General features: G+C 72.4%; 96 protein-coding genes and 1 pseudogene (2 of these 97 cut by a window edge). 54 read left to right on the top strand and 43 right to left on the bottom strand.

Annotated features, from left to right (window positions below):
- Nucleotides 1–586, top strand: the 3' portion of a protein-coding gene (locus tag A6A08_RS16780; protein WP_073703521.1) for a cell wall metabolism sensor histidine kinase WalK. Its footprint begins 638 nt before the window's first position; only the last 586 of its 1224 coding nucleotides appear in the window; its start codon lies off the left edge, out of view; it ends in the stop codon at nucleotides 584–586.
- Nucleotides 587–1060: 474 nt separating this feature from the next.
- Nucleotides 1061–1357, top strand: a complete 297-nt coding sequence (locus A6A08_RS16775; RefSeq protein ID WP_073703520.1) for a DUF4193 domain-containing protein — start codon at nucleotides 1061–1063, stop codon at nucleotides 1355–1357.
- A 211-nt stretch (nucleotides 1358–1568) separates the two neighbouring features.
- Here the strand turns inward: A6A08_RS16775 and A6A08_RS16770 are convergent, their stop codons facing one another.
- Nucleotides 1569–1847, bottom strand: a complete 279-nt coding sequence (locus tag A6A08_RS16770; RefSeq protein WP_073703576.1) for a DUF4235 domain-containing protein — start codon at nucleotides 1845–1847, stop codon at nucleotides 1569–1571.
- Nucleotides 1848–2053: 206 nt separating this feature from the next.
- On the opposite strand from A6A08_RS16770, the gene valS reads away from it, so the two are divergent.
- From valS to A6A08_RS16750, 4 genes are all read left to right on the top strand, one after another.
- Nucleotides 2054–4630, top strand: a complete 2577-nt coding sequence (gene valS, locus A6A08_RS16765) for a valine--tRNA ligase (protein WP_073703519.1) — start codon at nucleotides 2054–2056, stop codon at nucleotides 4628–4630.
- Nucleotides 4631–4763: 133 nt separating this feature from the next.
- Nucleotides 4764–5240, top strand: a complete 477-nt coding sequence (gene dut / locus A6A08_RS16760) for a dUTP diphosphatase (RefSeq protein ID WP_073703518.1) — start codon at nucleotides 4764–4766, stop codon at nucleotides 5238–5240.
- A gap of 57 nt (nucleotides 5241–5297) precedes the next feature.
- A complete protein-coding gene (locus A6A08_RS16755; protein WP_073703517.1) occupies nucleotides 5298–6152 on the top strand; it encodes a DUF3710 domain-containing protein in 855 nt (284 codons plus the stop codon).
- Nucleotides 6153–6209: 57 nt separating this feature from the next.
- On the top strand, nucleotides 6210–6950 hold the full coding sequence (locus A6A08_RS16750) for a PIG-L deacetylase family protein (protein WP_073703516.1): 741 nt from the start codon (nucleotides 6210–6212) through the stop codon (nucleotides 6948–6950).
- A gap of 44 nt (nucleotides 6951–6994) precedes the next feature.
- On the opposite strand, the gene A6A08_RS16745 is transcribed toward A6A08_RS16750, so the two are convergent.
- Nucleotides 6995–8098 (bottom strand): serpin family protein, encoded by a 1104-nt coding sequence (locus A6A08_RS16745; RefSeq protein ID WP_073703515.1) that lies wholly within the window; start codon nucleotides 8096–8098, stop codon nucleotides 6995–6997.
- 311 nt (nucleotides 8099–8409) lie between these two features.
- On the opposite strand from A6A08_RS16745, the gene A6A08_RS16740 reads away from it, so the two are divergent.
- On the top strand, nucleotides 8410–9252 hold the full coding sequence (locus A6A08_RS16740; RefSeq protein ID WP_073703514.1) for a DUF3159 domain-containing protein: 843 nt from the start codon (nucleotides 8410–8412) through the stop codon (nucleotides 9250–9252).
- On the opposite strand, the gene A6A08_RS16735 is transcribed toward A6A08_RS16740, so the two are convergent.
- Together A6A08_RS16735 and A6A08_RS16730 are read right to left on the bottom strand one after the other, a co-directional pair.
- Complete coding sequence (locus A6A08_RS16735) at nucleotides 9249–9935, bottom strand: TrkA family potassium uptake protein (RefSeq protein WP_073703513.1); 687 nt, start codon at nucleotides 9933–9935, stop codon at nucleotides 9249–9251. The genes A6A08_RS16740 and A6A08_RS16735 overlap by 4 nt on opposite strands.
- The gene (locus tag A6A08_RS16730) at nucleotides 9928–10605 is read right to left on the bottom strand and encodes a TrkA family potassium uptake protein (RefSeq protein ID WP_073703512.1); all 678 of its coding nucleotides are present in this window, start codon (nucleotides 10603–10605) and stop codon (nucleotides 9928–9930) included. The genes A6A08_RS16735 and A6A08_RS16730 overlap by 8 nt, the downstream gene beginning before the upstream one ends.
- Before the next feature lie 219 nt (nucleotides 10606–10824).
- Here A6A08_RS16730 and A6A08_RS16725 point away from each other — a divergent pair, with 219 nt between their 5' ends.
- Nucleotides 10825–12102, top strand: coding sequence for a class I SAM-dependent RNA methyltransferase (locus A6A08_RS16725; protein WP_073703511.1), 1278 nt, complete (start codon nucleotides 10825–10827; stop codon nucleotides 12100–12102).
- Between the two features lie 383 nt (nucleotides 12103–12485).
- Here A6A08_RS16725 and A6A08_RS16720 read toward each other — a convergent pair whose 3' ends face one another.
- The 7 genes from A6A08_RS16720 to A6A08_RS16690 all read right to left on the bottom strand — a co-directional run bounded on the left by A6A08_RS16720 (nucleotide 12486) and on the right by A6A08_RS16690 (nucleotide 19096).
- Nucleotides 12486–13289 (bottom strand): MerR family transcriptional regulator, encoded by an 804-nt coding sequence (locus A6A08_RS16720; protein ID WP_143181780.1) that lies wholly within the window; start codon nucleotides 13287–13289, stop codon nucleotides 12486–12488.
- Nucleotides 13282–13818 carry a VOC family protein gene (locus A6A08_RS16715; protein WP_073703509.1) on the bottom strand — a complete coding sequence of 179 codons (537 nt, stop codon included), beginning with the start codon at nucleotides 13816–13818 and terminating at the stop codon, nucleotides 13282–13284. Before A6A08_RS16715 ends, A6A08_RS16720 begins: the two co-directional genes overlap by 8 nt.
- Before the next feature lie 193 nt (nucleotides 13819–14011).
- Nucleotides 14012–14953: an EamA family transporter gene (locus A6A08_RS16710; protein WP_199866955.1), complete on the bottom strand. Its 942-nt coding sequence runs from the start codon at nucleotides 14951–14953 to the stop codon at nucleotides 14012–14014.
- 237 nt (nucleotides 14954–15190) lie between these two features.
- The gene (locus A6A08_RS16705) at nucleotides 15191–16828 is read right to left on the bottom strand and encodes a hypothetical protein (protein ID WP_242422673.1); all 1638 of its coding nucleotides are present in this window, start codon (nucleotides 16826–16828) and stop codon (nucleotides 15191–15193) included.
- Nucleotides 16825–17718, bottom strand: a complete 894-nt coding sequence (locus tag A6A08_RS16700) for an ABC transporter ATP-binding protein (protein ID WP_073703508.1) — start codon at nucleotides 17716–17718, stop codon at nucleotides 16825–16827. The genes A6A08_RS16705 and A6A08_RS16700 overlap by 4 nt, the downstream gene beginning before the upstream one ends.
- The gene (locus A6A08_RS16695) at nucleotides 17715–18515 is read right to left on the bottom strand and encodes a hypothetical protein (RefSeq protein WP_073703507.1); all 801 of its coding nucleotides are present in this window, start codon (nucleotides 18513–18515) and stop codon (nucleotides 17715–17717) included. Before A6A08_RS16695 ends, A6A08_RS16700 begins: the two co-directional genes overlap by 4 nt.
- A complete protein-coding gene (locus tag A6A08_RS16690; RefSeq protein WP_073703506.1) occupies nucleotides 18512–19096 on the bottom strand; it encodes an RNA polymerase sigma factor in 585 nt (194 codons plus the stop codon). The genes A6A08_RS16695 and A6A08_RS16690 overlap by 4 nt, the downstream gene beginning before the upstream one ends.
- Nucleotides 19097–19212: 116 nt before the next feature.
- Between A6A08_RS16690 and A6A08_RS16685 the strand changes: the two genes are divergently transcribed.
- The 3 genes from A6A08_RS16685 (at nucleotide 19213) to A6A08_RS16675 (ending at nucleotide 23890) form a co-directional block, all read left to right on the top strand.
- On the top strand, nucleotides 19213–20148 hold the full coding sequence (locus A6A08_RS16685) for an LLM class F420-dependent oxidoreductase (protein WP_073703505.1): 936 nt from the start codon (nucleotides 19213–19215) through the stop codon (nucleotides 20146–20148).
- Nucleotides 20149–20533: 385 nt separating this feature from the next.
- On the top strand, nucleotides 20534–23263 hold the full coding sequence (gene acnA / locus A6A08_RS16680; RefSeq protein ID WP_073703504.1) for an aconitate hydratase AcnA: 2730 nt from the start codon (nucleotides 20534–20536) through the stop codon (nucleotides 23261–23263).
- A gap of 195 nt (nucleotides 23264–23458) precedes the next feature.
- A complete protein-coding gene (locus tag A6A08_RS16675) occupies nucleotides 23459–23890 on the top strand; it encodes an SRPBCC family protein (protein ID WP_073703503.1) in 432 nt (143 codons plus the stop codon).
- A 140-nt stretch (nucleotides 23891–24030) separates the two neighbouring features.
- Here the strand turns inward: A6A08_RS16675 and A6A08_RS16670 are convergent, their stop codons facing one another.
- The gene (locus A6A08_RS16670; protein WP_073703502.1) at nucleotides 24031–24282 is read right to left on the bottom strand and encodes a hypothetical protein; all 252 of its coding nucleotides are present in this window, start codon (nucleotides 24280–24282) and stop codon (nucleotides 24031–24033) included.
- Between the two features lie 358 nt (nucleotides 24283–24640).
- On the opposite strand from A6A08_RS16670, the gene A6A08_RS16665 reads away from it, so the two are divergent.
- From A6A08_RS16665 to A6A08_RS16650, 4 genes are all read left to right on the top strand, one after another.
- Nucleotides 24641–26653: a hypothetical protein gene (locus A6A08_RS16665; RefSeq protein ID WP_073703501.1), complete on the top strand. Its 2013-nt coding sequence runs from the start codon at nucleotides 24641–24643 to the stop codon at nucleotides 26651–26653.
- Nucleotides 26643–28019 (top strand): hypothetical protein, encoded by a 1377-nt coding sequence (locus A6A08_RS16660; protein WP_073703500.1) that lies wholly within the window; start codon nucleotides 26643–26645, stop codon nucleotides 28017–28019. Before A6A08_RS16665 ends, A6A08_RS16660 begins: the two co-directional genes overlap by 11 nt.
- A 185-nt stretch (nucleotides 28020–28204) precedes the next feature.
- Entirely contained in the window at nucleotides 28205–30577 is a 2373-nt protein-coding gene (locus A6A08_RS16655; protein ID WP_242422672.1) for a serine/threonine-protein kinase, read from the top strand.
- Between the two features lie 82 nt (nucleotides 30578–30659).
- Nucleotides 30660–31355, top strand: coding sequence for a potassium channel family protein (locus A6A08_RS16650; RefSeq protein WP_242422670.1), 696 nt, complete (start codon nucleotides 30660–30662; stop codon nucleotides 31353–31355).
- Nucleotides 31356–31368: 13 nt separating this feature from the next.
- On the opposite strand, the gene A6A08_RS16645 is transcribed toward A6A08_RS16650, so the two are convergent.
- Nucleotides 31369–31995, bottom strand: coding sequence for a uridine kinase (locus A6A08_RS16645; protein ID WP_073703497.1), 627 nt, complete (start codon nucleotides 31993–31995; stop codon nucleotides 31369–31371).
- A gap of 111 nt (nucleotides 31996–32106) precedes the next feature.
- On the opposite strand from A6A08_RS16645, the gene A6A08_RS16640 reads away from it, so the two are divergent.
- The 7 genes from A6A08_RS16640 (at nucleotide 32107) to A6A08_RS16610 (ending at nucleotide 41691) form a co-directional block, all read left to right on the top strand.
- Nucleotides 32107–33282, top strand: coding sequence for an ROK family transcriptional regulator (locus tag A6A08_RS16640; RefSeq protein WP_073703496.1), 1176 nt, complete (start codon nucleotides 32107–32109; stop codon nucleotides 33280–33282).
- Between the two features lie 433 nt (nucleotides 33283–33715).
- A complete protein-coding gene (locus tag A6A08_RS16635; RefSeq protein ID WP_073703495.1) occupies nucleotides 33716–34861 on the top strand; it encodes a substrate-binding domain-containing protein in 1146 nt (381 codons plus the stop codon).
- Nucleotides 34862–34945: 84 nt separating this feature from the next.
- Nucleotides 34946–35743, top strand: a complete 798-nt coding sequence (locus A6A08_RS16630; RefSeq protein WP_073703494.1) for an ATP-binding cassette domain-containing protein — start codon at nucleotides 34946–34948, stop codon at nucleotides 35741–35743.
- Complete coding sequence (locus A6A08_RS16625) at nucleotides 35743–37023, top strand: sugar ABC transporter permease (RefSeq protein WP_073703493.1); 1281 nt, start codon at nucleotides 35743–35745, stop codon at nucleotides 37021–37023. Before A6A08_RS16630 ends, A6A08_RS16625 begins: the two co-directional genes overlap by 1 nt.
- 278 nt (nucleotides 37024–37301) lie before the next feature.
- On the top strand, nucleotides 37302–38036 hold the full coding sequence (locus A6A08_RS16620) for a sulfite exporter TauE/SafE family protein (RefSeq protein ID WP_242422687.1): 735 nt from the start codon (nucleotides 37302–37304) through the stop codon (nucleotides 38034–38036).
- A gap of 264 nt (nucleotides 38037–38300) precedes the next feature.
- Complete coding sequence (gene dxs, locus A6A08_RS16615) at nucleotides 38301–40223, top strand: 1-deoxy-D-xylulose-5-phosphate synthase (protein WP_073703491.1); 1923 nt, start codon at nucleotides 38301–38303, stop codon at nucleotides 40221–40223.
- A 70-nt stretch (nucleotides 40224–40293) separates the two neighbouring features.
- Complete coding sequence (locus A6A08_RS16610; RefSeq protein ID WP_073703490.1) at nucleotides 40294–41691, top strand: FAD-dependent oxidoreductase; 1398 nt, start codon at nucleotides 40294–40296, stop codon at nucleotides 41689–41691.
- Here A6A08_RS16610 and A6A08_RS28860 read toward each other — a convergent pair.
- Together A6A08_RS28860 and A6A08_RS16600 are read right to left on the bottom strand one after the other, a co-directional pair.
- A complete protein-coding gene (locus tag A6A08_RS28860) occupies nucleotides 41684–42673 on the bottom strand; it encodes a neutral zinc metallopeptidase (protein ID WP_338013131.1) in 990 nt (329 codons plus the stop codon). The genes A6A08_RS16610 and A6A08_RS28860 overlap by 8 nt on opposite strands.
- Nucleotides 42674–43215: 542 nt before the next feature.
- Nucleotides 43216–43998 carry a TetR/AcrR family transcriptional regulator gene (locus tag A6A08_RS16600; RefSeq protein ID WP_073703488.1) on the bottom strand — a complete coding sequence of 261 codons (783 nt, stop codon included), beginning with the start codon at nucleotides 43996–43998 and terminating at the stop codon, nucleotides 43216–43218.
- Between the two features lie 149 nt (nucleotides 43999–44147).
- Between A6A08_RS16600 and A6A08_RS16595 the strand changes: the two genes are divergently transcribed.
- Nucleotides 44148–46379: an MMPL family transporter gene (locus A6A08_RS16595; RefSeq protein WP_073703487.1), complete on the top strand. Its 2232-nt coding sequence runs from the start codon at nucleotides 44148–44150 to the stop codon at nucleotides 46377–46379.
- A 99-nt stretch (nucleotides 46380–46478) separates the two neighbouring features.
- Here the strand turns inward: A6A08_RS16595 and A6A08_RS16590 are convergent.
- The 6 genes and pseudogenes from A6A08_RS16590 to A6A08_RS16565 all read right to left on the bottom strand — a co-directional run bounded on the left by A6A08_RS16590 (nucleotide 46479) and on the right by A6A08_RS16565 (nucleotide 54450).
- A pseudogene (locus A6A08_RS16590) lies at nucleotides 46479–47338 on the bottom strand (hypothetical protein).
- Between the two features lie 141 nt (nucleotides 47339–47479).
- Complete coding sequence (locus tag A6A08_RS16585; RefSeq protein ID WP_073703486.1) at nucleotides 47480–49573, bottom strand: 3-hydroxyacyl-CoA dehydrogenase NAD-binding domain-containing protein; 2094 nt, start codon at nucleotides 49571–49573, stop codon at nucleotides 47480–47482.
- Nucleotides 49570–50769 carry an acetyl-CoA C-acyltransferase gene (locus A6A08_RS16580; protein ID WP_073703485.1) on the bottom strand — a complete coding sequence of 400 codons (1200 nt, stop codon included), beginning with the start codon at nucleotides 50767–50769 and terminating at the stop codon, nucleotides 49570–49572. Before A6A08_RS16580 ends, A6A08_RS16585 begins: the two co-directional genes overlap by 4 nt.
- Nucleotides 50770–51297: 528 nt before the next feature.
- Nucleotides 51298–52338, bottom strand: coding sequence for a tetratricopeptide repeat protein (locus tag A6A08_RS16575; protein WP_073703573.1), 1041 nt, complete (start codon nucleotides 52336–52338; stop codon nucleotides 51298–51300).
- Nucleotides 52339–52538: 200 nt separating this feature from the next.
- Entirely contained in the window at nucleotides 52539–53789 is a 1251-nt protein-coding gene (locus tag A6A08_RS16570; protein ID WP_073703484.1) for a ribonuclease D, read from the bottom strand.
- 85 nt (nucleotides 53790–53874) lie between these two features.
- Nucleotides 53875–54450: a DUF3000 domain-containing protein gene (locus tag A6A08_RS16565; protein ID WP_073703483.1), complete on the bottom strand. Its 576-nt coding sequence runs from the start codon at nucleotides 54448–54450 to the stop codon at nucleotides 53875–53877.
- 333 nt (nucleotides 54451–54783) lie between these two features.
- Between A6A08_RS16565 and hemE the strand changes: the two genes are divergently transcribed.
- Nucleotides 54784–55809: a uroporphyrinogen decarboxylase gene (gene hemE, locus A6A08_RS16560; RefSeq protein WP_073703572.1), complete on the top strand. Its 1026-nt coding sequence runs from the start codon at nucleotides 54784–54786 to the stop codon at nucleotides 55807–55809.
- A 193-nt stretch (nucleotides 55810–56002) separates the two neighbouring features.
- Here hemE and A6A08_RS16555 read toward each other — a convergent pair whose 3' ends face one another.
- Nucleotides 56003–57037, bottom strand: coding sequence for a DUF4349 domain-containing protein (locus tag A6A08_RS16555; protein ID WP_083609150.1), 1035 nt, complete (start codon nucleotides 57035–57037; stop codon nucleotides 56003–56005).
- A gap of 162 nt (nucleotides 57038–57199) precedes the next feature.
- On the opposite strand from A6A08_RS16555, the gene hemG reads away from it, so the two are divergent.
- Both hemG and hemQ read left to right on the top strand, forming a co-directional pair.
- A complete protein-coding gene (gene hemG, locus A6A08_RS16550) occupies nucleotides 57200–58669 on the top strand; it encodes a protoporphyrinogen oxidase (RefSeq protein WP_073703481.1) in 1470 nt (489 codons plus the stop codon).
- Complete coding sequence (hemQ, locus tag A6A08_RS16545; RefSeq protein WP_073703480.1) at nucleotides 58666–59376, top strand: hydrogen peroxide-dependent heme synthase; 711 nt, start codon at nucleotides 58666–58668, stop codon at nucleotides 59374–59376. The genes hemG and hemQ overlap by 4 nt, the downstream gene beginning before the upstream one ends.
- A gap of 303 nt (nucleotides 59377–59679) precedes the next feature.
- Here hemQ and A6A08_RS16540 read toward each other — a convergent pair whose 3' ends face one another.
- The 3 genes from A6A08_RS16540 to msrB form a co-directional block, all read right to left on the bottom strand.
- On the bottom strand, nucleotides 59680–60483 hold the full coding sequence (locus A6A08_RS16540) for a phosphatidylcholine/phosphatidylserine synthase (protein WP_199866952.1): 804 nt from the start codon (nucleotides 60481–60483) through the stop codon (nucleotides 59680–59682).
- The gene (locus tag A6A08_RS16535; RefSeq protein ID WP_073703478.1) at nucleotides 60470–61138 is read right to left on the bottom strand and encodes a phosphatidylserine decarboxylase; all 669 of its coding nucleotides are present in this window, start codon (nucleotides 61136–61138) and stop codon (nucleotides 60470–60472) included. Before A6A08_RS16535 ends, A6A08_RS16540 begins: the two co-directional genes overlap by 14 nt.
- Before the next feature lie 258 nt (nucleotides 61139–61396).
- Nucleotides 61397–61840: a peptide-methionine (R)-S-oxide reductase MsrB gene (gene msrB / locus A6A08_RS16530; protein WP_073703477.1), complete on the bottom strand. Its 444-nt coding sequence runs from the start codon at nucleotides 61838–61840 to the stop codon at nucleotides 61397–61399.
- A 203-nt stretch (nucleotides 61841–62043) separates the two neighbouring features.
- On the opposite strand from msrB, the gene A6A08_RS16525 reads away from it, so the two are divergent.
- The gene (locus A6A08_RS16525) at nucleotides 62044–62475 is read left to right on the top strand and encodes a hypothetical protein (protein ID WP_242422668.1); all 432 of its coding nucleotides are present in this window, start codon (nucleotides 62044–62046) and stop codon (nucleotides 62473–62475) included.
- A gap of 115 nt (nucleotides 62476–62590) precedes the next feature.
- Here A6A08_RS16525 and A6A08_RS16520 read toward each other — a convergent pair whose 3' ends face one another.
- The 9 genes from A6A08_RS16520 to A6A08_RS16480 form a co-directional block, all read right to left on the bottom strand.
- Complete coding sequence (locus A6A08_RS16520; protein ID WP_073703475.1) at nucleotides 62591–63379, bottom strand: GntR family transcriptional regulator; 789 nt, start codon at nucleotides 63377–63379, stop codon at nucleotides 62591–62593.
- A 151-nt stretch (nucleotides 63380–63530) separates the two neighbouring features.
- On the bottom strand, nucleotides 63531–64367 hold the full coding sequence (locus tag A6A08_RS16515; protein WP_073703571.1) for a pyrimidine reductase family protein: 837 nt from the start codon (nucleotides 64365–64367) through the stop codon (nucleotides 63531–63533).
- Between the two features lie 131 nt (nucleotides 64368–64498).
- Nucleotides 64499–66661: a glycogen debranching protein GlgX gene (gene glgX, locus A6A08_RS16510; protein WP_073703474.1), complete on the bottom strand. Its 2163-nt coding sequence runs from the start codon at nucleotides 66659–66661 to the stop codon at nucleotides 64499–64501.
- A 422-nt stretch (nucleotides 66662–67083) separates the two neighbouring features.
- Entirely contained in the window at nucleotides 67084–68715 is a 1632-nt protein-coding gene (locus A6A08_RS16505; RefSeq protein WP_073703473.1) for an acyl-CoA dehydrogenase family protein, read from the bottom strand.
- Between the two features lie 309 nt (nucleotides 68716–69024).
- On the bottom strand, nucleotides 69025–69687 hold the full coding sequence (locus A6A08_RS16500) for a pyridoxal 5'-phosphate synthase (protein ID WP_242422666.1): 663 nt from the start codon (nucleotides 69685–69687) through the stop codon (nucleotides 69025–69027).
- 212 nt (nucleotides 69688–69899) lie between these two features.
- Nucleotides 69900–70703: a sirohydrochlorin chelatase gene (locus A6A08_RS16495; RefSeq protein WP_073703569.1), complete on the bottom strand. Its 804-nt coding sequence runs from the start codon at nucleotides 70701–70703 to the stop codon at nucleotides 69900–69902.
- 82 nt (nucleotides 70704–70785) lie between these two features.
- On the bottom strand, nucleotides 70786–71490 hold the full coding sequence (locus tag A6A08_RS16490; RefSeq protein WP_073703472.1) for a phosphoadenylyl-sulfate reductase: 705 nt from the start codon (nucleotides 71488–71490) through the stop codon (nucleotides 70786–70788).
- On the bottom strand, nucleotides 71487–71693 hold the full coding sequence (locus A6A08_RS16485) for a hypothetical protein (RefSeq protein ID WP_073703471.1): 207 nt from the start codon (nucleotides 71691–71693) through the stop codon (nucleotides 71487–71489). The genes A6A08_RS16490 and A6A08_RS16485 overlap by 4 nt, the downstream gene beginning before the upstream one ends.
- A 132-nt stretch (nucleotides 71694–71825) precedes the next feature.
- Nucleotides 71826–73523 (bottom strand): nitrite/sulfite reductase, encoded by a 1698-nt coding sequence (locus A6A08_RS16480; RefSeq protein ID WP_073703470.1) that lies wholly within the window; start codon nucleotides 73521–73523, stop codon nucleotides 71826–71828.
- 395 nt (nucleotides 73524–73918) lie between these two features.
- Here A6A08_RS16480 and A6A08_RS16475 point away from each other — a divergent pair, with 395 nt between their 5' ends.
- The 5 genes from A6A08_RS16475 (at nucleotide 73919) to A6A08_RS27670 (ending at nucleotide 78951) form a co-directional block, all read left to right on the top strand.
- Nucleotides 73919–74929 (top strand): YihY/virulence factor BrkB family protein, encoded by a 1011-nt coding sequence (locus A6A08_RS16475; protein WP_073703469.1) that lies wholly within the window; start codon nucleotides 73919–73921, stop codon nucleotides 74927–74929.
- Between the two features lie 146 nt (nucleotides 74930–75075).
- Complete coding sequence (locus A6A08_RS16470; protein WP_073703468.1) at nucleotides 75076–75528, top strand: hypothetical protein; 453 nt, start codon at nucleotides 75076–75078, stop codon at nucleotides 75526–75528.
- Nucleotides 75525–76310 carry a hypothetical protein gene (locus tag A6A08_RS16465; protein ID WP_242422665.1) on the top strand — a complete coding sequence of 262 codons (786 nt, stop codon included), beginning with the start codon at nucleotides 75525–75527 and terminating at the stop codon, nucleotides 76308–76310. Before A6A08_RS16470 ends, A6A08_RS16465 begins: the two co-directional genes overlap by 4 nt.
- Before the next feature lie 377 nt (nucleotides 76311–76687).
- Nucleotides 76688–78130 carry a hypothetical protein gene (locus A6A08_RS16460; RefSeq protein WP_073703467.1) on the top strand — a complete coding sequence of 481 codons (1443 nt, stop codon included), beginning with the start codon at nucleotides 76688–76690 and terminating at the stop codon, nucleotides 78128–78130.
- Between the two features lie 29 nt (nucleotides 78131–78159).
- On the top strand, nucleotides 78160–78951 hold the full coding sequence (locus A6A08_RS27670) for a hypothetical protein (protein ID WP_073703466.1): 792 nt from the start codon (nucleotides 78160–78162) through the stop codon (nucleotides 78949–78951).
- A gap of 129 nt (nucleotides 78952–79080) precedes the next feature.
- On the opposite strand, the gene A6A08_RS16450 is transcribed toward A6A08_RS27670, so the two are convergent.
- A complete protein-coding gene (locus A6A08_RS16450; RefSeq protein WP_073703465.1) occupies nucleotides 79081–80277 on the bottom strand; it encodes an MFS transporter in 1197 nt (398 codons plus the stop codon).
- Between the two features lie 315 nt (nucleotides 80278–80592).
- Between A6A08_RS16450 and A6A08_RS16445 the strand changes: the two genes are divergently transcribed.
- Together A6A08_RS16445 and A6A08_RS16440 are read left to right on the top strand one after the other, a co-directional pair.
- Complete coding sequence (locus A6A08_RS16445) at nucleotides 80593–81153, top strand: GNAT family N-acetyltransferase (protein WP_073703464.1); 561 nt, start codon at nucleotides 80593–80595, stop codon at nucleotides 81151–81153.
- A gap of 141 nt (nucleotides 81154–81294) precedes the next feature.
- Nucleotides 81295–82632: a phosphoribosyltransferase family protein gene (locus A6A08_RS16440; protein ID WP_073703463.1), complete on the top strand. Its 1338-nt coding sequence runs from the start codon at nucleotides 81295–81297 to the stop codon at nucleotides 82630–82632.
- 162 nt (nucleotides 82633–82794) lie between these two features.
- Here A6A08_RS16440 and A6A08_RS16435 read toward each other — a convergent pair whose 3' ends face one another.
- On the bottom strand, nucleotides 82795–83094 hold the full coding sequence (locus A6A08_RS16435) for a WhiB family transcriptional regulator (RefSeq protein ID WP_274534044.1): 300 nt from the start codon (nucleotides 83092–83094) through the stop codon (nucleotides 82795–82797).
- Between the two features lie 801 nt (nucleotides 83095–83895).
- On the opposite strand from A6A08_RS16435, the gene A6A08_RS16430 reads away from it, so the two are divergent.
- From A6A08_RS16430 to A6A08_RS16405, 6 genes are all read left to right on the top strand, one after another.
- A complete protein-coding gene (locus A6A08_RS16430; RefSeq protein WP_073703462.1) occupies nucleotides 83896–84303 on the top strand; it encodes a YccF domain-containing protein in 408 nt (135 codons plus the stop codon).
- 142 nt (nucleotides 84304–84445) lie between these two features.
- Nucleotides 84446–85747 carry an AI-2E family transporter gene (locus A6A08_RS16425; protein WP_199866962.1) on the top strand — a complete coding sequence of 434 codons (1302 nt, stop codon included), beginning with the start codon at nucleotides 84446–84448 and terminating at the stop codon, nucleotides 85745–85747.
- Between the two features lie 289 nt (nucleotides 85748–86036).
- Complete coding sequence (locus A6A08_RS16420; RefSeq protein ID WP_073703460.1) at nucleotides 86037–87635, top strand: ABC-F family ATP-binding cassette domain-containing protein; 1599 nt, start codon at nucleotides 86037–86039, stop codon at nucleotides 87633–87635.
- Nucleotides 87636–87863: 228 nt separating this feature from the next.
- The gene (locus A6A08_RS16415; RefSeq protein ID WP_073703459.1) at nucleotides 87864–88070 is read left to right on the top strand and encodes a helix-turn-helix domain-containing protein; all 207 of its coding nucleotides are present in this window, start codon (nucleotides 87864–87866) and stop codon (nucleotides 88068–88070) included.
- A gap of 102 nt (nucleotides 88071–88172) precedes the next feature.
- A complete protein-coding gene (locus A6A08_RS16410) occupies nucleotides 88173–89006 on the top strand; it encodes an enoyl-CoA hydratase/isomerase family protein (RefSeq protein ID WP_073703458.1) in 834 nt (277 codons plus the stop codon).
- Nucleotides 89007–89432: 426 nt separating this feature from the next.
- A complete protein-coding gene (locus A6A08_RS16405) occupies nucleotides 89433–90917 on the top strand; it encodes a DEAD/DEAH box helicase (RefSeq protein ID WP_199866951.1) in 1485 nt (494 codons plus the stop codon).
- A 68-nt stretch (nucleotides 90918–90985) separates the two neighbouring features.
- On the opposite strand, the gene A6A08_RS16400 is transcribed toward A6A08_RS16405, so the two are convergent.
- Nucleotides 90986–92326, bottom strand: coding sequence for an MFS transporter (locus tag A6A08_RS16400; RefSeq protein ID WP_158069289.1), 1341 nt, complete (start codon nucleotides 92324–92326; stop codon nucleotides 90986–90988).
- Between the two features lie 210 nt (nucleotides 92327–92536).
- Between A6A08_RS16400 and A6A08_RS16395 the strand changes: the two genes are divergently transcribed.
- From A6A08_RS16395 to A6A08_RS16375, 5 genes are all read left to right on the top strand, one after another.
- Nucleotides 92537–94120: a sodium:alanine symporter family protein gene (locus A6A08_RS16395; RefSeq protein WP_073703456.1), complete on the top strand. Its 1584-nt coding sequence runs from the start codon at nucleotides 92537–92539 to the stop codon at nucleotides 94118–94120.
- A gap of 191 nt (nucleotides 94121–94311) precedes the next feature.
- Nucleotides 94312–95049 (top strand): DUF6518 family protein, encoded by a 738-nt coding sequence (locus A6A08_RS16390; protein ID WP_073703455.1) that lies wholly within the window; start codon nucleotides 94312–94314, stop codon nucleotides 95047–95049.
- A 103-nt stretch (nucleotides 95050–95152) separates the two neighbouring features.
- Nucleotides 95153–96274 carry a permease gene (locus A6A08_RS16385; protein ID WP_073703454.1) on the top strand — a complete coding sequence of 374 codons (1122 nt, stop codon included), beginning with the start codon at nucleotides 95153–95155 and terminating at the stop codon, nucleotides 96272–96274.
- Nucleotides 96271–97056: a TIGR03943 family putative permease subunit gene (locus A6A08_RS16380; protein ID WP_073703453.1), complete on the top strand. Its 786-nt coding sequence runs from the start codon at nucleotides 96271–96273 to the stop codon at nucleotides 97054–97056. The genes A6A08_RS16385 and A6A08_RS16380 overlap by 4 nt, the downstream gene beginning before the upstream one ends.
- A 182-nt stretch (nucleotides 97057–97238) precedes the next feature.
- Nucleotides 97239–98672, top strand: coding sequence for a cell wall metabolism sensor histidine kinase WalK (locus A6A08_RS16375; protein ID WP_073703452.1), 1434 nt, complete (start codon nucleotides 97239–97241; stop codon nucleotides 98670–98672).
- 243 nt (nucleotides 98673–98915) lie between these two features.
- Here the strand turns inward: A6A08_RS16375 and A6A08_RS16370 are convergent, their stop codons facing one another.
- Together A6A08_RS16370 and A6A08_RS16365 are read right to left on the bottom strand one after the other, a co-directional pair.
- Nucleotides 98916–100232, bottom strand: a complete 1317-nt coding sequence (locus A6A08_RS16370) for an ABC transporter substrate-binding protein (RefSeq protein WP_073703451.1) — start codon at nucleotides 100230–100232, stop codon at nucleotides 98916–98918.
- Between the two features lie 430 nt (nucleotides 100233–100662).
- The gene (locus A6A08_RS16365) at nucleotides 100663–101664 is read right to left on the bottom strand and encodes a LysR family transcriptional regulator (protein ID WP_073703450.1); all 1002 of its coding nucleotides are present in this window, start codon (nucleotides 101662–101664) and stop codon (nucleotides 100663–100665) included.
- A 219-nt stretch (nucleotides 101665–101883) separates the two neighbouring features.
- Here A6A08_RS16365 and A6A08_RS16360 point away from each other — a divergent pair, with 219 nt between their 5' ends.
- A complete protein-coding gene (locus tag A6A08_RS16360; protein ID WP_073703449.1) occupies nucleotides 101884–103041 on the top strand; it encodes an acyl-CoA dehydrogenase family protein in 1158 nt (385 codons plus the stop codon).
- A gap of 63 nt (nucleotides 103042–103104) precedes the next feature.
- On the opposite strand, the gene A6A08_RS16355 is transcribed toward A6A08_RS16360, so the two are convergent.
- Complete coding sequence (locus A6A08_RS16355; RefSeq protein ID WP_073703448.1) at nucleotides 103105–103896, bottom strand: 4'-phosphopantetheinyl transferase superfamily protein; 792 nt, start codon at nucleotides 103894–103896, stop codon at nucleotides 103105–103107.
- A gap of 102 nt (nucleotides 103897–103998) precedes the next feature.
- Here A6A08_RS16355 and A6A08_RS28025 point away from each other — a divergent pair, with 102 nt between their 5' ends.
- The 4 genes from A6A08_RS28025 (at nucleotide 103999) to A6A08_RS16340 (ending at nucleotide 106648) form a co-directional block, all read left to right on the top strand.
- Nucleotides 103999–104169 carry a hypothetical protein gene (locus A6A08_RS28025; RefSeq protein ID WP_158069288.1) on the top strand — a complete coding sequence of 57 codons (171 nt, stop codon included), beginning with the start codon at nucleotides 103999–104001 and terminating at the stop codon, nucleotides 104167–104169.
- Nucleotides 104170–104223: 54 nt separating this feature from the next.
- The gene (locus tag A6A08_RS16350; protein WP_073703447.1) at nucleotides 104224–105030 is read left to right on the top strand and encodes a DeoR/GlpR family DNA-binding transcription regulator; all 807 of its coding nucleotides are present in this window, start codon (nucleotides 104224–104226) and stop codon (nucleotides 105028–105030) included.
- A 112-nt stretch (nucleotides 105031–105142) separates the two neighbouring features.
- A complete protein-coding gene (locus A6A08_RS16345; protein ID WP_073703446.1) occupies nucleotides 105143–105958 on the top strand; it encodes a polyprenol monophosphomannose synthase in 816 nt (271 codons plus the stop codon).
- A gap of 138 nt (nucleotides 105959–106096) precedes the next feature.
- Nucleotides 106097–106648, top strand: coding sequence for a hypothetical protein (locus tag A6A08_RS16340; RefSeq protein ID WP_242422662.1), 552 nt, complete (start codon nucleotides 106097–106099; stop codon nucleotides 106646–106648).
- Between the two features lie 94 nt (nucleotides 106649–106742).
- On the opposite strand, the gene A6A08_RS16335 is transcribed toward A6A08_RS16340, so the two are convergent.
- The 3 genes from A6A08_RS16335 to A6A08_RS16325 all read right to left on the bottom strand — a co-directional run bounded on the left by A6A08_RS16335 (nucleotide 106743) and on the right by A6A08_RS16325 (nucleotide 111889).
- Nucleotides 106743–108293 carry an MFS transporter gene (locus tag A6A08_RS16335; protein WP_073703445.1) on the bottom strand — a complete coding sequence of 517 codons (1551 nt, stop codon included), beginning with the start codon at nucleotides 108291–108293 and terminating at the stop codon, nucleotides 106743–106745.
- 99 nt (nucleotides 108294–108392) lie between these two features.
- Nucleotides 108393–111116: an ABC transporter permease gene (locus tag A6A08_RS16330; RefSeq protein WP_073703444.1), complete on the bottom strand. Its 2724-nt coding sequence runs from the start codon at nucleotides 111114–111116 to the stop codon at nucleotides 108393–108395.
- Between the two features lie 5 nt (nucleotides 111117–111121).
- A complete protein-coding gene (locus tag A6A08_RS16325) occupies nucleotides 111122–111889 on the bottom strand; it encodes an ABC transporter ATP-binding protein (RefSeq protein WP_073703443.1) in 768 nt (255 codons plus the stop codon).
- Between the two features lie 340 nt (nucleotides 111890–112229).
- Between A6A08_RS16325 and A6A08_RS16320 the strand changes: the two genes are divergently transcribed.
- From A6A08_RS16320 to fabI, 4 genes are all read left to right on the top strand, one after another.
- Nucleotides 112230–113513, top strand: a complete 1284-nt coding sequence (locus tag A6A08_RS16320; RefSeq protein WP_073703442.1) for a sensor histidine kinase — start codon at nucleotides 112230–112232, stop codon at nucleotides 113511–113513.
- On the top strand, nucleotides 113488–114147 hold the full coding sequence (locus tag A6A08_RS16315; protein WP_073703441.1) for a response regulator transcription factor: 660 nt from the start codon (nucleotides 113488–113490) through the stop codon (nucleotides 114145–114147). Before A6A08_RS16320 ends, A6A08_RS16315 begins: the two co-directional genes overlap by 26 nt.
- Before the next feature lie 277 nt (nucleotides 114148–114424).
- A complete protein-coding gene (locus A6A08_RS16310; RefSeq protein WP_073703440.1) occupies nucleotides 114425–115129 on the top strand; it encodes a beta-ketoacyl-ACP reductase in 705 nt (234 codons plus the stop codon).
- A gap of 83 nt (nucleotides 115130–115212) precedes the next feature.
- Nucleotides 115213–115343, top strand: partial view of an enoyl-ACP reductase FabI gene (gene fabI / locus A6A08_RS16305; protein WP_073703439.1) — the beginning only. 634 nt of this gene lie beyond the right edge of the window; the window shows 131 of its 765 coding nt (coding positions 1–131); the start codon lies at nucleotides 115213–115215; its stop codon lies off the right edge, out of view.

The following is a 115343-nucleotide window of genomic DNA, read 5'->3' as shown; positions in this document are numbered from 1 at the left end:
GCTCAGCGCCCCCGACGTCTCCTCCGACCTCAAGAGCGTCGGACAGACCCTGCTGGAGACCAACGCGCGCCACGAGCGCCTCATCGACGGCCTGCTCTTCCTCGCCAGGAGCGACCGCGAACTGGAGGTCCGGGCCAGGGTCGACCTGGGCGAGGTCGCCGGGACGGTGCTCAGCCAGCTGGAGGGCGAGCTGTCCGGTTCCGGCCTGAACCTGCGCCAGGACCTGCGCCCCGCCCCCGTGGTCGGCGACCCCGTCCTGCTGGAGCGGCTCGTGGGCAACCTCGTGGAGAACGCCCTCAAGTACAACGTCCCGGACGGCGAGATCACCGTGCGCAGCGGCATGTACGAGGGCATGCCCGCGGTCCAGGTGGAGAACTCCGGCAAGGTCATCCCGGCCTACGAGATCGAGGGGCTCTTCGAACCGTTCCGCAGGGGCTCCAGCGACAGGGTGGGCTCGGGCCGCAGCGCCGGCCTGGGGCTGTCCATCGTGCGGTCGGTGGTGCGCGCGCACGAGGGCGTGGTGACCGCGTGGCCGCGTTCGGGGGGCGGTCTCGTCGTCACCGTCTGCCTTCCGGTCCCCGAGTAGTCCAGCAGAATAGCCCCTCACCGGCCCGGGCTGCGCCCCGCCGCGCTTCGTGGTATCTATACGTGTCCGAAGACACGCCCACCCGTGGCACGGGGGCCGAACTCGGGTGTGTATGCTTCCCCGGGCGTGGACACGGAGAGAATGCCTCCTGACGTGGGCATGTCTTGGTTTTTGCCTACTTATGGGAAGCACTCTGCGTTTTGTCCGGGATGGGCGAAAAAGAGTCTTCCAGGTCTACGAGGCGTCCGGCGTTGGGTAGTACACAGGGGACCGATCCTTGGGACGGTGGCCGCGTGTGGCCGCCTCCGGTCACGGGCCCGTGAAAGTACTGCTGACCTGTGGACAGTGGCCCGGGAGGGGGCATGGTCCGCCGACATCGGGAAAACTCATCGGCCGAATCGGGCACAACGAAGGTCTCTCAAGCGTTACACCCGCGCGACGAGGCACTGAACGAGGGGGATGGAGTTAGCAGAGATGGCCACCGACTACGACAGCCCGCGCAAGACTGAAGAGGACATCAACGAGGACAGCCTCCAGGAGCTGCAGGCGCGGCGTGTGGACAAGGGCACCGGCACGATCGACGTCGACCCCGACGAGGTCGCCGAGGGCCTGGAGCTGCCCGGTGCCGACCTGTCGGGCGAGGAACTCGCGGTGCGCGTACTCCCGCGCCAGGCCGACGAGTTCACCTGCTCGCGCTGCTTCCTGGTGCACCACCGCAGCCAGCTCGCCGAGCAGCGCGCCGGCCAGCTGGTCTGCAAGGAGTGCGCCTGAGCGGACGGGACGGCCCCTGAACCGTCCCGTCCCGACGGCTCTCGCCCGCGCGGGCGGACACCACCGCGTACTCGCGCGTCCGCGGACGCGCCGAGCACCCCCGCCCGCGGGCTCCCCACCCGGGAGCGCCGCGGAAACGACGGCGGACGGCCGACCACACCCCGGTGCGGTCGGCCGCCCGCCGTCGTCATGGGCGCGGTGCGGCCCGGTGTCAGACGTCCAGCTCCTCGGGGCCGGCGCCGAGCAGCTTCGCGCGGGTGGCGCGTACGGCAAGCACCCGGGCCACCTCCGTGCTGACACCGGCCATCACGGCCCAGCTCAGCGCGCGGCCGAGGCTGATGTCGGGGGAGTCCACGTCCGTGGGCGGCTCCTCGCCCGTCACACGCGCCCAGGTAAAGTTCAGCGCCTTGCGCATGGCGTACTGCGCCGCGATCCCGGCCACGAGACCAGCGAGGGCCGGGCCGATGTCACCGCCGTCCTTCTTAGCCATCGAATCCTTCACCGTTTCCGTTGGATGTACGAGGATGCGCGCCCGGCGCACACCCTCCTGCACGTACGGGGAGATACTGTCATGCCCGCTCCCCGGATGCGGGGGCCAACCCCGCACGCCAGCGCGCCGGGGCCGGGCGTCCGGTCCCTCGGGTGAGGGCCCGGAACGCGGAGCGATCACGGCCCGGAGCGCACTACCATTGCCCCATGACCAACCGCTCTCATTCCTTCCGCATGCCCGACAAGCCTTCGCTGGACGGTATCGAGGCGAAGTGGGTCGACGTATGGGATGAGTCCGGCGTCTACCACTTCGACCGCACCCGCAGCCGCGAGGACGTCTACTCCATCGACACCCCGCCGCCCACGGTCTCGGGTTCGCTGCACATCGGCCACGTGTTCTCCTACACGCACACCGACACCGTCGCGCGCTTCCAGCGCATGAACGGCAAGGCCGTCTTCTACCCCATGGGCTGGGACGACAACGGCCTGCCCACCGAGCGCCGCGTCCAGAACTACTACGGCGTGCGCTGCGACCCCTCGGTCCCCTACGACCCGGACTTCCAGCCGCCCGCCAAGCCCGACCCCAAGCGGCAGATCCCCGTCTCCCGGCGCAACTTCATCGAGCTGTGCGACACGCTCACCGCCGAGGACGAGAAGGTCTTCGAGTCCATCTGGCGCCGTCTGGGCCTGAGCGTGGACTGGCGCCACACCTACGCCACCATCGACGGCAACTCCCGTGCCGCCGCACAGCGCGCCTTCCTGCGCAACCTGGCGCGCGGCGAGGCCTACATGTCCGAGGCCCCCACCCTGTGGGACGTCACCTTCCGCACCGCCGTCGCCCAGGCCGAGCTGGAGGACCGCGAGCGCCCCAGCGCCTACCACAAGGTCGCCTTCCACAAGCCCGACGGCGCCCCGGTCCACATCGAGACCACCCGCCCCGAGCTGCTGGCCGCCTGCGTCGCCCTGGTCGCCCACCCCGACGACGAGCGCTACCAGGACCTGTTCGGCACGACCGTGCGCACACCGGTCTTCGGTGTCGAGGTCCCGGTCAGGGCGCACCGCCTCGCCGACCCCGAGAAGGGGTCGGGCATCGCCATGATCTGCACCTTCGGCGACACCACGGACGTCACCTGGTGGCGCGAGCTCCAGCTGGAGACCCGGCCCATCATCGGCTGGGACGGACGCATCATCGCCGACCCGCCCAAGGGGCTGGAGAGCGGGCCCGGCCGCGAGGCCTACGACACGCTCGTCGGCGCCACCGTCCACACCGCGCGCGAGCGCACCGTCGCCCTGCTGCGCGAGAGCGGCGACCTGGTGGGCGAGCCCACGCCGATCACCCACCCGGTGAAGTTCTACGAGAAGGGCGACAAGCCCCTGGAGATCGTCACCACCCGCCAGTGGTACATCCGCAACGGCGGACGGGACGAGGGCCTGCGCCAGCGGCTCCTCCAGCGCGGCCGCGAGCTCACCTGGCACCCCGAGCACATGCGCGCCCGCTACGAGAACTGGGTCGAGGGACTGAACGGCGACTGGCTGATCAGCCGCCAGCGCTTCTTCGGCGTCCCCTTCCCCGTCTGGTATCCGCTGGACGCCGACGGCAACCCGCGCTACGACGAGCCGATCCTGCCGACCGAGGACCAGCTGCCCGTCGACCCCAGCTCGCAGGCGCCCGAGGGCTACACCGAGGACCAGCGCGGTCAGGCGAACGGGTTCATGGGCGACCCCGACGTCATGGACACCTGGGCGACTTCCTCGCTGTCCCCGCAGATCGCCTCCGGCTGGGAGCGCGACCCGGACCTGTACGCCCGGGTCTTCCCCATGGACTACCGGCCGCAGGGCCAGGACATCATCCGCACCTGGCTGTTCTCCACCGTGGTCCGTGCCCACTTCGAGAACGGCACCCTGCCCTGGAGCACCACCGGCATCTCCGGCTGGATCCTGGACCCGGACCGCAAGAAGATGTCCAAGTCCAAGGGCAACGTCGTCACCCCGCTGGCGCTGCTGGAGAAGTACAGCTCCGACGCGGTCCGGTACTGGGCGGCCAGCGGGCGGCTGGGCACCGACACCGCCATGGACGAGGGTCAGATGAAGGTCGGCCGCAGGCTGTCCATCAAGATCCTCAACGCCAGCAAGTTCGTCATGTCCGTGGCCGGCGAGGGTACGACGGCCGACCCCGCGCGGGTCACCCAGCCGCTGGACCGGGCGATGCTGGCCGCGCTGGCCGACGTCGTGGAGGACGCCACCGCCGCCTTCCACGCCTACGACCACACCCGGGCCCTGGAGCGCACCGAGCGCTTCTTCTGGGACTTCTGCGACGACTACCTGGAGCTGGTCAAGGCCCGCGCCTACGACGCCGACTCCACCGAGGGCGCCTCCGCCCGCGCCGCGCTGCTCATCGCCCTGGGCGCCCTGCACAAGCTCTTCGCGCCCTTCGTGCCCTTCGTGGCCGAGGAGGTCTGGAGCTGGTGGCAGGAGGGCTCGGTCCACGCCCAGCGCTGGCCCGGGACCGCCGAGTACCGCACCGCGGCCGCCGACGGCGACCCGGCGGTCCTGACCGCGACCGCCGAGGTGCTGCGCGCCGTGCGCAAGGCCAAGTCCGAGGCCAAGCTGTCCATGCGGGCCGAGGTCGAGCACGTCAGGGTGTCGGGCAAGCAGGTCGACGCCGCCCGTGCCGCCGCCGGTGACATCGCCGCCGCGGGCCGTACCTCCGGGATCGACTTCCAGGCCACCGACGACGCCGAGCTCACCGTCGAGGTGACCCTGCCCGAGCCCGTCGAGGAGTAGCCGGGGCCGGAGCCCGGAAGCAGGCGAAGCGAACACGCGGGGCGGTGCCGGAGGGATCCGGCGCCGCCCCGCCTCGCGATCCGGCGGCGCTGGACACCGGTCCAGCGCCCGGGGAGCGATAGGCTCGGCCAATGTGAGTACCACATCCCTGGAAGGCGGACGGATCCCTGTCACGGTCCACCGCCTGGACCCCGGCCTCCCCCTGCCCGCCTACGCCCACTCCGGCGACGCGGGAGCGGACCTGTACACCGCCGTCGACGCCGTACTGGACCCCGGTGAGCGGGCCACGCTCCCCACCGGCCTGGCGATCGCCCTCCCCGAGGGGTACGCGGCCTTCGTGCACCCGCGCTCGGGCCTGGCCGCACGCTGCGGGCTCACGATCGTCAACGCGCCGGGCACGGTCGACGCCGGGTACCGGGGCGAGATCCGGGTGACCCTGCTCAACACCGACAGGGACACCCCCGTGAAACTGTCCCGGGGCGACCGGATCGCACAGCTGGTCATCCAGCGCGTCGAACACGCGGTGTTCGTCGAGGCGGCCTCCCTGCCGGAGTCGTCCCGGGGAACGGGCGGTTTCGGTTCGACCGGGGGCCACGCCGCACAGAGGTGACGGCGCCCGAATCCCCGGTGCCATCCCGGGACCAACGTAAAGCGAAGAGGTGAAGGCGTGTTCGGACGCCGCCGCAAGAAGCGGGACGCGAAGACCGAGAGCACGGGGACGGAGGCCGCGCCCAGACGCGAGGGCGCCGCCGGAGCGGTCTCCTTCGGCAACGAGATCGAGCCGGAGGGCCCCGCGGAGCAGCCGACCAAGGAGGCCGACCGCCACCGCGCCACCGGGCCGTGGGACTCCGCGGAGGAGGTCCCCGAGGCCAGGCGGATGGATCTGGGCAGCATGCTCGTGCCCATGGCGCAGGGCACCGAGATCCAGGTCAACGTCGCCCAGGACGCGCAGCGCAAGCAGAAGGTCATCGGCGTGACCCTGACGCGCGACAAGAGCGCGCTGCAGGTGCAGCCCTTCGCCGCGCCCAAGTCCTCCGGCCTGTGGGACGAGATGCGCGAGGAGCTGCGCGAGCAGGTCGTCAAGCAGGGCGGCAAGGTCGAGGACCACGACGGCACCTTCGGCCCCGAGCTCCGGGCCCTGGTACCGGTCAAGGGCCGCAAGACCGAGGACGGCAAGCAGCTCGCCCAGCGGGTGCGGTTCATCGGCGTCGACGGCCCGCGCTGGGTGCTGCGCGGTGTGATCCGCGGCGAGGGCGCCTCCAAGCCCGAGGCGATGTCCGAGATCGAGCAGCTCTTCGCCGACATCGTGGTGGTGCGCGGCCACCAGCCGGTGCCCCCGAACGAGCTGCTGCCCATCACCGTGCCCAAGCAGGTCCAGGAGCAGATGGCCCAGGCGGCCAAGGCGCGCGCCGCCCAGCAGGCGGCCCAGCGCGGCAACGCGGGCCGCTCACCCAACGGGGCCGCACCCGGCGGCCAGGCCGACCGGGCCGGTGAGACCCCGAACGGTTCCGGGCCGTCCTGACCGCCGCCCCGCCGAGAACGCGCCGGGGGCACGCGTCCTTTCCGTAGTCTGTGCCCCATGACACAGACGACGGAGAACAGCGTGCCCCGGCCGCTCCCCGAGGACTGGGAGCGCGCCCTGGCGGTGGTGGCCCACCCCGACGACCTGGAGTTCGGCAGTTCCTCAGCGATCGCCCGGTGGACCGGCCAGGGCAAGGACGTGGTGGAGCTGCTGGTCACCAAGGGCGAGGCGGGCATCGACGGTATGGCCCCCGAGGAGTGCGCGCCGCTGCGCATGGCCGAGCAGCGCGCGTCGGCCGCGGCCGTGGGCGCCGGCACCGTCGAGTTCCTGGACTTTCCCGACGGCACCCTGGAGTACGGGCTGCCGCTGCGCGCCGCGCTCGCCGCCGCGATCCGGCGCCACCGGCCCGAGGTGGTCGTCTCCATCAACTTCCGCGACCACTTCCCGGGCGGGGGCGGGTTCAACCACGCCGACCACCGGGTGCTCGGCCCGGCCCTGCTGGACGCGGTCCGCGACGCCGCCAACCGGTGGGTGTTCCGCGAGCAGCTGGAGGAGGGCCTGCGGCCGTGGTCGGGCGTGCGCTTCGTGGCCTTCGGCGCCTCGCCCCTGGCCACCCACTACGTCGAGCTGGGCGAGGACGACCTGGCCGCGGGCGTGGCCTCGCTGGACGCCCACGAGGTCTACCTGGCCAACCTGTCCGGGTTCGACCAGAAGGCCTTCCTGCCCCAGGCCGCGGCCCGGGCCGGGGAGTGGGCCGGTGTCCCCCTCGCCACCGCCTTCGAGGTGTTCGAGGTCTGAAGGTCCCGAAGGAGGGCGGGGAGGAGGGGCCGGGGCGGCCGGCCTCAGGAGGCCGGGCCCGGATCCACCGGGTCGGTGACGCGGCCCAGGAACAGGACCGCCTCGCGGCGGCGCAGCACGAACACGAACGGCCGGTCCACCGTGAACCGGACCGGCCTGGAGGGTGTGACCGCCGCCCTGAGCATCATCACGGCGGTGGCGGCGGCGCCCTCGGCACCCTTCTCGTCCACCCTCAGCACCGACTGGTGCAGGATCTCGTCGGCCCTGAGCGGCTCCGGGCTGATCCCGTCGAAGCGGGCCCCGTCCGTGGCCAGCTCGCGCACGCCCACGGCCGCCAGCGGTCCGAGCAGGGAGGTGTCGGTCTCCACCCGAAAACGCGGCAGGGCCAGGTCGACCTGCTGGGAGGAGCGCCCGCGGTACAGGTCCGCGAGCACCTCGGCGGACACCGGCGCGGGATCGGTGGTCCGCTCGTCGGGTAGCAGCACGTCCAGGACCAGCTCGTGGTCGCCCTCCAGGCTCACCATGCTCCATCCCCCCGCACGCGCGTGGGGCAGGCGGGCCGACCGGTGCATGGTGGGCACCCTCCGCTTCCCGGACGGGGCGTGGAAGGGCCTGGCGCGGGTCCGCGCGGGGTCGAAGGGGTCGGGCCAGATCACCTTCACCCACAGCGCGTTGACCAGCAGCAGCCGCAGGTCGGGGCGGACGCCGCCCGGCGGGAGCAGCTCCCTGACCAGGCCGCGGGTCACGTCCGCGACCTCGCCGTTGATCCGTGAGCGCACCCCCTCGGCGTCGTGCTCGAAGTCGGCGCGTCCCACCTCGGCGCCGGCGCGTGCGCGGACCCGCGCCTCGAAGTCCGGCAGGAGCTCCAGGTCGGCGGGCACGTACAGACCGTTCAGGGTGGCCAGGTCGGGAGCGGAACCGGTGTCCACGGCCGCGTCCAGGGCCTCCAGCTGCCCCTTGGTGTCCGGGCCCAGCAGTGCCTCCAGCTCGGCCCGGGTACGGCCCGCGGCCCCGGCGGCCAGCAGCCCCAGCACCGTGCCCACCGAGTGGGGCGACCACACGTGCGACCCGCCGGACCGGACCAGGACCCGGTCCAGGGCGGCGGCGAACTCCAGGTGGTCCCGTCTCGGGGACGTGCTCGGCTGCATGGGATCCCTCGTTCGCTCTCGGCTCCGGCGGCTCTGGCCGCCAGCGTACGGAGTCGGCCGGGCGACCGCCAGGGCCGCCGGTCCGACCGGTCCGGCGGGAGCTCGGGGGACCGCGGACGGCCGAGTGCTCCGACGGAGGGATCCCGCCCGAACGCGACCGCCGTGGGCGCAGCGCAGGCGCTCGGACACGTTCCGTGACACGAAAGCGGTGACAGGTCGCATAGTCTGGGGCATCATGGCGGGCGGACCCGCGCGGGAGGCCCGCGCGGCGACGACCGGGACCGACCACGACCGAATCGAACCGGAGCAGGATGACTGAGCAGCAGCGTGCCGCCGAGGAGGCCGCCTCGAAGGCCGGGGCGGACCACCGGGCCGAGGTACCCGCGGAGGCGGACGACCGGAGCGACGCTCCCACTCCGGACCAGGAACCGGCGCACAGGGGCGCCGAGGACACCCCGGTGGTCACCGAGGACACGGTCGAGGCGCTCGTGCGCTCCCAGCTGTCCAAGGCGCTGGGCGGCAAGCGCGGCATGGTCGAGGCGGCCATGCCCACCCTGACCTTCACCGTCTCCTACGTCCTCACCTCGGAGCTGAGGACGTCGATCGGCCTCGGCGTGGCCGCGGCCCTGGTCCTGGGCGCGGTCCGGCTCCTGCAGCGCTCCTCGGTGCAGTACGTGGTCACCAGCCTGTTCGGCATCGGCATCGCCGCCGTCTTCGCCATGCGCAGCGGCAACGCCGCCGACGCCTTCCTCCCGGGCATCATCTACAACGCCGTCTACGCCGTGGTGCTGAGCCTGTCGGTCCTGGTGCGCTGGCCCGCGATCGGACTGATGATCGGCCCGTTCATCGGCAACAAGGAGGACTTCACCTCCTGGCGCTCCAACCCGGCCGTGCTCTCCCTGGCCTCGCGTCTGACCTGGCTCCTGGTGCTGCCCTGCGTGATCCGCGTGCTCGTGCAGTACCCGCTGTGGATGGCCGACACCCACGGCTGGGCCGACACCTTCGGTCTGCTGGGCCTCTCCAAGATCGCCATGGGCTGGCCGCTCCAGGTCGCCGCGTTCGCCGCCATGGTGTGGGTGCTGGCCCGGGGCCGCACTCCGCTGGACGAGCGCGAGGAGGGGGCCGCCGCCCGGGGGGAGGACGGTCCCGGCTAGACGTCCTCGTCCGGGGGCGCCAGCAGGGCCTCCAGCGCGCCCAGCGCCTCCGGCTCGGCCAGGAACACCACCGTGTCGCCCACGGACAGGCTTCTTCCGGGCTCGGGAGGACGCACCCCTCCGGGGCCGACCACCGCCACCAGGGCCACGCCCTCGGGCAGTGCCTCGGTCAGCGCGCTCTCCGGTCCGTCCGCGAACGAGCTCTCGGCGTGCAGCACCGACTCGGCGATCTCCGCACCCGGCAGCGGCGGCAGGGCCCCCTCCTGGTCCAGGCCCTCCTCCGGGGCGCCCTCGACCAGGTCGGCGATCAGCCGCGGCGGGGAGACCGCCAGGTCCACGCCCCAGGACTCGTTGAACAGCCACTCGTTGTCGGGGTCGTTGATGCGGGCGATCACCCTGCCCACCCCGAACTCGTTCTTGGCCAGCAGGGACACCACCAGGTTGACCTTGTCGTCGCTGCTGGCCGCGATCACCACGTCGAAGTCGTCCAGCCGGGCGTCCTCCAGGGTGGTCAGCTCACAGGCGTCGGCCAGCAGCCACTCCACCTGGGGCAGGTCGTCCACACCGATGGCCCGGGTGTCCCGGTCGATCAGCAGTACGTCGTGGCCGCTGCCCGCCAGCTCCGTGGCGATGGAGCGGCCCACGCTCCCGGCTCCCGCGATGGCGATCCGCATCTCACCCACGCCCCGTCTCGTCGTCGTGCAGCCGCCCGGACAGCCCGTCCAGGTCCCGGCCGTGGGCGACCACGTGCAGGACGTCGCCCTCCTCCATCGGATCGTCGGAACGGGCGAGGACGATCCGTCCCCCGCGGGTCAGGTAGACCACCCGCACCGGCACCCGCTCCTCCAGGTCGGCGACGCGGCGCCCCTCCCACCCCGGCGGCAGGGTCAGCTCGTTCATCGCCAGGCTCCCGGACGCGTCCTGCCACTCCGGGCCCACGGTGAGCCGCCCGTCGCCCGGCACCATCCGGCGCAGGATCGCGTCGGCCGTCCACCGCACCGTCGCCACCGTGGGGATGCCCAGGCGCTGGTAGACCTCCGCGCGGCGGGGATCGTAGATCCGCGCGACCACGTGCTCGACCCCGAACGCCTCGCGCGCCACCCGCGCGGAGATGATGTTGGAGTTGTCACCGTTGCTGACCGCCGCGAACGCCCCGGCCCGGTCGATCCCCGCGGAGAGCAGGACCTCCCGGTCGTGTCCCACGCCCCGGACGGCGTGCTTGGACACGGAGCCGCGCAGGCGCCGGAACGCCTCGGGGTCCTGGTCGATCACCGCCACCGTGTGCCCCAGGTCCACCAGGGTGTGGGCCAGGGTGGAACCCACCCGGCCGCACCCCATGATCACGATGTGCACCTCGCTCGCACTCCCGTCGAGATAGCCGTCCGTCGCCTGTGCCGCGCCTGGTCCCACCTTGGCACAGACGCGCCCTCCACGCGCGCCGGCACCGGAAGCCGGCGGCCCGGCCACGGAACAACGCGGACGGTGTGTCCTGAGCGGTAGATTGGGAATGGTTGGTGGCTGTGCGCGCAGGGTCACCCAGAAGCGACCCGACCACCTTGAGGACACCACACCATGACCGGCCAGGAATTCGAACTCACCGTTGACGACGTCGCACACGGAGGCTGGTGCGTGGGACGCCACGGCGACCAGGTGGTCTTCGTGCGCCACGCCCTGCCCGGCGAGCGGGTCCGCGTCCGCGTCACCGAGCGGACCTCCCGCTTCCTCCGCGGCGACGCCGTGGAGGTCCTCACCGCCTCCCCCGACCGGGTCGAGGCCCCCTGCGCCTTCGCCGGGCCGGGCAAGTGCGGCGGCTGCGACTGGCAGCACGCCTCACCGGAGGCCCAGCGCGCCCTCAAGGCCAAGGTCGTCGCCGACCAGCTGCGCCGTATCGCCGGGATCGACCGCGAGGTCGTGGTGGAGGAACTGCCCGGGACCCCCGACGGCCTGGGCTGGCGCACCCGCGTGCGCTTCTCCGTGGACTCCGAGGGCCACGCCGGGCTGCGCCGCCACCGCTCCCACGACATCGAGCCCGTCGACCGCTGCCTGATCGCCCACCCCGGCGTGACCGAGCTCGGCGTGACCGACGTGACCTGGGAGGGCGTCAGGGACGTGGAGGCGGTCGCCTCGGCCGGACGCGCCGACCGCGCCGTCGTCGTCACCCCCACCGGCGCCAAGTTGGGAGCCCTTCCCGAACTGGGCACCTCCAGCGCGGTGCTGCGCCGGTTCAAGGGGGGCCGCGTCCAGCAGGTGCGCGGGCGCCGGGGCGTGCGCGAGAACGCGAACGGCCGCGAGTACCGCGTCAGCGCGGGCGGCTTCTGGCAGGTGCACCCGGCCGCCGCGGAGGTCCTCACGGCCGCCGTGATGGGGGCCCTGGAGGTCAAGCCCGGTGAGACCGCCCTGGACCTGTACTGCGGTGCGGGCCTGTTCACCGGCGCTCTGGCCGAGGCGGTGGGCCCCGAGGGGCGCGCCATGGGCGTGGAGAGCGGCACCCAGGCCGTGAGCGACGCCCGGTACAACCTCAGGGACATGGAGCAGGTGCGCGTCGAGCAGGGCGACGTGGCCGCCCAGCTGCGCGAGTGGGCGGACGTGCGCGCCGACGTGGTCGTCCTGGACCCGCCCCGGGCCGGTGCGGGCGCCGAGGTGGTGCGCTCCCTGACCGGGACGCGCCCGCGCAGGGTCGCCTACGTCTCCTGTGACCCCGCCACGCTCGCCCGCGACCTGGCCTCCTTCGAGCGGGCCGAGTACCGGCTGGTGGAGCTTCGCGCCTTCGACGCCTTCCCGATGACCCACCACGTGGAGTGCCTGGCGGTGCTGGAGCCGGTCCACCCGGCCCGCCGCCACCGCGACTAGCAATGTCTCCTCGGGGCTCCGCCCCCGCCGCCCGCCGCCACCGCTTGGTGGGCTGACCGGACACGTTGCCGGTGCGGCCGGAGTGCTCCACCCCCGGATGATCTTGCACTTGTGGCGAGGTTGGGCGCCGAAGCGCGCTACAAGCACAAGAGCGTGGCCCATGGGGCGAGCCGGTGTACCTCCGCGGTCACCGCGACCAGACCCGGGCAGGAGGTCGGCCGCGGTCGGCTGGGATGCGCGCCTGTGTCCGGACCGCATGGGACCGCTCGATGGCCGGCGGCCTTCCGCGGGGGCCGGGCGGGCGTGTGCGCGGGTCAGGCCGACCTCCGGGTTCGTGAGGGCGGCGGACACCCCCACGGGTGCGGGCTTGCCGGCTCCGCGCCCTACCGCCAGGTCGCGGTGTCGGGGTCGATGCCGTGGGCACGCGCGCTGGCGTCGACGAGGCGGCGGAACCACGTGGCGAGGCCGGAGCGGATGCCGTCGTAGTGGGCGGCGAACGCCGGATCGGCCTCGTACATGCGGCCGAGACAGACCTGCATCCGCCTGGTGAGGGGAAAGTACGAGGCGAAGACCTCGCGGTGCCGCTCGACGAGTCGGTTCGCTTCCGGGCTACCAGGTGTGACGCCGGCGTCCATCGCCTCCCCGAGGGCGCGGTCGAGGCCGGCGACGGCGTCGGCGACGGCCTGCCATTCCTCCGGACCGCGGGAGGCCGAGCGCTCGGCGTACTGCAGCCATTGCGTCGTGTCTCCGTAGCGCTGACGGGCTTGGGCGGGCCAGTCCGGGTTCCACTGGGGGCCGAAGACCGCGACCTGCTGCTCGATGGTCAGCAGCAGGCCGTGCTCGTGGGCGTCGATCATCCGGTCCAGTCCGGCGCTGAGCTGCCGGAGGCGGTCGATCCGTTCAGCGACCCGGGCGCGCTGCGCGCGCAATGCGCCGGGCACGTCCGCGGTCGAGTCGTCCAGGACGGCCCGGATCCCGTCCAGGCCGAGACCGAGCTCGCGGTAGACCACGACGCGGTGCAGGCGTTCCAGGTCACCAGCGGTGTAGAGCCGGTATCCGGCAGCCGTGCGCAGCGACGGTCGCGCCAGACCGATCCCGTCCCAGTGGTGCAGTGCGCGGACCGTCACGCCCAGACGCGCCGAGACCTGGCCGACGGTCAGGCCATCGGCGTCAGTGGCATCAGGCATGCTCCTCATTATCGCCGCGACCGACGTCCGGTGGGGTGATCCCGATGGCTTCGAGGTCGCGCGCCTCCTGGCTGGCCGGGTCGAAGGGCTTCGCCGCGGTGAGGACGATCCGTGCGTTCTCGGGGGTGACCACCTCCACGTCAAGGGTGTTCCAGGGAGTGTCCCGTGGACCGTCGACCGAGTGCGGGCGCAACGCACGACAGGCCTCGACGAGGGAGTCGACCTGGCTGAGCACGCACGCGAAACTGAGGCTCATCGCTGGTGTCCGCTCCGGAACGCTCGCCGCCGACACGAGGAGTACGTCCTGGAACGCCCACCGGCGCAGATGCACGAGCCTGCCGGGGATGCAGAACAGCTCGAAGAACCCGAGCCCACGAGTCCAGAAGTCCACCGACGCCGCCAGATCACTCGTGGGGATCGTCGCGAACGCGGGCATTCCATAGATGCCGCGGAACGGCTCCGGCGGAACCGCGTCCGGGCCGGGAGCGGGCACGGGACTCGTCTCGAACGCGTTGTAGTAGTCGCTCATGCACCCCACCCTCCAGCCTCACGCGGCGTGAGGGTCAAGCCGGATCCGTGGATCCCGCCCCATCCCGGCGGTGCGGCCACCGTTGTGGCCGGGTACCACCGGCCGGCTGTCCCGGGGCTTCCGGGAACGGGGCGGGAACGCGCTCGACCGGCCCAGGGCCGTGTACGGGCCGCGGCCCCGCCCCGCGCCTTCGCTACCTCCGGGTCGGGCGCCGGGCCGGGGCCCGCAGGACCATCAGCCCCAGGGCGAGTACGGCCAGCCCGGCCCACGACACGGCGGGCAGTCGCTCACCGACCACCACCACGCCCAGCAGAGCGGCCACGGCCGGTTCGGCCAGGGTCAGGGTGGTGGCCACCGACGCGGGGGTGTGCCGCAGTCCGTTCCCGAACAGCCGGTAGGCCAGGAACACGGTGAACACCGCCAGGTGCAGGGCCACCAGAGCGCCCTCGGCCGTGGCCAGCCAGGCCGCCCCGGCGGCCGGTACCACCGGGAGCACGGCGAGCCCGCCGCCCGCGAACATCGTGCCCATCACGGCTCCCGACGGGTGTCCCCGCTGGATGAGCCGCTCGGCGATGAGCGCGTAGGCGGAGTAGGACAGCCCGGCGAGCAGGGCCAGGAGCACCCCGGTGGGCCGCACGGCGGACGCGCCCCCGGTGAGCTCCGAGCCCAGCACGAGTACGGCGCAGCCCAGTACCGCGGCCAGGGTGGCCGCGACCCAGCGCCCCGTGGGCCGGGCCCGCCCGGTCAGCCAGGACAGCAGCCCGGCGAAGACCGGCGCGCTGCCCAGCGTGATCACGGTGGCGACGGCGACACCCGCCTGTGCCACGGCCGGGTAGAAGGACAGCGGGTACCCGGCGACGGCCAGGGCGCCCAGGGCGAGCGTCCACCGGGTGGTTCCCCCGCCCCGGGTGAGAAGGGCCAGGGAGCCCCGTCCGGTGAGGAACAGCAGCAGGCCGCCCAGGGCCAGGCCCGCGGAGCCGATGGCGGCCGCGGGCGCGCTCGCGGGAGCCAGGGAGGCGGCGGTGCCGGTGGTGCCCCACAGCACGGCCGCGGCCAGGATCGGCAGCGGGCCCCGGGCCAGGGCAGCGGTGGTGGAGGCGGGGGAGTCGGAGGTGGGAAGGGAGCGTTCTGACACGGTCGTGGTCCTTGTCGTCGCGTGTGCCGGGAGAGGGCGAAACGGGCGCACGACGACACGCGGCCCGGCGGACACCGCCGACGGGCCGTTGCCCGGGCTCCTCAGGAGATGGGGAGGGTGCGCCCGGTCAGGCGCACAGCGGGGGGAGCACGACGTGCCAGTACGGGTTCTTCATACCTTCCATCCTACGATCGGATGTGTGGGGCGGGCCCGCGGGGCTCCGTTCCGAACGCGGCCTCAGACGCACATGGGGAGTGTGCGCCATCCCGTGCCGTCGACGATCTCCCGGTGGGGCTGACCGGGGTAGAGCCGGGCCCAGTCGGCGGAGTCCGCGGGCGACCCGGAGGCCTCCCGGACACGCAGCCCCAGCAGTTCCGCGAGCTCCCGGGTGCGCCCCGTGGGCGCGGACAGCCTCTCCCAGTGCTCCTCCAGGACCCGGCCCACCCGCTCCTCGGGGAGCCCGGTCAGCGCCCGGGCCACCTCCAGGTCCAGGGCGGAGGGGAGGTAGGGCTCCAGGCCCATGGCGAGGACGTCCAGCTTCTCGGTACGGGACGCCTCCTCCCCGACGGTCGTCAGCCAGGCGGCGATCACGACGCGCGACTGGCCGGTGGCGCGGCACAGGCGGGGCTCGTAGGGGGAGGGCACGTCCAGGACCGACCGGACCACGCCGCCCACCAGCTCGGCCCGCCAGTACGTCCATCCCGGGCTCATGTAGCCGTAGACCATCACGGACCGGCCCTCGGGAACGTCCAGGTCCCGCCGGTAGGAGGAGCCGTCCTGCCACACCACCGGCAGGCGGCCGTGCGCCGCCGCGGGCAGCAGGTCCACGGCCGGAGCCAGGGTCTCGTGCCAGTGGTCCACCCACGGGTCGAAGCCCGGCAGCGGACAGTAGGTGATGCCCTCCACGACCCGGCAGGAGGGCCCGTGCGCGCCGTACACCTGGCTGTCGGCTATGGGTGTGTGTGGGGTGTGGGCCTGGCGTCCGTGGGCGACGGTGAGCGCGGCACCGGCCAGCAGCACGGCGGCCGTGCCCAGACAGGCCGCACGGAGGGTGCGGCCTCCCCGGGCGGCCAGGGCCAGGAACACCAGGACGGCCAAGGCCAGCACCGAGTAGACCAGGTAGTGGGCGGCCACGTCCGTGACGGAGGGCGCGCGCACCTTGAACGGGTGCATGGTGGCGCGGACCGCCCATTCCACCCGGAACGCGGCGTTCTGCAGGTCGCTCCCCAGCAGCGAGACGCCGTACAGCGTGTAGACGGGGGTGGCCAGACCCACCACGACCAGCGGCAGGTACGAGCGGGTCCACGCCACCAGGGCGATCGACAGCAGGGGCCCCGCCGCCGCCAGCAGGAGGGGTGCCGGGTACGCGGGCGGGCTCAGCACGCCCGGCAGGGGAGGGGAGGCCCACCAGTAGTGCAGACCGGCCAGCACCACCACCATCACCATGCTGACCAGTGAGGACGCCGCCATCAGGGACAGGAGGCGGCTCGTGCGGCCCAGGGGGGACACCAGCGCCGTGGAGTAGCGGGCCTCGCGCATGGCGGGGAAGGTGACCACGACGAACATCATCACGCCCACGACCGTCGCGATGGAGCCGGTCCTGTGGTACCAGCTCTCCAGCGTGGGCACACCCGTGGCCCTGCTCATGTCCAGGAGCAGGTAGGCGCCCGCCGCCATGCCCAGGGCCAGGAGCGGGTTCCGGCACAGGCGCACCGTGTCGAAGCACACCAGCCGGGCGAACGCGGTCGCGCGTCCGGCGGTGCGCGGCCGCTCCGGTCCTCCCGCGGCGGTCCGCGGGGGCGCCGTGTCCGCGGACGGCCCCGCCGCGGTCGGTGCCGCGTCCGCGGTATCCGCCCGCCCGTCGACACGGCTCACCGGAGCCCCTGTTCCACGCCCGTGAGCAGCAGGTAGGCGTCCTCCAGGGTGGGGTCGACCGGTTCCAGGCCGGGGGCGGATCCGGCGTGCGCACCGCCGGCCGGGGTGAGCACGCGGTAGCGCCCGTCGGCCAGCCGCCATGCGGTGTACCCCTCGCCGGGGTGCCCGCGGTGCTCCCACACGTGCCCGCGCGCACGGTCCACCAGCTCTCCCGGGGTGCCGTCGAAGACCACCCGGCCCGCGTCCAGGCACACCACGCGCTGGCACAGTGCCGCCACGTCCTCGATCTGGTGGGTGGACAGCACCACGGTGCTGCGCACGGCCAGTTCCGAGACCAGTCCGCGGAACCGGATGCGCTGTTCGGGGTCCAGGCCGATGGTCGGCTCGTCCAGCAGCAGTACCTCGGGATCGCCGAGCATGGCCGCGGCCAGCCCCAGGCGCTGGCGCATGCCGCCGGACAGGCGGCGGACGCGGCTGTGGCGGCGGTCGAGGAGACCGACCCTCTCCAGGCCGCGACGCACCTCGTCGTGGCGGGCCCGGCGCCCGCCCAGCTCCTTGAGCACCGCCATGTAGTCCAGCAGGCCGAACGCGGTGAAGTACGGGTAGAACTCGGGGTTCTGCGGCAGGTAGCCCAGGCGGCGCCGGATCTCGGTCCGCTCGCCCGGGCGCTCGGGGTCGCGTCCCAGCACGCGGACCTCGCCGTCGGTGGCCTCCAGATCGGTGTTCAGACAGCGCAGGAGGGTGGTCTTACCCGCGCCGTTGCGCCCCAGCAGCCCGGTCACCCCGGGCCCCAGGTCCAGGTCGACGCCGTCCAGGGCGGTCCGGGTGCCGTAGCGGCGCACCAGTCCGCGCAGGCGGACGGGAGCGGCCACCGTGGTCGTGGAGCTCATGACGCCCTCACACGCCACAGGAGGGCGACGAGCAGGGTGGCGAGCGCGCCCGCCCACCACACCTGGGCCTGGGGAACGAGCAGCTGTAGAGGCGTGGCGTCCCCCGAGGCGACCAGGGCGCCCAGGGCGAGCAGCCACAGCAGCCCCACGACGGCGCTGGCAGCGCCCAGGTGCATCCAGCGGCTGAGCACCAGCGAACCGGCCACGAGGGTGAGCGAGGGCAGCAGCCAGAACGCCGACGCCCAGGGCACGTGCGAGGGGGGCAGCAGCAGGGCCGCCGCCATGCACAGGGTCAGCGCGGGCACCAGGACCGCGCAGGTGCGCAGGAACAGCAGCCGCTGCCCGGCCAGCGGGGTGACCGAGGTCAGGGCGTGGGCGGGGTCCACGCCGCGCCCGTAGGCCAGGGCCACGCCCACCAGCGGCACGACCGGGGCGGTGAAGGTGAACATCATCGAGCCGAGCGGTAGGCGGTGGGCGGCCAGCAGGGCGGCCGCCAGCACCACGACCGTGGCCAGCAGCCAGGCCCTGTATAGGCCCGGGGTGGCGGCGAGCAGTTTCGCGGTGCCCTCGCCCACCCCCAGTGAGGACAGCAGCGCCTCGACCGGTCCGCGCCGGGGGCGGTCCACCACGTCGCGCAGGTCCGCCCAGCTGCGGGCCAGCCAGTCCTCGTCGGCGGGGAGCAGGTCGCGGCAGGGCGCGCAGCGGGTGATGTGGGCCTCCACGGACATGGCGGTGACGTCGTCGGACCGGTGGTGGGCGTACTCGTGTGCTTGGGCAGGGGTCAGGTGCCAGCTCATGTCAGTGCCTCCCGTAGCCGCGCCTTGGCGCGCATGACCCGTGTCTTGACGGTTCCTTCGGGGATCTGGAGAATCTGCGCGGCCTCCCGGACGGTGAGCCCGTCGAGCACGGTGGCCTGGATGGCCGAGCGCAGCTCGGGCGAGAGGGAGTGCAGGGCGGCGCCCAGCGGGCCGTACTCGATGTTGAGCAGCACGGTGTCCTCGGCGGAGGCGTCGCCTATGGTCTCGTAGTCGGTGTCGCCGTCGGCGATCCAGCGGTTGGCGCGTTTGCGCAGCTGGGAGATGAGCTGACGGATCGCGATGGTCCACAGCCAGGCCCCGGCGTCGGTGTCGCCGCCGCGGGGGGTGAAGGAGCCCGCGTTCCTCCACACGGCCAGGAAGGTCTCCTGGAGGGCGGCGTCGAGCTGGTCGGGGTCGGCGCAGCGGTAGCGCAGCCGTGCCCGCAGCCAGGGCGCGTGCCTGCGGTGCAGGATCTCCAGGGCACGGGTCTCACCCGCGGCGACGGCGGCCAGCAGCACCGGGTCGGTGCTGTCGGAGTCGTAGGGGGAAGCGCGGCGGCGCGCGCGGCGGAGCAGCTTCACGTGGAGGGCTATCGCGGCGGGGACATGGTTCGGTTCCACGGGGGCGGCCGTGTCTTTATCCACGGTAACCGCGCGGCGGTTTCGGTCTGGTGGCCGCTGTGGGAGAAAATGGGGGTATGCGTCTGAGGATCTTCCTTGAGCCCCAACAGGGGGCCACCTACGAGGACCAGCTCGCCGTCGCCAGGGCCGCGGAGGACCTGGGGTTCGACGCCCTGTTCCGATCTGACCACTACCTGCACATGGGAGATCACGTCAGCGGCCTCCCCGGGCCCACCGACGCCTGGATCACCCTGGCCGGGCTGGCCCGAGACACCTCCCGTATCCGTCTGGGCACGCTGATGAGCGCGGCGACCTTCCGCTACCCCGGCCCCCTCGCCATCTCCGTCGCCCAGGTCGACCGCATGAGCGGCGGCCGGGTGGAGTTCGGCTTCGGCGCCGGCTGGTTCGAGGAGGAGCACGCGGTCTACGGGATCCCCTTCCCGGCCACCGCCCGCGAGCGCTTCGACCGCTACGAGGAGCAGCTGGACATCATCACGGGGCTGTGGTCCACCCCGGTGGGCGAGACCTTCCGCTACGAGGGCAAGCACTACAGGCTGGCGGAGGGGCCCGCGCTCCCCAAGCCGGAGCAGGGCCCGCGGCCGCCGGTGCTGATCGGCGGGACCGGGCCCAAGCGCACGCCGCGCCTGGCCGCCAAGTACGCAGACGAGTACAACGTGCCCTTCGCCTCGGTCGAGGACACCTCGGCCGCCTTCGGGCGGACCCGCGCCGCGGTCGGGGCCTCGGGGCGCGGCGCGCCGATGGTCTACTCCGCCGCGCAGGTGCTGTGCGCGGGCAAGGACGAGGCGGAGGTGGCCCGGCGGGCCGAGCGGATCGGCCGCGAGGTGCCGGAGCTGCGGGAGAACGGGCTGGCGGGTACCCCGAACGAGCTGGTGGACAAGATCGGCCGGTTCGCCGCCGCGGGTGCGGAACGCATGTACCTGCAGATGCTGGACATGTCCGACCTGGACCACCTGGAACTGGTCGCGTCGCAGGTCGCGCCGCAGTTGGACTGAGAGCGGGGCGACTTCTCGGGGGGCGGCCGCGCCCGGGTGGCACCCACCCGATAACTTGATATCGAGATACAAGTCAGATAGCTTGACATCAAGATAACAGCGGGGCTCCCCCCGACCCGCTCCCGGTTCGGGCGTGTGAGGTTGACCGCTTGACGGCGCCCGGACCCGAACATCATGGGCGCCCGCGACCAGCGGACCGCCCGGCCGGTGGCGAGTGGTGTCGCCGCAGGTCACGGCGGACCTGATGGAGGTCGGAAGGCAGGCGGAGACCACCCCCGCGGCTCTCCGCCCCCGGCACCCGGTCAGGGCGGCCTCAGTAGGTCCCGCACCCGCCCCATGGGGCAGGATGCTGGGAGCAAAGTGGCGAGATCAGGAGGCAGACACCGTGTCCGCGAACAGCTTCGGCGCCCGTGACACGTTGCGCGTTGGCGACGAGTCGTACGAGATCTTCCGTCTGGAGGCCGTTGAGGGCTCCAAGCGGCTTCCCTACAGCCTGAAGGTGCTGCTGGAGAACCTTCTGCGCACCGAGGACGGTGCGAATGTCACCGCAGACCACATCCGGGCCCTGGGCGGCTGGGACCCCAAGGCCCAGCCCAACCAGGAGATCCAGTTCACCCCCGCGCGGGTGATCATGCAGGACTTCACCGGCGTGCCCTGCGTCGTCGACCTCGCCACCATGCGCGAGGCCGTGCGCGACATGGGCGGCGACCCGGACAAGATCAACCCGCTCGCCCCCGCCGAGTTGGTGATCGACCACTCCGTCGTGGTCGACCTCTTCGGCAGCCCCGACGCCTTCGAGCGCAACGTCGAGATCGAGTACGAGCGCAACTACGAGCGCTACAAGTTCCTGCGCTGGGGCCAGACCGCCTTCGACGAGTTCAAGGTCGTCCCGCCCGGCACCGGCATCGTGCACCAGGCCAACATCGAGCACCTGGCGCGCGTCACCATGGACCGGGGCGGCCAGGCCTACCCCGACACCTGTGTGGGCACCGACTCGCACACCACCATGCAGAACGGCCTGGGCATCCTGGGCTGGGGCGTGGGCGGCATCGAGGCCGAGGCCGCCATGCTCGGCCAGCCGATCTCCATGCTCATCCCGCGTGTGGTCGGCTTCAAGCTGAAGGGCCAGCTCAAGCCCGGCACCACCGCCACCGACCTGGTGCTCACCATCACCGAGATGCTGCGCGAGCACGGTGTGGTCGGCAAGTTCGTCGAGTTCTACGGCGAGGGCGTCGCGTCCGTGCCGCTGGCCAACCGCGCCACCATCGGCAACATGAGCCCGGAGTTCGGCTCCACCGCCGCGATCTTCCCGGTCGACGACGAGACCATCCGCTACATGAGGCTGACCGGCCGCTCCGAGCAGCAGGTCGCCCTGACCGAGGCCTACGCCAAGGCCAACGGCTTCTGGCACGACCCGGCCGTCGAGCCCGAGTTCTCCGAGTACATCGAGCTCGACCTGGCCGACGTGGTCCCGTCCATCGCCGGCCCCAAGCGCCCGCAGGACCGCATCGCGCTGTCGGACGCCAAGACCACCTGGCGCCACGACGTGCACAACTACGTCGACGACGAGGTCGACGAGGCCAGCGAGGACTCCTTCCCGGCCTCCGACGCTCCGGCGCACATGGCCGAGCCCGGCAGCAGGCGTCCGCACAAGGCCGTCAAGGTCACCATGGCCGACGGCACCGAGACCGAGATCGACCACGGCGCCGTGGTGATCGCCGCGATCACCTCCTGCACCAACACCTCCAACCCCTCGGTCATGCTGGGCGCCGCCCTGCTGGCCAAGAAGGCGGTGGAGAAGGGCCTGTCCCGCAAGCCGTGGGTCAAGACCTCCATGGCCCCCGGGTCCAAGGTCGTCACCGACTACTACGAGCGCTCCGGCCTGACCCCGTACCTGGACAAGCTGGGCTTCAACCTGGTCGGCTACGGCTGCACCACCTGCATCGGCAACTCCGGCCCGCTGCCGGAGGAGATCTCCAAGGCCGTCCAGGACAACGACCTCGCGGTCTCCGCGGTCCTGTCCGGCAACCGCAACTTCGAGGGCCGGATCAACCCGGACGTGAAGATGAACTACCTGGCCTCGCCGCCGCTGGTGGTCGCCTACGCGCTGGCCGGGTCGCTCGACGTGGACATCACCACCGAGCCCCTGGGCGTCGGCGAGGACGGCGAGCCCGTCTTCCTGGCCGACATCTGGCCGAGCGCGGAGGAGATCCAGGAGGTCATGGACTCCGCGATCGCCTCGGACATGTACGAGTCCGCGTACGCCGACGTGTTCGCCGGCGACGACCGCTGGCGCTCGCTGCCCACGCCCACCGGCAACACCTTCGAGTGGGAGGGCGAGTCCACCTACGTCCGCAAGCCCCCCTACTTCGAGGGCATGGGCGCCGACCCGGCGCCGGTCACCGACATCACCGGCGCCCGCGTCCTGGCCAAGCTGGGTGACTCGGTCACCACCGACCACATCTCCCCGGCCGGCGCCATCAAGCCGGGCACCCCGGCGGCCGACTACCTCAAGGCCCACGGTGTGGAGCGCCGCGACTTCAACTCCTACGGTTCCCGCCGGGGCAATCACGAGGTGATGATCCGCGGCACGTTCGCCAACATCCGTCTGCGCAACCAGATCGCGCCGGGCACCGAGGGCGGCTACACCCGCGACTTCACCCAGCCCGACGCGCCCGTGTCGTTCATCTACGACGCCGCGCAGAACTACGCCGAGCAGGACATCCCGCTGGTCGTCCTGGGCGGCAAGGAGTACGGTTCGGGCTCCTCGCGCGACTGGGCCGCCAAGGGCACCCGCCTGCTGGGTGTGCGCGCGGTCATCACCGAGTCCTACGAGCGCATCCACCGCTCCAACCTGATCGGCATGGGCGTCCTGCCCCTGCAGTTCCCCGAGGGCCAGTCCGCCGACTCCCTGGGCCTGACCGGTGAGGAGACCTTCTCCATCACCGGCGTGACCGAGCTGAACGAGGGCCGCGTCCCCGCCACGGTGAAGGTCAGCACCGACACCGGAGTGGAGTTCGACGCCGTGGTGCGTATCGACACCCCGGGCGAGGCCGACTACTACCGCAACGGCGGCATCCTGCAGTACGTGCTGCGCCAGCTGATCGCCAAGTAGGACGATCCCGCGCCAGGCGCGACGCGCTCGGGGCCGCCACCGTCGGACGACGGTGGCGGCCCCTTCGCCGTCCGGGCACCCAGGGTTGCCCAAAACGAGGTCACGGAAAGATCTCGGAACGGTGATTGCCTCGGAGGCCACCGGGTAGCGGCTCCGAGGAGGACGAACGCAAGCGACGGCGAAGGAATCGGACCAATGTCAGAGATCATCGAGTCGGTGGAAGTCGACGTTCCGGTCACCGCCGCCTACGCGCAGTGGACCAGGTTCGAGGAGTTCCCGGCGTTCATGGAAGGCGTCGACAAGGTCGTCCGCTCCGGCGACGGGCACATGGTGTGGACCATCGAGATCGGCGGCCAGAAGAGGGAGTTCGAGGCCGTGGTCACCGAGCAGGTCCCCGGTGAGCGGGTCGCCTGGAAGACCACGGACGGCACGACCCACGCGGGTGTGGTGACCTTCCACCGCCTCTCGGACACGAGCAGCAAGATCACCCTCCAGCTCAAGACCGTCCCGGAGGGCGTGGTCGAACAGCTCGGCGACAAGCTCGGGCTGGTCAGTGCACGGGCCAAGGGCGACATGAAGCGCTTCAAGGCCTTCGTCGAGTCGTCGGGGACCACGACCACCGCCTGACCACCCCACCAGAGACGGGACCGCCGGTCCCCGTACCGCCGGGCGGTACGGGGACCGGCGTCGTGCGCGGGCCGCCGGGCCCGCGGGCTCCCGGCACCGGCGTGCGGTACCGGGAGCCCGTCCCCTCCGGTCGTGGGGCGCTAGTCGGCACCGCTCTCGGTGCTGGAGGAGTAGGCGCCGTCCTTGCCGGCGTAGTCCCAGGACTCCTCGAACCAGGCCTCGCCATCCCCGGCGAAGGACTCGACCTCGTGGTTGAACGCCCCGCCGTGGCCGGCCACGCTGGTCTCCGACTCGTAGTAGGCGTCCGCCGAGGCGACGGCCGGAGCTCCGAACGCGAGTACGGGCGCGGCGATGACGGTGAGCGTGACTCGGTACAGGGTCTTCTTCTGCATGGCAGTTGGTTTCCCTTCGTGGCTTGGTGCGGGGAACCGCCGATATCGGGTGGTCCCGGACCGGTGCGGTCCGCGAGGCGCGAAGAGCGCCATGGAACCACCCGGCGTCGTCCCCGCTTCCCAGCCTGCGGCCGGAGGAGGGCAAGAGGGAACACCAGGAAGCTGTGCGAACCCCAAAATCGGGGGCACCGCGTGAAAGGCGGACGCGGAGCGCGGGATCGGCGCCGGGGGCGTCGCGCGGATCCCGCGTGATGATCCGGTATGTCGCGTTTATCCCACGGCCCCGATGTCCGCGCGAGAGGCCGGGTAACCGCTTTCATGTCGACGGACGTCCGTAAATCCCCGATATGCTCACCGCATGCTCGGTGTCACCGGTCTCCGTCTCCGGACCCCCGTACCGGTTCTTTCCTTCCTCTCCCCGCTGGCCCTCCTCCCCCTCCTGGCCGCGGCGCCGGCCTCGGCCGAGCCCGAGTCCGACCTCCGGGCCTACGAGGAGGGCGTGACCCCCGCGACCCACTACGCCGCCCTGCTGTCCGAACAGCCCGAGGGCGCCGCCGTGGTCGTGGACGAGGCCCTGTCCGGCAGGTACGACACGGACCGGCTCGAAGCGGACCTGCACAGTGCCTTCGGTGAGCTGGGCGTGCCCTACCACGTCGTCGCCAGCCCCTTCCCGGGCACCGGAGCGGAGTGGGGAGGGGAGATGCTGCCCTCGCTGCACGACAGGCTCGGCGAGGAGGGGATCTACGTCCACATCCGGCCGGAGAGCGCCTGGATCGAGGCCGAGGCCCACGGAGTGGACCTGCCCGTCGACGCCGCCACCAGTGCGGTCGCCAAGGAGCCCGGGGTCGACCACAAGACCCCCGTCGACGAGCTCGCCGAGCACTACGCCGCCGCGCTGGTGGACCCCGGCGTGGAGGAGCGGGCCGCCCGGGAGTGGGAGCACGAATCCGAGCCCACGGCGTGGGAGGAGCTCCTCGGCGAACTCGACCCCACCAGCTCCGTCGGCCCCGGGAACACCGGCTTCATGGCCGGAACGGGGGCGGGAGCCGTCCTCGCCCTGGGCTGCTACGCGGCCTGGCGTCTGGCCCGGCGCCCCCGTTCCGGCGGGCCCCGGGCCCGGGTGTACGCCGGAGCTCTGGCGCTCGTGCTGCCCCTGACCGCGGCCGTGGCGCTGCTTCCCCTCTCCCGCACGCTCAGTGCTCCCCCCGGGGGAGCGGAGGTTCCCGATCCGGTGGAGGAGGCGCGTTCCGAGCCGCCCTACGTCCCCTCCGCGGTGCGGGTGCGACGCCTGGCCCGGGAGCTGGCACAGGCCCCCGCGCCCCTGTACGTGGACCCCCTCGCGCCGGTGCCGCTGGAGGGACTGGCCGGGACCGCGGCCCGGATCGCCGACGCACCGGTCCCGGTCCGCGCGGTGGTCATGCCGATGGACGGCACCGACGAGTTCGGCGGGGATCCGGAGGTCCTGGCCCATGCCCTGGCCTCGGTGAGCGGAGAGGACGCGGTCTACGTCGTCGTGTCCGGGCGCTCCCACGAGGGCTCCGTCGAGGTGGGCGCGTTCCCGGTCGGCGTGGGGATCGGCGCCCACACCCTGTGGTCGGCCGTCAACGGGGTCGAGGAGCCCACCCCGGCACGGGCGATCGAGGCCGTACTCGACCTGGTCGCGGACACGGAGACATCGCCGGAGGCGGACGACGCGCCCTACTTCGCCGAGGAGCCGGTGTACGTCCCCGCCACACGGACGCAGAGGTACTTCTCCGAGGGCTTCCTCCCCGGACTGCTGTTCCTCGGGCCCCTGGCCGCCCTGCTCCTCGCCGGCGCCGTGCTCGGCCCCCTCGCCCTGGCGCGCGCGATCCAAAGGCAGCGGTGGCGCAGCCCCTCGTCGCGTTCCCTGCGCGCCCTGGCCGGGAGGGAGCGCGCGCGGCTGGGCTCCCTGCTCTCCTCCGGCCGGGCCGCACACGTCCCGCGCTCGCTGATGCCCCAGATCGAGGCGGCGCTGATGGTCATGGACGGTGACCCCGACGACCTGGACCTGGTGGGCGTGGTGGCCGTCTCCCGAAGGGTGCACGCGGTGCTGGAGGCCCCCGGTGCCCCCGCCGACGGGGCCCTGTGCGCTGTCAACCCCCTGCACGGCCCCGCGAGGGGCCTCCACGGCTCCGGGGTGACCGGGGGCACGGTCGCACCGCTGTGCCGGGGGTGCGCCGGCCTGCCCCGGAAGGAGCAGGAGGCGAACGTGCTGCGCGTCCGCGACCGCGGGGGTGCGTGGAGGAGCTACCTGTCGCTGGACGACCGCACGTGGGTCCGGCACCGCTTCGGGGCGCGAAGTCCCGGCCGCATGGTCAAGAGGCTCGTGGAGGAGACCGATGCCCTCTGAGTTGCCGACGCTCCGGTACGCGGCACGAGCGCTGACCGCCGGTGCCTGTGCCCTGCTGGTCCTGCTCCCCGCGGCCGGGGCGTCGGCCCAGGGGGCCGGGGACCGGCGGGACCCGGTCCAGACCGTCGCCGATGCCCTGGCCGCGTCGCGCGTGTACGTCGACCCCGCCTACGAGAGCGCCTTCCCGGCGGAGGAGCAGGAGCGCGTGGACGGGGCCATCGACTCCGCCGGCCTGGACCTGTACGTGGTCGTGGTGCCCCTGGCGGAGGGCGACGCGTGGGACGGCGACGCCGCCGCCCTGCTGTCGGTCCTGCACGACCGCAGGGGCGGGGGAGGGGGCCACTACCTGGCCTACGACGTCCACGGCGGGTTCCACGGCGCGGACTTCTCCTCCGGCGGGAGCGCCCCGGCGCACTACGGCTCCCTGGTCGCCTCCTACGGGACCGGCTTCGACGGCTCCATGCTCGAACAGGTCGACCTGGCCGTGGAGACCGCGCTGTCCGACGACCCCCGTGCGGCCTACGACGAGGCCCTCCGCGCCTACGAGGAGGCCAACCCCCACCTCGGGGGCACGGACGAGGCGGCCCCGGAGGCCACCGAAACGCAGGACGCGGTCGCGGCCCGGGGCACGGACGCGGAGGCGGGCACGGGACCGCCGGCCTGGCTCGGGGCCGTGGCCGCGGTCCTGCTCGCGCTCGTGTCGGCACTGCTCCTCCGGCGCCGGTTCACGGCGGGGCCGGCCGGGAGGGCGGCCCCGGTCGCCCAGCACGCCGCGTTCGACAACGCCGACCGGGCCCGGCTGGACTCCCTGGTGGAACAGGGGGAGCGCGACCTCATCGAGGTCGGCGAGCGCCTGAGCCGCCTGGACTCCGGGGGAAGCAGGGGACAGAAGGCGCACCAGAGCCTGCGGCGCGCCCTGGACGCACGCTCCGCGGCGGCCGCCGTCCACGACCGGATGGCGGCCGAGGGGGCCGCCCTGCCCGACGCCGTCGGCGTGCTCGTGCTGCTGGACATGGCCGAGGACGCGATCGAGGAGGCCTCCAGGGGCGCGCGTACCGCCGTCCGGCGCCGCCACTGCTACGCCAACCCGCTGCACGGCACGGAGACCAAGGTGACGTCCTGGCGCGAGTTCGGCGGTACGCGCACCATCCGCGTTCCGCTGTGCGCCGAGTGCGCCAGGGCCGTACGCGACCGGGTGCGCCCCGTCGTCCTGCCCGCCGAGTACGAGGGGGAGACGGTCCCGTACTACGAGGTGCCCGCCGAGGACAGCGTGTGGGCCGCCACCGGGTACGGCACCCTCACCGACGACCTCGTCCAGCGGATCCAGCGCGGCGACCACCGTCGCGGCCGACCGGCGGGGACGTAACGGAGCGGTATCGGATGCGCACCTCGCTGAACACCAGCCCCGGGGGCCACCATCTGCCCCTACGGAGTGGAACTTCGGTACCTGCCCATGTCACCGGGTTCGGGCCGACCGAAACGTGGCTATAGTTCCCACGGGCCCGTCATGGGCTACCGGGGATGTGATGACGACGGATACGGGGTGGACCGGTGGACGACCAGGACGGCCGGGGCGGTAGCGGCGGGACGGGTCGGGACCCGGGCCGCATGGCGGGGAACTACCGACTGGTGCGTTCGCTGGGAAGGGGCGGTTTCGGCGAGGTCTTCCTCGGCGAGGCCCCCGACGGCGGCCGTGCCGCGGTCAAGCTCCTGCACGCCAGCTGGGCGGGCGACCCCGAGATGCGCCGCCGCTTCGCCACCGAGGTGGAGCAGGCCCGCCGGGTGAGCGGCTTCTGCATCGCCGCGATCCTGGACGCCGATCCCGGGGCCGAGGAGCCGTGGATCGCCACGGAGTACATCGAGGGCCCCACCCTGCAGGCGGCGGTGGCCGAGGACGGCCCCCGGAGCGGGGTCGAACTGCACCGGCTGGCGATCTCCACCGCCACCGCCCTGGCGGCGATCCACGCCGCGGGGGTGGTGCACCGCGACCTCAAGCCGGACAACATCATGCTGGCCCCCGACGGCCCCCGTGTGATCGACTTCGGTATCGCCCGCGCCGTGGAGACGACCTCGGTGACCGCCAGCGGTGTGGTGGGGACCATCGGGTACATGGCGCCCGAGCAGTTGGAGGGCATGCGGCTGACCCCGGCGGTGGACATCTTCTCCTGGGGCTCGGTCATGGTCTACGCCGCCACGGGGCGGGAGGCCTTCCCCGGACCCACCCAGGCCTCCCGCATCGCCCGCATCCTGGGCGCGGAGCCCGACCTCGGCGCGCTCACCGAGCCGCTGGCCGGGATCGTCCGCTCCTGCCTGGACAAGGACCCCGAGCGCCGCCCCGACGCCACCACCCTGCTCAACCGGCTGGTCAGCGCGCCCGCCGGCGGCGGGCGGCCCCCGGCCGCGGGAGCGCCCTCCCCGGGGGCGGGGGCCAACGGGACCGCACGGGACGCGTACACCGGGGCGGACGCGGACCCCGCCCGGGCCGCCTCCGACGCGCCCGCGCGGGTGAGCCCCACCCGTGTGGCGACCCGTACCCCGGTGGACCCGACCAGGGTGGCCCCGCAGGTCCCGGTGGACCCGACCCGCGCCTACACGCGGATGGCGCCCGGAGGCGCCGATTCCGCCGAACCCTCCGCCGGTCTGGCTCCGCCCCACGCGGCTCCGTCCCACACCGCGCCGCCCGCACCGGGTCCGGACCCCGCCGCTCCCGGCACGCGGCCGCCCCACGGCGCCCCCGCGTCACCGCCGCCGTACTCCCCGCCCCCCGCGTCGGGGCCGGTGGGCTCGGGGCCCGCCGCGCCGCCGCGGCACCACGCCGGTGTGCCCCCGTACCACTTCCACGGCATCCGGTTCACCGACCCGCGCGATCTGGCCGCGGCGATGCAGCAGAACTGGAGCGCCGCCGTCCAGGTCTTCAGCGACCCGGCCGAGCGGTCCGCCCTCGGCGCCTGGCTCGTCAACGACCTCGGCGACACCACCCTGGACCGCTCCCTGTTCCGCGGGCACGCCAACAGCGACGCCAACCTGGCGGTGGCCTCCTTCGTCTCCCAGCTGCGCCCCGACCTGCCGCCCATCTTCCGCGGCAGGGGCGCCACCGTGGCCGAACTGCGCGAGATGTTCACCGACCCGCGCCCCCTGCTCACCGGCGCGCCCCTGGCCAACGAGATGCTCCTGATGGCCCGCCCGAGCCTGCTCCGGATCATGGGCGCCCACCACGGCGACGACTCCGGCGAGTTGATGCGGCTCGCCGAGTACCTCGACGAGGCCGAGCAGGCCGCCAACGCCTTCCACAGGCAGCTGACCAGTGACCTGGAGGGGTGGCGCGCCGCGCACGTCAACGTCAGCACCGCCCTCATCCTGACCTTCCTGCTGCACCCGGAGCGGATGGTGCCGCCCGGCGACGGCGGCGACACGGGCGTGGGGGAGTGGGTGGCCATCCTGTGGAACCGTGTCCGGACCGCGCCGCTGCCCGTCAACGCCGGGTACGCGGCGGTGGTCTACGGCGCGGTGCCGACCATGCGGGCGCTGGCCGAGCAGCGGCGGCACTGGGAGAAGCGCCACGGCGAGGTCAGGACCAGGCACGACTCCCTGCGCAGCCGGGTGCGGATCCAGGAGCGGCTGGTGCTCGCCCTGCGGCTCTGCCGGTTCGCCATCCTCGGCATCCCCGCCGGGATCGTGACCGAGCTGGCGATGGGCGCCGCCATGGAGGGGATCACCAACCTGCTGCTCACCGTGGGCGTGATCGGCTTCGTCGGAGCCGTCCTGGCGGAGATCACCGTGCGGATCGCCTTCGGCAGCCCGGTGCGGCGCAGCCAGCGCTACGGGGAGCTGAACGGGGTGGCTTCGCAGCTGCCGCCGCTGACGGCGGGGGTCGACCGCATCCACACCGACCTGCGCAGGGCCCGGGAGATCTGCGGGTCCTGACGCGTCGCGGAGCGGTCCGCCGGTGCCGCGGACACCGGCGCGGCTCCCCTTCGGGCGAGGGGGAGCGTGCCAGAGTGAGCCCGTGCGCAGACGCGGAGGCAGGCCGGGCCGCCCCGTGCACCTCGGAGTGTTCCTCGGGTTCGTGGTCCTCGTCCAGTTCGGGTGCCCCGTCACCCTCCACGGTCCGCTCTGGGCGGCGCTGTACCTGGTCACGTACGTGGGGGTGGTGCTCTCCGGCGTCCTGTTGGTACGCGGGGAGCGCGACCGGGTCGCTCCGGCGGCCGTCACGGGCGCGGTCCTGCTCGGCTGCGGGGCGTGGACCGGTGCGACCGGTGGCCACGGCCCGGCGCTGACGTCCATGTTCGTCGCGGCGGCGGCCTTCCAGATCGTGCTGATGTACTCGCTGCTGAGGTTCGTCTACCGCCGCAGCCGTACCCACGAACCGGATCTCGTCCTGGCGGCGGTGTGCGTCTACCTGTTGCTCGGCGGGTTCTTCACCACCGTGTTCGCGGTCCTGGAGAGCGCCTCCCCCGGAAGCTTCGCCGACTCCTCCCACCCCGGTGGCCGGGTCGCCTGGCAGCAGCTCTTCTACTACTCCTTCGTCACCCTGGTCACCCTGGGCTACGGGGACGTCCTGCCGGTCTCGACGTGGGCGCGCACGCTCTCCGCGGCCGAGGCGGTCACCGGAACGCTGTTCCTGACCACGGTCGTCGCGCGTCTGGTCGGCGCCTTCGCCGGTCTCCGCCGGGGAGGGACGTCTGCACCGGGAGCCGGATGAGCGCTCTCGGCCCTCAACCGACCGGTCCGCCGCCGTCGCCGCGCGAGGAGTTGTCGACCACCACGTCGGAGTGCTCCCGGGGGCGGTCCCGCCGGTGGAAGGCCTCCTCCTGCTCCGCCCACACGCGCCGGTAGGGCGCGTAGAGGCCCGCGTCCCACCGGCCGTCCAACCGCAGCGAGCGCTCGCCGTCGGGCGCGGCCACCCACACCAGCAGGTCGAGGAGGCCGCGCACGGCGGCGGCGCCCGAGCCGGACCCCTCCACCACGAGGACCCCGCCCGCCGCCACGTCGCCGGGCAGGGCGGTCCACTCCCGCGCGAACGCGCCCCGCTCCCAGTCGTAGCGCCGCCATGCCGCCCGCTCCCCGCGCGCGAGCGGTTCCAGGACCCATTCCCGCAGCAGTTCCGGCGCCTCAGCCAGGCCCTCCCAGCCGGGGTAGAGGTCCTCCATGGTCAGCACGCGGGTCGGCTCCCCCCGCGCGGCCAGCGCCGCGCCGAGCTCCTCGGCCACCGTGCTCTTGCCCGCGCCCGAGCGCCCCTCGACCGCCACGACACGGGCGCGGCCCGCGCCGGGGGAGGGGACCGTCCGGGCGAGGCGGTGCGGCCATCCGGGCTCGGCGGTGCTGATGCGTGGTCTGGTCACGTTCGGACCCTAACGCCGACGACGCGAAGTTTCGGCTTGCGTTCAATGCTTGTAGCATTCCTCGCAACGGTGCCGAAGCGCCGGGAGACCACCAAGGCAAAGGGGCAACTGGTGACCGAGGCCACCGCGACGCCGGGATCCCAGTCCGCCCTGCGCCAGGCGAACGAGCGGCGGGTCGTGGACGTGCTGCGCCGCGACGGGACGTGCACCCAGGCCGAACTGTCCCGGTCCACCGGCCTGTCCGCGGCCAGCGTCTCCAACATCGTCCGCGGCTTGCGCGCCGCCGGGACGGTCTCGGTGCGCGACACCTCCTCCAACGGCCGCCGGGCCAGGGCGGTCACGCTGCTGCGCCCGCCCGGCACCGTCGTGGCCGTCGACTTCACCGCCGCGTGCGTCCGCGTCGCGATCGGCGACAGCGACGGCAACATGCTGGCCCGCGAGGAGATCGACTACGACGTGGCCTCCGACGCCGAGCGCGGGATACGGCGCGCCGCCTGGCTGACCGAGACCACACTGCTCCGCTCGCGGATCGACCTGGGCACCGTGTCGTCGGTGGTGGTCTCCGTCCCCGGCCCGGTCGACCCGGCCACCGGCGAGGTCGGCGACATCTCCTGCGTGCCCCGCTGGGCGGGGTTCCGCCCGGCCGAGGCCCTGACCGAGCGGCTGGGGGTGGAGGCCCTGGCCGAGAACGACGCCAACCTCTCGGTCCTGGCCGAGCAGCACCAGGGCGCGGGCGTGGGGGCCGAACACGTGGTCCACCTGGTCATCAACGAGGGCGTGGGCGCGGGCATCATGATGTCCGGCCGGCTCTTCCGCGGCGCGGGAGGCACGGCCGGGGAGATCGGGCACATCGCCCTGGACCCGCGCGGACAGGTGTGCCGGTGCGGCAACCGGGGCTGCCTGGAGACCTTCGTGGGCGCGAACTACCTGCTGGACATGCTGCCGCAGGACAACGGTGCGGCCCGCGGCCCGGGGCCCGTCCGGGTCCCGGACATGGTGGCGGCGGCGCTGGAGGGCGACCCGGGCAGCCGGCGCATCATCGCCGAGGCGGGTACCGCGCTGGGCCAGGGCACCGCGATCATGGCGAACCTGTTCAACCCCGATCGGGTGATCGTGGGCGGGGAGCTGGCCGAGGCGGGGGAGCTGCTGCTGGACCCGATGCGCCGGGCGATGGAGCTGGGCTCGCTGGGAAGCGCCCTGGACCGGCTCGAACTGGTACCGAGCGCGCTGGGCCGGGACGCGGCCCTGTACGGCGCACTGCGCATGGCCGCGCTGCACGTGAACTGACCCGAGGGACGGGGCGGGCCCAGCCTCCCGTACCGCCGGGTCCCCGCGTTCTCGGTGGCGCGGACGTTCCCCGGCCCCTTTCGTGCCCGGCCCGTGGGCCCCTCCGGCCCGGATCGGGGCCCGGAGCGGATCCGTACGGTGTCCGGGCACCATGGGACGGTATCCGCGCATAAGCTGGCGGGCGGCGAACACCGAGGTCAGCGACGGGTCGCAACCGCGGTTCGGTAAAAAACCAGGTTCCCTTCACACAAGCTCACACGCGGGGATCCCCGCTGTGGCCTGGGTTTTCGTTCTGTTCACAGCGTGAACACAAGACTCGTGATGTTTCGGTTATGTGTTCAGGAGTTGACGGCAAGGTGGCGGCGGGGTTTGACTTCACTCCACCACTCGCGAGTTCCACCGTTCGCATCCCCCGTCATGAGAGGCACCCGCGTTGAACACACGACGCTTCACACCGCGCCGCACGGCCGCCGGCGGTTTCGCCGCCGCCGGAGCGGCTCTGGCACTCCTCGTCACCGGTTGCGGCTCGCTCACCACCTCCGGAGGCGAGGGTGAGCAGGAGACCCACACCGTCGAGGAGGGCTTCCAGGTCGGCCTCCTCCTGCCCGACCTCCACACGGCCCGCTACGAGGCCTTCGACCGCCCCTTCTTCGAGGCGGAGATGGCCGAGCTCTGCCCGAACTGCGAGGTGTCCTACGCCAACGCCGACGGGGACGTGGACGAGCAGCAGACCCAGGCCCAGGCCATGCTGACCGACGGCGTGGACGTGCTCGTCCTGGACGCCGTCGACGCCGCGGCCGCGGCCGGGACCGTCAACGAGGCCAAGTCGCAGGGCGTGCCGGTGCTCGCCTACGACCGCCTCGCCGAGGGCGGCGCCGACATGTACGTCTCCTTCGACAACCACCGCGTCGGCCAGGTCCAGGCCCAGTCCCTGCTGGAGGCCCTGGAGGCGGAGGGCACCACCGGTGAGGGCTCGATCGTCGTGATGCACGGTTCGCCCACCGACCCCAACGCCGCCAGCTTCAAGGCGGGCGCCATGGAGGTCTTCGAGGACCAGATCAAGGTCGGCCAGGAGTTCGACACCCCGGACTGGTCGCCGGACGAGGCCAACTCCCAGATGGAGGGCTCCATCACCTCCCTGGGCCTGGACGAGATCACCGGCGTCTACGCCGCCAACGACGGCATCGCCTCCGGTGTCATCTCCGCGCTGCGCAGCGCGGGCGTGAGCGTCGAGGACCTGCCCCCCGTGACCGGACAGGACGCCGAACTCGCCGGCATCCAGCGCATCATCGCCGGTGAGCAGTACATGACCGTCTACAAGGCCATCGAGCCCGAGGCCCAGATCGCGGCCGCCATGGCCGTGGGCCTGGCCACCGGCGAGGACCCCGAGCTGGGCGAGTACACGCTCACCGACGTCGAGGACGGCGGCGGCGAGACCGTCCCGTCGGTCCTGCTGGAGCCGATCGCGGTCACCGCGGAGAACGTCGGCGACACGGTCGTCTCGGACGGGATCTACAGCATCGAGGAGATCTGCACCGACGACTACGCCGACACCGACTTCTGCCAGGAAGCCCTCTAGGAACCGGTGCGACGGCCCGGCCCGGGCGGGCGGACACCACCTGTCCGCCCGCCCGGGCCGGGACGAGAGAAGAGAAGCGAACGCATGAGCACACCAGTCCTGGAACTGTCCGGGATCTCCAAGACCTTCGGCGCCGTCCGCGCCCTGAGCGACGTTGACTTCCACGTCGGTGAGGGTGAGGTCGTCGCCCTGCTCGGTGACAACGGCGCGGGCAAGTCCACCCTGGTCAAGGTGATCTCCGGGGCCCACCCCGCGGACAGCGGCGGGGTCATCACCTGGGACGGCAAGCCCGTCACCATCAGCGGGCCCTCCGACGCCCAGCGCCTGGGCATCGCCACCATCTACCAGGACCTCGCCCTGTGCGACAACCTGGACATCGTCGGCAACCTCTTCCTGGGCAACGAGAAGCTGCATTTCCCCGGCACCCTCGACGAGGTCGAGATGGAGAGCCGGGCCCGGGAACTGCTGGACTCCCTGTCCGTGCGCATCCCCAGCCTGCGCGTCCCGGTGGCCTCCCTCTCCGGCGGCCAGCGCCAGATCATCGCCATCGCCCGCTCCCTCCTGGGGCAGCCGCGCGTGGTGATGCTCGACGAGCCCACCGCGGCCCTGGGCGTCGCCCAGACCGCCCAGGTCCTCGACCTCATCGAGCGCCTGCGCGACAAGGGCCTGGGAGTGCTGCTGATCAGCCACAACATGGCCGACGTGCGCGCGGTCGCCGACCGCGCCGTGGTGCTGCGGCTGGGCCGCAACGCCGGGAACTTCCCCATCGCGGACACCAGCTACGAGGAGATCGTGGCCGCCATCACCGGTGCCGCCGACAACCCGGTCAGCCGCCGTTCCGAGCGCACCGGTGCCTCGGCCCTGGCCACGGAGGACAAGTGATGACCCAGCAGACCCCTGTCTCCAAGGCACCCGCGCAGGGCGGGGCCGAGTCGGCCGAGTCGAAGCGCGATCCGCGTCTGTTGGTCACGGCCGCCTCGCCCAAGGGGTGGATCGAGGCCCTCAAGCGCAATCTGCGCAGCGGTGAGCTGGGTCCGATTCCGGTGGTCATCGGCCTGGTCCTCATCGCCGTGGTCTTCCAGTCGGCCAACGACCGGTTCCTGTCGCCGCAGAACCTGTCCAACCTGACCGTGCAGATCGCCGCCATCGGCCTGATGACCACCGGCGTGATCATGGTCCTGCTCCTCGGTGAGATCGACCTGTCCATCGGCTCGGTCGCCGGTCTCGCCGCGGCGGTCCTGGGCGTCCTGGCCGTCAAGCAGGGCGTCAACGAGTGGGCCGCCATCGCCGCCGCCCTGGCGATCGGCCTCCTGGTGGGGCTGGTGCACGGCTTCGTCTTCGCGAAGCTGGGGGTGCCGGCCTTCGTGGTCACCCTCGCGGGCCTGCTGGGATGGCAGGGCCTGCACCTGTACCTGATGGGCGCCGACGGCACCATCAACACCAGCCCGAGCGGGCCGATCTCCCTGCTGACCCAGACCTTCTTCGTGCCGGCCGTGGGCTGGGGGATCGCGCTCCTGGCCGCGGTCCTGTACTTCGTCTCGGTGGCGACGGTGGAGCGGCGCCGCCACCAGGCGGGCCTGCCCTACAAGCCCCCGGTGGAGCTCCTCTTCAGGGCCGCCCTGCTGCTGCTGCCGCTCCTGGGCAGCGTGTGGGTGCTCAACCAGTACAAGGGCGTGCCGCTGGCCTTCCTGATCTTCGTGGGCTTCGTCGTCGTCCTCGACCTCGTCCTGCGCAAGACCCGCTACGGCCGCATGGTCTACGCCGTCGGCGGCAACGCCGAGGCCGCCCGGCGCGCCGGCATCAACGTGGACCTGATCCGCATCTCGGTGTTCGGCATCGCCTCCGCCCTCGCCGCCCTGGGCGGGATCATGCTGACCTCGCGCAACTTCGCCGCGAGCGTGTCCACCGGTGGCGGTGAGGAGCTGATGATGGCCATCGCGGCCGCGGTCATCGGCGGCACCAGCCTCTTCGGCGGACGCGGCAACGCCTACTCCGCCCTCCTGGGCGGCCTGGTCCTCGGCGCGATCACCTCCGGCCTGCTGCTGCTCCAGATGAACACCGCCGTCCGGTTCATGATCACCGCCGCGGTGCTGCTGATCGCGGTCATCCTGGACGCCTTCTCCCGCCGGGGTCGCAAGACCCACGCCAGGGGAGGCGCCTGACAGGCGGACACGGACCATCCCGGGGCGGCCGACGGTGCCTCACTCCCCACCGTCTCCGCCCGCTCCCACCCGGCCCGGCGCCCCGAGCGCCGGGCCGGGCCCTCGTCGTTCCCGGCCCCGTCCCGCCTCCGGATGGTCGTCCCACCTTCCTACCTCCCGATCCTGGTAGGGAAAGTCGGGGTGTAGCGTCGCGGGTCGTGCCTACGGAAACCACAGCCCTCCCCGCCCTCGTGTCCACCTCGAACCTCGCAGAACTCTTCTCCCCCACCGGCCACGGGATACTCAGCGGGGACGACCTGTGGACGTTCGTCGTCCTCGCCGCGCTCGCGGTCGTCACCGGCGCCGCCGTGCAGAGCACCGTCGGCCTCGGCCTCGGACTGGTCGCCGCGCCCGTCATCTCCCTCCTGGACCCCACCCTCATGCCCGGGGCGCTGCTCGTCGCCGTGATCATCCTCCCGGCGCTCACCCTCCTGCAGGAGTGGCGGCACGTGGACTGGCACGGCATCGCCTGGGGACTGCCCGCGCGCCTGCCCGGAACCGTCCTGGGCGTGTGGGTGGTCGCGGTCCTGGAGCCCCGGGCCCTGGCCGGAGCGGTCGGAGCCATGGTGCTCGTGGCCGTGGTCCTGTCGGTCTGGTCCCTGCGGGTGCGCATCACCCCGGCCTCGCTCGTGGCCGCCGGGACCCTGTCCGGCTTCGCCGGCACCGCCACCTCGGTCGGAGGCCCCCCGATGGCCCTGCTCTACCAGCACGAGGAGCCCGCCAGGGTCCGCGCCACCCTGGCCGCGTTCTTCCTCTGCGGCGGCGCGGTGTCCCTGGCCGCGCTGACCCTGGGCGGCCAGATGGACCTGCGGACCGCCGTCGTCGGGGCCTTGGCCATCCCCCTCGTCGGCGTGGGCTTCCTCGCCGGAAACGTGCTGCGCCGGCGGGTCAACGCCGCGTGGCTGCGCGTCGCCATGCTGTGCGTGGTGTCCGCCTCCGCGCTCGGCCTGCTGGGCCAGGCGGTGTTCGGCTGAGCCGCCCCGACCGGGACGAACCGCTTCGCGGACCGAGTAATGTACGCGAAAACCCGGGCGGAGTCCGGCGTGGTCCCGGCCGCCCGGCGGGTGGGCTCGCGGGGCGGCGGAACCGGTTCCCCACCCGCACGGGGCTGGGTAGGACCCGTGGACGTGCACCCATAAACTCGGGTATGTATACCTGCCGGTAGTCGGATCCGGCCCACGTCAGGGGCCGGGGCGGCAAACTCAACGGACACGCTGGACGAGGGGACTGACGAGACAGTGGCACTGTTCGAGTCGATACACAATCCGGAAGAGCTCAAGAGGCTCCCGGCCGACCAGCTCCCTGCGCTGGCACAGGAGATCCGGGGCTTCCTGGTCGACTCCTGCTCCCAGACCGGCGGGCACCTCGGTCCCAGCCTCGGTGTCGTGGAGCTGACCATCGCGCTGCACCGGGTCTTCGACTCGCCGAAGGACCCCATCCTCTTCGACACCGGCCACCAGGCCTACGTGCACAAGGTCCTCACCGGCCGCCACGACTTCACCAACCTCAAGTCCGAGGGCGGTCTGTCCGGCTACCCCTCGCGCGCAGAGTCCGAGCACGACTTCATCGAGAACTCCCACGCCTCCACGTCCCTGTCCTACGCCGACGGCATGGCCAGGGCCAACGAGGTGCGGGGCCTTCGGGACCGCACCGTGGTCGCGGTCATCGGCGACGGCGCGCTCACCGGCGGCATGGCCTGGGAGGCGCTCAACAACATCGCCGCGCGCAAGGACCGCCGCCTGGTCATCGTGGTCAACGACAACGGCCGCTCCTACTCGCCCACCATGGGCGGGATCGCCGACCACCTCGCCTCCCTGCGCATGGCCCCCGGGTACGAGCAGGCCCTGGACCTGGCCAAGACCACGCTCAACCGCACCCCCGTGGTCGGCCAGCCCCTCTACGAGGCGCTGCACGGCATCAAGAAGGGCCTCAAGGACGCCATCCAGCCCCAGATGATGTTCGAGGACCTGGGCCTGAAGTACCTCGGGCCCATCGACGGCCACGACGAGCAGGTCCTGGAGAAGGCACTGCGCCGCGCCCGCGACTTCGGCGGCCCGGTGATCGTGCACTGCCTCACCCAGAAGGGCAAGGGCTACGCTCCGGCCGAGAACCACGACGAGGACCAGTTCCACGCCCCCGGCCCCTTCGACGTGGCCACGGGCCAGGCCAAGCCCGGCCCCAAGGTCGTCAAGTGGACCTCCGTCTTCGCCGACACCATGGTGGAGATCGGCGCCGAGCGCCGGGACGTGGTGGGCATCACCGCCGCCATGCTCCACCCCACCGGCCTCAGCAAGTTCGCCGAGGCCTACCCCGACCGCATCTTCGACGTGGGCATCGCCGAACAGCACGCCGCCACCGCCGCCACCGGTATGGCCATGAACGGCCTGCACCCGGTGGTGGCCGTCTACGCCACGTTCCTCAACCGCTGTTTCGACCAGGTGCTCATGGACGCCGCCCTGCACCGCCAGGGCGTCACGTTCTGTCTGGACCGCGCCGGGGTCACCGGCAACGACGGTGCCAGCCACAACGGCATGTGGGACATGTCCATCCTCCAGGTGGTCCCCGGACTGCGCCTGGCCGCGCCCCGCGACGCCGAGCGCCTGCGCGCCCTGCTGCGCGAGGCCGTGGCCGTCGAGGACGCGCCCACCGTCGTGCGCTACCCCAAGGGCGCCGTCACCGAGCAGGTGGACGCGGTCGGCAAGGTCGGCTCCATGGACCTGCTGCGCCGCGCCGAGGACAGCGGACACTCCAAGGATCTGCTCATCGTGGGCGTGGGCACCATGGCCCAGGTCGCCTGCGAGGTCGCCGACCGGATGGCCGCCCAGGGCCTCGGCGTCACCGTCGTCGACCCCCTGTGGGTCAAGCCGCTGGACGAGGCCCTGGTCGGCGAGGCCGCCGAGCACAGCGTCGTGGCGGTCGTCGAGGACAACGGCCGTACCGGCGCCGTCGGCGACGCCGTGGCCCGCCTGCTGCGCGACAACGACGTGGACGTGCCGGTGCGCACGTTCGGTATCGAGCAGGAGTTCCTGGACCACGCCAAGCGTGACAGCATCCTGCGCGAGCAGGGCCTGACCCCCCAGGAACTGTCCCGCAGGCTCACCGAGACGGTCTCCCGCCGCACCGACGCGGCCGCCGACGAGCTGGCCGACGAGACCGCCTGACCCGTTCCCGGCCGCAGGCCGCCGCCCTTCCGGCAGCCCGGGGAGCGCCCCGGGCTGCCAGAATGGGCACATGACCTCTCCCGAACCTGAGCAGCAGCCCACCGAGGGCGCCGAACCGCTCCGCGTGGCCGTGATCGGTTCCGGCCCGGCCGGTGTCTACACCGCCGACGCCCTCACCAGGCAGCGCCGCGTGCCCGTCAGGGTCGACGTCATGGACCGCCTGCCCACCCCCTACGGGCTGGTGCGCTACGGCGTCGCACCCGACCACACCAAGATCAAGGGCGTGGCCCGGGCACTGCGCAGGATCCTGGAACACCCCGACGTGCGCTTCGTCGGCGGGATCGAGTTCGGCACCGACCTCACACGCGCCGACCTGGCCCGCACCCACCACGGCGTCGTCTACGCCACCGGCGCCGCCGTGGACCGCCGCATGGGCGTGCCGGGGGAGGACCTGCCCGGCAGCGTCGCGGCCACCGACTTCGTCAACTGGTACTGCGGCCACCCCGACACCGGCCTGGAACGGTTCGTCCTCGACGCGGAGGAGGTCGTCGTGGTCGGGGCGGGCAACGTCGCCCTGGACGTGGCCCGCATCCTCGCCAAGACCGCCGACGAGCTCCGCCACACCGATATCCCGCAGCCGGTCCTGGACGTGCTCGCCGCCAGCCGCGTGCGCGACGTGCACCTGCTGTCCCGACGGGGCCCGCTCCAGGCCAAGTTCACCGCGCCGGAGCTGCGCGACCTGCTCGCGCTGCCCGGAGCGGACGTGCTCGTGCGCGCCGACCAGGTGGACATCGACCCCACCGCCGTGGGCACGGGAGCCCCCGAGCTGCGCGAGGTCGCCCGTGCCGCGCGCACCAACCTCAGGCTCCTGCAGGAGCACGCGCGCCGCCGTCCCGAGGGGCGGCCCCGCACCGTCCACCTGCACTTCTGGGCCCGGCCCCAGGAGGTCCTCGGCACGGACCACGTGACCGGTGTGCGCGTGGAGGACACCCGTCTGGACGACGACGGGCGCCTGACGGGCACCGGCCGGACCACCGACCTGACCGCCGGGATGGTGCTGCGCTCGGTGGGGTACGCGGGCGTCCCGCTGTCCGGGGTGCCCTTCGACCCCGAGGGCCGCACCGTCCCCCAGGAGGCGGGCCGGGTCCTGGACGCCGACGGACGCGTGGTCCGGGGGGACTACGTCGCCGGGTGGATCAAGCGGGGAGCCACCGGGGTGATCGGCACCAACAAGTCCGATGCCGCCGGGACCGTCCGCTCCCTGCTGGAGGACGCCGAGGCGCTGCGCGGGGCGGCCCCGGACCTCGTGCCGCTGGAGACGGTGCTGGACGAGCACGGGGTCGCGCACAGCGACTACGAGGACTGGCTGCGCATCGACACCGCCGAGGCGGAGCAGGCCGCGGAGCTGGACCGGGGGGAGCGGGTCAAGCTCCACGGCTGGGAGGCCTACCGCAGGGTGCTCAGGTGACCTGGCCCGGCTCGGCGCCGTAGGTGTTGCAGCCGTCCATCGTCGGCTCCGACCAGCCCTGCTCCAGCCAGAACGCCCTGTTGCCGGCGCTGCCGTGCGTGTCGAGGTCGCCGCCGCTGTTGAAGTGGGCGTTGACGGCCTCCAGCGTCTCCTCGTCGGCACCGGTGATCCCGCGCAGGCCCACCCCGGCCATGCACTCGGCCTGGAGCTCGGTGCGGCGGAGCGTGTCCAGCTCGTCCTCCTCGCTTCCCGCGTTCCAGCGCAGGTCGTGCGAGATGGTGAGGATGCCGGTGACGTGCTGCACGTGGTGGCCGTACTCGTGCCCCATCAGGGCGAGCCAGACGTCCTCTCGGTGCCTCGCGGGGATCTGGGCGCCCATGTGGCGGACGTTGGGCAGCACGACGGTGATGCGGGCCAGGTCGCTCTCGTAGTAGGCGAGCGTGTAGCCCTCCGCGCCGTCGGCGTCGGGGGAGTCCTGGGTGACGGCGAACTCCAGGGGCTCCACGGACAGGCCCATCCCCTCCAGGGTGGGCGCCCACAGCTCGTCCAGGCAGACTCCGGAGGCGGTCGCGAACTCCTCCCAGGACTCGTCCGAATTCATGTCCAGCTCGGGGGTGCTGCAGTCGACCGGCTCGGGGGCGGACGCGCCGTAGAGGGGGTGGTCGACCAGGTCGACCTCCACCGCGTTGGGCCGCGCGTCCAGGCGCTCGTCGTAGCGGGCGGACAGGTCGGTACCGGTCGGCCGGGGCTCCTCGCGGGGGGTGGTGGCGACCATGAGGATGCTCGCGGCCAGCGCGACGAGGGCGATCACGGCGGCCGCGGACGAGCCGACCAGGACGCCCAGGCCGCGGCGGCGCGGCCGCGCCGCCGCGGGCGGCGGTCCCCACGGCTGGTTCGGCTGCTGCCACCCGGCGCCCGGGTACGCGCCGGGCCGGGCGGCGTGGGGCACGGGCGCCCCCGCCGCCTGCTGTGCGCCGTACACGCCAGGGGTGTTCTGCGGGACCGGGTGAGGGCAGGAGGAGGCAGGGGCGCCGGGGGAGTGGTGAGGGCCGGGCATCGCGGGGCCGGGGGGTCCGTAACCGGGCGTCCGGTGCTGCCCGTACGGACCGGCCTGGCCGTGGGGACCGGGCTGCCCGTACCGGCCGGTCTGCCCGTACGGACCGGGCCGGGGTGCCCGCTCCGGCCCGGGGGCCGGCGCCCCCTCCCAGCGCGGGGGCTGGGCCGGCTGCCGCGGGGGGAGGTCGCGCCGGGGTTCGGGGGGACGCTGGTCGTGCACCGGGCCGGCGGGGCCGCCTTCGCCGGTGCCCGGCGGCCCGCCGGGGCGGGCCTGTCCGGAGGGGGTGCCTTCGGGTCGGGCGTCTCCGGGGCCGGGCTGTTCGGGTCGGGGGTTCTCGCCACCGGACCGCTCGCCGCCGGGTCGGTTCTCCACGGGGTCCGTCCTCGCTATCGTGCCGCAGCACGCCGGGCTGGGCCGCATCCACCTGGGGCGAATCCGGCAAGAGTCACAGAACTCCAGTATGGGGCTTAATCCGGCGTGCTCATGGTAACCGGAGTACTACTTTCCGGTGTCCGGTAGCGCACTCCGAGGCCCGTCAGTATGTTCTGAAGCTCGGACTCGAAGAGCGGTTCCATGTCGCGCATCACGAAGTTCAGGTGCTCGAACACCTCCATGCACACCACCCCGTACAGCCGCACCCAGCACGTGCTGAGCACCATGATCGCCTCCACCGGGATGTGCGGAGCCGAGAAGCCGCAGGTATCGGCGAAGGCGCGCAGCTCACGGGCCAGTTCGGGCGTGATGCGGTCCCCGTCGGGCAGCGGGAAGCGCTCCTCGGCCAGCAGCCGGTCGAAGAGCGTGTAGAAGGTCGCGCCGAAGCGCCGTCCGGCCTCCAGCGCCGGTGTGACGTCGGTCTCGGGTGCCAGGCGCACGCGCGGGCCGAACATGGTGGCGAACTCGGCCCGGTGCGTGACGGCCCAGGACCGGAAGGCGCGCAGTGAGGTGAGGATGCGCAGGTCGGTGTCCTCGGAGGGCACGCTCGCGTCGGCGGCGGCCACCGCGGCGGCCAGCTCCCCGAACATGTCCGCGGTGATGAGCACCAGCAGTGAGTCGATGCCCGAGACGTAGCGGTACAGCCCCGGTGCGGTCATGCCCATCTCCCGGGCGATGGCGCGCAGGGACACCCCCGCGGCCCCGTGCTCGACCAGATGGCGGCGGGCGATCTCCTTGATCTCCACGAGTGTGGCCTCGCGCACACGCTCGCGGCGGCTCGGCTTCCCGGCGCCCCGGTCCAGCTGCGGTTTCGTCATCTGCTGCGGTACATCCCGTCTCTGGCGCCGGATCAGGGCGCCGTGGTCCTCGTCGGCGACATTGACATCGTAACGCCCGCACGCTTTAGTGAACACCGTTAGCAAACACCGTTAACGGACATGAAGTCTGTTTCCTGGAGGGGCGGCGTATGCCGACACACACGGGGCTTTTCGGGCGGCTCGGGCTGGGAACCCACCGCTTCCGTTGGGCGGTCCTGGCCGCCACCGCGCTCTTCGCCGTCTTCGCAGCCGTCTGGGGCTCGGGGGTCTTCTCCGACGTCAGCGAGAGCGGGTTCGAGGACCCCGACTCCGAGTCCTCGCGGGCCACCCGCGTCCTGGAGGAGGAACTGGGACACGACGACGTCGACATCGTCGCCGTCTACCGCAGCGACGAGCTGAGGGTGGACAACCCCACCTTCGCCGCGGCCGTCCAGCGCATCGCCGACGACATGCCCGAGGACGCCGTCGCGGACTTCGACCTCTACCTCGACGAGGAGCTCGGCGAGACCGAGCGCGGCATGCTCGTGGCCGAGGACATGCACGCCGTCTACATCCCCGTGACCCTCAGCGGGCAGACGCACGCCGAGCGCCTCCACCAGTACGAGGAGGTCGCCGCGCACCTGGACTCCAGCAACCTGGAGGTCCACCTGGGCGGCCCGATCGCGGTCGAGCACGAGCTGTCGGAGACCGCCGAGAGCGACGTCGTCCGCGCCGAGCTCATCACCCTGCCGATCCTGCTGGTCCTGCTGGTCCTGATCTTCGGCGGAGTGGTCGCGGGCCTGGTCCCTCTCGCCGTGGGCGGCCTGGCCATCCTCGGATCGCTGACCCTCCTGCGCCTGCTGACCCACGTCACCGACGTGTCGGTGTTCGCGATCAACGTCTCCACCATCCTGGGCCTGGGGCTGGCGATCGACTACGGACTGTTCATGGTCAGCCGCTTCCGCGAGGAGCTGGGCCGGGGCCGCGGCCTCGCCGCCGCGGTGAGCCGCACCGTCGACACCGCCGGGCGCACCGTGGCCTTCTCCGGCGTCACCGTCGGCATCGCCTTCGCGGGGCTGCTCTTCTTCCCCCAGCCCATCCTCAAGTCGATCGGCTGGGGCGGTATCGCCGTCGTGCTGTTCGACCTGCTGGCCGCGCTGGTCTTCCTGCCGGCGCTCATGTCCGTGGTCGGCCACCGGATCGACCGCCTCAGGCTGCCCCTGCCGCTGCCCCGCCGCACCGTCACCGGCACCGTGCACGAGAACGCCGGGTTCTGGTGGCGCCTGGCCCGCACCGTCATGCGCGGCCCCGCCGTGTCCCTGGTCGCGGTCGGCGGCGTCCTGCTGGTCTTCAGCTCCGGCCTGGCCTCCACCGAGCTCGGCTCCACCGACCAGCGCTACCTCCCCTCCGACGCCGGGACCCGGATCGCGTCCGAGTCCCTGTCCGAGGACTTCCCCGCCGGAGGCCTGGGCCGACTCAACGTCGCCGTGCTCGGCGACACCGCCGACGAGGACCTGGAGGAGTACGCCGAACGCCTGGGCGACCTGCCCGAGGCCTCCCTCGCCCGCGTCGAGCGCACCGGCGACGGCGTCGCCCACGTCGTGGTCGCCTACCAGGGCGCCTCCGACTCCCCGGAGGTCGCCCGGCTGGTGGACGACGTGCGCGGCGAACCGCTCCCCGAGGGAGCGCGGGAGAGCCTGGTCGGCGGTGTGGCCGCCATGCAGCAGGACAACGTGGCGGCGATCGTCGACGCGGCGCCCATGACCGTGGGCTTCATCGCCGGGGCGACCCTGCTCCTGCTCTTCCTCGCCTTCGGGTCGGTGGTCCTGCCGGTCAAGGCCGTCCTCATGGGCGCGCTCTCCCTGGGCTCCTCCCTGGGAGTGGTGGTCTGGGGGTTCCAGGAGGGCGGCCTGGCCGGACCGCTCGGCTTCGACGCCGTGGGCACCATCGATCCCACCTACCTGGTGCTGATCACCATCGTGGCCTTCGGACTGGCGATGGACTACGAGCTGTTCCTGCTCAGCCGCGTGCGCGAGGAGTACCTGCGCACCGGGGACAACACCCGCTCGGTGGCCGCGGGGCTCCAGCACACGGGCCAGATCATCACCAGCGCGGCGATCCTGCTGATGGTCGTGCTCCTGGCGATGGGCACCTCGGGCCTGCTCTTCCTGAAGATCATCGGGATCGGCCTGGCCATCGCGGTGCTCGTGGACGCCACCCTGGTCCGCGCGGTGATGGTGCCCGCCACGATGCGCCTGCTCGGCGGTGCCAACTGGTGGCTGCCGCGCCCGCTGCGCTGGCTGCACGACCGGATCGGCATCTTCGAGGGCGGGGACCCCGACGAGGCCCCCGAGGCCGTGCGCGAGGCGGGGGAGAGGCCGCGGGTGCACGTGGGCGTGTGACCCGCTCCTCGGGCCGGGGCGTGCTGTGACGACTCCCGCCCGGCACACGGCGAACGGGCCCGGCGTCCTCGTGGACGCCGGGCCCGCCGCGGGCTCGGGTCACTCGGCGAAAAGTTCGTCGATGTGGTTGATGGTGGCGGCCCGTCGGACCCAGAGGCCGAGCTGGTCGAGGTCGCGACATTCGCTGATGCGCCTGCGCGCCTCCTCGGGTACGTCGACACCGCATGCGTTCAGGAAGAGTAGGACGTCCTCGGCCCGCCCCTCGGCCTTGAGGCTCTCGGTCCAGGCACTGCTGTACTCGTACGTGTCCGTCATCATCAGCTCCTCCGGAGCCGCCTGTCCCTCGGTCTTCGCCAGCAGGTTCAACGTGAATCCAATGTACTTCGTGGCCCTTTCCCGGTCGATCAGGTCCAGGCCGGTGTGCAGGGCTTTCAGTACATCCATGTCCTGACCGCCGTGCGCGGCGGCGGACAGCACGCCCAGGGACGGGCACCGTTTCACCTCCTCCGGGTCGGTGACGACCGGGATCCCGGACGGACCCACCACCAGGGGGCGCAGGACGAAGCCGGGGTGGCCGAGGCGGATCGGCTCGGCGTACCAGTCGGCCACGGACTGTGGGGGCAGATGGTCAGCGGGACGACCGGGCACTCGTGCTTCGACCGCAGGGCGGCGACATACTCGGGCCAGGTGAAGCGCTTGCGCTCCTTCTCGTCGCGTTGGACCTCCACGACGATGCCCATCAGCTTGTCGGGGGGACCGTCCCCGCCAGGACCGCGCAGCATGATCGCGACGTCCGACCGACGCTCGACGGGATCGACATGGCCGAGGTCGCACGAGGTGACCTCGCTCCGGTCGTGATCCGGTACGTCCACTCCGAGGCCGCGCAGGAAGCCGACGGCCGTGTCGGGCGCGTCGGCGAACAGTTCGGCGTAGATCTGGTGTTCAGCGGATATGGCCACGAGCCAGACGTTACACAGGGCTACTGTCAGGTATGTACGCTTAGTAATTATGTGGGGGTTTTTCGTGTTCGTGGCGGTCGAACAGCGAAAACGGGCCCGGCGTCCTCATGGACGCCGGGCCCGCCGCGGGCTCGGGGAGGGCTAGAACGCCTTCGGGTCGCCCTCGTGGAACCGCTTGCCGTTCACGGCCTCGGACACCCCGACCTTGTCCAGGTACGGGGTGATGCCGCCGGTGTGGAACGGCCAGCCCGCACCGGTGATCAGGCACAGGTCGATGTCGGCGGCCTCGGCCACCACGCCCTCGTCCAGCATGATCTGGACCTCCCGGGCGAGCGCGCGCAGCGCCCGGTCCAGGATCTCGCTCTCCTCGGACGGGCTGTCGCCGCCGCTGAGGAGCTTCTTCACCTCGGGGTCGATCGTGAGGTCCGGGGCGAAGACCTCCGTCTTGCCGGCCTTCACGATCTCGGCCAGCTCGGCGGAGACCGCGAAGCGCTCCGGGAACGCCTCGTGCAGTGTCTCGGACACGTGCAGCGCGACCGCCGGACCCACCAGCTGCAGCAGCATCAGCGGCGACATCGGCAGGCCCAGGGGGGCCACCGCGCGGTCGGCCACCTCGGGCTCGGTGCCCTCGCCGACGGCACCCAGGACCTCGCCCATGAACAGGGTGAGCAGGCGGTTGACCACGAACGCCGGGGCGTCCTTGCACAGCACCGCGGTCTTCTTCAGCTTCTTGGCGGTGGCGAAGGCCGTGGCCAGGGCCGCGTCGTCGGTCCTCTCACCGCGGACGATCTCCAGCAGCGGCAGGACCGCGACCGGGTTGAAGAAGTGGAAGCCCACGACCCGCTCGGGGTGCTTCAGCTCGGAGGCCATCTCGGTGATCGACAGGGAGGAGGTGTTGGTCGCCAGGACCGCCTCGGGGGAGACCACGGCCTCCACCTCGGCGAACACCTGCTTCTTGACCTCCATCTTCTCGAACACGGCCTCGATGACGAAGTCGGCGTCGGAGAAGGCGTCCTTGGTCAGCGAACCGCTCACCAGGGACTTGAGGTGGTTGGCCTTGTCGCCGTTGATGCGGCCCTTGCCCAGGAGCTTGTCGACCTCGCCGTGCACGTAGGCCACGCCCTTGTCCAGGCGCTCCTGGTCCAGGTCGGTCATGACGACCGGCACGTCCAGGCGGCGGGCGAACAGCAGCGCCAGCTGGCCGGCCATCAGGCCGGCGCCGACGACGCCGACCTTGGTGACCTTGCGGGCCAGCGACTTGTCCGGGGCGCCCGCCGGGCGCTTGGCGCGCTTTTGCACCAGGTCGAACGCGTACAGGCCCGCCTTGAGCTCGTCGCTCATGATCAGGTCGGCCAGGGCGTCGTCCTCGGCGGCGAAGCCCTCGTCACGCGTGCGGTTCCTGGCCTCGGCGACCAGCTCGACCGCGCGGACCGGAGCGGGGGCGGCGCCGTGCAGCTTGCCCTCGACGGTGAAGCGGGCCATGTTGACCGCGTTGTCCCAGGCCTCGCCCTTGTCGATCTCGGGGCGCTCGACCACGACGTCGCCCTTGACGACCTTGGCGGCCCAGCGCAGCGACTCCTCCACGAAGTCGGCGGGCTCGAACATCGCGTCGGCGATGCCCAGCTCGAAGGCCTGCTTGCCCTTGAGCATCTTGTTCTGGGCGAGCGGGTTGTCGACGATGACCTTGAGGGCCTTCTCGGCGCCGACCAGGTTCGGCAGCAGGTAGGTGCCGCCCCAGCCGGGGACCAGGCCCAGGAAGGCCTCGGGCAGCGCGACCGCGGGCACGCCCGAGGAGATGGTGCGGTAGGTGCAGTGCAGCGCCACCTCCACGCCGCCGCCCATGGCCGCGCCGTTGACCAGCGCGAAGGTCGGCACGTCCAGCTCGCCGAGCTTGCGGAACACGTCGTGGCCCAGCTTGCCGATGGCGTGCGCCTGCTCGCGGCTTTGGATCGCGGGGACACCGGTCAGGTCCGCGCCCACGGCGAAGATGAACGGCTTGCCGGTGACGGCCACGGCCACGATGTCGGTGCGCGCCCTGGCGGCCTCGATCGCCGCGTCCAGGCTCAGCAGCCCGCTGGGGCCGAAGGTGTTGGGCTTGGTGTGGTCGTGCCCGTTGTCCAGCGTGATCAGGACCGCGGTGCCCGCGCCGTAGGGGAGTTCGACGTCACGGGAGAGCGCCTTGGTGACGACCTCGTCGCTGAACAGTTCTCGTGCTTGTTCGATCGCGGTGCTCACTTGCCCCCCTCGTAGTTGGTGTTCTCCCACAGGACGGTTCCGCCCATGCCCATGCCCACGCACATGGTGGTCAGGCCGTAGCGGACGTCGGGGCGCTCGGCGAACTGGCGCGCGAGCTGCATCATCAGGCGCACGCCCGAGGAGGCCAGCGGGTGGCCCATGGCGATGGCGCCGCCCCACTGGTTGACGCGGGCGTCGTCGTCGGCGAGGCCGAAGTGCTCCAGGAAGGCCAGCACCTGCACGGCGAAGGCCTCGTTGATCTCGATGAGGCCGATCTCGTCCATCGAGATGCCCTGGCGGGCGAACAGCTTCTCGGTGGCGGGGACCGGGCCCACGCCCATGACCTCGGGGTCCACGCCGGCGAAGGAGAAGTCCACCAGGCGCATCCTGGCGTCCAGCCCCAGCTCCTGGGTCACGTCCTCGGCGGCCAGGAGGGCGCCGGTGGCGCCGTCGTTGAGGCCGGCGGCGTTGCCGGGCGTCACGTTGCCGTGCGCGCGGAACGGGGTCTTCAGGGAGGCCAGCGACTCCATGGTGGTGCCCGGCCGCGGCGGCTCGTCCCGGGTGGCCAGGCCGTAGCCCTGCTCCAGGGAGCGGACCAGGACCTCGACCAGGTCCTCCTGGATCTTGCCGTCGGCGTAGGCCTTGGCGACCTTCTCCTGGCTGCGCACCGCGTAGGCGTCGGCGCGCTCCTTGGTGATGCTCGGGAACCGGTCGTGCAGGTTCTCGGCGGTGTTGCCCATGACCAGCGCGGACGGGTCCACGAGCTTCTCGGAGAGGAAGCGCGGGTTGGGGTCGACGCCCTCGCCCATGGGGTGGCGGCCCATGTGCTCGACACCGCCCGCGATGACCACGTCGTAGGCACCGAAGGAGATGCCGGCGCCGGAGGTGGTGACGGCCGTGAGCGCACCGGCGCACATGCGGTCGATGGCGTAGCCGGGGACGCTGCTCGGCAACCCGGCGAGGATCGCGGCGCTGCGCCCGATCGTCAGGCCCTGGTCGCCGATCTGGGTGGTGGCGGCGATGGCGACCTCGTCGACGCGCTCGGCGGGCAGGCCCGGGTTGCGGCGCATCAGTTCGCGGATCACGCGTACGACGAGGTCGTCGGCGCGTGTCTCGGCGTAGAGACCCTTGCCAGACTTGCCGAACGGGGTGCGGACCCCGTCGACAAACACGACATCGCGGGCAGTTCGCGGCACGATTGCCCTCCTTCTCCAAGGGGTGGGTGGACTGTTCCACCCATGCTACTCGTCAGTAACAACTTGTGCGAGTAGCCCGGTCCGGCAAGTTCGGCCGATGCGGCGCACCAGGGACGGTCCGCGACCCCCGTCGGTGGTCCCCGCGGTCGGCGCACGGTCGGCTCGGCGCGGACTCCGTGCGGACGACCACATCCCGGGTGGCACGTGGCGGGGGAGCGGACAGCCAGGACACGGGCCCCGCCCGGCGATGCCCCGGGCCGCGCCCAGGGCGCCTTCGCGCCGATTGTGGGAGCACGTCCGGCTCCGCCGGCGCGTGCTCCTTCGGGGAGGAGCGCTCACCTTCCCGGGCGGCGTCACCGGCCTGGCCCGCCCCCTCATGGCCGGGTACGTCATCGACGCCCTCACCGCCGGACGTCCTCCCACCGCCGGACCCGGGGCACACCCTGACACACCGCGGCGCACCCCCCGCACACGCCTCGGGGCCGGGGGTTGGCACCCCCGGCCCCGAGCAACGGTTCCGCTCACGCCCTACAGCAGGGCCTTGGCCTCGCGGTGGCGGCCGGCGGCGTTGTAGGCGCCGGCCAGGTCGCGGCGCAGCCGCAGGGTCAGCCGCCGCACCTCCGGGTCGCCGGAGGAGTTCAGCGCCACACGGTAGGCGTCGCGCAGCACCTCCACCGCCTCGTCGGGGCGGCCCGCCTGGGTGTAGGCGCGGCCCAACCGGTGGTGCACCGTCAGGGTGTCCAGGTGGCCCTTGCCCATCCGGCGCCGCCGTCCGGCCAGCACCATCCGCAGCTGCGTGATCGCCTCGTCGTACCGCCCGGACATGTTCTGCGCGGCGCTCAGGCCCAGCCGCAGCTCCTCGCGGCGCTCGGTCGAGGACACGTCCTCGATGGCCCGCTCGTAGTGCGCCACGGCCGCGTCCAGGCGCCCGCTGCGCCGGTAGCAGACCGCCAGGCGCATGCGCGCCTCCACCGTGTCCTCGTCGGAGGGGCCGAACTGGCGCTCGCGCTCGCGCAGCAGCAGCTCCCACTGCCCGGAGGCGTCCGCGGGCCGACCGGCGTCCTCGTAGGCCCAGGCCAGGTTCTCGCGGATGATCTCGGTGCGCGGGTGCTCGTCACCGAAGACCTCCACCGCCTCGGCCAGCGCCAGCTCGAACTGCTGCACGGCCGCCTGGCGGCGCCCCATCTGCGCGTACTTGGTCGCCAGGTTGTTGCGTGCGGTGATCGTGTCCGGGTGCTCGGTGCCCAGCCGCTCCACCAGGGACCGCAGCGTCCGCTCCAGGGAGGCGGCACGCATCCCGGCCGTGGGGGCGGGCGTGGGCGCCCCGTCCGCCTCGGCGACCCGCGTCCTCGCGGTCGACGCCTCGGCGGCCGACGACTCCCCCCGTTCCTCGGGCAGGGACAGCGGCTCGGTGGGCGCGCCGCCCACCGGTGCCGGGCTCGGCACGGGCACCGTGGCCGACTGTTCCACGGGGTGCTCCTCGCGCGTGGGCGCGGCGGTATCGGCCGAACGGGTCTTGGACGCACCCTTCAGCCCGGTCTCGCGCAGCAACGCACGCCAGAACGTCAGCACACTCACCACTTTTCCCCTGCTCGCGCACCGCGGCTTGTGGCCTGCGGCATAACTCCCGTTGGACAAGGCCTTGGTACTCCCAAGGCACGTTTCTATAACTTAATCGGACATGGGGCTACGGAACAGGCACCAAACGCCCTTGGGGGGTGGTGACTTCGGTCACCCTTGGATTCGTCGGGTGAGAGGAGGGTAAAAGGCTACGCCTTCTCGGCTTCGAGCAGCGCTGTGGCCAGGGGTTGCGCGGTCAGTCCGATCTGCCACTCGCGGGCCCCGCGCTCGCGCAGGAAACGTCCCACGGTGTCGGGGTCCACGGTCTGCGGCGGTGCCCACGCCAGGCGGCGCACGGTGTCCGGCAGCAGCAGGTTCTCGGTCGGCATCACGACGTCCTCGGCGATCCCCGTGACCGTGGCCCGGACCGACTCCAGCCGGCTCGCCGCCTCCGGAGCCCGGTCCGCCCACCGGTTCACCGGTGGCGGCCCGTCGCCCGGGGCGTTGGGCCGGGGCAGATCGGTCTGCGCCATGTCGCGGGCCCGGTTGACCGCCTTGATCCACGTGGTCAGGTAGCGCCGCGCCAGCTTGATCCCGAACTGCCGGATGTCGGCCAGCTCCGCCGTGGTGCGCGGCATGGTCGTCGCCGCCTCCACGATCGCCGCGTCCGGCAGGACACGCCCGGGCGAGATGTCACGCTCCTGGGCGATGCGGTCGCGTTCGTACCACAGCTCGCGTACGGCGGCCAGGGCGCGCTGGTTGCGCACGCGGTGGATGCCCGAGGTGCGCCGCCAGGGGTCGGGACGCGGTTCCTTGGGCGGGGCGGCCAGGACCGCGGCGAACTCCTCGCGGGCCCACCCCAGCTTCCCGGCCTCCTCCAGCTCGGCCTCCAGGGCGTTGCGCAGCTCGATGAGGATCTCCACGTCCAGCGCCGCGTACCGCAGCCAGTCCTCCGGCAGCGGGCGCTGCGACCAGTCCACGGCCGAGTGCTCCTTGGCCAGCCGCACGTGCAGTATCCGCTCCACCATGAAGCCCAGCCCGACCCTCTGGTAGCCCAGCAGCCGCCCGGCCAGCTCGGTGTCGAACAGGGTCCGGGGACGCAGGTTGACCTCGGTCAGACAGGGCAGGTCCTGGTGCGCGGCGTGCAGCACCACCTCGGCGTCGCCGACGGCGTCGCCCAGCGTGCCCAGGTCGGGGCAGGCGATGGGATCGATCAGCGCCGACCCCGCCCCCTCGCGGCGCAGCTGTACCAGGTACGCACGCTGTCCGTACCGGTAGCCGGAGGCCCGCTCGGCGTCCACCGCCACGGGGCCGGTCCCGGCGGAGACCGCGGCGACCACGCCGGCCAGCGCGTCGGCGTCGGAGGTGACCTCGGGCAGGCCCTCGCGCGGTTCCCGGAGCAGGGGCGCCCTCTCAGCGTCGTCGTTGCCTGGTTCGCGGGGTTCTGTCTTGGAGTTCAACGCGTTCGCCACACCACTACGGTATGCGCTGTCGCCACCGGACGCGGATCCGGGCCGTCCGGGTTCCTGTGCGGGGCGGGTCCGTTCAGGGCCGGGAACGCTGCCGGGCGATGTCGGTGACGTCCAGCGGAGGCAGCCCCGCAGCGGAGGCCAGCAGCGCCGACCACGCGTTGACGTGCCCCGACAGGTCGTCGGACTCCGGCGTCCACGAGGCCCGCATCTCGACCTCGGTGGTGGCGCCCTGGTCCGCCTTCGTGCCGAAGCCCTCGGTGGTGGCCCGGGTGACCGTGCCGCTGAGCGTGTGGTGCGTGGCGCCGTTGGCGTCCAAGGCGTCGGTCAGCCAGCTCCAGGCGACCGGTCCGAGCAGCGGATCGGCCGCTATCTCCGACTCCAGTTCGGAGTTGACCTGGCAGACCACACGGAAGGGACCCGGCCAGTCACGGGTGTTCTCGGGATCGTAGAGCACGATGAGCCGTCCCCAGGCGACCTCCTCGCCGTTCACGGTCACCTCGGCCGAAACGGCGGCGGAGTGGGGGGCCAGCCGCTGGGGGGCGGGGATCTCCCGGACGGTGATCTCGGGGCGCAGGAGGGGTGAGCGCAGGGCCTCGACCGCTCGCCGGAACGTCTCGTGTTCGTTCTCGGCGCTACCGACATCGGGCATGGTGGAAACGTCAGCCTTCATTCTGTGGTGATCACGTCTCGGCGGGGGATGGTCTGGGCGTGCTCCGCCTCCCCGCACGGGCAAGGGGGTGGGCACGCAAGAGACCGTGGCACGAGTCACGGGCCGCGAGGCGGAGTTCGTCCGGCGTGTCGGTGTTTTGTGATGATCTTGGGACCGGGGCGCCTTCGGAAGGGCCTGTCCGCGTCCGTTCGCGGCGGGAGGGGTCCGCCGGCGGACACGTCGCGCACACACCGGGAGCGGCCGCCGGAGGTGCCGGGTTCGGCGATCCGGGTGAGAGCTCGGGCGAGGACATGGCACGATCGAGGAGTGACGCTGCAAGAATCTCCATTCCTCCGCGCCTGCCGGCGCCTTCCCGTGTCCCACACGCCGGTGTGGTTCATGCGCCAGGCCGGGCGCTCCCTGCCCGAGTACCGACGGGTCCGAGCCGACGTGCCGATGCTTGAGGCGTGCGCGCGCCCCGACATGATCACCGAGATCACGATGCAGCCGGTGCGCCGCTACGACGTCGATGCCGCGATCTACTTCAGCGACATCGTCGTCCCTCTCAAGGCCATCGGCATCGACCTGGACATCAAGCCCGGGGTCGGCCCCGTGGTCGCCGACCCGATCCGGGACGCGACCGGCATCAAGCGGCTGCGCGAGATCGAGCCCGACGACCTGCCCTACGTGACCGAGGCGGTGGGCCGGCTGGTCGGCGAGCTGGGCGACAAGCCCCTCATCGGCTTCGCGGGCGCCCCGTTCACCCTGGCCTCCTACCTCATCGAGGGCGGGCCGTCCAAGAACCACGAGCACACCAAGGCGCTCATGTACGGCGAGCCCGAGCTGTGGGACGAGCTGATGCGCCGCCTGGCCGCGATCACGCTGGGCTTCCTGCGCACCCAGATCCAGGCGGGAGCCAGCGCCGTACAGCTCTTCGACTCCTGGGTGGGCGCCCTGAGCGCCGAGGACTACCGCGCCTCGGTGCTGCCCTACACCTCGTGGATCTTCGGCCAGCTCAGCGAGTACGAGGTGCCGCGCATCCACTTCGGAGTGGGTACCGGCGAGCTGCTCGGCCTGCTCAGCGAGGCCGGGGCCGACGTCGTGGGCGTGGACTGGCGGGTGCCGCTGGACAAGGCGGCCCAGCGCGTCCAGCCGAACACGGCGCTCCAGGGCAACCTGGACCCGGCCACGCTGTTCGCGCCGTGGGAGGTCGTCGCCGAGCGCACCCGCGACATCCTCTCCCGGGGCCGGGCCGCCGACGCGCACATCTTCAACCTGGGCCACGGCGTGCTGCCCAGCACCGACCCGGACGCGCTCCAGCGGCTCACCGAGTTCGTGCACGAGGAGACCGCGGTCTGAGGACGGGGTCTGCACCGCCCTCCTCCGCGGCGGTCCGGAACCGGACCGGCGGGGCGGGGCCGGCGGCGCCCGGTCCCGGGAGGGGCGGGCGCCGCCGCATGGTGCTACGCAGGAACCAGCGGACGCCGCGAGGCGCACCGCGCCCACAGCCGCGAGGCTGTGGGAATCGCCGGGGTCCACCCCGGTGAGGACGTCAATCCTCCTTCGTGGGCCCGCCCTCCGTCTCACCGGAGGGCCGCTCGGGGGTGCCGGAGCCCGCGTCCTCCGCTGCCCCGTCCTTGGGGGCGCCCTCCCCGGCGGTGCCGACGGAGCGCCCCCTGCGACGGGAGCGGTACCACCACAGCGGTCCCGCGCCCAGCACGGCGGCGACCACCAGGAAGGGCAGCAGCCAGCCCGCGACCACGGCGATGCTCTGGCCGAACGCGACCAGCGCGCGCCAGCCGCGCTCCAGACCGCCCAGGAAGCCGATCGACTCGTCCGCCGGCTCCTCCAGGTAGGTCTCCGGGGGACGCAGGGTCAGGTGCACCGTCGAGTACGCCGTCTGGTTGCGCAGCGTCTCCAACCGTGCCTGGAACGCCTCCAGCTCCGACTGGCGCTTGTGGATCTCGCTCTCCACCCGCAGCAGGTCGTCGACGTCCTCGGCCTCCTCCAGGTAGCCGCGCAGCGTCTCCAGGGCCGCCTCGGAGGACTCGACGCGGCTCTCGACGTCCGCGACCTCCTCGGTGACGTCCTGTACCGAGCGCTCCAGGTCGGACCGGTCGCCCAGCTCCGCCAGGCCCTCCAGGGCCCCCTCGTAGCCCTCGCTCGGGATGCGCAGCGTCAGCGATCCCTCCGGGGTACCGCCCTCGGGCGTGGAGACCGTCTCCGAGGCGATGTAGCCGTCCGCCCCGATGGCCAGCTCCTTGGCCTGCTCCACCGCCTCGGACACGTCCTCGACCCGGACCGTCAGGTCGGCGGTGTGGACCAGCTGCCGGTCGCCGATCTCCACGTCGGAGCCGACGGGCGAGCCGCCGCCCTCGCCGGAGGCCTGACCCTCCTCGGTGGTCTGGTCCTCCTGGGCGGCCTGTTCCTGGGCGGCCGAGCGGTCCTCGGTCCCGGGAGCGTGCTCGGCGGTGACGCCGGCGCTCTGGCCGGAGGCGGAGCAGGCCGTGGCCAGCAGGGCGGCCAGACCCATGGAGAGCACTGCCCCGGCGCCCCGGCGCGCGGGGGAAAACGCTGAAATAGCCATGACCCTCCGACGTACCCCGGGACGGGCTCGTTTCGAACCCTGTGGTAACGACCGCACAACGGCGGAGCGGCCGGGTCCTCCGCCGCGGACGCGACCCGGATCACGGAGTGTCGAAGGGGATGGTGGATCACGGTGACCCACGTCATCTGGGAGGCTGGAGACATGCCTGAAGCACCGCACGTCGTCGTGGTCGGGGGCGGGATCTCCGGACTCACCGCCGCGCACCGCCTCACCGGTCTGGGCGCCTCCGTCACCGTGCTGGAGGCCGCCGACTCCCCGGGTGGCAAGCTGCGTGCCTCACCGGTGGCCGGGGTGCCGGTCGACGCGGGCGCCGAGGCGGTGCTCGCCAGACGTCCCGAGGCGGTCGACCTGTTCTCCGAACTGGGCCTGGACGAGCGCGTGGTGCATCCCGGCCCCGGCGCGGCCTCCCTCTACAGCCGCGGACGGGTGCGCCCGCTGCCCAAGGGGCAGCTCATGGGCGTGCCCGGCGACCTGCGCGCGCTCGCCCGCAGCGGGGTGCTCTCACGGAGGGGCACCCTGCGGGCCGGACTCGACCTGGTGCTGCCCCGAACGCCGGTGCGCGGCGACGTCTCCGTCGCCGACTACGTGGGCGCCCGCATGGGTTCCGAGGTCGTCGACCGCCTCGTCGAACCCCTTCTGGGAGGCGTGTACGCGGGCCGTGCCGACCGGCTCTCTCTGGACTCGACGCTGCCGCAGATCGCGCCCATGGCCCGCCGCGACCGCTCCCTGACGCGTGCCGTGCACGCCAGCCTCCGGGGCAGGGGAGCGGCGCCCACGAGGCCGGGGCCCGTCTTCGCCTCCCTGCGCGGGGGCGTGGCCGAACTCGCCGGGGCCCTGGCCGATCGCCACGCCGACAGCCTGCGTACGGGTACCCGGGTCCGCGCCCTGCAGCGGCTTCCCGAGGGCTGGCGGGTCCACCTGGACAGCAACGAGCGCATCTCCTGTGACGCCGTCCTGCTGGCCTGCCCCGCACCGGAGGCCTCCCGGCTGCTCGCCGAGTACGCGCCCGGCGCCTCACGCGACCTGCGCGGCGTCGAGTACGCCGGCATGGCCCTGGTGACCATGGCGCTGCCCGCCTCGGCCTTTCCCGAGCCGCTCGCCGGTACCGGCTTCCTCGTTCCGGCGGGGGAGGGGCTCACCATCAAGGCCGCCACCTTCTCCAGCAACAAGTGGCCCTGGCTCGCCGAGGAGCTGGCCAGGGCCAACCCCGGCGACGACCTGGTGGTGCTGCGCTGCTCCATCGGCAGGTTCGGCGAGGAGAAGGTCCTGGAGCGCTCCGACGAGGAGCTGGTCCGGGCCGCCGCGCGCGACCTGGCCACGGTCACCGGCATGACGGGGGCGCCCCTGGAGAGCAGGGTCACCCGGTGGACCGACGGGCTGCCGCAGTACGCCGTCGGCCACGCGGACCTCGTCGCGCGCGTACGCGCCGACGTCGCCCGCAGCCCGGGTCTCGGAGTGTGCGGCGCGGTCTACGGCGGCGTGGGGATCCCCGCGTGCGTCGCCGACGCCGGACAGGAGGCCGAGCGCCTGCTCGGCACCCTCACGACGAACAGTCCCACCAGCGGCGGCGACGAGGCCGCCGGAACGAACCAGCAAGGAGTCAACCCGTGACGGGCCAGCAGAACGAAGCCGTCGGCCAGGACGGCGCCGACCTCAACTCCCTCATCCGCTACACCATGTGGTCGGTCTTCAAGGTCGAGGGCCTCGACGGGGTCGACCGCGCCGCCGCGGCCGACGAGCTGGGAACGCTCTTCGACAAGTCCGCCGAGCAGGGGGTCACCACCCGCGGCAGCTACGACGTCCAGGGCTTCCGCGCCGACGCCGACATCATGTTCTGGTGGGTGGGCGACTCCCCCGAGCAGGTCCAGGACATGTACACGGCCTTCCGCCGCACCCGCGTCGGCCGGGCCGGCACCCCGGTGTGGTCGGTCGTGGGTCTGCACCGCCCCGCCGAGTTCAACCGCGGCCACGTCCCCGCCTTCCTGGCCGGGGAGGAGCCGCGCGAGCACCTGTGCGTGTACCCGTTCGTGCGCTCCTACGAGTGGTACCTGCTGCCCGACGACGAGCGCCGCGCGATGCTCGCCGAGCACGGCCGCATGGCCGCCCCCTACCCGGACGTGCGCGCCAACACGGTGTCCTCCTTCGGCCTCAACGACTACGAGTGGCTGCTCGCCTTCGAGGCCGACGACCTGCACCGCATCGTGGACCTGATGCGCCACCTGCGCGGCGCCAAGGCCCGTCTGCACACCCGCGAGGAGGTGCCCTTCTACACCGGTCGACGCAAGAGCGTCGCCGAACTGGTCGACTCCCTGCCGTAGGCGGTGTCCTGTGCGGGGCTGCGCTGCGCCCCGTGTTCCGGTGCCTGGGGGCGGGGACCTCCGGTGTCTCGGAGGGCGGGATCGTGACCGGGCCGTCGCCCGCCACCCCGGACGACGGCCTTCGGCCGCGGCCCTCACACGGCACCCGCCTCCGCCGCGTCCAGGACCCTGCCGGAGCCGGAACGACCCCCTCGGGGCCGTGCCCGCGTTGGTCCGCGGGCGGCGCTCGCGCCTGGCCCCGCACGCCGTACACGAGGAGCGCCCCGGGGACGTCCCCGGGGCGCTCCTCGTGTACGGCGTGCGTCAGTCCTGTTCGGCGGCGGTCCGCCGGGTGGCCAGGACGTAGAACGGGATGGTGACGATGAAGCCCAGGACGACGGCGCTCATCAGGTAGATGAGCGTCTGGCCCGCGGGCAGGCCCATGCCCCAGGCGGCCATCAGGGCGACCCCGACCGCCAGCAGGCCCAGCACCGCGTAGGCCTTGCGTCCGCGCGGCTTGGGGTACTCCATCCGGCTCACCATCAGCCAGGAGATGAGCAGTACCGCCGTCACGCCCGCCACCAGCGGCGGATCGAGCAGGACCACCGTCACCACGGCCATGGCGCCGAAGGGGCAGGGGAGCCCGGTGAAGTAGTCCGCGCCCGGGGCCTGGCAGGAGAACCGGGCCAGTCGCACGATGACCGCCAGCAGCACGGCGCCGCCCGCCGCGACCGGCAGCGCACCGGCGCTCTCGGCCTGCATGGCCCACACCACGAAGAAGAACCCCGGGGCGAACCCGAAGCTGATCACGTCGGCCAGGTTGTCCAGCTCGGCGCCCATGCCGCTGCCGCCCAGCTTGCGGGCCACCCGGCCGTCGAGCACGTCCAGCGCCGCCGCGACCAGCATCAGGCCCACCACCGTGGCCATGGCCGTGCGCGGAAGCGGACCGGCGGTCCCGGCGGCCGCGTGCGCGGACTGGGCCGCCATGAGCGCCCACACCGCCAGGAAGCCGCACAGGGCGTTGCCGAGCGTGAGGTAGTCGGCCGGCCCCAGGCGGAGCCTGGGAGCCTCCTCCTCGGGGGCGGAGACGGCGTGTCCGGCCGCCACGACCCCCTCAGTCGGTGTCAAGACGGGTTTCTCCGGCACGGACCTTCTGGCCGATCTCCACCGCCGGGGCGACCCCGGCCGGAAGGTAGACGTCGACCCTGGACCCGAACCGGATGAGCCCGATCCTCTCGCCTTGCTCGACCTTCTGCCCCGCAGCGAGATACGGGACGATACGCCTGACCATCGCGCCGGCGATTTGAACGACCGTGATCGCACCGATCTCGGTTTCAAGGGTCCAGATGACGCGCTCATTACGCTCGCTGTCCTTGTCGAATGCGGGGCGGAAACCGCCCGGGCGGTGCTCGACGCCTGTCACCACGCCGGCGAGGGGGGCACGGTTGACGTGCACGTTGAGGGGGTTCATGAACACCGCGACCCGGGTGCGCCCGTCGGGCTGGGGGTCGATGCTTTGGACGACTCCGTCAGCCGCGGACAGCACCCGCCCGGTCGCCGGACCCCGCTCGGGGTCGCGGAAGAACCAGGTCATCCCCGCCGCCAGGGCGACCACCGGGACGGCGAGCGCCGTACGGGCCCGGGAGCCCCGTGCGGTCAGGGCCGCGGCTCCGGCGGCCCCGAGGGCGGGGAGCAGCCACGGGGCCGAGCCCTGGGCCATGCCCCACCGGGGCCGTGCCGCGGGACGGTGGGAGACGGATGAGTGAGGTGAGTCGTCGGTCATGGAGCGCTTTCGTCGCGGGTCTGTCGGCTCGCCCGCACACCGGTTGCCGCTGTGAGGGTCGGCCCGGGGACTCCGGGTCGGATGGTGGACGGAAAAACCCCGGCGGACCGGTACTTTTCGCGCCGCGCCCCGCGAGCCGACGCGGGTCGGCCGTTGGCGCGCTGGATGTGATTATCCCCGATGCCGACGCGGGCGGACCACGGTCGCACGATGGTACGCCCCCGCGGGTGCGCGCGCGGCACCAGGATCGTACGACACCTACTCCTCGGGCTCCAGGCTCAGGGCCACGGAGTTGATGCAGTACCGGGCGTCGGTGGGGGTGGCGTACCCCTCGCCGTAGAAGACGTGGCCCAGGTGGGAGTCGCAGGTGGCGCACCGCACCTCGGTGCGCACCATGCCCAGGGAGCGGTCCTCGTGCAGGACGACGGCGTCGGACTCGGCCGGGTCGTAGAAACTGGGCCACCCGCAGTGGGAGTCGAACTTCTCGTCGGAGCGGAACAGCTCGGTCCCGCAGCCCCGGCAACGGTAGACCCCGGTGGTCTTGGTGTCGACGTAGGCGCCGGTCCAGGGCTGCTCGGTGGCCGCCTGACGCAGCACCGCGTACTCCTGGGCGTTGAGCCGTTCGCGCCACTCCTGGTCGGTCTGGGGAATGCCCTCGGCCCCGTCCGCGGTGTTCGGGGCCTGGTCCGCTGAGTCAGCCATGGTACGACGCTACCCCGAATCGGTCTCGAATGCTGCCTCGGTGCCTCTCGTGGCGGAACATCTCATATGGCGTGCGTGCCAGGCGAATCCTCCTTAATGGCCATATACACCTAACTTCATCCTGAATGGCGTTCGGTAGCAAAAGTGGAGGGTACGGCCTTAAGCAGGGTCAGTGGTCGAACGGTGCACTTGAGGTGGGTGACATGGCCGTTACAGCTCAACAGGCACTCGGAATAGGCAGACGACCGCTGCGCGTGGGCAGGATTCGGTACGGATTGTGGTGGCTCGACCAGAGCACCGCGGGCGTGCGGTCGCGGATGCGCGCCGTCGCGGGCGGAGCGGCAGTCGCGGGCCGCGAACTGCGCTGGGCGACCGAGCTCAGCGTCCGTGCCACGGTCGCGCAGCTCGACCACGCCAGGCCGGGCCCCTGGAGCGACCGCAGGCTGCTGCTCTGCGCCACGGTGCTCGCCGTGGTCGCGTTGGCGGTCGCACTCCTCCTGGGGTTCGGCGTGGCGCGCTGGGTGATGACCGCGTCGGATTCCCTGCCCTTCGCCGCCGCGGGCGCGCTGGCGGTGGGACTCGTGCTCCTGCCGTTGGTGTACCTGGTGTTCGCCTCCAAGCGGGGCGGTCACTGAGTCGGTCCGAGAAGGGGAGGGGCGCCGGGAACGGCGCCCCTCCCGGGGCTCGGACGGCTTCCGCGCGCGGGGAGCGGCCCCCGCCCAGCCGGGCCCGGGCGGGGGCCGACCCGCCTCAGGCGTCGAAGTCGTAGCTCAGGACGTAGGCCGAGCCGTCCATGGTGATCTCGTTGAACTCCACCGGTCGGTGCTCGGCGGTCAACGCGGTGCGCGCCACGTCCAGCACCGGGGTCCCGGGCGCCAGTTCCAGCTCCTCGCTCTCCTCGGGTGTGGGCATGCGCACCCTGATCTCCTCGGTGAAGCGGGCCGGCGCCTGCCCCAGCTCGGCCAGGCGCGCGTAGATCCCTCCCGGGCCGCTGTCGTGCTCCCTGACGCGCAGGGCCGCCGCGGGGTGCCCGCCGCCCTCCAGGACCGCCAGGGGCAGGTGTGAGACCGCGTTCTGCACCGGGCGCCCGTCCACCAGGTAGCGGCGCGAGCGCCGCAGCACACCGGCCCCCTCGGCCAGCTCCAGCGCGCGCGCCACGTGCGCCTCGGGCACGGCCTCGTCCACGAGCAGGCGGTCCACCTCGTACTCCCGGTCCTCGCTGTCGGTCTGCCAGATGGCGCGCCCGCTGCCCCACAGCTCCTTGGACAGGCGCAGGGCCCCGTGTCTTCGCACGGGCCGGAACAGGCGCACGTAGATGCCCGAGCCGCGCACGGCCACGGCCAGGCCCTCGTTGATCAGTACGGAGAGCGCCTGCCTCGCGGTCGCCCGTGCGACGCCGTGGCGTTCCATGAGAGCGTTCTCCCCGGGCAGGCGGTCGCCGTCGGCGTACCGTCCGGAGCGGATCTGTCCGCGTAGTTCCTCGGCTATCTCGCGATAGACCGGAGGGGATCCGTTTTCGGACGTCGGCACCACGTTCATCCTCTCGGCCGGGGGGCCAAGCCGGTAAGCCCCGTCAATGCGGCGTGCCACTGTGTCCAGTGGGGGGTGTTTCCAGTGGGTGGGCACACCTCGGGTATGTCCGGTTGCGGGATGGTTCATGCGTGGTTGTGGGGCGGCCGAAACCGACCGGTTACCGCTGCGTCCCCCGTAGGCTTCCCTCTTCCCTGAGGTAACGCGCGAACAGGCTCCCCTCCGACTCCAGCAGGTGCGCCATCCGCACCGGCGTGCTCTGGGCGGAGGCGCGGTCCGGCGCTCCGGGGGTGTCCGGACCCCCCGCGACGATGCGCGGCGCGCCCGATCCCAGCAGGTGCGGGCTCAGCGTGAGGCACAGGTCGTCCAACAGCCCCGCCGCCACGAACTCCGCCAGCAGGTGCGGGCCGCCCTCGGTCAGCACCCGGTACAGCCCGCGCTCGGCCAGGCCGTTCACCACGTGCGCGGGCGTCACCGAGGCCCCGTCGATCACCACGACGTCGGCGTACTCGGCCACCTCGCGGCGTCGCCGCTCGGGGGAGTCCGCCGTGGTGAACACCAGTGTGCGCGCGTCCTCGGGAGCCTCCGTCAGCAGCGGCTCGGGCAGGCCGAGTGAGCGGGACACCACCGCCACGGCCGGGGTACTCGGACGCCCGGTGCGCAGGCCCTCCCACGTCCTGCGGGCGCGGACCGGACCGTACTCCTCCAGGCGCACCGTGGCCGCGCCCACCAGCACCACATCGCACAGGCCGCGCAGCACGCCCATCACCTTGCGGTCGGGCGATGAGGACAGGTCCTTGCTGCGCCCGGAGGGGCCGATGGCGCCGCCGTCCGCGCTGGCCACCATGTTGGCGCGTATCCAGGGCCGGTTCAGGAACTCGGGGTAGGCGTAGGCGGCGGCCAGGTCCACGTCCGTGCCGCCAGGCGAGGGCAGCAGCTCACGGAAGGCGATGGGGGCGGCGGGGGCGTCCGCGCCGCCGGTGTGTGTACTCGACATGGTCACACAGCGTATTCGGTGGGGGAGGCCGTGCCGAGGAGGGAGGGCGCGAGCCCCGCGGCGTCCCCCGGCGGACCGGGCCCGCCCCGGCCGCTCCCCGTGGCGGGGGCGGCCGGGACACGCCGCGCTCCTCAGGAGCGGGAGGTCCGCGCACGCTCGTGCGAGACCCGGCGCAGCAGCAGCAGCGCCCGGTCGATCACCTTCACCGGGCCGGACGCGGCCACGAACGGCCGACCGGCCACGTCGGGTTCGGCCGTGTCCAGGACCGTCTCCCACGCCGTTCCGTACTCGGTGCCCGGAACGGTGAACTTCACCGTGTCCGCGCCGCTGTTGAGCAGCAGCAGGAACGAGCTGTCCCGGATGCGGCGGCCGCGCGGGTCGGGTTCGGTGATGGCGTCCCCGTTGAGGAACACGCCCAGGGCCTGACCGGTGGAGTTCCAGTCGTCCCCGGACATCGTCTCGCCGTCCGGCCGCAGCCACACGATGTCGGGAAGGCCCTTCTTCCCGGACTTGGCGCCTCCCACCGGGCTGCCCCGGAAGAAGCGGCGCCGACGGAACACCGGGTGGTCGCGGCGCAGCCGCGCCAGTTCGCGCACGTAGTCCAGCAGGTCGTTGTCGGGCTCCCCGTCCTCGCCGAGCCCTGCGCCCTTCCAGTCGATCCAGGCGATCTCGTTGTCCTGGCAGTAGGCGTTGTTGTTGCCGCCCTGGGTGCGGCCCACCTCGTCACCGTGGGACAGCATCACCACCCCCTGCGACAGGTACAGGGTGGTGAGGAAGTTGCGCACCTGGCGGCGGCGCAGCGTGAGGATCTCCGGGTCCTCGGTCGGGCCCTCCACACCGTGGTTCCAGGACCGGTTGTCGTCGGTGCCGTCCCGGTTGTCCTCTCCGTTGGCCTCGTTGTGCTTGTGGTCGTAGGACACCAGGTCGGCCATGGTGAAGCCGTCGTGGCAGGTGATGAAGTTGATGGAGGCCACCGGCCGGCGCCCGTCGTCCTGGTACAGGTCGCTGGAGCCGGCCAGGCGCGAGGCCAGTTCGCCCATCACGGGCTGGCCCCTCCAGTAGTCGCGCACGGTGTCGCGGTACTTGCCGTTCCACTCGGTCCACAGCGGCGGGAAGTTGCCCACCTGGTAGCCGCCCGGGCCCACGTCCCAGGGTTCGGCGATCAGCTTGACCTGCGAGATCACCGGGTCCTGCTGGACGATGTCGAAGAACGTGCTCAGCCGGTCCACGTCGTGGAACTCCCGGGCCAGCGCCGAGGCCAGGTCGAACCGGAACCCGTCCACGTGCATCTCCAGGACCCAGTACCGCAGCGAGTCCATGATCAGCTGCAGCGAGTGCGGGTGGCGCACGTTCAGGCTGTTGCCGCAGCCGGTGTAGTCGAGGTAGTAGCGCTGGTCCTCGTCGCTGACCCGGTAGTAGCTGAGGTTGTCGATGCCGCGCAGTGACAGCGTGGGCCCCATGTGGTCGCCCTCGGCGGTGTGGTTGTAGACCACGTCGAGCAGTACCTCGATGCCCGCCTCGTGCAGCGACTTCACCATCGCCTTGAACTCCTGGACCTGCTGCCCGCGCGAGCCGCGCGCCGCGTACCCGCTGTGCGGGGCCAGGAAGGCCAGGGTGTTGTACCCCCAGTAGTTGGTCAGCCCCCTGGCCACCATGGCGTGCTCGGGCACGAAGTGGTGCACGGGCATGAGCTCGACCGCCGTCACCCCCAGGGAGGTGAGGTAGTCGATCATCGCCGGGTGCGCGAGTCCGGAGTAGGTGCCCCTCTGGTGCTCGGGGATGCCCGGGTGGCGCATGGTCAGGCCGCGTACGTGCGCCTCGTAGATCACCGTGCGGTGGTAGGGGGTGCGGGGTCTGGACTCGTTGCCCCAGTCGAAGAACGGGCTGACCACCACGCACTTGGGCACGTAGGGCGCGCTGTCCCTGGTGTTCTTCCGCTCCGGAGCGGCGAAGTGGTAGCTGAACAGGGATTCGTGCCAGGTGAGGTTTCCGTTCAGGGCCTTCGCGTACGGATCGGTGAGCAGTTTGTTCGGATTGCACCGCAGGCCGTGCTCGGGTGCGTAGGGACCGTGGACCCGGTACCCGTACTGCTGTCCCGGTCCGACACCGGGAAGGTAGCCGTGCCAGACGAATCCGTCGTATTCGGTCAGCGGTATGCGGGTCTCCTCGCCGTCGTCGTCGAACAGACACAGGTCCACCCGTTCGGCGGCTTCGGAGAACAGGGAGAAATTGGTGCCGGACCCGTCGTAGGTCGCACCGAGCGGATAGGAACTACCTGGCCAGACTTCCACCATAGGCGTCGTCAGTCTCTTGGAGTCGGGCCTTCGGAAGGTCGGCCCGGACCGTGCGCCCCTCCCGGTGGGGAAGGCTCCCACGGGCCCGCTCCCCGTCCGAAAGCGTGCGGTCGTGTTTGTGACGACTTCTTTCTTCCGCTCCCGCCGCAGAAGTATGCCGATTCGGCCGATGATCATTCATCGGCTGTCCCTCTTTGCGGTTTGTTGCTGGAATTATCAGGGTTAAGGATGGTAATCGGTATGAGTGCGGTTCGAGAATTTCGTCCGGGGACTGGAACGCCTGGAGGAGGGGCCGGGCCGCGGCACACCGCGGTACGGGCCCCTCCGGCGCCTGGTCCTGGTGGTTGGCGCGGCACCCCGGTCCAAGGGGTGCCACGCGCTGAGAGACCCGGGAGGGCCGAACACCACGCGGCCCGAGGGGCTCACCGTTGCGGGCGGGCCCGGTCCAGGATCAGCCCCGTGTCCACGCCCCGGGGCAGGGTGCCGAACACGTGCCCCCAGTCGCCGCCCAGGCGCGAGGCCGTGAACGCCTCGGCGACCGGGGTGGGCGCGTGCCGCAGCAGCACCGACGCCTGCAGGGTCAGGGCCATCAGCTCCACCACCGAGCGCGCCCGGTACTGGGCCTCGTCCAGGTCGCCCAGGGACTGCTCCAGCCGCTTGACCGCCGCGTCGTAGTGGTCGTCCACGCCCGCGGCGGTGCCCAGCTCCGCCAGGAAGGCCTCCAACGACTCCGGGTTGCGGCCCATCGCGCGCAGCACGTCCAGCGCCGCCACGTTGCCCGAGCCCTCCCAGATGGAGTTGAGCGGGGAGTCGCGGAACAGCCGGGGCATCCCCGACTCCTCCACGTACCCGTTCCCGCCCAGGCACTCCAGCGCCTCGGCCGCGTGCGCGGGCTGGCGCTTGGTCACCCAGAACTTGCCCACGGCCACACCCAGGCGGCGGAAGGCCGCCTCCTCCTCGTCGCCGCGGACCGCGCGGTCCATGGCGCCGGCGAGGCGGGTCATCAGGGCGGTCGCCGCCTCCGACTCCAGTGCCAGGTCGGCGAGCACGTTGCGCATCAGCGGCTGCTCGGCCAGCGGCGCGCCGAACGCCATGCGGTGCTCGGCGTGGTGCAGGGCGTGCACCACCGCGGCCCGCATGCCCGCCGCCGAACCGATCACGCAGTCCAGCCGGGTGCAGTTGACCATCTCGATGATCGTGGGCACCCCCCGGCCGGGCTCTCCGACCAGGTGGGCGACGGCGCCGTCGTACTCCAGTTCCGCCGACGCGTTGGACCTGTTGCCCAGCTTGTCCTTGAGGCGCTGGATGTGCAGCGCGTTGTGGCTGCCGTCCTCCAGCACCCGGGGCACCAGGAAGCAGGTCAGCCCCTCGGGAGCCTGGGCCAGGGTGAGGAAGAGGTCGCTCATCGGCGCCGAGGTGAACCACTTGTGCCCGGTGAGGAGGTAGTGCCCCTCCTTCGTGGGAACCGCGCGCGTGGTGTTGGCGCGCACGTCCGACCCGCCCTGTTTCTCGGTCATCGACATGCCCGCGATGAGGCCGCGCTTGGTGTGGGGCGCCCGCAGCCCGAAGTCGTAGGTGCGCGCGGTGAGCAACGGCTCGTACCGCCGCGCCAGCTCCGGGGCGTGGCGCAGCGCCGGAACGGACGCGTAGGTCATCGAGACGGGACACCCGTGACCGGCCTCGGGCTGGGACCACAGGAAGAACTTGGCGGCACGGGCCACGTGCGCGCCCGCGCGCCCGTCCGCCCACGGCGCGGCGTGCATGCCCTGTTCCACCGCCTGGTCCATGAGCACGTGGTAGGCGGGCTGGTAGTCGACCTCGTCCACCCGGTGGCCGTAGCGGTCGTGGGTGCGCAGCACCGGCGTGTAGGTGTTGGCGGACTCGCCCCAGGCGCGCACCCGCTCAGACCCCGCCGCGTCGCCGACCTCGCGCAGCTCGGCCTCGGACCATCCGGCGCCCTCGCGCCGCAGCCCCTCCAGGAGGGCGGGGTCGTCCGCGGCGGCGTGGTCGCCGAGCGGGGGAGCCTGGTTGAACACCTCGTGTGTGGGGGGCATGGCGGCTACCTTTCCGTTGCTGGTCGCGGGCGGCCGGAGTGCGGGAATACTACCCCTGGGCGGACCCGGGGCGGGCCCTGGGGGCCGAACCCGGTTCGGTAACGCCGGGCCGCGCCGACCGGGCGCGCCCGGCCGGGGAGAGGGAGCCGCGAAGCCACCGGTCGGGGCCCGCGCGCCCGAGCCGGGGCGGGAACCGCTCTCCCGGGTGGAGGAGGCCCCCGAACGGAGGAAGCACCGCGGAGGAAGCCTGCGGGGGGCACCGCCGTGGGACCGGCCTCCCGGAGGAGCGAGGCGACGCCTTCCGGCGGATCACGGCCAGAGCAGGCCGCGCTCCCAGGGCGCGTCCACGCCCTTGCGGGTGTAGCGCAGCCGTGTGTGGCGCCGCTCGGGGTCGGCCTGCCAGAACTCGACCTCCGTCGGCCGGACCAGGTACAGCCCCCAGTCCTCGGGCACCAGCCCGGGGTCGCGCTCCAGCCTCTCCCAGCTCTCGTCCGCCGTCCGGTCGACGTCGGCCGGGTCGGTCAGGGGCTCGCTCTGCCTCCCGTGCAGACCGGCCACCCGGGACTCCAGCGGCCGTGCCAGGTAGTCGGCGGCGCACTGCTCCGGGGAGGCCGGCTCCGCCCGGCCGCGCACCCGCACCTGGCGGCCCTGCGCACCCCAGTAGAAGAGCAGTGCGGCGTTGGGGTTCTCCGCCAGTTCGCGCCCCTTGTGCGAGGTGGTCGTGGTGGCGAACCACCAGCCCTCGGGCGTGAAGTCCTTCATGATCACCACCCGCGCGGACGGCGCCCCGGCCCCGTCCGCGGTCGTGACCGCCATCGCGTGCGGTTCGGCCACCCCGTCACGGAGCGCGGCGGTGAACCACTCCAGGAACAGCTCCGCCGGGTCCTCGGGCGCCGCGCCCGGATCGAACTCCGGTATCCGGCCGGCGAACACCGGCAGCCCCCGCAACAGGTCGCGGATACCGTTCCGCACCGACCGTCGTTCCTCCTGCACTGCCACCCCCGTGGTTCGCGGACCGGCGGTGTCCGTCCGGAGCACCGCGCCCCTCGATTCTTCTGGGCCGGGGCGGCCCGGGGCAAGGCGCTCTCCGGGGTTGTGGAGAAGCCGGGAGGAGCGGCTGGGGGGAGGCGGGGCCGGATCCGCGGACCGCGCGCCCCGGGCGGATCGCACCCCGGGCGGGCCGCTCAGCCGGTCCTGGCGGCGCGCCTCGCGGCCACGGCGGCGTCGTAGCGGTCCAGCACCACACGGGCCAGCTCGGGCACGTCGCCCAAAGCCTCCGAGACCGCCCACGCGCCGGCCTCCAGCGACCGGGTCCGCACCCGGTCGGCGAAGAACCCCGGCGCCAGCAGGTAGGTCGCCACGGCCACCCGTGACGCGCCCCGCCCGCGCAGGGCGGCCACCGCCTCCCCGGGACGGGGCTCCGCGGCGGAGGCGTACGCGGCCACGACCTCCCGCCAGGGGCCCCGCTCGGCCAGCTCGGCCGCCGTCGCGGCCACGGTCGCGTTCGCCTCCGGGTCGCTGGAGCCGGCCGAGGCCAGCACCAGGGCCGTGTCCGGGCCGGGACGCGCCCCGGCCTCCGCCAGGCGCCGCTCCACCGCGTCCAGCAGCAGCGGGTGCGGGCCCAGGGTGCGGGCGTAGTGCACGCGCAGCCAGGGACTGCGCTCGCGCGCGCCCGCCAGTACCCTCGGCAGGTCCACCTTGCTGTGGTAGGCGGCCGTCAGCAGCATCGGAAGCACCACCGCCTCGCCCGCGCCGCGGGCGGCCAGCTCGTCCAGCGCCTCCTCCGCGCCGGGCGCCACGTGGTCCAGGTAGGACACGCGCACGTCCAGCCCGGGACGCAGCGACCGCACCCGTTCGAACACCGCCGACACGGCCGCCGCCGACCTCGGGTCCGCGCTGCCGTGCGCCACCGCCAGCAGGGGCACGCTCTCCTCGGCCGGCCCGTCGGTCGGCCCACCGGAGGGCGCCCCGGTCCCGTTCGCTGCCATGGTCACCTCGCCTCGTCCCCGTACACCCGTGCCGTGCCGTGCCGCGCCGCGGGCGGGCCCGGGGCCCGCCCACGGCGGGTGCTCACACGTGGATGCCGCACTCGGTCTTGCCCGTCCCGGCCCACCGGCCGCTGCGCGGGTCCTCACCCGGTGCCACCCGCCGCGTGCACGGCTCGCAGCCGATCGAGGGGTAGCCGTCGTACTGGAGCGGGTTCACGATCACCCCGTTCTCGGTCATGTAGGCGTCCACCTCCTCCTGGGTCCAGCGGGCGATCGGGTTCACCTTGGTCATCCGCCGCCGCCGGTCCCACTGCACGACGGGGGTGTCGCGGCGGGTCGCCGAGTCGTCCCGGCGCAGGCCGGTCAGCCAGGCGGCGTAGGGCTCCAGCGCCCTCTGGAGGGGCTCCACCTTGCGCAGGTGGCAGCAGATGCCGGGGTCGCGCCCGTGCAGGCGCGGCCCCAGGGCCAGGTCCTGCTCGGCCACCGTGCGGGTGGGCTCGACGTTGACCAGGTTGATGTCGTACACCGAGGCCACCGCGTCGCGGGTGCCGATGGTCTCGGGGAAGTGGTAGCCGGTGTCCAGGAAGATGACGTCGATCCCCGGCACCGCCTTGGAGACCAGGTCGACCATGAGGGCGTCGGCCATGGAGGAGGTCATGCACAGCTGGTCGCCGAAGGTCTCGGAGGCCCAGGAGATGATCTCCCGTGCGGAGGCCTCCTCCAGTTCGCGCGCGGCCCGCTCGGCGAGCTCGGGACCGCCCACGGGGGTGATGGTGGTGGAGTTCATGAGTTCCCTTCCGTCGGTCTGGAGGGGGCGCCTCCCGCGGAGAACGACGCGGAGCGCAACCCGACGTACTTGACCCGGAACACCCGGGCACAGGAGAGGCAGGCCCAGGGGTATCCCTCGTCCCTGGACGGGACACCCTCCTCCGGGACCAGGTCCTCGTCGCCGCAGTAGGGGCAGTAGTGGGGCGCGGCCCTCTCGGACATGGCGCACCTCCTCCTCTTGCTCGGGTTCCTCGGGTCGTTTCTCGGCCGCGGCCCGGGGCCGGCTCCGCGCAGGGGAGCCGGCCCCCGGATCCCGCGGCCGTACAGCTCGGGGTCGGAGTGCCTCGGACCGGACTACTTCAGGTCGGCGTCCTCGGCCCGGCCGACCCAGGACGCGAACGCCTCGCCGTCCTTCCTCTGCTCCTGGAAACGGCGCAGGACCCGCTCGACGTAGTCGGGCAGCTCGTCGGCGGTGGCCTTCAGCCCGCGGATCTTCTTGCCGAAGGACTGGGTCAGCCCCATGCCGCCGCCCAGGTGGATCTGGTAGCCCTCCACCTGCTCGCCCTCGGCGTTGAGCATCAGCTGGCCCTTGAGGCCGATGTCGGCGACCTGGATGCGCGCGCACGAGTTCGGGCAGCCGTTGACGTTGATGGTCAGCGGTTCCTCGAAGTCCGGCAGCCGCTTCTCCAGCTCGTCGATCAGGGAGGCCGCCCGGCCCTTGGTCTCCACGATCGCCAGCTTGCAGAACTCGATGCCGGTGCAGGCCATCGTCTGGCGGCGGAAGACGCTGGGGTTGACCTGCAGCCCCTCCGACTCCAGGGCGGAGGTGATCGAGGCGACCCGCTCCTCCTCCACGTCCAGGATGACCAGCTTCTGGTCGGCGGTGGTGCGGATGCGGTCCGAGCCGTGCTCCTCGGCGATGTCGGCGATGCGCAGCAGCGCGGTGCCCGAGACGCGGCCGACCTTCGGCGCGAAGCCCACGTAGAACTTCCCGTCGCGCTGCCGGTGCACGCCCACGTGGTCGCGCTCCAGGCCGGCGTCCAGCTCCGGCCCGGGGCCGTCGGGCAGGGCGTGGCCCAGGTACTCCTGCTCCAGCACCTCTCGGAACTTCTCCGCGCCCCAGTCCTTGATGAGGAACTTGATCCGGGCACGGGTGCGCAGGCGGCGGTAGCCGTAGTCGCGGAAGACCGCGCAGACCCCCGCCCACACCTCGCTCACCTGGTCCGGGCGCACGAACGCGCCCAGGCGCTGGGCGAACATCGGGTTGGTGGACAGGCCGCCGCCGACGAACAGGTCGTAGCCCGCCTCGCCCGCCTCGTTGCGCACGCCCACGAACGCGACGTCGTTGATCTCGTGGTTGACGCAGTGCGAGGTACACCCGGAGATGGACGTCTTGAACTTGCGCGGCAGGTTGGAGTAGAGCTGGCTGCCGATGTGGTCGTCGTAGACCTGGCGGATCGCGGGGGAGGCGTCGATGACCTCGTCCTCGGCGACCCCGGCCAGGGGACAGCCCATGATGACGCGCGGGGTGTCGCCGCAGGCCTCGGTGGTGGACAGGCCCACCGACTCCAGCTTCTCCCAGATCGCCGGGACGTCCTCGACCTGGATCCAGTGGAACTGGACGTTCTGGCGGTCGGTGATGTCGGCGGTGTCGCGCCCGTGGTCGCGGGAGATCTCGCCGATCGCGCGCAGCTGGGCCGCCGACAGCTGACCGCCGTCGATGCGCACGCGCAGCATGAAGTAGCGGTCGTCGAGCTCCTCGGGCTCCAGGACGGCCGTCTTGCCGCCGTCGATGCCCGGGGCCCGCTGGGTGTACAGGCCGAACCAGCGGAAGCGTCCGCGCAGGTCGGCGGGGTCGATCGAGTCGAACCCGCGCTTGGAGTAGACGTTGATGATCCGGTCGCGGACGTTGAGCCCGTCGTCGTTCTTCTTGTTCTCCTCGTTCTTGTTCAGCGGCTCGCGGTAGCCGAGGGCCCACTGGCCCTCGCCGCGGCGGCGGCGCGGCTTGGCCGCGGTCGCTGTCTTGCCGGGCTGCGCGGAAGAGGGAGGCATCGCGGGTGTCTCCGATGGGTGTCGCGGGGCGCTCACGGCTCCGGCGCCGCACCGCAGTGCCCGTGTCGCGCGCACATCGTCGTGCTGGCGAACGGGTGGGATCCGCGTGTGGGAACTCAAGAAAAGGGAGAGCGCCGGTGCCGCGCGCACCCCTGGGGTGCGTCAAGAGGCGGCGAGATTAACCGACGCTGCAACAGATGGCGCTGCGGACCCGAAGGAAGTCCACGTGGCGGCGCACGCAGAGCATGGGGTCCAGAGCAGCGATCATGCAATGAGAATGTCACGGGGGCCGATGCTTTGTCCAGGCGCCTTCGCGGGGCCCGGACGTGAGTCACGTCACCCGGCGGGGCGGCCGCGGTGCGGGGCGGGTCACCCGGACCGCTAACGTTTCCCCCGTGGTGGGTTTCTGGGAGGGACTGTGGTTCACGGCCGACGCGTGGCTGAGACGGCATCCCCACTTGCGCAGCGGGATGCTCCTCGTCCTGCGCACCATCCGCTCCTTCCTCAGCGACCGGGTCATAGGGCTGGCCGCCGAGTCGGCGTTCTTCACCCTCATCTCCCTGCCCGCGCTCCTGCTCTGCCTCCTGGGCGGTCTGGGCCCGATGACCGCCGTGCTCGGTGAGGAGTTCGTCGGGGAGATCCGGCTGTGGATCCTGGACCTGGCCGCGCGGGTGCTGACCCCGGACACGGTGGAGAGCGTGGTCGAACCGCTCGTCGACGACTTCCTGGGCGGCGTCCAGGGCGGACTGCTGTCGGTGACGTTCCTGGTGTCGCTGTGGTCGGGGTCGCGGGCGATGAACGTCTTCATCCGCTCGATCACGATCTCCTACGGCCTGGACGAGCTGCGCGGCTGGATACGCCAGCGCCTCCTGGCCTTCGTCGCCTACCTGGGCGGGCTGCTGTTCGCCCTCCTGGTGCTGCCGGTCCTGGTGGCCGGGCCGAACCTGCTCAACAGCCTCCTGCCGAGCACCGTGGGACGGCTCAACCTGTTCTACTGGCCGACCGTCGCGCTGCTGGCCACCGCCGCGGTCACGCTGCTGTACGCGCTGAGCGTGCCGGTGCGCACCCCGCTGTGGCGCCACCTGCCCGGAGCGCTGCTGGCCACCCTGGTGCTGATCGCTGGGTCCGTCGCGCTGCGCACCTACCTGGACGCCTCCCTGGGACAGGTGAGCATCTACGGTTCGCTGGCGGCGCCGATCGCCATCCTGGCCTGGCTGTACGTGATGGCGATCGCCGTGCTGCTGGGGTCCTCCTTCAACTCCGAGATCGACGCCATGTGGCCGACCCCGCGTACCGCCGCCGCCCGGGCGGAGCTCGCCAACCGGGACTTCGACCGGGCCAACCGCCTCGTCAAGCGCCGGGAGCAGGCGGTCATCGACACGATCGTGGAGGACGACGACCGCTGACCGGTTCCGGACGGCCGCGCGCCCGCTCCGCCCGGAGCGCCCGGAAGGTCCCGCCCTTTCGGTAGTGTCGCCGTGCCGTCCGGCGGGCGGGCCGCGGTCCCGCCGCCCCCGAGCCCGGACGGCGTGCCCCCGAAAGGCCGCCCGCCGTGACCGTCCCCCCACCGGACGAGGGCTTCCCGGCCCCCGTGCCCGTCACCGTCGAGACCGTGCTCGGACCGAGGGTCTTCCTCTACGCCTTGCACTGCATGCCCCTGCTCTTGTCGACGTTCCTCCTGCGCGAATACGTGGAACACGGTACGGAGGCCTATCTGGGGTTCTTCCTCCTGTTCCTGATGGTCCTGGTCCTCCATCCCGCCCTCTGCCTGCGCTTCCTGCCGGGGATGGTCGCCAGGCGGCGGTTCCCCACCAGGTCGCGCCGGATGGAGGGCACGCTGCTGGGCATGCTGTGGGCCGGTACCGGGCTCCTCCTCCTCGTCGGTGTCCGGGACGTCATGGCCGGAGTCCTTCCGTGGCCGGTACTCGTGCCCGGTCTGGCCGCCTTCGTCTTCCTGGTCCTCGGTACGGAGGCCCACGCGCGCGACTGGTGGCGGGGACGGTGAACTCCTCGGGTTGGCTGGCCCTCGCGGCGATGTCCGGCTTCACGATGTGCGGCATGAACGCCATGTGGATACCGGTCACCGGCGATCCCGTGCCCGTGGTCGCCGGGGTCCTCCTCGCCCTCCTGCTCCTGGCCCCGGTCGCGCTCCTGGCGTCGGCCAGCGTGGAGCTGACCACGGGGGAGCGCCAACGGCTGCACCACGGCAGGCACTTCTTCACCGGTGTCAGCCGGCTGACGTGGCCCCTCACCATCGTCTGGATGCCGTGGGCGCTGTACACGGTCTGGGCCAACGCGGCATGGACGCTGGTCCCGTTGCTGTTGGTGGCCTGTACGGCCGGTGTGCTCTTCTTCCCCGTGAGGAGACGGGAGCGGCAGGAGTTGCGCGAGGCGCTCGCGCGCCCCGAACTCACGGGGCCCAAGATCACTGGTATCCGAAGCCCCGAGCAGGTGCCGCCGGGCTGGACCCCGGTACTGGTCCACCGGACCGACCGGGGCGTGCTCGACATGCTGGCCGACTACCGGATCACCGTGGACGGTGACCGGGTCGGCACACTCGGCCCCGGCCAGACCCTCGTCATCGGGCTTCCCCCCGGTCCGCACCACGTCCAGGGCGGTCTCGCCAGGCTCACCAACGCCCCCGTCCGCTTCACGGCGGAGCCGGGAGCGGCCGTGTGCTTCGTGATCGAACCCGCCCGGCCGGACCGGAGGGCGATCGCCGACCGGAGAGCACGCCCCGACGCGTACTTCCAGATCGTCCGGGTCCCGTCCTGGGTGCGGGGCTGACCCGCCGCGGGGCGGACGGCAGGAGGCCAGTGGCCAGATCCGGCCATTTTCGGTGTGAACCTAATGCCATCCAGAGGTGTCCATTCCCCTGACGGACAGACGCGGACGATGTGTCCGGGATCCCATCTTCGGACAACCTGCCAGCTCAGAGGAGGGAGGCCCGAACGTGGGCCACGGGTGTGGCGGGCGGGGCCCGCTCCGCTGTCACATGGCCGGAATAGGCTCAACGAGCGACGGTCAGTATCATCTCGTGCAGCATTGACTACGCGTGTGCCAGCGCCACCGCTTGGTAACCCCCAGGCCGCGACCCACCGTCAGCGCTGACCGAGGTCCCCGTACACGAACAGGTCCACGTTCCCCATGCCTTCGGAGGCACCATGAGCCGGGCGTCCCGACCCGGGCAGTCCCGGCCCACCGCCGTCATCGTCATCGCGTCCGACGAACGCAGCGCCGAGATCCTCATCGAGGGGTACCGCCAGGTCGTCACCGGCCAGGCCCCCCGGGAGACGCGGCGCGCGGCGCTGGACGTCGCCACCGGCTACGCCGCCAGGATCGGACAGCCGGTCCTCGTCGACGCCCGTGACGCCAACGGCTACTGGCACCTGGTCGCCACACCCGACGGAGTGGTGCAGGCCGCGGACCGGGCCGTGCCCGAGCGCGCTCAGGCGCCGGCGCCTCCGAACACCCTCCGCGAGGAGAGCTCCGGCGGGAGGAGGCGGGCGCTGGTCATCGTGGGGGCCGTCGCGGCCGCCCTGGTGCTGCTCGCCGGCACGGGCGTGGTCGTCTGGCGCTTCCTGCCCGGCTCCGAGGCGGCGCCCGGGGCCGAGGCCACCGCGGACGTGACCACCCTGAACCACCCGGCGCCCCCGCACTTCGCCCCGACCGTCGACTTCAGCCGGGAACTCGCCCCGGACAGCCAGCCGGGCGTCAGCCGCGAGGGCGACATGCTCGCCTACGTCGACCCCCAGGAGCGCCTCAACCTGCTCGACGCCGACGGTGAGCGCCAGTGGTCGGCGGAGATGCCCGTGGCCTCCGGCGAGGTCCTCGGTGCCCCCCGCTTCGTGGAGTACGGCGGCGAGGACGCCATCGTCATGGAGACCGCGGGGACCCTGTGGTTCTGGCCCGCCTCGGGCGGCGCTCCCAGCAGCGTGGACATCCCCGAGGACACCTCCGCCCAGTACGTGGGCAGCTCCGTGCTGGTCCGCAACGACCAGGAGGCCTTCGTTCCGGCCGGGGGGGAACTCCTGCCGGTCGAGGTTCCCGAGGGCTTCGCTCCCATGCTGGCCGAGGGGGAGGACGTCCTCACCGCCGTCCTCAACGGCGCGTGGACCTGGGTCAGCCCCGACGGCGACCCCGTGGAGGTCAGCGCCCGGCGTCCGGAGCAGGCGGGCGAGATGGAGTCGGTGGTCACCGCCCTGCGCGAGTACGTCATCGTCCGCTGGGCGCCCCTCCAGGGCGAGGACACGATCCTGGCCTTCCACGACAGCCGTGACGGCGGCGTCGTCGGCAGCGTCGAGGTCGACCCCGCCGACCTGGAGGACGTGCGCCACCGCTCCGGCCCCATCGGCACCGGCCTGGTCGCCTACGGGCCCGCGGTGCTGGACCTGGAGAGCGGCGGGTCCGCGGTGGTCCCCGGTTTCGAACCCGACATCACGGTCGGCTCCCTCGTCTTCGGCCAGCTCGACGGCGCCCTCGTGGCCGTCGGCGCCGACGGCGCGGTCGAGGAGGCCGAGGAGGGCTCCGTCCAGCCCAACGGCCTGCTCGGTGAGCGGGCCGTCGTGGTCCATGAGGACCACCTTTATGCCATCCCCTCTGAATAGATCAGTTCACAAGAGAAGAAAGGAGTGGGATGTCCCCCAAGAAGCGGGTTTTCACCGTGACCGCGGCCGGCCTGTTCATGGCCGGGTTCTCCGCGGCACCGGCATTCGCTGCCCCCTTGGACGAGTCCGCCCCCCAGGCCGCCCCCCAGGCGACCGAGGAGACGGTCGAGGTCCTTCCGGTCGACGACGTCGTCAACGGCCTTGAGAGCACGGTCGAAACGACCTTCGACGCCCTCGACGGCGACGACGACGGTGGCGAGGTCCCCGGTCCTGGCCCGGACCCCGAGCCGGAGCCGGAGCCCGAGCCCGAGCCGGACCCCGGTGAGGGTGGCGAGGTCCCTGGTCCCGGCCCGGACCCCGAGCCGGAGCCGGAACCTGAGCCGGAGCCCGAGCCTGAGCCTGAGCCGGAACCCGAGCCGGAGCCCGAGCCTGAGCCCGAGCCCGAGCCTGGTGACCCGGGTGACGGCGGCACGCCTCCGGACAACGGTGGCACGCCTCCCGGTGACGGCGGCGGCGACGGCGGCACGCCCCCTGGTGACGGTGGCGGTGACGGGAACGGCGGCACGCCTCCTGGTGACGGGACCGACCCGGGCAACGACGGTGACGAGAGCCAGGCTCCCGGCATCAGCGCGCCCGGCAGCACCATCGTCCCCGAGGGCGGCCTTCCCGAGGCCCCGGCCCCGGTCAGCAGCGGTGGTGACGAGACCCTCGCCACCACCGGCGTCGACATGCAGGGCTTCGTGCTCGGCGGCGCCGTGGTGACGGGTATCGGTGCTCTGGCCCTGTGGGCCGGCGCCCGCCGCCCGGAGCCGATCGCCTAGCGGTACCCCGCGGCGCGCGGTCTCCCGGACCCCTCGGGCCCCGGACCGCGCACGCACGGGCCCCGGCCGTCACCCGACGGCCGGGGCCCTCTTCTCGTTCCTCGCGGTTCCCGGCGACCCCGGGCGGCCTCACACGCGGGGGCGCAGCGCGAACGCCAGCAGGAAGGCGCCCACACCGGCCCCCGCGATCACCCACAGCGCGCCTCCCAGGCTGGAGGAGTCGGCCAGGAAGCCCACCATCGGAGGGAAGGCCAGGAAGCCCGCGCGCCCCAGCCAGCCGACGACGGTGATCCCGTCACCGGTGCGCACCCCCGGCACGTTCCCCGCCGCCGCCAGGGTCAGAGGAAACAGCGTGGACACGCCCAGCCCCATCACCCCGAAGCCGATCACAGTGGCCACCGGGTGCGGCAGCAGCAGGGCGAACGCGATCCCACCGCCCGCCAGGAGCCCGCAGGCGCGCCCCACCGCGACCGCGCCGAAGCGGTCGGTCACCCGGTCACCGACCAGGCGGCCCAGCGTCATCATCGCCTGGCAGGCCACGAACGGCATCGCGGCCAGGAACAGCGGGGCCCCCAGTTCCGAGGTCATGTACACCGCTCCCCAGGAGGCGGCCGAGTCCTCGATGCCACCGGCGAACATCAGCAGCACGCCGAGCACCAGCAGGAGCAGCACGGCCCTTCCGGGGACGCGCAGCCGCCGCCCGTTCTCGCCGTCGGTCCCGTCCTCCCGCTCGCTGCTGTCCGGACCCGGCAGGAGCATCCGGCTCACCACCAGGTTCACGCACACCAGGAGCACGGTCACGCCGCCCAGGTGCCACAGGATTGGCACCCCCGCCCCGGCCATGGCCGCGCCGAGCAGGCCTCCGGTGACCGCGGCCAGACTCCACACCGCGTGGAAGGTGTTGATGATGGTGCGCTTGTAACGCCGTTGGACGCGCAGCCCGTGCGAGTTCTGTGCCGAGTCGGTCCAGGCGTCCGCACTGCCCAGCACGAAGAGCGCCGCCGCCAGCATCCACCAGTTCTGCGCCAGCGCGATGAAGGGAAGCGCTCCCAGGGACATCAGGCTGGTGCCCACGGCCGTCCGACCGCTGCCGAACCAGTGGATCAGCGGACCCGCCAGCATCCCGGTCAGGATCGCCCCGGTGGGCATCGCCGCGATCGCCAGTCCCAGCTCCGCGTTGCCCAGCCCGAGCTGGGACTTGATCACCGGGAGCCACGGCACGGCGTTGGTGTAGGTGAAGCCGTTGACGAAGAAGAGGGTGGAGACCGCGCCCCTGGCCCGACGGGCCTCCGGAGGCGGGGACACGGGCCTGGTCTGGGTGTTCAAGGCGGCTCCCACGGTGCTTTCGGTGCGCGCAGATGCTATCCAGTCCGGTCATCGGACGACAGACCTTTTCCGCGACCCGCCGCGACGGGCTTGCCTTAGGACGCGGTCCCGATTTACATAGAGGTCCCGCTCCGTAACCGAACGGCCCCCGCCCGCCACGACCCCCGGATCCAGCCCCCGAACGCCGCCCGTGCCCCCAGGGCCATGGCACCGCCCAGCGGCCCGCTCCCGCGCAAGGGCACCCAGCCTGCTGTCCGCCGACTCCCTCGCGCCGGGAACCGTGCCCCCACGGCCCGGACGGAACCGGAAGATCCCATGATCAACACGAGCGCGCTGCGAGAAAAACCCACACTCATCGGGGAGAGCGTGCGCCTGGTGCCCCTGGGCCCGGAGCACACCGACGCCTACTTCGCCGCCAGCCTCGACGGGGAGGTCCGCAGACTCACCGGCACCCACCGCCACCTCACCTACGCGGAGGCCAAGGAGTGGTGTGAGACCCGCGCGGTCCGCACCGACCGCCTGGACCTGGCCATCATCGCGCCCAAGGACGGGCGCTACCTGGGCGAGCTGTCCCTCTACGCCTTCTCCCCCGAGAACGAGAGCGCGGGATACCGCATCGCCCTGTCCGCGATCGAGTTCACCGGCCAGGGCCTGGGGCGGGAGGCCACCCGGCTCGTGCTGGAGTACGCCTTCGAACGCGTCGGCCTGCACCGCGTCTGGCTGTACGTCTACGCCTTCAACATGAGGGCCATCGCCGTCTACCGCTCCTGCGGGTTCTCCGTGGAGGGGCGGCTGCGCGACTCCCTGCTGTGGGAGGGGCGCCGCCACGACGCCCTGCTGATGGCCGTGTTCAGGAACGGCTTCCGCGGTACCTGACGGACGCCCGGCTGACGGGTTTTGTCCGGGCACGGGGTTGCAAGCACCGTGTCGGGGGGTATCCCGGTAGCACTTTCCAGCGGCTCACTCCACACAGCCGAGAGGAGCGGACCGGGGCCCGGGCCCCGGACCGGTGAGGACATGAACCCAGTACCCGTTTCACTGCCCTTCGCCGACCGGTCGGAGGCGGGACGCCGCCTCGCGGAGCGGGTGCGCCCCTTCGCGGTCAACGATCCGCTCGTGCTGGCCCTGCCCCGAGGCGGGGTACCGGTCGGAGCGGAGCTCGCCGAGCGCCTCGACGCCGACTTCGACGTACTCATGGTCCGCAAGATCGGCCTGCCCGGCCGACCCGAGCTGGGGGTCGGGGCGATCGCCGAGGACGGGCGCGTACTCTACGACGACCTCGCCCTGGCCCGGATGCACGTGCCCCGCCAGGCCCTGTCCGACACCGTCGCCGCCGAGCGGGACGAACTCGACCGCAGGCGCCGCGTCTACCGCGGTGAGCGCCCGGCCCCCAGGATCGCCGGGCGCGACTGCGTGGTCGTGGACGACGGCGTCGCCACCGGCGGCACCGCACGCGCCGCGCTGCGCATGATCCGCCAGGCCGGGCCGGCCCAACTGGTCCTGGCCGTACCCGTCGCCTCCCCGGAGGCGGTCGAGCTGCTGCGGGAGGAGGCCGACGCGCTGGTGGTGCTCAGCGCGCCGGACAACTTCCGCGCGGTGGGGGAGTGGTACCGCGAGTTCGACCAGCTCTCCGACGGCCGCGTCACCGAGATCCTGGCCGAACGCGCGCACACGCGGCCGCCTCCCGACACGGCCCGAGGCGTGCGGGTGCGCGCCGGGCAGGTCTACCTCGACGGCGACCTCACCGTGCCCGCCGACCTGCACGGCGCGGTGGTCATGGCATCGGAGGAGGGGCGCGGCGACCAGCGGTGGCGGTCGGTCTCCACGGTCCTGCAGCGGGCCGGGTACGCCACCCTGGTCCTGGACCTGCTGACCGGGCAGGAGCGCTCCTCCGAGGGCGGCGGCTCCGGGAGCGGCGCACCCGAGGACGGCGGTGTGGGGACCGACGTGCTCGGCGAGCGGCTCCGCGCCGCGGTCACCTGGCTGCGCCGGGCCGCCGACGCGGCCGACGAACCCCTGGGCGTGCTGGCCTCGGGCGGGGCCGCCGCGGCCGCGCTGGTCACCGCGGCCGAGCAGCCCCGGGACGTGGCCGCGGTGGTGGTGCACGGCGGCCGGATCGATCTGGCCGGGGACAGCCTGCCGCAGGTGCGGGCACCGGTCCTGGTGCTGCTGGAGGGGGAGGACTCCTTCGTGCGCGAACTCGGCGAGTGGGCGCGCGGCCGGATGGGCGGTCCCACCGACCTGCGGGTGATGGCGGGCGCCGAACGGCTGCTCGGCGACTCCGGCGAGTGGCGCCGGGTGGCCTCGGAGGCCCTGGACTGGTTCGACCTGCACCTGGGCCGGGGGACCGGGTGAGCCGTGCCGGGTCCGTCCCCGCCGGAGGACCACGGGCGGGGGACGCGGCAGAGGAGGGCATGAGAAAACCCGCGGCGCCCTCGACGATCGTCGTCGGGGCGCCGCGGGTTTACTCGGGGGCCGGGGCCACCGGGGAAGATCCGTTGTGCGCGGGAACCTCGGCTAGGCAGCGTTGGCGCGGCGCATGCGGCGACGGCGCTCGGAAGCACGCTCGTCCTCGTTCAGGCCGCCCCAGGTTCCGTACTTCTCCGGACGCGAGATCGCATAGTCCAGGCAGTCGTTGCGAACCGGGCAGGCCGCACAGATCTCCTTGGCCTTGCGCTCGCGAATCTCCCGCTCCGGCTGGCGTTCGCCGTCCGGGCCGAAGAAGAGCACAAGGTCCTCGCCCCGGCACGCGGCGGCATCCTGCCACCCCCAGCTCGGGCGGGGGCGCAGCGCGGCCTGCCGACGTACCTGAGACATGCTTGAACCACCTCTACTGAAATCACTAGTAAGCTGTCGAAAAAGCTTCAGTCACCAAAAATTGGTCATGCGGCGTGAGCGCCACCCCGCACGACGCAAACGCCGTGGGGGACTGGCGATGTTCCCCGGTGTGTCTGAGACCACGAGAAGCACAGCCTTGCGGCACTGATCCGCCGATGACGGAGTGCTCTCACGCGAACGGCTGCGGAGGCGGTGACGGCCTCCGTCCGAGCCGGTACGTAATCATGCCATCCCCACTCCCGCTCATGCACGGGGGGTAGGGAAATTACTCGCACAACCGTTACCGAAATCTGATGGCTGTCGACCGATCTACGGTTGTTTGTCCGAGTTTGCGCAGATCGTCAGATCCGACGTCTTGCGAAGGACACAGCACATCGTATGGTGCGATGTCCCTCCTGCCTAGGGGCTCCTCCTGATGTACCGATCACATTGTGGTCTGCGTAGAGCCCCGAGTTCAGGCCCGACCGTATGTCCTCACCCTCCGTCGCCGCCGTCCGGAGGCCCGCAGGCCCCTCCCCCCGTCCCGCCGGAGCCCTCCCCAGCTCGGCCGACCTCTTCAGTAGCCCCTTCGCGACACGCCCGCGCCCGGGGCGGGCCGCCGCCCCCGCAAGGCCCGCCCACGTGCGCTGGCGCCCTCCCCTAGGGGAGGAGCCAGGGAGCGGAGCCGGAACAGGTCGTGGTGCGCGGGCGTCCCAGACGGTAGAAAGCAACGACGCGGCCCCTCGTCCCCGGCCGCGCTTTTCCGTCAGCGGGACCCGACACAAGGAGGAACGAGGCACCGTGGCCCTCTTGCGGCTCATCCTGAACGTCATCTGGCTCTTCGTCGCAGGGTTCTGGTTGGCGGTCGGTTACGTCATCGCCGGGCTGGTCTGCTGCGTCCTGATCGTCACGATCCCGTTCGGGATCGCCTCCTTCCGCATGGCCGGCTACGCCCTCTGGCCCTTCGGGAGGGAACTCGTACGCAGGCCCGGCGCGGGTGAGGCCAGCACCGTCCTCAACGTCATCTGGGTGGTCGTCGCCGGATGGTGGCTGACCATCGGCCACATCACCACCGCGCTCGGCCTCGCCGTCACTATCATCGGTATCCCCATGGCCTGGGCCTCGCTGAAGATGATCCCCGTCGCCCTGGCCCCCTTCGGCAACGAGGTCGTCCGCAGCGGCCACCCCCGGGAACCCTGGCAGTTCTGACAGCGTTGACCTCCCGACCCGGGAGAACCAGGGGGGACCGTTCGCGCATCCCCCACAACACCCCCGTGCGGCTGTCGGACCCCAGACGTCCACCGCGCAACGTCCAGAGAATGGAGTCCATGTGCAAGCCCAGCGGCCGGGAGTGTGGGCGCTCCTGAACAAGTGGCTCGCCTCCCGTCGAGCCCGCGCCGAGCGCCTCGCCAGGCTGGAGGAGGAGAGGGACCGCGCCCAGGCCGAGGTCCAGCGCCGGGACGAGGGACCGAACGAGCCACAGCGGTCCGGCGACGACGACCTCCTGCGGTCGATCAGCAACGTGGCCTGGCGGATCCTGATCATCGGCGTGGTGGCGGGCCTGCTCATCTACGCGCTCGTCTACCTCTCGGTCGTCACCCTGCCCGTGATCCTGGCGGTGTTCATCACCGCTCTGCTCATGCCGGTCGCCGACTGGCTGCGCCGCAGGGGACTGGGCCGGGGCAGCTCGACCGCCGTCTCCATCCTGACCGGACTCGTCGTGTTCGGCGGCGTGATCTCGCTGATCGTCACCCCCGCCATCCAGGGCTTCGGCCCCCTCGTGGACAGCGTCACCAGCGCGGTGGGCGAGCTGCAGAACATCCGGGTGCCCTTCGGGCTGGATCCGGCGCTGTTCACCGACATGATCGACGACGCCTGGGGACAGATCCAGGGGATGATCACCCAGAACCAGGACCAGCTGCTCAGCGGCGCCTGGACCGCGACCTCGGCGGTGATCTCGGTCCTGGTCGGCATCGTCCTGATCATCGCCCTGACCGTGTACTTCGTACACTCGGGCGACCAGCTCATGGACTGGTTCCTCACCCTGCTGCCGCCCCGCTCCCGCCCGGGCCTGAGCCACGCGGGCGACGTCGCCTACGGGGTGATGGGACGCTACGTGCGCGGCGTGGCCGCGGTCGGCTTCTTCGACGCCTTCGGCATCGGCATCGTCCTGGTCATCACCCTGGACATCAACCTGGCCATCCCGCTGATCGTGCTGACCTTCGTCGGCGCCTTCCTCCCGATCATCGGCGCCTTCGTCACCGGGCTGCTCGCCGCCATGGTGGCGTTCGTGACCGAGGGCTGGATCACCGCCGTGATCGTGGTCGTCGCCGTGATCGTGGTGCAGCAGCTGGAGAGCAACGTCTTCGCGCCGCGCATCTACGGCGCCTCCCTCGACCTGCCCTCGCCCATCGTGCTCATCGCGATCTCCGTCGGCGCCGTCGTCGGCGGGGTGCCGGGCATGTTCCTGGCCACCCCGGTGGTCGCCGTGCTGGCCGCGCTGCTGCGCAACCGCCCACCCGCCGTCGGCGACGACGGCCCGAGGGACGAACCCGACGACGTCGCCACGGTGGAGGCGGACACGGTCGTGGTCAGACCCGACGGGGAGAACGCGAAGGACGGCGGCGGCTCCTCGGCCGACACCGAGGAGTAGACCGATACCCCGGAACGGGGGTAGAAGGGGAGGGGCGACACCACCGGTCGACGACCGGCAGCCGCCCCTCCCCTCTCCTCGCCCGGGGAATGCGCCGCCCCCCGGTCCCGTTGGCCGAGGGGGTGACCGTGTCCCCGGAAACGGAAGAAACCCCTCGTACTACCCCCCACCTGTGCCGTTAGTCTGGGTCGGCTGGCCCGAGGCCGACGCGTGGGAGGCCGTACCCCCACACCGCACACGCGCGCCCGACCGCACCGAACCGTTCCGCCACTCTCTAGGAAGCCCCACCATGCTGATCGCCACCGACCTCGAACTGCGCGTCGGTCCTCGACTCCTGTTGGAGCCGACCACCTTCCGCGTCGCCGCAGGGGACCGGATCGGACTGGTCGGCCGCAACGGTGCGGGCAAGACCACCATGACCAAGGTGCTGGCGGGCGAGGCCCTGCCCACCGGAGGCACGGTCACCTCCTCCGGCAGCATCGGCTACCTCCCCCAGGACCCGCGCACCGGCGACCTGGACGTGATCGCCCGGGACCGGGTGCTGTCCGCGCGCGGCATCGACGAGGCCCTCCGGGGGATGCGCGAGGCCGAGAAGAAGATGGCCAGCACCGACACCAAGACCCGGAACAAGGGCGTGCGCGCCTACTCGCGCTGGGAGGAGCGGCTGCACGTACTGGGCGGGTACTCCGCCGAGGCCGAGGCCGCCGCCATCGCCTCCAGCCTGGGCCTGCCCGACAAGGTGCTCTCCCAGCCGCTGCACACGCTCTCGGGCGGCCAGCGCCGCCGGATCGAGTTGGCGCGCATCCTGTTCAGCGGCGCGGACACGCTGCTGCTGGACGAGCCCACCAACCACCTGGACGCCGACTCCATCGCCTGGCTGCGCGACTTCCTCAAGTCCCACCAGGGCGGGCTCATCGTGATCAGCCACGACGTGGAACTGGTCGAGCACGTGGTGAACAAGGTGTTCTACCTGGACGCCAACCGCAGCGTCATCGACATGTACAACATGGGCTGGAAGCTGTACCAGCAACAGCGCGAGGCCGACGAGCGGCGGCGCAGGCGCGAACTCGCCAACGCCGAGAAGCAGGCCGACACCCTGCGCAAGCAGGCGGACAAGTTCCGGTCCAAGGCCACCAAGGCGCGTGCCGCCCAGCAGATGCTCAACCGGGCCGACCGCCTCATGGACGGCGTGCAGGGGGTGCGCAAGTCCGACAAGGTGGCCAAGCTGCGATTCCCCGACCCGGCGCCCAGCGGCCGCACGCCGCTCATGGCCGAGGGGCTCTCCAAGTCCTACGGCTCCCTGGAGATCTTCACCGGGGTGGACCTGGCCATCGACCGCGGCAGCCGCGTGGTCATCCTCGGCCTCAACGGCGCGGGCAAGACCACCCTGCTACGGCTGCTGGGGCAGGTCGAGGAGCCCGACACCGGTCGGATCATCCCCGGCCACGGGCTCAAGCTCGGCTACTACGCCCAGGAGCACGAGACCTTGGACGTGAACCGGTCCGTGCTGGAGAACATGATGAGCGCGGCGCCGGACCTGCCGGAGGTGGAGGCGCGGCGCACCCTCGGATCGTTCCTGTTCACCGGTGACGACGTCGACAAGCCCGCGGGTGTGCTCTCCGGTGGTGAGAAGACCCGGCTGGCCCTGGCCACGCTGGTGGTCTCCAGCGCCAACGTACTGCTGCTCGACGAGCCCACCAACAACCTGGACCCGGCCAGCCGCGAGGAGATCTTGGCGGCGCTGCGGGGCTACAAGGGCGCGATCGTGCTGGTCACCCACGACGAGGGCGCGGTGGAGGCGCTCCAGCCCGAGCGGGTCATCCTGCTGCCCGACGGCGTGGAGGACGTGTGGAACGCCGAGTTCGAGGACCTCATCGCGCTGGCGTGAGGCGGCGGCGCCGCCGGACACCCGGGCCCGGGACGACCGGGGCCGGACGTCCAGAGCGCCGGGAGGTTCACTTCCCTCCTTTTCGGTTGGTGATTACTGCGTTCCGAAATCTGGTTTCGGAACGCAGTACCCCGTGTGACGCCGGAAGATGTGGCGGAGCGCGAGCGGGATGCCTGATCATGAAGGGGTTTCCGCGAAGGGTGACCGAACGACTCGGAGGAGTGATCTGTGAACGACGTGCCGGGAAAGGGCAGGCGGCTGGTGGGGGCCGACCGCTCCGAACTCGCCGCCCAGCTCAAGCGCCGCTACGAGGCGGGGGAGAGCATCCGCATGCTGGCGGCGGCCACCGGGCGCTCCTACGGCTTCGTCCACCGGCTGCTGAGTGAGGCCGGGGTGGACCTGCGGGGCCGTGGCGGAGCCACGCGCAAGGCGTGATCCTCCTGTCGTTGCGCGCACGGGCCCCGGGCCCGTGCGCGGCCCTCTCGGTTACTGCTGAGTAATATCTGGGGTGACACCGAACACGACGGAGGAAGCCCCATGACACAGGCGTCGAACGGCCCCACGGTGCCGCCCACCGAGGAGGAGCTCTCCCGGGCCCGGCTCAGGCTGGCGGTGGAGGGCCCGGTCGCCCGCATCACCATCAGCCGTCCCGAGCGCCGCAACGCGATGACCGGGCGCACGTGGACGACGCTGGCCCACATCGGCCAGACCCTTCCCGAGGATGTCCGAATCGTGGTGATCTCCGGGGAGGGCGACACCTTCTCCGCCGGCATCGACCTCGGCATGTTCAGTCCCGAGGGAGTCGACGGAGAGCGCTCCATGGTCGCGGGGCTGGCCGACGGCACCTCCACCGACGCCGAGGTCCAGGACTACATCGCCGGCCTGCAGGAGGGCTTCCTCTGGCTGCGCCGCCCCGATCTGGTCACCGTCGCCGCCGTACGCGGCCACGCCATCGGTGCGGGCTTCCAGCTGGCCCTGTCCTGCGACATCCGCGTCCTGGCCGACGACGCCCAGCTGTGCATGAAGGAGCCCGCCCTCGGCCTGGTCCCCGACCTCACCGGCACCAAGCCCCTGGTCGACATCGTCGGGGTCAACCGCGCCGTCGAGATCTGCCTGACCGCCCGACGCGTCGGCGCGCGGGAGGCGGAGAGGCTGGGCCTGGCCGAGCTCGTCGTCGCCCCCGACGAGCTCTCCGGAGCCGTGGACGACGCCGTCGCCGCGCTGCTCGCCACCGACCGCGAGGCCGCCACCGCCACCAAGGCGCTGCTCCAGCAGGCGGCGGGCAACACGCTCCAGCAGCAGGCCGAGGCCGAGCGCGGGGCCCAGGCGGGCCGGCTCGCCGCCCTGGCCCGGGGGGCGGCCGGGCACTAGTCCGGCGGCGTCCGTGCGTGCGGAGGCCCGCGCGCACGGACGGATCCCGGCGGGTCCGGAAGCGGTGCGGAGAGACCCGTATCACCGGCGGAAAACCGCGGCCCGGTCCCCGCCGCGGGACGATTTCTAGTAGGCTTTCCACAGCGGTCGTGACATGCCGCGCGCATCCGAGCGCGCCGAGGCCGCGCAAGACGCGGAGAGCGTGCCGACCCGGTTGGCGCCACTCTTGCCCGAAGAGTTGCTCGTCCCCCACAGCAGTGAGGAAATCGCGAGCTCAGGAGCCCCGCACCATGCAGGGGCCCGCTTCCGCGTGTGATCAGGCGCGTTTGTGTGATTTCTTCGCTGGCCCGGCCTTGTGGAGCCTTCCTCGAAACGCCGCCAAACGATGAGGAAGGTACACGTCACTTGACGACGGACACTGCCGTAATGCCTGCTTTCGACACGCTGGGGCTTCCCCAGGACATCGTCGGAGAGATGGCCAAGAACGGTGTGACCACCCCGTTCCCGATCCAGGCCGCCACCATTCCCGATGCTCTCGAGGGCCGCGACGTCCTCGGCTGCGGCCGCACCGGATCGGGTAAGACCCTGGCCTTTGGCCTGCCGGTCCTCGTGCGCGCCGCCGAGCGCCGCGCCGCCGCCCACCGCCCCCGGGCCCTGATCCTGGTGCCCACCCGCGAACTGGCCCACCAGGTCCGCGACGCCCTGCGCACCTACGCCCGCATCGTGGGAGCGCGTGTGGGCGACGTGGTCGGCGGCAGCTCCTACACCCGCCAGATCAACGAGCTGCGCCGCGGCGTCGAGGTCCTGGTCGCCACTCCCGGCCGCCTCAGCGACCTCATCGACCAGGGCGCCTGCGACCTGGGCGACGTGGAGGTCTCGGTGCTCGACGAGGCCGACCAGATGTGCGACATGGGCTTCATGCCGCAGGTCAGCGAGCTCCTGGACCAGGTGCACCCCGAGGGGCAGACCCTGCTGTTCTCGGCCACGCTCGACGGCGACGTCGACAAGCTGGTCCGCAAGTACATGAACGAGCCGCGTACCCACTCCGTGGACCCGCCGGTCTCGCAGGTCACCGCGATGGAGCACCACCTGCTCAAGGTGCTGCCCCGCGACAAGAACAAGATCGTCACCCAGATCGCCGCGCGCGACGGGCGCACCATCCTGTTCGTGCGCAGCAAGTACCGTGCCGACACCATCAGCGAGCAGCTGGCCCAGGCCGGCGTTCCCTGCGCCTCCCTGCACGGCGGCAAGACCCAGAGCGTGCGCACCCGCACCCTGGCCAAGTTCCGTGAGGGCCGCATCCAGGCCCTGGTCGCCACCGACGTCGCCGCCCGCGGCATCCACGTCGACGGCATCGACATGGTCGTCAACGTCGACCTGCCCACCGGCCACAAGGACTACCTGCACCGCGGCGGCCGTACCGCCCGCGCGGGTGCCTCCGGCCTGGTGGTCTCCCTGGTGGCGCCCAACCAGCGCCGCATGGCCCGCCGCCTGCTCAGCGACGCCGGCGTCGAGGCCAAGCAGCACCTGGTCAACCCCGGGGACGAGCTCCTCTCCGAGGTGACCGGCGCCAAGGAGCCCTCCTGGGAGCCGTGGATCGAGCCGCCGGAGCCCGTGCGCGAGCGCCGCGGCCGCGGCGGCCCCCGTCGTGGCGGCGGCTACCGCGGGGGTTACCGCGGCGACCGCAGCGGTGGCGGCTACCGCGGCGGTTACCGGGGTGACCGGTCCCGCGGCGAGGGCGGCGAGCGCCGTGGCGAGGGCGGCGGCCACCGCGGTGAGGGCGGCCAGCGCGGTGACCGTCCCCGTGGCGGGGGCTACCGCGGCGGCGACAACCGCGGCGGCTACCGGGGCGACCGCCGTGGCGGCGGTCCGCGCCGGGGCGAGCGCTACGACTCCGCTCCCCAGCACTAGGCGGTAGCGGCGAAGGACGGGCCCGGGTCCGGCAGGTGGCACCTGCCGGACCCGGGCTTTTTCCGGGGTCAGTCACTCCTCTCGGACACTGACACCCGGCTCAGGTCGCTGCCCCGGGTCTCCCGGGAGAGGGCGACGGCGACCAGGGTGAGCACGCACATCACCGCCACGTACAGGGCGATCGGCGTGCTGGTGCCGAACGAGGCCAGCAGCGCGGTCGCGATCAGCGGTGCCACCCCGCCCGCCACGATCGACGCCAGCTGGTACCCCACCGACGCGCCCGAGTAGCGCACGCGGGTGCTGAACAGCTCGGAGAAGAAGGCCGCCTGGGGGCCGTACATGGCGCCGTGCAGGACCAGACCCACCGTCGCGGCCAGCGTCACCGAGCCGAAGGTGCCCACGTCGATCAGCGGGAAGAACGCGAACGCCCAGAGCCCCATGCCCGCCGCGCCGACGGCCGTCACCGGCCGCCGGCCGAGCCGGTCCGACAGGGCGCCCCAGAGGGGGATGGTCACCAGGTGCACCGCCGAGGCGGCGAGCACCGCGTTGAGGACCTGTCCGTTGGGCATCTGCGCCTGCTGGGTGGCGTAGACCAGGATGAACGCGGTGACGACGTAGTAGGAGACGTTCTCGGCCATGCGCACGCCCATGGCCACCAGGGCCTCGCGCCAGTGGTCGCGCAGCACGCCCAGGATCGGGGCGCGCTCGGGCCGGGCCGAGACCTCCGCCCGCTCGCGCGCTTCGCGAAAGACCTGGGACTCGCTCACCGTCAGGCGGATCCACAGGCCGACGAGCACCAGCACGCCCGAGATCAGGAACGGGATGCGCCAGCCCCAGTCGAGGAAGGCCGCCTCGCTCATCACCACGGCCAGGACCGCCAGCACGGCGGTGGCCAGCAGGTTGCCGCCCGGCGCGCCCGCCTGCGGCCAGGAGGCCCAGAACCCGCGGTGGCGCGGTTTGCCGTGTTCGGCGACGAGCAGGACCGCGCCGCCCCACTCGCCTCCCAGTGCGAAGCCCTGGACCACCCGCAGCAGTGTCAGCAGCAGCGGCGCGGCCACGCCGACCGCCGCGTAGGTCGGCAGCAGGCCGACCGCGAACGTGGCGCCTCCCATCATCAGCAGGCTGATGACCAGCAGCTGTTTCCGGCCGATCCGGTCTCCGAAGTGGCCGAAGACCAGGCCTCCCAGGGGACGGGCGACGAACCCCACGGCGTAGGTCGTGAACGCCAGCATGGTACCGATCAGCGGATCGGACTCGGGGAAGAAGACGTGGTTGAAGACGAGAGCGGCCGCCGAGCCGTAGAGGAAGAAGTCGTACCACTCGATCGTCGTGCCTATGAGGCTGGCGGTGACCACGCGGAGGAACGGTGCCCTCCGCTGGTCGGGCATGGGGGAGGTGTTCTGTTCCATGCCGGAACCGTAGGGAGCGTCGGCGGGGCCGGCCATGGCCGCTCCCACCACAGGTCGGGGCGCGATCATGTGCCCACGGCGGGTTGTTGTTCCGTTACGGTCCTTTGCCTGCCTTTCGCGTGTCCGCCCGTGACTCACCAGGGGCGGCGTGCGAGGTTGCGGGATGGCCCCGATCCGCCCGGGGCGTCCTGGCCGCACGAAGGGGAGCGAGTGAACGTCCTCAACGACGCCATCGTTGCCGTCAACGACTTCTTCTGGAGCTACTTCCTCATCCCCCTGCTGATCATCCTGGCCCTCTACTTCACGCTGCGCTCGGGGATCGTGCAGCTGCGCCTGCTCCCGGAGATGTTCCGCGTCATCCGCAGCGCCCCCGGGATCGCCCCCGACGGCCGGAGGGAGATCTCCTCCTTCCAGGCCTTCGCCATCTCGGCGGCCTCGCGGGTGGGCACCGGCAACATCGTCGGCGTGGCCACCGCGATCGTCCTCGGCGGGCCGGGCGCGGTGTTCTGGATGTGGGCGATGGCCGCGCTGGTGGGCTCGGCGGCGTTCGTGGAGTCCACCCTCGCCCAGCTGTACAAGGTGCGCACCAGCACCGGCTTCCGGGGCGGCCCGGCCTACTACATGAAGTACGGGCTGGAGAGCCGGTGGATGGGCGTGCTGTTCGCCGTCGTCATCACCGTGACCTTCAGCCTGGTGTTCAACACGGTGCAGGCCAACAGCATCGCCTCCGCCGTCTCCTCGTCCGTGAGCGCCCTGGGCGGGACTCCCGGGCTGCTGCTGTCGACCGTGGTCGGCCTGGTCCTGGCGGGCCTGACCGCCCTGGTCATCTTCGGCGGCATCCGGCGCATCGCCCACGTGGCGCAGGGCCTGGTCCCGCTGATGGCGATCCTCTACATCCTGATCGGCCTGTACGTGGTGGTCGCCAACATAGGCGAGGTGCCCCGGGTCATCGGCGACATCTTCGCCTCCGCCTTCGGGGTGCGCGAGTTCGTCGCCGGGGGAGTGGGCACGGCGATCGTCCAGGGCATGCGGCGCGGCATGTTCTCCAACGAGGCGGGCCTGGGCTCGGCCCCCAACGCCGGTGCCACCGCATCGGTCTCCCACCCGGCCAAGCAGGGGCTGGTGCAGACCCTGGGCGTGTACTTCGACACCTGGCTGGTGTGCTCGGTGACGGCCTTCATCGTCCTGCTCGGCGCCCCCGACTTCGGAGGGGAGACGGGGGCCCAGGTCACCCAGGGCGCGCTGGAGGCCCACCTGGGGGAGTGGGCGGTCCACGCGCTCACGGTCATCCTCTTCCTGCTGGCCTTCACCTCCGTGCTGGGCAACTACTACTACGGCGAGACCAACCTGATATTCCTGGACAGCACGCCCCGGTACATGACCTACTTCCGCTACGCGGTCCTGGTCGCGGTGCTCCTCGGCGCGGTGGCCCCGCTGACGCTGGTGTGGAGCCTCGCCGACGTCTTCATGGGCGTCATGGCCACCATCAACCTGCTGGCGCTGGCGCCGCTGTCGGCGACGGCCTTCCGGCTGCTGGCCGACTACAGCCGCCAGCTGCGCAACGGGCTGGACCCCCAGTTCACGCTCTCCAAGATGCCCAACCTGCGGAACGTGGAGTGCTGGGGCCCGACCTCCGGCGCCCTGCCCGAGGACGTCCAGCGCGCCGAGGGCGAGGCGCCCGCCGACCCGGGTCTGGCCGCGGACGACCGGGAACGGGAGGAGGAACGAGGGGGCCGGGAGCGGCCCGACGACGGGGACGGCGGCCCGGGCGAGGAGGGCCCGCGGGAGCCTTAGCGCGGTGACCGCAAGGGTGCGCCGGGCCGGTGCCCTCCGGTGTTGACGCTTCTATGTCAAGCGGCAGGCTGATAAGCCTCGTCGGTCTGCCGCCCGACCTGCTGATCAGCGACCATCGCCCGGTACACCACATCCACCAGAAGCCGTCGGGACGGGGAACCTGGGCCCCGGCACACAGCGATAGCGGGGGTATGCAGAAGGTCTCCTCCCCCGGTTCCCCCTCTCCCGGCTTCCCCTCCCCCCGCGTGCTCCTCCTGGCCGCCCTGGCCGGACCCGCCCTGGGCGCTTTGACCCTCGTCGGGTCGCCCCTGCTGCCCTGGTGGATCGGAGGCGGGCTGTTCACCGACGCGGCCGCCGGGTGGTGCTTCGTCGTGATCCTGCTGGGCATGTGGGCGGGCACCCGGCTGCGACCCTGGCAGGTACCGGTCTCCGGAGCCGCGGCCCTGCTCGGCGCCGTGGTGTGCTACTACGCCGTGGCAGCGGTCATCACCGGCGGACCGGGCGCCCTCCCCGACCTCGCGGGGTGGTTGTTCCCGGCCTGGCTGTGGCTGCTGGCCGCGTGCGTGGCCGGTCCGGTGCTGACCGGGGCCGGGGCGTGGATCCTCCACGAGCGGCGGTCGCGCCGCCTGGTGGGACTCGGCCTGGTGGGAGGGGTCTTCCTCGCCGACGCGCTGCTCCCGGTCCTGGACTGGGTGCACTTCCGGATGGTGTCGCCGGAGGTGGCCCTGCCGTCCTCCCCGGTCCCCATGCTCTTTCAGTCCGCGTTCCACACGCTGTTGGGCGCCGCCCTCGTCCTGGTGATGGCACGCGTGCCGGGGGACCGGCCGCGTGCGCTCGTCGCGATGGTGCCCGCGGGCCTGGTGTGGTACGCGGGTGTGTGGGGAGCGCACCAGGTGATGTTCCTGTCCGGGATGGGCTATCTCGGCTGACTCCGCGGGTCTGTCGTCCACAGGTCCGGGTGGGATGTCCACGGGCGAAAACGATTTTCGGTACTATGCCTGCAGTTCTCGCCCGACCACCCGGAGTACCACCGTGCCCGACCGGACGACGTCCGACGCCGCCCCCGAACCCGCCGAGCCCGGTTCCGGGCCGGCCCCCGTCCCCGCGCCCGCCTCCACCTCCTCCCTCGGCGACACGCTCGTCGGGGGATGGGACGACCGGGGCGAGGAGCTGCCCCCCGAGGACTGGGGGCGCGACAGGAGGCAGCGCAGAACCGGAACGGTCTGGCTGTTCGCCCTGTTCATCACCGCGATGGCGGTGGGGCACGCCTGGCTGTCCGACCAGCTGACCAGCCAGGCCTTCCTCGCGTGGGCCACCATCTTCACCGCGATCAGCTTCCAGGCGCTGCCCTTCCTGGTCTTCGGGGTGGCGCTGTCGGCCGCGCTCACCGCCTTCGTCCCGGCCTCGGTCTACCAGCGGCTCATCCCCTCCAGACCGAACCGCGCGGTACCGGTGGCGGGGGTCTCCGGAGCGCTGCTGCCCGGCTGCGAGTGCGCCTCGGTCCCCATCGCCGGGAGCCTGATGAAGGGCGGGGTGGCGCCCGCCGCCGCGCTGACCTTCCTGCTGGCGGCGCCCGCCATCAACCCGATCGTCATGATCGCCACCGCGGTGGCCTTCGCGGGACAGCCCGAGATGGTGCTGGCCCGGTTCGTGGCCTCCCTGCTGACCGCCGTGGTCGTCGGGTGGGTCTGGGTGCGCTTCGGCCGCGCCGACTGGCTGCGCCCGCCCTCCCACACCCACACCGAGGGCGACTCCCGGTGGAAGGTCTTCCGCGAGTCGATGCTGCACGACACGATGCACGCGGGCGGCTACCTCGTGGTCGGCGGCCTGGCCGCCGCCACCCTCAACGTCATGGTGCCGCGCGAGTGGCTGCTGACGGTGGCCGGGGCCCCGGTGGTGTCGGTGCTCGTGCTCGCCGTGCTCGCCATCCTGCTGTCCATCTGCTCCGAGGCCGACGCGTTCGTCGCGGTCAGCCTCACCGACTTCTCGCCCACCGCCAAGCTCGCGTTCATGGTGATCGGCCCGATGGTCGACCTCAAGCTCATCGCGATGCAGGCGGGCGTGTTCGGCTGGCGCTTCGTGGCGCGCTTCGCGCCGCTGTGCCTGCTGGTCGGTCTGCTCAGCACGTTCCTGATCGGAGGCCTGGTCCTGTGAACCGTATCGCCCAGGGGCTCACCCTCGTGCTGCTCGGCGCCGCCGCGCTGACCAGCACCGTGGCCACGGACCTGTACCTGAACTGGGTCAAGCCGAGCTTCGGCCCCTTCCTCATCGCCGCGGGCGTGATCATGGCGGGGCTCGGCGTCCTCGTCATCGTGGCCGAGCTGCGGGGGCAGAGGGAGGACGCGGCCACCGGCGGAGGGGCCGGGGAGGAGGCCTCCGGAGCCCACGGCGGACACGCCGACGGGCACGGGCACGACCACTCCCGCGCACCCGGGGTGGCGTGGCTGCTCCTGCTGCCCGTGCTCGCCGTCTTCGTCGTCGCCCCGCCCGCGCTGGGCTCCTACACGGTGGAGAGCACCGCCGGCTCCTCCGGCCCGCCGCCGGAGCAGCCCCGCTCGGGCCGGTTCGACGACGGACTGGACGAGGCGGCCCCGGACGAGGTCGTCGCGATGGACATCCGCCAGTTCGTGATGCGCGCCTGGGTGGACGAGGAGCGCGAGATGTCCGGGCGCGAGATCGAGCTGACCGGGTTCGCGGTGCCCGCCTCCGAGGGCGGGGGGTGGTACCTGGCGCGCCTGCAGATGTCCTGCTGCGCCGCCGACGCCATCGTCAACAAGGTCCGGATCCTGGGCGAGCCCGCGCCCGAGACCGACACCTGGTGGACGGTGCGCGGCACCTGGGTCGAACCCGAGGGCGAGATCTCCGAGGTCGGCGAGCACGAGTTCGAGGCCCTGGAGATGGAGGAGGTCACCAACCCGCCGGACCCCTACGAGTAGCGGGCGGGGGCGGCCGGGGAGGACCCCCGGGAGCCCGTCCGTGGTCCGGACGGCCCCGCGGGGGCCCCGGAGGCTTTCCGCCCGAGACCTCCCGAAGGTGGACATCGGTCCCCTCGCGTCCACTGTCCGCCACACCGCCGACGTTTCGGCGGATGGCGGATCCTCCGGGTGACAATGGGCGGGTGTCAGGATGGAGGGATGGACCCAGGAGGGCGTGGAGCCGGTTGCGCCCCCACTCGATCCGCGCCCAGGTCACCTTCGGCGCGGTCACGGTGCTGATGCTGGTCCTGGGCGTGGACCTGTCCCTGACGAGTTTCCTCATCCGCGAGGCGGTCGTGGCGCAGGCCCGCGACATGGTCGCCGAGCGGGTCGGCGAGGTCTCCGAGCGCATCGTGTCCGAACGCTATCCGGGACCGGTCCCGGTGGGCGGATCCGTCCTGCGGTTCCAGATCGTCGCGCGCGGCACCGACGAGGTGCTCGCCTCCAGCCACGTCCTGGAGGGCGCGCCCGTGCTGACCGCCGAGCGTCCCGGTCCCGGCGAAGCCTGGATGGACACCACGGTCTGCGGGCCGGAGAGGGGCGTCGACCCCGGGACCTGCCTGCTGGTGGTGGGCCACGCCGCCGACGACACGGCCTACGGCGACGTCATCGTCCTGGCCGCGGTCGCGATGCCCCCGATCGTGGTCACCAACACGCTGGAGACCAGGCTGCTGGGGATGTCGTGCGTCCTGGTCCCCGTCATCGGGCTGGTCATCTGGTACGGGGTCGGCCGTGCACTGCGCCCCGTGGAGGAGATCAGCGCACGACTGGACTCCCTCTCCCCCAGCGACCTGCACATGAGGTTCCCCGTGCCCAAGAGCCAGGACGAGATCGCCCATCTGGCCCGCACCGCCAACGCCGGGCTGGACCGGCTGGAGGAGGCCGTCACCCGGCAGCGGCGGTTCGTCTCCGACGCCTCCCACGAGCTGCGCAACCCCATCGCGGGAATGCGGGCCAAGCTGGAGGTGGAGCTCTCCGACCCCGACCCGGACCCCCGGATGCGCGAACTGCTGCTCACCGGCCTGCTGTCGGACACCGAGCGGCTGGAGAACATCGTCAACGACCTGCTCGAACTCGCGCGCCTGGACACCGGTACCGCCAGGAAGCGGGAGAACGTGGACCTGTCCGCCCTGGTCGAGGACGAGTTCGTGAGGGAGCGCCGCCACCCCCGCCTGAGGCTGCACACCTCGGGGCCGGTCCACGCGGACATCGGCCGGCTGCACGCGATCCGTGTCCTCACCAACCTGGTCGCCAACGCGCAACGGCACGCCGGCTCCCGTATCGACGTCATCGTTCGCCGCGAGGACGACGAGGCCGTGGTGGAGGTACACGACGACGGATCGGGGATCCCCCCGGGAGAGCGGGAGCGGATCTTCGAGCGCTTCGCGCGGCTGCCGGAGTCGAAGGAGCGCGACCCCGGCGGCAGCGGCCTGGGCCTGCCGATCTCGCGCGAGATCGCGCGCGGCTACGGGGGCAGCCTCGTGGCCGGGCACAGCGAGCTGCTCGGCGGGGCGGTGTTCGTCCTGCGCCTTCCCGAGTACTCCGAGCCCGACGACGCGGACGGGCGCTCCGATTAGCGCGGTGGCCGCAAGGGTTCGTCGGGGCGGTGCCCTCCGGTGTCGCCCTTGTACTTGTGGCGGGTTCGGGCGGCCGACCTCGCCACACGTACAAGATCAACGAGCGTGGAACCTCCCACCGCACACCCGCAACGTTCACGGCCGGCCCACTACTCGGGCCCCGCCCCGCGCGGGTGTCCCGGCGGAGACGGGGCCCGGTGCGGCCGCCTTCCCCGGGGAGGCGGCCGCACCGGGGGGGCGGCGTTACCCGCCGCTGCCGAACAGGACCACCTCGTCGGGGGAGGGGCGCTCCATGTCGACGGGGAGGATGTCCCCGCCGGAACTGTCGGTGACCATGGGCTCCTGGAGGACCTCGGGCTCCTCGCCGGCGTGGTGCTGTACCACCATGACCCCGGTGTAGCCGCTGTGGTCGTTCTCGGTGGCCGCGAACGGGACCAGGCCCGGCCCCCTCCACTCGTGGGAGTTCAGGGTGTCGAGCAGCGTCTGGCGGGTCAGGTCGGGACCGGCCTGCATCAGTACCTGGGCGAACAGGGTCGCCTGCACCATGCCGTAGACGGTGGTGTCGGTGAAGGGCGTCCCGGAGTTGTACTTCTCGTGGATCTCCAGGAAGAACTCGGTCCAGGGGTCCTCGCGCTGGGCGACCATCGGCAGGAACGCGGTGATGATGAGGCCGTCGAGGAAGGCCTCGGGCGGCACGTCCTCAGCCGGGGTGCCCTGCGCGTACTCCTCGATGAGGCTGGTGACGACCTTCACGTCGCCGCCGAAGCTGGGCGCCACCCACTGCGGCTCGTAGCCGATGGCGGTGGCCTCCAGGACGGCCAGCCCGAGGAACGCGGGGATGCAGTAGCAGACGGCGATGTCGGCGCCGGACCTCTTGAGCTCCTCGATCTGCCCGGCGAGTTCGGGGACGCCGGGGTCGTAGGACTCCCAGGCCACGATCTCCTCGGTGAGGTACTGCTCGATACCCGCGTGGGAGGAGGGGCCCACGTCGTCGTTCTGGTAGAGCAGGCCGACCTGGTCGCCGGGGAACTGGTCGGAGATGAACTTGCCCTGGACCTTGGCCTCCCTGGTGTAGTCGACCTGGAAGCCGTAGCTGTAGGGGTAGACCTCGGGCTGGTCCCAGGCCAGGGCGCCGGAGGAGACGAAGAGGTCGGGGACGTGCTTCTCGTTGAGCTCGTCGATCACGGCCTCGTGGGTGGGGGTGCCCAGGCCGCCGAGCATCGCGAAGATCTCGTGGTCGTCGACCAGGCTGCGGGTGGCCTCGATGGTCTGCGCGGGGTTGAACGAGTCGTCCTGGACCTGGTACTCGATCCGGCGGCCGTGGATGCCGCCGTTGTCGTTGATGTAGTCGAACACCGCGCGGGCGCCGGTGGAGACATGGCGGAAACCGGGGGAGGCCGCTCCGGTGAGCGGCTGGTGCGTGCCGATGACGATGGCGTCGTCGGAGACCCCCATGGTGTTGGCCTCCATGGCGGCGTCGTCCGTGCCCCGGCCGTTGGAGCAGGCGGCGAGGAGAACCGTGACGGCCAGTGCCGAGGCGAGGATTCTCAGTGGTCGCATGATGGTGTCCTGGACTCGTTCGTGCCTTCTCGGGAACAGGCGCGAGGGCGCCCGGGGGGAGATGCGTGGTATGGGGCAGGTGGTGGGGGCCTACCTACTCACCAGTACGTCACTGTGGAGACACTGTACGCGTGTCAAGCGCTGTCGCAAACCGACCAGTAGGTTAGGAGAAATGGTGTTAGGGGTGACCGAAGCGGAAATGTCGATCTTTTAGTACGTTCGCGCGCCTCTTGTGGCGTAGGTCACGGGCTCGTTGCGGAGCGCGGAGCGGTGCTGGACAGGGCTTCGCGCCCATGGTGCCGGTGCGTGCGCCTTTTCCTGTACGAAGGAGAAGGCGGTGGATCTCGCGTTCCTTCGCGGTTCTCCGCGCGATCGCCTTTCGCGGGCCGACCGGTGGGCGGACTGTCGGACCGGCCGGTACGCGGCCCGGTCAGCCGGCGGGTGTGTCGGAGGCGCGGCCGTTGCGGCAGGCCCCCAGTGCCTCGACGGGATCGGAGGCGGCCCCGGACGGGGGCGCGGCCGGAAGGGCGGCCAGGGTGCGGGACGAGCCGCGCAGGATCTCGCGGGCCAGCCGGGCGATGCTGTCGGAGGCCTGGTGGATCGCGCTGTCGCGCCGCCAGACCAGCAGGTGGCGCAGCTGTATGGGTGCGCCCTCCAACGGGCGGACCACCACGCCCGCGCCGGTGTCGAAGTCCGGCTGGCACGGCGCGACGGCCCTGCGGTCGGCGATGAGGTCGTGGATCTCGGAGCGGTCGTAGAGCCGGTAGGGCACCTCGGGGGTGAACCCGGCCCGCTGGCAGGCGAGGTAGAAGCACTCGGGCCAGCCGGTGCCGTCCGGCGGGGTGAGCGCCCACGGGGACCCGGCCAGGTCGCCCAGGCGGACCACCGGTCTGTCCGCCTGGGGATGGCCGGCCCACAGTGCCACGTGCAGCGGTTCCACCGAGAGCATCGCCCAGGACAGGGGGCCGTCCGTGGACAGGTCGCGGTCCACGTAGTCGATCGTGGTCCCCAGGTCCAGGCGGCCCGCGCGCACCAGGTCGGTGACCAGCTTGGGGGAGTACTCCGTGCGGACGTGGACGGGGACGTTGGGGAAGACCTCGGGCAGGCGGGCCGACAGCTCTATGGTCAGCGGACCCACCCCTCCCGCGCGCAGTGTGGTGGGGGAGGCGCCGCGCGCGGTGATGTCGTGGAGCAGGTCATCCATGGACAGCAGGACCGAGCGGGCGCGGACCAGGACGAACTCGCCCAGCTCGGTGGGGCGGACGCCGGAGCGGCCGCGGTGGAACAGGGGTCCGCCGACCTCGCGCTCGATCCGCTGGAGCTGGGTGGTCAGCGCGGGCTGGGACGTGGAGAGCGCTGCGGCCGCCTTGGTCACACTGCCGGTGTCGGCCAGGAGGCAGATGGTGCGCAGGTGGCGGAGTTCGAGGTCCATGCGTGGAATCTAGGACGGGGAGGGGGCTCATGTACAGACGCGTCGTTCCCGCGGTCGGGAAGGACCGCGCCGTCCAGCGGATCGGCGGCCCGCGCTCCGGCTGTCGAAACCGGGAGGTCGGACATATCGGCTTGTGGGGTAGGGTGCCCTGCGTCACCATATAGTTGGACGTCCTACTACGTCCGCATGCTGGACAGTCCGAGAGCGCGGGAGAAGCCCATGACGGTCGAACGCACGCTGCCCACCCCCGAGGCGGAGCAGCTCCTGGAGCTGACCCGGGAGATCGTGGACAAGGAACTCGCCCCGCGCGCGGCCCACGACGAGGAGGGCGGTCTCTTCCCGCGCGAGGTCTTCGGCGTGCTCGGTGGAGCGGGCCTGCTCGGCCTGCCCTACCCCGGTGAGTACGGCGGCGGCGACCAGCCCTACGAGGTGTACCTGCAGGTGGTGGAGGAACTGGCCCGCGGCTGGCTCGCGGTCGGCCTGGGCGTCAGCGTCCACACCCTGTCCTGCTACCCCGTGGCCGCCTTCGGGACCGCGGACCAGAGGGCCGCGCTCCTGCCCGACATGGTCGGCGGCGACCTCCTGGGCGCCTACTGCCTGTCCGAGACCACCTCCGGCTCCGACGCCGCCGCCATGACCACCCGCGCCGAGCACACCGGGGACGGGTACCGGGTCAACGGCGCCAAGGCCTGGATCACCCACGGCGGACGGGCCGACTACTACACGCTCTTCGCCCGCACCGGAGCCCCCGACTCCGGCGCCCGCGGCATCAGCTGCCTCCACGTCCCGGCCCACACCCCCGGCGTGGGCTCCGCGGCGCCCGAGCGCAAGATGGGCATGAACTCCTCGCCCACGGCGGGGGTGCTCTTCGACGACGTCCGGCTCGGCGCCGACGCCCTGGTCGGAGAGGAGGGCAGGGGATTCGGCATCGCCCTGGCCGCCCTCGACTCCGGGCGCCTGGGCATCGCCGCCTGCGCCGTCGGCCTCGCCCAGGCCGCCCTGGACGCCGCCGTCGCCTACTCCCGCGAGCGCCGCCAGTTCGGCAGCGCCATCGGCGACTTCCAGGGCCTCGGCTTCATGCTCGCCGACATGGCCACCCAGGTCGCCGCCTCACGCGAGCTCTACCTGGCCGCCGCCCGCCTGCGCGACGCCGGACGCCCCTTCGGCAAGCAGGCCGCCATGGCCAAGCTCCTGGCCACCGACACCGCCATGAGGGTCACCACCGACGCCGTGCAGGTCTTCGGCGGCTACGGCTACACCCGCGACTTCCCCGTCGAGCGCTACATGCGCGAGGCCAAGGTGCTCCAGATCGTGGAGGGCACCAACCAGGTGCAGCGCCTGGTCATCAGCCGCCACCTGGCCCGCGAGGGCGGCTGACGGGACGCCGCACGAAGAGGGCTCCGGCGGGCCGGCCCTCCCCGTCGGCCGGAAAGCGGGGCCTCAGCCGCCTCCCGGTGAGCGCAGCAGCCTGACGGTCTCCTCGTGGGAGTGCACCTCCGGCTCCACCGGGTGCTCGGTCAGAGCGGCCAGCGCGGCCCGGTACTCCTCGCCCCGATCCAGGTCCAGCAGCGCCGCCGCCTCCGGGCCGCCGCCACCGGACCAGGACAGCAGCGCGGGGTCGGCGTCCGCCGGGCTCACCAGGACCCGGCGCAGCCCGCCCGACAGGCCCAGCCCGGTCGCCTTGAGCAGGGCCTCCTTGCGCGCCCAGTAGCGGAAGAAGGCGCCGACCCGGTCGGCGGGGGGGAGGCGCTCCCAGGCCCGGCGCTCCGGGTCGCCCAGGCTGTAGCCCGCCAGGCCCTCCAGGTCGCGGGCCGCGGAGACGCGTTCGACGTCCACGCCCACGGGTACGCCGAAGGCCAGGGCGAGGACGACCCACTCGCCCGAGTGGCTGACCGAGACCTCCCACCCCTCGGCGGGACCGGTGGGGTGGGGCTTGCCATGGGGACCCTGGCCGGGGCCCGTGCCCTCGTCGGCGCCCGTGCGCTCCTTCTCCTCACAGGAACGGCAGCGCAAGGCGAAGGTCACCTTCTCGGGCGGGCACCCGGCACGTTCGGCCAGCAGCAGCCGGGCCATGGCCCGGCCCAGCAGGTGCCGGTCGCGGTCGGCCTGGTGGCGGAAGCGGGAGTTGCGTGCGAGCTCCTCCTCGTCGAGCAGGCGCAGCAGGCGGTCGTCGGCGGCGGAGGTGCGGGCCCACCAGACCTCGGTGGCCAGTGGTGCCGGATCGAGCTTCATGCCTCCATTGTGACGCGATCTTCCCCGCGTCTGGTGGTGTGAGGTCAACCCAAACCGGGAATTCGGTTATTGGCAGGTCAGCCCGTCCCCTGGGAGGCCCAGATGTCTGTCGTGGTGCTGCTCGGAGTGGGAGCACTCATCGGCCTGGTGGCGCTCACGGTAGTCGTCATCGTCACCCTCCTCATGGAGAGACCGGAGGCCGCCGCGGAGGAGACCCCCTCGGAGACCGCCGAACCGGAGCGGACCGCCGCCGGGAACGGGTCCGTAGTCTAGGAACCGCGCGGGACCTCCGCCCGTGCCGGGAACAGAGCACGGAGAGTGGGTCGCATGTCCGAGGAGAGCCGTCCGGCGTTCGCCGCCGAGCGCCGGGAGCGCATTCTCGAACTCGTGCGCGCCAACGGGACCATGTCCCTGCGCGACATCGCCGTCAAGGTCCGCGCCTCGGAGGTCACCATCCGCCGCGACGTGCGTGCGCTGGAGGCCGAGGGGCTCGTCGACCGCCGCCGGGGCGGGGTCGCCCTCCCCGGACGCATCGGCCACGAGCAGAGCTACTCCGGCAAGAGCGGCCAGTGCGCCGCGGAGAAGGCCGCCATCGCCGTGGCCGCGGCCCGCCTGGTCCGCTCCGGCGACGCCGTCACCGTCGGCCCCGGCAGCACCACCGAGGCCTTCGCCCGCGAACTCCTGACCCGTACCGACCTGACCGTGGTCACCAACTCCCTGCGCGTGGCCGACGTCCTGTCGGGGGCGACCGGAGTCGAGGTGGTCATGACCGGCGGCACCCTGCACGGACCCGTCAGGGCGCTGGTCGGGGCCGCCGCGGAGCAGAGCCTGGCCGGACTGCGCGTCAACCGGGCCTTCCTCTCCGGCAACGGGGTCAGCGCCGACCGCGGTCTGAGCACCCCCAACCCGGCCGTGGCCAGCGTGGACCAGGCCCTGGCCGCCTGCGCCGAGGAGACCATCGTCCTGGCCGACCACACCAAGATCGGCGCCGACACCATGGTGCCCACCGTCGCCCCCGAGGAGATCGCCCACCTGGTCACCGACAGCAGCGCGGATCCCGAGGTGCTCATGACCCTGGAGGAGACGGGCGCCCTCGTCCACGTCGCCGTGGTCGCCGGGGAACGGGGGCAGTGAGGAGCCCGTCCCCTCCCAACGGACACACGGAACGCGTACCCTACCGTTCACGCCCGTCACGGGGCCGACGTCCACCGCTCGCGATCCCGATCCGCCCCAGGAGCCGCCGCGCATGTCCTCCCAGCCGACGCCCCAGCACTCTCCCTCCGAACCCGTGCGCGTCACACCGGAACCCGTGGTGCTCCCCGAACCCTGGGCCGGCTCCCGGCTCACGGTGGTCGTGCCCACCTACGACGAGGCGGGCAACCTGCCCGTCCTGGTGGGCCAGCTCATGGCCCTGGACCTGCCCCGCCTGCGGGTCGTGGTCGTGGACGACAACTCCCCGGACGGCACCGGGGAGGTCGCCGAGAAACTCTCCGTCGAGCACGCCGGACGTGTCGGGGTCGTCCACCGCACCAGCAAGGACGGCCTGGGCCGCGCCTACGTCGCGGGCATGACCCGCGCCCTGGAGGAGGGCGCCGACTACGTGGCCCAGATGGACGCCGACCTCAGCCACCCCGTGGGCTACGTCCCCCAGCTGCTCGGCACCCTGCACTCCACCAACGCGGGTGTGGTGATCGGCAGTCGGTACGTGCCCGGCGGCAGCCTGTCCGAGCAGTGGGGGCGCAGCCGCCGCCTGCTCAGCGGCTGGGCCAACGCCTACGTCAAGACCGTGCTGTCCATGCCCGTGCGCGACGTCACCGCGGGCTTCAAGCTCTGGCGGGCCTCCGCGCTGCGGACCCTGGACCTGCCCAGCATCGAGAGCACCGGGTACGCCTTCCAGGTGGAGATGCACTACCGGGCCTACCGGCGCGGCCAGAAGATGGTGGAGATCCCCATCCACTTCGAGGACCGCACCGTCGGCCAGAGCAAGCTCGACGGGGCCGTCGCCCTGGAGGCCGCCCTGCGCCCCCTCCTCCTGCGCCGGGCCGAACGCGCCAGAGGCTAGCCGTCCGCGCCGCCCTCGGACACGGCTCCCTCCTCCCGCCACGCGGGCTTCGTCCGGGAGTCCGCGCTTTTCGGACCGGAAAGTTGACATACGCGGCACGGTTTGGGGCATCGGACTAACGAGGGAAGGGGGGAAACAGTGACTGAAGAGCCCTATGACGAGAGAACCGGCTCGGGCGACACTGAGGAGCCCTATGACGTGGACACCGACATGGGTGACGACCCCGAGCTGAGCAAGGCCGTCGCGAGGGAGCGGCGGATCGAGCCGGACTACGGCATCCAGGAGTACGACTTCGTGGACCCCGAGATGCCGGGAACCGACAGTTCGGGGCCCCGGGGCATCGACGAGGCGGTGCGCTCCGAGCGCAGTGACCTCTACCCGCGCGAGAGCTGGGGAGGGGAGACCCGCGGCGCGGAGCAGGAGGCCGTCCACGAGATCGACGACGGGAGCGTGTCCGACACCGGCGAGGGAGCGGCCGTCAGGAGCGAGCATCCGGGCAGGCCGTACGAGCACCCGGCGGACACTCCCCACGGCGAGCGGGACGACGAGCGCGACCGGACCACCGACACGTCCGGCTACGTTCCGGACGCCGAGGACCCGAGGGACACCGGCACTCCGGACACCGGGGCTCCGAAGGACACCCGCGTTCCGGACCCCGGAGCTGCGGACGACGAGGATCCGCAGATCTGATCCCTGCCCCGGTGGCTCCGGCCGGGTGGCCGGCGTCCCGGACTCCGCTCCTCGCCGGAGCCACCGGGCGCCGGTCCTCGCACGTCCCCGCGGATCAGCTCTGTGCGTGGTCCCCGCCGTGCGCCGTCCCGGCGCTGGAACCCGGGCACGAGCGCAGCGGCGGCCCCGAGGTCCCGCAGAACCGCGGGGGCGGCTCCGCGGAGGGCTCCGCGGCCCCGGCGGCCCGGGGCATCCGCCCGCGCGGCAGCAGCAGGGCGCACAACGCGGCCGACGCGCACAGGAGCGCCAGCATCAGCATCGCCGGACCGAAACCCTGCACGAGCGCGGTCGGATCCCCGTCCTCCCCCTGGCCGCCGATCCCGGCGAGCACCGGAACCGCGGCCACACCGATCAGCTGGGCACCGCGCGCGAAGGTGTTGTTGACACCCGAGGCCAACCCCGCGTGCCGTTCCGGCGCCGACGCCAGCACGGTCGCCGTCAGCGGCGCCACCGCCGTCGACAGCCCCAGCGCCACCAGCAGCACCCCGGGCAGCACGCCCGTCAGGTAGGGCGCCTCCGTCCCCAGCCGCGACAGCAGCACGAACCCCGCCGCCAGCAGCAGCGGGCCCGCGAACAACTGCGGCCTCGGGCCGATGCGTGCGGCGAGCCTGCCCGACCGCGCGGAGAGCGCCAGCATCAGCAGGGTGATCGGCAGCGAGGCCGCGCCCGCGGCCACGGGCGTGTATCCGCCCACCTCCTGCAGGTAGACGACCAGCAGGAACAGCAGCGGCCCCAGGGAGCCGTAGACCAGCACGGTCGCGCCGTTGGTGACGCTGAAGGCCGTCGAGGAGAAGATGCCCAGGGGCAGCATCGGATCGCGGTGGTGCGCCTCCACCAGCAGGAACCCCGCCAGGGCCAGCACACCCAGCGCCGCCGCGGTCCACACGCCCGGGTCCGCGCCCACCGCGCCCCACTGGATGAGCGCGTAGGTGATCCCTCCCAGTGCGGCCACACCCAGCAGCGCACCCGGAAGGTCCAACCGTCCGGAGGACCCGGTGTCGCGCGACTCGGGCACCCGCCACCACGCGATCGCCAGCACCGCCGCCGCCATGGGCAGGTTGACGAGGAAGATGAGCCGCCAGTCGCCGATCTGCACCAGCCAGCCGCCCACGAAGGGCCCCACCGCCGCGGCCACGCCCGTCAGCCCCGACCACGCCCCGATCGCCCGGGCGCGGTCCTGCTCGCGAAACCCCGCCTGGAGGATCGCCAGGCTTCCCGGCGTCAGCAGCGCTCCGCCCACGCCCTGCACCACACGCCCGGCGACCAGCCACCCCAGAGTGGGCGCGAACGTGCACAGCGCGGACGCCAGGGCGAACACCGCCACCCCGGCCATGAACAGGCGCACCCGGCCGAACCGGTCCGACAGCGAGCCGCTGAGCAGGATCAGCGCGGACAGGGTCACCATGTAGCCGTTGACGGTCCACTGCATCCCGGAGAGCCCCGTGTCCAGGTCGTCCTGGATGGCGGGCAGTGCCACGGTCACCACCGTGGAGTCCAGGAACGCCATGCCCGAGCCGAGCACCGTGGCCGTGAGCGTCCAGCGGGCCGCCGGCGTACCCCACGCCACCCCGCCCGCCGGGACCGGCACCGAAGCAGAACCCCCCACCGCGCACCCCCTCGGGCCCACAGTACGGCGCGGGCCCTCCCCGCCCGAAGGCCGGGAAGGGCCCGCGTGTCCTTTCCGCTCCGCGGAGGGCCCGAGCGCCTACTCGCTGGCCAGCGCCCCCGTGATCGAGGTCCCGGCGGCCCGCCTGCCGGGCAGCACCGAGGCCAGGAGCCCGGCCAGGACGGCCACCGCGATGAACACCGCGATCTGCTCGGCGGGAACCGAGAAGATCATGTCCGGCAGGGCCGACATGCCGGCGGCCCATCCGAACACCAGGCCCAGCACGATACCGATACCGGCACCGATCAGGCACAGCAGCACGGCCTCCACGCTCAGCATCCGGCGCAGCTGGCCACGGGAGAGCCCCATCGCCCGCAGCAGCGCGGACTCCCGTGTGCGCTCCAGCACCGACAGCGCCATGGTGTTGGAGATGCCGAACACCGCGATGATGATCGCCAGTCCCAGCATCGCCGCGATGGTGTAGAAGGCGATGTCCATCATCTCCGAGAACTGGTTCTTCATCTCGGCGACCGACGCGACCTGCATGGTCGGGTACTCCTCCACCGCGGAGTAGACGGCGTCGCGCACCTCGGCCGCGTCGGCCCCCTCGGCGGCGCGGACGAGGACCAGCTCGTTCTCGTCGACCCCGGGGAAGGCGGTGGCGAAGTCCTCCGTGTCGATGGTCACGGCCGACAGGCTCTGCATCTCCTCCACCACCGCGACGACCTCCAGGGAGAGGTCCTGCCCGTCCCGGGCCGGGACGGTGAGGGTGTCGCCCACGCCGACTCCGTCGACGTATCCCTCCGCCACCACGGCCCTGCCGGGACCGAGGTCGGTCAGGTCGCCCTCGACGACCTCGCTGGTGAGGTCGACGCCGATCTCGGCTCCCGGGTAGGTGTAGACGAAGAGCGGCAGGTCGCCGCCGGTCTCCACGGAGGTGCTGCGCTGTCCGAAGACCTTGCCCAGCTCGGGCTGGGCCTCCAGGGCCTCGATCACGCCGTTCGGGACGGTGGGAAAGGCTGGGACGGTCGCGTTCGCGGCCGTGGGGCCCCCGTCCTCGGCGCCGTCCCCGGCGCCCTCGCCGGGCTCGGCCGCGGCGGCCCCGTCCCCGGCGGGCCCGCCCTCGGCCGACTGGCCGTCGGCGGGAGCCTCCCCCTCGGGTGCCTCCTCGGCGCCTTCGGCGGCCGCGTCCCCGGTGCCCGTCCCCTCCAGGGAGAACTGCGGGGTGATCTGGTAGTCCACCGGGAACTGCTCTTCGAGCATGGTGGTCATGGTCGACTCGACCGACGCGCTGAGCACCGAGTAGCCGGTGATGAGCGTGGCCCCCACGGTCAGCGCGATCATCGCGGTGGCCGCGCGGCGCGGGCTGCGGGTGGAGTTGTCCACCGCCAGCATGCTCGGCACGCCCAGCCTGCGCAGGGGGGCGCCGACCACGCGCACGATGCCGCGCACCAGCAGCGGGCCCAGGACCACCACGCCCACGAACGCGACCAGCGCGGCGGCGGTCACGATGATCGGGCCCATCTGGTTCGGTTCGGAGCTCAGGACCACGGCCACCATGGCCGCCGAGACCAGGAAGGCCAGCAGGCCGAAGACGACGCGGACCCAGCCCGTGCCCTTCTCCAGGCCGCCGGCGGTCGCGCTGGTGCGCAGCGCGGCCAGCGGCGACACCCGGGTGGCGCGCATGGCCGGCACCAGTGCCGAGAACACGGTCACCACGGTGCCGACGGCCATGCCCACGCCCACAGCGAGCGGGGTGATCACCACGGGCACCGCGGAGCCGGTGCCCAGGAGGGGGCCGCCGAAGGCCGCACCGGCCATGCCGATGCCCACACCCGCCAGGACGCCCAGGGCGGAGGCGACCAGGCCCACGGCCACCGACTCGGCCAGGACGGAGCGGAAGACCTGGGAGCGCTTGGCGCCCACGCAGCGCAGCAGGGCCATCTCCCGCTGGCGCTGGGCGATGAGGATGGCGAAGGTGTTGTAGATGACGATCCCGGCCACGAACATCGCGATGAACGCGAACAGCAGCAGTGCGACCCGCAGCATCTCGGTGTCGCCGCCGGCGTTCTCGGCTATGGTCAGGCCGAACTCCTCACCGGTCTGCACCTCGGCCCCGGAGCCCAGCAGGGCGGCGACGGCCTCGGAGGCCTGCTCGTCGGTGCGGCCCTCGGCGGCGAGCACGTCGATCTCGGAGTAGCCGCTCACACCGGTCATCTCCCGGGCGGTGTCCGGGTCGAAGACGAGGGCGCCGCTCATGCTGTAGGACGGGTCCACGCCGAAGTTGAGCAGGCCGGTGACGGTGAAGTCGCGCTTGTCCCCCTCCGGGTCGAGCACGGTCACCGTGTCGCCGACCGCGAAACCGGTCTGGTCGGCGGTGGAGGTGGCCAAGACGACCTCGTCCCCGTCCGAGGGCAGCGTGCCCTCGTCGGGGGAGAAGCGGCTGGTCCCGTCCAGCGCGATCGCGGCGGGCGGCATGAAGCCGACCGCGCGGCCCTCGTCGTCCAGGAGCACGGCCTCCCCGCTGAGCAGGCCGCCCGCGTCGGCGACCTCGGGCAGCGCCCGGACGTCGTCGAGCTGCTCCTCGGTGAAGGCGGCCGGGGCCTCGGGCTCCTCCCCGTCCCCCGGCTCGGGCTGGGCCGGGACGGCGATGGCGTCGACGCTGGTCGCGGAGCCCATCACGGACTCCTCGTAGTTGGCCTTCAGCGTGTCGGCGAAGACCATGGTGCCCGAGACGAACATGACCCCGAGCAGGATCGCCAGCACGGTGGTGACGTACCGGGACTTGTGCAGTCGCAGCCCGGCGAGTGTGGTGCGCAGCATGTCCTTTAGGCCTCTTCCAGCTTCAGCAGTCGGGCGGAGACCAGTTCGGCGGTGGGCTCGGTGACCTCGTCCACCAGGCGGCCGTCGCGCAGGAAGACCACGCGGTCGGCGTAGGAGGCGGCGACGGGGTCGTGGGTGACCATGACGATGGTCTGGTTCAGGTCACGGGCCGAGTCGCGCAGGAACCGCAGCACCTCGGTGCCCGAACGCGAGTCCAGGTTGCCGGTGGGCTCGTCGGCGTAGACGACCTCGGGCGCGTTGAGCAGGGCGCGGGCCACGGCCACGCGCTGCTGCTGCCCGCCGGAGAGCTTGGCGGGCAGGTGGCTGAGCCGGTCGCGCAGGCCCACCACGTCGATGATGTGGTCGAACCGCTGCTTGTCGATCCCGCGCCGGGCGATCTGGGAGGGCAGCAGGATGTTCTGCTCGGCGGTCAGCATCGGCAGCAGGTTGAACGACTGGAAGATGAACCCGATCCGGTCGCGGCGCAGCAGCGTCAGCTCGGCGTCGCGCAGGCCCGTGATCTCGGTGCGGCCCAGATGCACGGTGCCGGAGGTGGGCACGTCCAGCCCGGCCAGGCAGTGCATCAGGGTGGACTTGCCGGAGCCGGAGGGGCCCATGATCGCGGTGAAGGCGCCCCGGTGGAACTCCACGTCGACCCCCGCCAGGGCGTGGACCTGGTTGTCTCCGGTGTCGTAGGTCTTGGTGAGGCCCCGGGCGACCACCACCGGCGGTGTGTCGACCGGGGGGACGGGCTTCACAGTGGACTCGGTCACGGCAGACAACTCCAGCGATCGGAAGAAGGGATGGTGGCAGGGCCGGGCGGACACTCCGCCGCGGCACTCCACCACGCTAGGGCCGCCCACCCCTCCGGGGCGTCCACCGCGGGGCCGATCCCGGCCACGGCCAAAGGAACGGTGGCGGGCGGGTTCGGGACTCCTTCGTCGGGTCCGGGCACCGACTTTCGTCGGGGGTGGCCGCCTCACCGTCCGTGACGGCTCCGGCGGAAGGGGGCTCTGACCTGGCCGGACGCGGGGCATGCGTTGGCCGGGGCGGAGGATGCGCCTCCGTGTGCTCACCCGGAGTCACCGGACGCCCGACCGTAGACTCCCCAGCATGAGGAGCTGGGTGGATGCCCGGGGCGGAGACGTCGGCGCCCTGTGGGAGAGGAACCGGGAGTGGTGGTGGCAGCGCCGCCTGTACGTCGCCGACTGGCTCTACGCCATCCTGCCGCTCCCGTTCAGCGGGGTGGTGCAGCTCAGCTCCGGCGGCGGGTTCGGCCTGTTCGGCGGCCTCGCCGCCGGTGCCCTCGGCGCCCTGGCCTCCGTGAACCTCCCGGCCGCCCTGGTCGCCGGAATGGTCCTCTACGTGATCCCGGTGCTGTGGGCCGGGGCGACGGTGCTGCTACGGCGCAGCCACCCCCACTGGCTGCTCGTCACCGCGTTCGTGCTGCTGCTGTGCTTCGCCAACTTCTTCCCGGCGATGATCGCCCTCTACTCGTACGCGGTCTACTTCGACGACCGGCGCCTGCTGGTGGGCTGGTTCGCCCTGTACAGCCTGGCCATGCTCGTCGCCTACGAGGCCAACGCCTTCGGGCAGGTGTTCCTGATCGGGATGCTGCTGGTCATACCGATGACCTTCGGCCTGTGGGTGGGCACACGCCGCCAGCTCATCGACCGGCTCCAGGAGCGCGCCGAACGCCTCGAACGCGAACAGCACATGATGGCCGAGCAGGCCATCACCGCCGAACGCACCCGCATCGCCCGCGAGATGCACGACGTGGTCGCGCACCGGGTCAGCCTCATGGTGCTGCACGCGGGCGGACTGGAGGTCTCCACCGACGACCCGCGCACCGTGGAGGCCGCGGGCCTGATCCGCACCACCGGCCGCGAGGCGCTGTCGGAGCTGCGTGGCATCCTCGGGGTGCTGCGCGACGACACCGCCGCCGCGCCCACCGCTCCGCAGCCGGTCCTGTCCGACCTGGACCGGCTGGTGGGGGAGTGGTGCGCCGCCGGGATGCGGATCACCCGCGAGGACACCGGGCAGGGGCCGCCGCTGCCGGCGGGCGTCCAGCGCACCGCCTACCGGATCGTCCAGGAGGGACTGACCAACGCGGCCAAACACGCGCCCGGTGCCGCCGTCACACTGCGCCTGCACCGGAGCGCCCGACAGTTGGAGGTGGAGGTGGCCAACGAGCCGGCCCCGGCCCCGGCCGCGCCCATGCCCCACAGCGGATTCGGGCTGACCGGGCTCCGGGAGCGCGTCGCCCTCGCGGGCGGCAGCCTCAGCGCCGGGGCGTGCCCCGACGGCGGATGGCGGATGCGCGCTATCTTGCGAACCGACAACCCACCCGGCACGGAAGAGGTCCCCGACGGTGATCCGCACGCTCCTGGTCGATGACGAACTCCTGGTCAGATCCGGCCTGCGGATGATCCTGGACGCGGCCCCCGACATCGAGGTGGTGGGGGAGGGCGGCGACGGGGACGAGGCCGTGCGCCTGGCCGGGGAACTCTCCCCGGACGTGGTGCTGCTCGACATCCGCATGCCGGGCACCGACGGCATCACCGCCGCCTCCCGGCTCACCGCCCTGCCCGATCCACCCCGCGTGGTCCTGCTGACCACCTTCGACCTGGACGAGTACGTGCACAGCGCGCTGCGCGCCGGGGCGGTGGGCTTCCTGCTCAAGGACACCCCGCCGCGCGACCTCATCGGCGCGGTGCGTACCGTCCACGAGGGGAACGCCATGCTCGCCCCCAGCGTCACCAAGCGCATGCTCGAACGCTTCGCCTCCCCCGCGCCCGCCGACTCGGCCGCGGGCCGTGACGAGGCCGGGCGCCGCCTGTCGGTGCTCAGCGAGCGGGAGCGCTCCGTGCTCGTCGCGGTGGCCCGGGGCATGTCCAACGCCGAGGCCGGGCGCGAGCTGGGCATGCGCGAGGCCACGGTCAAGGCGCACGTCAGCCGGATCCTGTCCAAGCTGGGCATGTCCAACCGGGTGCAGGCCGCCATCCTGGCCCACGACGCGGGCTGGGCCTGAGGATCCGGGCCCGGGCCGGGTCCTCGGGGCATGGGCGGTCCGACCCGGTGCGGACCGGTCCGGGGCCCGCCCGGTGCGGTGACACACCTCACTTCGGTCCCGCGTGCCCCGGGGGCCCTTCCCGATGTCCGGAAAGGCCCATGAACGAGGGAGGGGTACCGTTCCCCACCTCGGTTGCGTCTACCGCCCGGTAGCTCGGTACGCTGCAATGCGATCCCACCCCCCTGAACGTCACGTCGTGGCTGATCACAGCAGCCGCAGGAGAAGAGGAGCCCCTATGTCGCGCTCGGTACTGGTCACCGGCGGCAACCGCGGAATCGGCCTGGCCATCGCCCGTGAGCTGGCCGCGGGCGGAGACGACGTCGCGGTGACCTACCGTTCCGGCGAGCCCCCGGAGGGCCTGCTGGGCGTCCGCTGCGACATCACCGACTCCGCCCAGGTCGACGCCGCCTTCAAGGAGGTCGAGGAGGCGCAGGGCCCCGTCGAGGTGCTCGTCGCCAACGCCGGGATCACCAAGGACCAGCTCCTCGCCCTGATGAGCGAGGAGGACTTCTCCTCCGTCCTGGACACCAACCTCACCGGCTCCTTCCGCGTCACCAAGCGCGCCGTGCGCGGCATGATGCGCAAGCGCTCGGGCCGCGTCATCCTCATCTCCTCCGTGGTCGGCCTCCTCGGTTCCGGAGGACAGGCCAACTACGCCGCGTCCAAGGCCGGCCTCGTCGGCTTCGGCCGCTCCCTGGCCCGCGAGCTCGGTTCACGCAACATCACCGTCAACGTCGTCTCCCCCGGCTTCGTCGAGACCGACATGACCGCCGCGCTGCCCGAGGAGCGCCAGGCCGAGATCAGGAAGAACGTCCCCCTGGGCCGCATCGGCGCCACCGAGGACATCGCCCGGACGGTGGCCTTCCTCGCCGGGCCCGGCGGCTCCTACATCACCGGCGCCGTCATCCCCGTCGACGGCGGCCTGGGCATGGGCCACTGACACGCGCCCGCGCCCCCTTCCACTTCCCGGAAGGACCATCCCCTTCCGGCAACCGACCACAGACAGGACGGACAACCCGCACCATGGGAATCCTCGAAGGTAAGCGCATCCTCGTCACCGGGGTGCTCACCGACTCCTCCATCGCCTTCCACGTGGCCCGGCTCGCCCAGGAGCAGGGCGCCACGGTCGTCCTCACCGGCTACGGCCGCCTGAG

This window comes from Nocardiopsis sp. TSRI0078, from assembly GCF_001905145.1.
Lineage (GTDB): Bacteria > Actinomycetota > Actinomycetes > Streptosporangiales > Streptosporangiaceae > Nocardiopsis.
The sequence above is the reverse complement of the archived record's forward strand: the minus strand, read 5'-3'. Positions and strand labels throughout refer to the sequence as shown.

Bases quoted from the DNA above. Each gene is read 5' to 3' on its own strand.
- A6A08_RS16775 (WP_073703520.1), top strand. From the start codon at position 1,061: ATGGCCACCGACTACGACAGCCCGCGCAAGACTGAAGAGGACATCAAC.
- A6A08_RS16770 (WP_073703576.1), bottom strand. From the start codon at position 1,847: ATGGCTAAGAAGGACGGCGGTGACATCGGCCCGGCCCTCGCTGGTCTC.
- valS (WP_073703519.1), top strand. From the start codon at position 2,054: ATGACCAACCGCTCTCATTCCTTCCGCATGCCCGACAAGCCTTCGCTG.
- A6A08_RS16750 (WP_073703516.1), top strand. From the start codon at position 6,210: ATGACACAGACGACGGAGAACAGCGTGCCCCGGCCGCTCCCCGAGGAC.
- A6A08_RS16745 (WP_073703515.1), bottom strand. From the start codon at position 8,098: ATGCAGCCGAGCACGTCCCCGAGACGGGACCACCTGGAGTTCGCCGCC.
- A6A08_RS16740 (WP_073703514.1), top strand. From the start codon at position 8,410: ATGACTGAGCAGCAGCGTGCCGCCGAGGAGGCCGCCTCGAAGGCCGGG.
- A6A08_RS16725 (WP_073703511.1), top strand. From the start codon at position 10,825: ATGACCGGCCAGGAATTCGAACTCACCGTTGACGACGTCGCACACGGA.
- A6A08_RS16720 (WP_143181780.1), bottom strand. From the start codon at position 13,289: ATGCCTGATGCCACTGACGCCGATGGCCTGACCGTCGGCCAGGTCTCG.
- A6A08_RS16715 (WP_073703509.1), bottom strand. From the start codon at position 13,818: ATGAGCGACTACTACAACGCGTTCGAGACGAGTCCCGTGCCCGCTCCC.
- A6A08_RS16700 (WP_073703508.1), bottom strand. From the start codon at position 17,718: ATGAGCTCCACGACCACGGTGGCCGCTCCCGTCCGCCTGCGCGGACTG.
- A6A08_RS16695 (WP_073703507.1), bottom strand. From the start codon at position 18,515: ATGAGCTGGCACCTGACCCCTGCCCAAGCACACGAGTACGCCCACCAC.
- A6A08_RS16685 (WP_073703505.1), top strand. From the start codon at position 19,213: ATGCGTCTGAGGATCTTCCTTGAGCCCCAACAGGGGGCCACCTACGAG.
- A6A08_RS16675 (WP_073703503.1), top strand. From the start codon at position 23,459: ATGTCAGAGATCATCGAGTCGGTGGAAGTCGACGTTCCGGTCACCGCC.
- A6A08_RS16670 (WP_073703502.1), bottom strand. From the start codon at position 24,282: ATGCAGAAGAAGACCCTGTACCGAGTCACGCTCACCGTCATCGCCGCG.
- A6A08_RS16665 (WP_073703501.1), top strand. From the start codon at position 24,641: ATGCTCGGTGTCACCGGTCTCCGTCTCCGGACCCCCGTACCGGTTCTT.
- A6A08_RS16660 (WP_073703500.1), top strand. From the start codon at position 26,643: ATGCCCTCTGAGTTGCCGACGCTCCGGTACGCGGCACGAGCGCTGACC.
- A6A08_RS16630 (WP_073703494.1), top strand. From the start codon at position 34,946: ATGAGCACACCAGTCCTGGAACTGTCCGGGATCTCCAAGACCTTCGGC.
- A6A08_RS16625 (WP_073703493.1), top strand. From the start codon at position 35,743: ATGACCCAGCAGACCCCTGTCTCCAAGGCACCCGCGCAGGGCGGGGCC.
- A6A08_RS16610 (WP_073703490.1), top strand. From the start codon at position 40,294: ATGACCTCTCCCGAACCTGAGCAGCAGCCCACCGAGGGCGCCGAACCG.
- A6A08_RS16600 (WP_073703488.1), bottom strand. From the start codon at position 43,998: ATGACGAAACCGCAGCTGGACCGGGGCGCCGGGAAGCCGAGCCGCCGC.
- A6A08_RS16595 (WP_073703487.1), top strand. From the start codon at position 44,148: ATGCCGACACACACGGGGCTTTTCGGGCGGCTCGGGCTGGGAACCCAC.
- A6A08_RS16565 (WP_073703483.1), bottom strand. From the start codon at position 54,450: ATGCCCGATGTCGGTAGCGCCGAGAACGAACACGAGACGTTCCGGCGA.
- A6A08_RS16555 (WP_083609150.1), bottom strand. From the start codon at position 57,037: ATGGCTATTTCAGCGTTTTCCCCCGCGCGCCGGGGCGCCGGGGCAGTG.
- hemG (WP_073703481.1), top strand. From the start codon at position 57,200: ATGCCTGAAGCACCGCACGTCGTCGTGGTCGGGGGCGGGATCTCCGGA.
- A6A08_RS16535 (WP_073703478.1), bottom strand. From the start codon at position 61,138: ATGACCGACGACTCACCTCACTCATCCGTCTCCCACCGTCCCGCGGCA.
- msrB (WP_073703477.1), bottom strand. From the start codon at position 61,840: ATGGCTGACTCAGCGGACCAGGCCCCGAACACCGCGGACGGGGCCGAG.
- A6A08_RS16525 (WP_242422668.1), top strand. From the start codon at position 62,044: ATGGCCGTTACAGCTCAACAGGCACTCGGAATAGGCAGACGACCGCTG.
- A6A08_RS16520 (WP_073703475.1), bottom strand. From the start codon at position 63,379: ATGAACGTGGTGCCGACGTCCGAAAACGGATCCCCTCCGGTCTATCGC.
- A6A08_RS16515 (WP_073703571.1), bottom strand. From the start codon at position 64,367: ATGTCGAGTACACACACCGGCGGCGCGGACGCCCCCGCCGCCCCCATC.
- glgX (WP_073703474.1), bottom strand. From the start codon at position 66,661: ATGGTGGAAGTCTGGCCAGGTAGTTCCTATCCGCTCGGTGCGACCTAC.
- A6A08_RS16505 (WP_073703473.1), bottom strand. From the start codon at position 68,715: ATGCCCCCCACACACGAGGTGTTCAACCAGGCTCCCCCGCTCGGCGAC.
- A6A08_RS16495 (WP_073703569.1), bottom strand. From the start codon at position 70,703: ATGGCAGCGAACGGGACCGGGGCGCCCTCCGGTGGGCCGACCGACGGG.
- A6A08_RS16490 (WP_073703472.1), bottom strand. From the start codon at position 71,490: ATGAACTCCACCACCATCACCCCCGTGGGCGGTCCCGAGCTCGCCGAG.
- A6A08_RS16485 (WP_073703471.1), bottom strand. From the start codon at position 71,693: ATGTCCGAGAGGGCCGCGCCCCACTACTGCCCCTACTGCGGCGACGAG.
- A6A08_RS16480 (WP_073703470.1), bottom strand. From the start codon at position 73,523: ATGCCTCCCTCTTCCGCGCAGCCCGGCAAGACAGCGACCGCGGCCAAG.
- A6A08_RS16460 (WP_073703467.1), top strand. From the start codon at position 76,688: ATGAGCCGGGCGTCCCGACCCGGGCAGTCCCGGCCCACCGCCGTCATC.
- A6A08_RS27670 (WP_073703466.1), top strand. From the start codon at position 78,160: ATGTCCCCCAAGAAGCGGGTTTTCACCGTGACCGCGGCCGGCCTGTTC.
- A6A08_RS16445 (WP_073703464.1), top strand. From the start codon at position 80,593: ATGATCAACACGAGCGCGCTGCGAGAAAAACCCACACTCATCGGGGAG.
- A6A08_RS16440 (WP_073703463.1), top strand. From the start codon at position 81,295: ATGAACCCAGTACCCGTTTCACTGCCCTTCGCCGACCGGTCGGAGGCG.
- A6A08_RS16435 (WP_274534044.1), bottom strand. From the start codon at position 83,094: ATGTCTCAGGTACGTCGGCAGGCCGCGCTGCGCCCCCGCCCGAGCTGG.
- A6A08_RS16420 (WP_073703460.1), top strand. From the start codon at position 86,037: ATGCTGATCGCCACCGACCTCGAACTGCGCGTCGGTCCTCGACTCCTG.
- A6A08_RS16410 (WP_073703458.1), top strand. From the start codon at position 88,173: ATGACACAGGCGTCGAACGGCCCCACGGTGCCGCCCACCGAGGAGGAG.
- A6A08_RS16405 (WP_199866951.1), top strand. From the start codon at position 89,433: ATGCCTGCTTTCGACACGCTGGGGCTTCCCCAGGACATCGTCGGAGAG.
- A6A08_RS16400 (WP_158069289.1), bottom strand. From the start codon at position 92,326: ATGGAACAGAACACCTCCCCCATGCCCGACCAGCGGAGGGCACCGTTC.
- A6A08_RS16390 (WP_073703455.1), top strand. From the start codon at position 94,312: ATGCAGAAGGTCTCCTCCCCCGGTTCCCCCTCTCCCGGCTTCCCCTCC.
- A6A08_RS16370 (WP_073703451.1), bottom strand. From the start codon at position 100,232: ATGCGACCACTGAGAATCCTCGCCTCGGCACTGGCCGTCACGGTTCTC.
- A6A08_RS16365 (WP_073703450.1), bottom strand. From the start codon at position 101,664: ATGGACCTCGAACTCCGCCACCTGCGCACCATCTGCCTCCTGGCCGAC.
- A6A08_RS16360 (WP_073703449.1), top strand. From the start codon at position 101,884: ATGACGGTCGAACGCACGCTGCCCACCCCCGAGGCGGAGCAGCTCCTG.
- A6A08_RS16355 (WP_073703448.1), bottom strand. From the start codon at position 103,896: ATGAAGCTCGATCCGGCACCACTGGCCACCGAGGTCTGGTGGGCCCGC.
- A6A08_RS28025 (WP_158069288.1), top strand. From the start codon at position 103,999: ATGTCTGTCGTGGTGCTGCTCGGAGTGGGAGCACTCATCGGCCTGGTG.
- A6A08_RS16350 (WP_073703447.1), top strand. From the start codon at position 104,224: ATGTCCGAGGAGAGCCGTCCGGCGTTCGCCGCCGAGCGCCGGGAGCGC.
- A6A08_RS16345 (WP_073703446.1), top strand. From the start codon at position 105,143: ATGTCCTCCCAGCCGACGCCCCAGCACTCTCCCTCCGAACCCGTGCGC.
- A6A08_RS16330 (WP_073703444.1), bottom strand. From the start codon at position 111,116: ATGCTGCGCACCACACTCGCCGGGCTGCGACTGCACAAGTCCCGGTAC.
- A6A08_RS16320 (WP_073703442.1), top strand. From the start codon at position 112,230: ATGAGGAGCTGGGTGGATGCCCGGGGCGGAGACGTCGGCGCCCTGTGG.
- A6A08_RS16310 (WP_073703440.1), top strand. From the start codon at position 114,425: ATGTCGCGCTCGGTACTGGTCACCGGCGGCAACCGCGGAATCGGCCTG.